Consider the following 111,766-nt stretch of genomic DNA (forward strand, 5'->3'; position numbering starts at 1 on the left):
ATCTCCTTCGCCGCCTCATCGACGCTGTACTGGCCGCGCACCATACGCTCGGCGACGATCTGCATCTCGGTGACGATGCGCTCCCATTCGGGCACCTTGGGCAGCGGGGTCGCATGGTCGAGCTGCGTTGCGAAGGGGGCGACGATCGGGTCGTCCGCGAGCCCCGCTTGCGCCCAGACCGACCGCCGCGCGGGAAGGTCGCCGGTGAGTTGCTGGAATTTGAGCTGCGCGGCGGGTGCCATCAGCCGCGACACCAGATCCCATGCCGCATCGCCATGGTCGTTACCCGCGAATACGACGAGGCTCGATCCGCCCGGTGCCGCCGATCCGATGCCGTCGGGGCCGGGATTCGGCGCGGTCGCCCAATTGCTTTGCATCGCGGAGGCGAGGCGGGACTTCATATCGCCGATCGTCCACGGGCCCGACAGGAACAGGCTGAAATAGCCTTTCGCGAACTCGTCCCACACGTTGGAAATCTGCGCCATCGATGCCAGCGGCGCCAGCCTCTCGTCGAACAAGGATTTGTAGAACGCCAGCGCGGCCTTGAATTCGGGGTCCGAAAAGGCACCGCGCGCGCCGTCGTCGCGCAGCATCCGCGCACCCGCCGACAGCGCGAGCGTCGTCAGCTGCTCATATTCGTTGAGCGGGTAGAGCAGCGCGTAATTGCCCGCGCCGGCCACGCGCTTCACCTTGTGCAGTGCGGCCTTCCATCCGGCCCAGTCGGACGGCGGCGCATCATATCCGGCGCGCGCGAACAGGTCCTTGCGGTAATATTGCAGCCGCGTGTCGACATACCAGGGGATCGCCCACGCCAACCCCGCGATGCGGTTGGTTTCGACCACCGCGCCGAACTGGTCGTCGAGCAGCCCGAGCGCGCGATCGGGGACCGGCGCGATCGCGCCGATCGCGGCCAGTTCGGCGATCCAGCTGTTGCCGACCTGGCCCACTGTGGGCAGCGACCCGCCCGCAAAGCCGGTGAGCAATTTTTCGTGCGCCGCGGTCCACGGCAGCGGCTGGATGGTGATCGGCGGCGCGCCCGCAGGCCAATCGATCGTTTTCAGCAGTGCGGGCAGGCTCGCGGCCTCATTGCCCATCGCCCAGACGGTCAGGGCGGCATCGCCGCGCGCGCCGCAGCCGGTCAACAGCGAAGCAAGGGGCAGCGCCGCGAGCGCGCCCGTCAGATGGCGCCGCGTCAGCTGCATAGGCATGGCCGCGCCGGCTGCGTCATGTCGGCAAGGCTCCTGCCGCAGCAACGGCCGCAGGGATCGCCGCCCCGCCGGTCGTACCGCGCGCGATCAGCGTCGGGGTCAGGATCGTCGCGCTCGCGCCGCCCAGCGTTTCGCCGCGAAGGATGCGCAGCAACATCATCATCGCGGTCGACCCCAGCCGGTCGATCTTGACCTGCATCGTCGTCAGCGACGGATTGAGGTGGCGCGCGAGCGGGATGTCGTCGAACCCCGCCACCAGCACGTCGCCGGGAACCGACTTTCCCGCATTGGCAAGCTCCGCCATCAGCCCGACCGCCATCTGGTCGTTCGCGGCAAAGACGGCGTCAGCGGGCAATTGGCCCTGCACCAGCAACCGGCCGGCCTGTGCGCCGCTTTCCTCCGAAAAATCGCCGGGCAGGATCGCGGGGTTCGAAATCTTCGCGATCTTCGCCATCGCATCGACAAAGCCGCGCTGGCGGTCGCGCGCGTCGCGGTTATGCTTCGGCCCCGCGATATGGACGATTTGCCGCATGCCGCGCGCCAGCAGCGCCTCGGTCATCGCATAGGCGCCGCGATAATTGTCGACTGCCACAAACGGGAGGTCGAGTGACCCCGCGTCATAGTTGAGCAGCACCGTCGGGAGCGCGGGATCGAGATAATCGGCGAGCAATTCGGGCTTCAAATCGGGCGGCATCACGAGCAGCCCGTCGACACGCCCGCGCATCGCCGCGATCGCGGCGGCGGTCTCGTGCGTGCTGCCATGCATGTTGCCGAGCAGCAAGTGCATACCCGATTCATGCGCGACGAGGTCGATGCCGCGGATGATTTCGGAGAAGAATTCGCCGAACAGGTCGGGCAGGATGACGCCGACGGTATCGGTCTTGCGGCGCGTCAGGCTGCGCGCGCCGCTGTGCGGGACGAAGTTCAGTTTCTTGACCGCCGCCATTACCGCGGCCTTTGTCGGCGCCGTGACGTTGCCGAGCCCGTTGATGGCCCGCGATGCCGTCGCCACCGAAACCCCCGCTTCGCGGGCGACGTCCCTCAATGTAGCCATGCCGTCGGGCCCCTTTCCCTCATATGGCGCCAAGCCGCTGTTGCGACTCTGTTTTTTTATCCATGCCGGGCGCGGAAACCGTCACACCGTAACCGGTTACACGAGCAAAATGCAAGGTCATTCCCCCACCGTCCGGAGCGCCTGACCGTCGGCGCCGAACAGGTGCAGATGCGCGGGCGGCAGCGAGGCCAAGACCGTGTCGCCTTCGTCGAAGCTGCCGTCGTCGCGCAGTTGACACGCGATCGGCTCGTCACCCTCGCGTCCGCCCAGATGCAGCGTCGCGAGCCCGCCCAGCCGCTCGATAAAGCGGATCGTGAAAGGCAGCGCGTCCGGTGCGTTGCCGATCGCGATATCCTCGGGCCGGATACCGATTGAGAGCGGCGTTCCCGCCGTCAGCGCCGCCGCGAGCGGGGGCAGGGCGATGCTGCGGCCATCTTCGAGCGCCGCGCGACCATCGGCGGCGATGGTCGCGGGCAGGATGTTCATCCGCGGCGTGCCGAGGAATTGCGCGACGAAGATGTTCGCCGGCCGCTCATAGAGTTCGCGCGGGGTGCCGACCTGCTCGATCCGTCCGTCGCGCAGCACGATGATCCGGTCGGCGAGCGTCATCGCCTCGACCTGATCGTGCGTGACGTACAGCGTCGTCGTGCCGAGCTGGCGGTGCAGACTGGCGAATTCGTATCGCATCCGCACGCGCAAATCGGCGTCGAGGTTCGACAGCGGCTCGTCGAACAGGAAGATCTGCGGCTGGCGCACGATCGCGCGCCCGATCGCGACGCGTTGCCGCTGCCCGCCCGACAGCGCGGCGGGCTTGCGATCGAGCAGCGCCTCGATGTTCAATGTCTCCGCCGCGCGTCGCACGGCGGCGTCGATTTCGCTCTTCGCCGCCTTCGCGATCTTGAGACCGAACGCCATATTCTCGCGCACCGTCAGATGCGGGTAAAGCGCGTAGGATTGGAACACCATCGCTATGCCGCGCTCCGACGGGGGCAGGCTGGTCACGTCGCGGTCGCCGATGACGATGCGGCCGCCGGTCAGCTCTTCGAGCCCCGCGACCGACCGGAGCAGCGTCGACTTGCCGCACCCCGACGGGCCGACGATCACCGTGAATTCACCGTCGGCGACGTCGATGGACACGCCTTTCAGCACCTCGGTGGTGCCGAAGCTCTTGCGCGCGCCGTTGATCGACAGTCCGGCCATGGCCCCCTCGTTTTTAATGCCTCAGTGAACGGTCACGCCCGCGCCCGCCTGTCGGGCCGGAGCCCGTCCGGCGGCGATGGCGAAGACGCAGAGCGCGGCATAGCACGCGGCGGGAAGGATCAGCGCGGCGGTATAGCCGACCGCGCCCGACAGCAGCCCGATGAAATAGGGGATCACCGCTCCGCCGACGATCGCGGTGCAGAGCAGCCCCGATGTCGCCTCGGCGCGCGCGGTCGAGCGTTCGAGCGTCAGGGTGAAGATCACCGGGAACATGATCGAATTGAACAGGCCGATCGACAGCACGACGAAGCCCGCCGTCACGCCGCCGACAAGGACGATATAGAGGCAGAGCAGCGCGGCGATGGCGGTGAACGCCACGAGCATCTTCGATGCCGAGAAGCGCGCGAGCAGCACCGATCCGATCGCGCGCCCGACCATCGCGCCGCCCCAGTACAGCGCGACGGCCTTTCCGGCCTCCTGCAGCGAAACGCCGGGGACGCCGTCATTTCCCATGATCCAGCCGAAGGTGCCAAAGGCGGCGTCCGACTGCCCCCAGATCGCATCGCTGTTGAGGAACAGCGCCATCTGCGTGCCGATCGCAACCTCGGCGCCGACATAGAGGAAGATCGCGAGGCCCCCGAGCAGCGCCCAGCGTGACGAAAAGGCTTCGCGGATCAGCTCGCCCATTCCGGCGCGCTCGCCGATCGGCGCGGGCGGGACGGCTTCGTTGACGATCCGCCGGCTGACCCAGAAGAACAGCAGAAGCGCGACGATCAGCCCGCAGATCCAGAAATAGGCCGAATCGATCCCGGCGAGCGCCTGCGCGCGCACGGCTTCGGTGACGACCGTGCCCTCCTTGACCTCGACGCCTTCGAGGAACAGGTGCGCGCCGATCAGTGGGCCGAGGAAGGTGCCGAAGCTGTTGAACGTCTGGCTGAAGGTCAGGCGGAAATGGCTGCGTTTCGGATCGCCCAGCGCCGCCGCGAGCGGGTTCGCCGCGACCTGCAGGATGGTGATGCCGCTCGCGAGGATGAAGAGGCCCGCCAGCACGAGCGGATAAATCGCGAGGTTCGCCGCCGCGAGCATGACGAGGCAGCCGACGACCATCGTCGATAGCGCGGTCAGGATCGAGGGCACCGAATGAAAACGCGCGATCAGCGCGGCGGCGGGAAAGGACATCAGGCCATAGGCGATGAAGAAGGCCGAGGCCGACAGCTGCGCTTCGGCGTCACTCAGCGTGAAGATGCCTTTCACCGCGGCGACCAGCGGATCGATCAGCGAGGTGATGAAGCCCCAGGCGAAGAAGAGCACGGTCACCGCGGCAAAGGCCGCCATGGCATTCGAGCGACCACCGCTATGGGTGGCCGCCTGGCTGGGCACGTTCATCCGGAATATCCTCTTCGCCGAAACTATGTTATGCGCAGCGGTCTAACGAGCGGCCCGAGGCAATGCAACCGGTTACATTTTTGTGGCCCTTGCCTGCCTTTCCCATGTCTCCGCCAATGATCCCGCATCACGCGAAATAATCGTTCGTCACCCACTGGCGCGCTCGCGCGCGACTGGTTACATGGGCCGCCACCAAACGAATCGCGTGTGCCGCCCGGAAAACCGGGGCAGGCGCCGCCCGCACCAGAAAGTGGCACCCATGGAAATCATCACCGGCCTCACCTTCGACGATGTGCTGCTGGTGCCCGGCGCGTCGGATATCCTGCCGTCGGACGCGAACCTGTCGACCCAGCTCACCAGCGAAATCAGCCTCAACATCCCGATCCTCTCCTCGGCGATGGACACGGTGACCGAGGCCGACATGGCGATCCTGATGGCGCAGATCGGCGGCATCGGCGTCCTCCACCGCAATCTGACGATCGAGGAACAGGCCGCGGCAGTGCGGCAGGTCAAGCGCTTTGAAAGCGGCATGATCGTCAACCCGATCACCATCACCCCCGACGCGCCGCTCTCCTATGCGATTGCGTTGATGGACCAGCACCGCATCTCGGGCATCCCCGTCGTCGAGACCGGCGGCAAGCTCGTCGGCATCCTCACCCACCGCGACGTGCGCTTCGCCGACAATCCCGGCCAGCCGGTGCGCGAGTTGATGACCGCCGAAAATCTCGCGACGGTCCGCGCCGGGGTCGGGCAGGACGAGGCGCGCAAGCTGCTGCACCAGCGCCGCATCGAAAAGCTGCTCGTCGTCGACGATGATTATCATTGCATCGGCCTGATCACCGTCAAGGATATGGAAAAGGCGGTCAATTTCCCCGACGCGACGAAGGATAGCAGCGGCCGCCTGCGCGTTGCCGCGGCGACCAACACCGGCCCGACGGGGATCGAACGCGCCGAAGCCTTGCTCGACGCCGAATGCGACCTGATTGTCGTCGATACCGCGCACGGCCATAGCAAGATGGTCGGCCAGACGGTCGAGGCGATCAAGAAACTGTCGAACCGCGTTCAGATCCTGGCGGGCAATGTCGCCACCGGCGATGCGACCAAGGCGCTGATCGACGCCGGCGCCGACGGCGTGAAGGTCGGCATCGGCCCCGGCTCGATCTGCACGACGCGCATCGTCGCGGGTGTCGGCGTGCCGCAGCTCACCGCGATCCTCGACAGCGTCGAGGCGGCGTCGAAGTTGGGCGTCCCCGTGATCGCCGATGGCGGCCTCCGCACCTCGGGCGACATCGCCAAGGCTCTGGCCGCGGGCGCGTCGAGCGTGATGGTCGGATCGATGCTCGCGGGCACTGCCGAGGCACCGGGCGAAACCTTCCTCTATCAGGGTCGCACCTATAAAAGCTATCGCGGCATGGGCAGCGTCGGCGCGATGGCGCGCGGCTCGGCCGACCGCTATTTCCAGCAGGACATCAAGGATCAGATGAAGCTGGTCCCCGAGGGCATCGAGGGCCAGGTTCCGTTCAAGGGTCCCGCCAAGGACGTGATCCACCAGATGGTCGGCGGCGTGAAGGCGGCGATGGGCTATACCGGCAGCCGCACGCTCAAGGATTTCCGCGAGCGCGCGAAATTCGTGCGGATCACCAACGCGGGCCTGCGCGAAAGCCATGTCCACGACGTCGCGATCACGCGCGAAGCACCGAACTATCCGGCGGGTTGAGGTTTTTCGCTTCGTCATTGCGAGGAGCGAAGCGACGCGGCAATCCAGAGCCCGCGTAAACCGCCACTGGATTGCTTCGCTTCGCTCGCAATGACGAGATAAAGGAAAAGCCATGACCCCCGCAGCCCGCGTCCAGACCGCTATCGAAATCCTCGATGCCATCGCCACCTCCGCACGCGACGGCGGGGCACCTGCCGACGCGATCTTTGCCGAGGCGATGCGCGCGCGCCGCTATGCCGGATCGAAGGACCGCCGCGCGATCCGCAATCATGTCTATGACGCGATCCGCAGCGTGCGGTCGGTGCCGGTCTCAGGCCGCGCCGCGATGCTGGCGCTAGCCGATACCGACCCCGAACTCGCCGCGCTGTTCGACGGCACACCCTATGGCCCTGCAGCGATGGCCGCCGACGAACCGCGCGCCGAAACCGGGGTCGCCACCACCGCGCTGATGAAACTCTTCGACCCGCTCGTGGGAAAGGCGGAGCGCGAGGCGATGCTGGTGCGCGCGCCGCTCGACCTGCGCGCCAACCGGCTGCGCTCGAGCCGCGACGAACTCGCGCTGATCTTTCCGGACGGCGAAGCGATTACCGGTCTTGCCGATGGCTGGCGCCTGCCCGGTGAAACCGCGGCGGTCCAGCATGCCTCCTACGCCGAAGGGCAGTTCGAGGTGCAGGACGCCGCGAGCCAATATGCCGCCGCCGCGCTTGACGCTGAAGCGGGACAGGTGGTCATCGATCTGTGTGCCGGCGCCGGCGGCAAGACGCTCGCGATCGCTTCGGCGACGGGCGACGAAGCCGCGATCCTCGCCTGCGACACCAATCGCGCGCGGCTTCAGCAATTGCCGCCGCGCGCGCACCGCGCCGGGGCAACGGCGATCGAAACGCTGCTGCTCAATCCGGGGCAGGAACGCGCGATGCTCGCCGACCGGATGGGCAAGGCCGATCGCGTCATCGTCGACGCTCCCTGTTCGGGCAGCGGCACCTGGCGGCGCAGCCCCGAACTGCGCTGGCGCTCGACCCCCGCGCGGCTCGACCGTCATGTCGCCGAACAGGCGAAACTGATGGACATCGGTGCCGATCTTGTGGCGCCGGGCGGCAAACTTCTCTATGCTGTCTGCTCGATCATCACGCGCGAGGGGCGGGCACAGGTGGACGATTTTCTGAACCGGCATCCCGGCTGGACGGCCGACGACGGCTATCTGCCGAACGGCGTCGGGCGCGCCGCAGGGGCGGGCTATCTGATGACTCCGGGCCACGACGGCTGCGACGGATTTTTTCTCGCACGACTGACGGCGCCATGTTAGCATCGCCTGCAATGAAGCGATGGGAGAATGCGATGCGTGTCGGCTTTCTGGCTCTTTCGGCGGGATTGATCCTCGCCAGCCTGCCCACAGCGTCCGATGCGCAACGCGCCGATAACGACATCTTCCCCCGCTCGATCGCGCTCCAGCAAGACGGTCACAAGGCGCAGGAAGCCGGCGATCTCGACGCCGCCATCGGTTTTTACGAATCGGCGCTCGCCGCCGACCCGCGCAATCGGTCGGCGATCATCGCGCTGGCGCAGGTCGCGCGCGCGCAGGGGCTGCCGGGCAAGGCGATCGGCCTTTATCGCGAGGCGCTTGTCCTCGAACCCAACGACGTCGTCGCGCTGACCGGGCAGGGCGAGGCGCTCGCCGACAAGGGTGCGCTCGAACTCGCGCGCGAAAAGCTCGCCGAGGCGCAGCGCGTGTGCAGCGACAAATGCCCGCAGGTCGCCGCGCTCGAAAAGACGATCGCATCGAGCGCATCGAAGCGCGTCGTCGCCGCCGAAGTGCTGGTGCCGAAGCCCGTTGTCGCAACCGTGGGCGCGACCAGCAACAAGAACTAAAACTAGGCGCCGAGCGCCCGCGCCAGTGCCACCCATTCGGCGACGCCGACCGTCTCGGCGCGCCGCGTCGGCTCGATCCCCAGCGCCTCGGCCGCGGCAACCGCGCCCTCGACACCCTTCAGGCTCTGCCGCAGCATCTTGCGCCGCTGGCCGAATCCCTTTTCGGTGAGCTTCGACAGCAGTTTCGGAGCGACGCCTTCGGGCTGCTCGGCCGGCGTTACATGGACGATCGCCGACATCACCTTCGGCGGCGGCGTGAAGGCCGAGCGGTGAACTTTCATCGCGATCTTCGCGGTCGAGCGCCACTGCGCGAGCACCGCCAGTCGCCCGTAGGCGTCGGTCCCGACCGGCGCGACGATCCGCTCGGCGACCTCGAGCTGGAACATCAGCGTCAGCGACAGCCAGCGCGGCGGCCAGGCCGCCGGCTCCAGCCAGCGCGTGAACAGCGCGGTGCCGACATTATAGGGCAGGTTGGCGACGATATGATATGGCGCGCCGCCTGTCAGCGCGTCGACATCGACCGCCATCGCGTCGTCGGCGATCACCGTCAGCTGCCCCGGAAACGCCTCACCAAGCTCGCCGAGCAAAGGCAGGCAGCGGTCATCGCGCTCGACCGCGATCACCTTCGCGCCTGCGCGCAGCAATGCGCGCGTCAGCCCGCCGGGACCCGGGCCGACCTCGAATACCGTCGCGCCGTCAAGATCGCCAGGAATTGCCGCGATGCGATCGAGCAATTGCTCGTCGAACAGAAAATTTTGCCCCAGCGCCTTGCTCGCCGACAGGCCGTGCGCGCGCACCGTCTCGCGTAGCGGGGGCAATATGGGCGCGGGCCGGGCCGTCACTTCGCCGGCGCGTAGCTGCGCTCGCGCGCCGCGGCGAGCTGGGCGGCCATCGCGATCGCCGCGATCGTCGGCCCCGGATCGGCGGCGCCGGTGCCCGCGATATTGAACGCCGTGCCATGATCGGGCGACGTGCGGATGATCGGCAGGCCGAGCGTCAGATTGACGCCGTCGTGGAAATGCAGCGCCTTGAACGGGGTCAGCGCCTGATCGTGATAAGGGCAGAGCAGCGCGTCATAGTTCGCGCGAATGGCGGGTGCGAACAGCCCGTCGGCGGCGAGCGGGCCGTCGACGATGATCCCTTCCTCGGCGAGCTGCGCGACCGCGGGCGCCATGATGCGCTCTTCCTCGCTGCCCAATTGCCCGCTCTCGCCCGCGTGCGGGTTGAGCCCGGCGAGCGCGATGCGCGGCGCGTGGATTCCGAAATCGCGCTTCAGCCCGCGCGCGACGATCCGCGCCTTGGCGACGATCAGTTCGACGGTCAGCCGCTCGGGCACTTCGGACAGCGGAATATGCACCGTCAGCGGGACGACGCGCAGGCTCGGCCCCGCCAGCATCATCACGGCATTGGTCGCGGTGACGCCGCAGCGTTCGGCAATGAATTCGGTCTGCCCGGGATGCGTATAGCCGATGCCGTGCAGCGCATATTTTGATACCGAACCCGTGACGAGCGCCGAGCTCGCCTGATTGCGGGTCAGCCCGATCCCCGTCTCGAGCGCATGGAGCGCGCAGGTTGCCCCCGCCGGGGTCGGTACGCCGGGGGTCAGCGGGCCGCTATCCTCCAGATGCCAGACGGGCAGAGCATCGCCAAAGGCCCGCACCACCTCGTCCATGTCGCCGACGCGCGCGACCGGGCCGTCCCAGACGGCGGCGATCGCCGCGGCATCGCCGATGGCGACAAAGGGGGGCAGGTTGTGTTCGCGGCGCGCGGCCCATGCGCGGGCCGTGACTTCGGGGCCGACGCCGGCCGGGTCACCCATGGTAACCGCGATCGGCTGTCGATTGCTGAAATCAGGCATAGGGTCAGCTATATTCGATCACGGCATCCCGGCGCAGGTCGCGCAGATAGCGCTGGGCCCGCTTGTTGACCTTGTCTTCCAGCAATTTCTGTTCGATCTGCTCGAGGTTCGGGGCGGTCGCGGTCTGCGGCATGTCGCGGCCGCAGAGCACGAGGACGCTGACGCCTTCGTTGGCAGCGCCGAACGGCTGCGTCGTCTGCCCGATCTGCAGACTGGCCAGCGTCGCTTGCAGCGGCGCCGGCAGCGCGCGCATCTCGATATTGTCGCGCGACACGACGGTGGCGCCCAAGCCCTGCGCCACCGCGTCGGCTGCGCCGCAACCGGCGATGCCGCGAGTCTTTTCGGCAAATTGGCCTGCCAATTCGGAAGCCTTCGCGGGCGTGGTGCCCGCCGGGAAGTCGAGCGAAATCTGCTTGAGGCTGAGGATCGCGTCACGCGGGTCGGCGGTCAGCACCTGGCGCCGGTCGATCATCAGCATGATCGAAATGCCGCCCGGAACCTCGATCGGGCCGACGAGCTGGCCCGGCGCCATCTGCGTTGCCGCTTCGCCCATCGATCCGGGCAGCTGCCCGGCCTTTACCCAGCCCAGATCGCCGCCAACGACGGCGGTCGAGGCTTCCGAAAACTGGCGTGCATAGGCGGCAAAGCTGCCGCCCGCCTGCAACGCCTGAATGATCTTCTTGGCATTTTCGGTCACCGCAGCGGCGGTTTCCGGGGTCGACGACAGATAGATTTCGCCGAGGTGGAACTCGTCCTGGCCCTTGGTTCCGGTCATCTGGTCGGCGACGATCTTGACCTCTTCGGTCGACACGTTGGTCGTCGACTGGATGTTACGCGACAGCAAGCGGTCCCAGGCGAATTCGCCGCGGATCTGCTGCTTCACCGCCGCTGCCGACGAGCCTTTCGACGTAAGATAGGTCGAAAACTGCTCGGGCGTCTGCTTGAAACGCGTGGCGAGGCGAGCGAACTGCTGGTTTACGACATTCTCGTCGATCGTGATTTCGGCCGCCTTGGCTTCCTGAATCTGCAGTTTTTCGTCGATCAGGTTGCTGAACACCTGGCTGCGCAGCCGTTGGACTTCCTCGGGCGGCAGTTCGACATTGTTGTTGGCGATGCGGATCAGCGCCATGCGCTGCTCGATATCGGTCGCGGTGATGATCTCGCCATTCACGGTGGCGGAAGGGCGATAGACGTTCGGCTTGGCATCGCCGAAAAGCTGCACATTGCCCGGGATGTTGAGGCTGGTCGTCGGAACGTCACTGTCGGCAACGGTCTGGGCCAGCACGGGCGTTACGCCAACGGCAGCCAGCGCGATCAGGCCGGTCATGGTCGAAAATTTGGTCATCTTTACCCTATTCGAGAAAGTCCGGACGCTCCGTATCAGCGGAAACGCCCGATGGTCCAGCGCAATCCGCCATATAGACCGTTTGATGCCGGGACATAGGCCGCAGACGCTGAACCTAGGCTGAGCGAACGGCCTCAGAACCCGAGGTTGCGGAAGGCGATGCGGAACGAGAAGCTGTTGCCGCGCTTCGCGTCGCCGGTGTCGGCATAGTCGCGCCGCCAGGTCAGCGCGATCGACAGGCATTCGTCGTCATAGGCGACGCCCAGGCGATGGCGAATCGGCTCGAAGCCGTCGGCGCCGCTCAGCGGATCGTCGCTTTGCTTGGTCAGATCGACGATTGCCGACCCGAACACCGACCAGTGTTTCGCGAACGCGACGCGGCCGCCGGCGCGCACCTCCTCGCGGTCCTGCAAATCCTCGCCGAGCAGCAGGATGTCGCGGTTGAGCCGCGAATAGCCGAGCACGGCATAGGTCGAGCGGCTGCCGATCGTCGCGTCGAATTCGTTGCGGCGGATCGCGAAATTATCCTTGTCGAGCCGGTAGCGGTGGGTCAGGCGCAGGAAATCGCGATAGGCAACCGTCGTGCGTCCGACGATGTCCGACGTCCGGTCGGTCAGCCCGGTGCCGTCGGGAAACAGGCTGGGCTTGTCCGACAGCCGATAGCTCTGGCCGACGACGCTGCTGATGTTGAAGCCCGGCCGGCTGTAATTCCATTCGACGCCGTAGGTGATGCGCGCGCCATCCTCGAACCGGTCATGGCCGTTGAAGCGGTTGATCGCGAACAAATTGCTGTCTTCGAGATCGAAGGCGCGCGAATCCTCGTTCGGGATGTCGATATTCTCGATCGGCGGGGTGGCGACGATCTGGACGCGCGGGGTCAGCGTCTGCGTGCCGCCCGCGAATTCGCCGACGAAGGGCCAGCGCATGTCGGCGGCGACCGCAGCGATCGCGCGCGCCTGCCAGCCCGATTTGCCGCGATAGCCGGGGATCGCGGTCAGCAGATTCTCGTCGCTGTGATAGACGTCGCCGCGCACCAACGCGGTCAGCGTCACTTCCTGCCCCAATCCGGTCAGCCCACGCAAATCCCAGCGCGCGCCGGCAAAGGCGCGCTGCGTGTCCTGCCCCGCAGTGCGGCCGATCGCGAGCGTGTTGAGCTGCAATTCGAACTGCCCGCCAAAGATCGGATCGGCGAGCCGCTGGCGATAGTCGATGATCGGCAGCGCGATCGGCTGCTGGCCCTGTTCGTCGTTGCGGCGCAGCGTCTGCGTCGCCCAGCCGGCGATCGACAGATATGAATTGCCCCCGATCCGCTCGAGCTCGAAGGTCGAGCGCAGCCGGTCGTCGCGGCTGATGTCATAGCGCCGCATGAAGGTGCGGTCGGTCGCGATGCGGCCCGAATAGGTCAGGCTCCAATGCGGGTCGAACTGGAACTTGCCCGCGCTCTCAAGATAACCGCGAAAGCGCTTTTCGCTGTCGGGATCCTCACCGGTCAGCGGGACGAGCGAGCCATAGGTCGCATAGCCGTTGATACGGAACGATCCGATGTCGGTCAGCGCGCGGAACTCGCCTTCCAGCATCGGCGCCGCGCTGGTGTAGAGGTGCGGGGTGATCGTGATGTCGCGGTCGGACGCAAGCCGCAAATAATAGGGCACCGCGATTTCGAACCCGTTGCTGCGGTCCAGCCGGATTTCGGGAACCAATATGCCGCTGCTCGGCTCGTTGTTGATCGAATGGCTGAGACCGGGGAGCGGGATCAGCGGCAGGCCGAAAATCTCGACGCGCGCGCCCTTGTAACGGACCTTGTTCTTCGCCCGGTCGTACATCACCTTGACCGCGCGAATCTGCCAGCTCGGGTTCTTGGGGCAGCCTTCGTCGTCCTCGACCGGGCAGGGAGTATAGGCCGCGTTTTCCAGCTCGATATTGCCATTGTCGAAGCGCGTGCCCTTGATCGCGGCGAGGCGCGATCCATTGTCGAGCACGACGAGCATGTTTTCGACGACGCCGTCGCGCAAGCTGTCGGTCAGCTCGATCTTGTCGCCATAGGCGGTGTCGCCTTCGGGGTTTTTGATGACGACATTGCCCTCGGCGAAGACCTGACCCGTCTTCCGGTTCCAGGTGACCTTGTCGGAGCGCATCTCGACCGCTTCGCGGTTCATCTGGACATTGCCCTCGGCCACGACGACTTCGGTGTCGCTGTCATAGTTGAGGTTATCGGCGGCGAAACCGATCTGGTCTTCGTCCTTGACCGCGGGCGCATCCGTGGTGGTCGGGACGACGTCGGGCGTCTGCAGGTTGGGCGCGCCCACGACCTCTTCCGGCTGGGCCGGATTCGCTTGGGTCTGGGCCAGCACGGGGCACGCGGCCAAGGCCGCGCCGCTCGCCGTCGCCAGCCAGAACGGCCGTGCGCGCGCTGCTTGTTGGAACAAAGCCCAGCTCATTTTGATATCTTTGTCCCGCACCTTATTTAGCGTCCACCCGGCTTGGACCGGCAGCTTTGTTTTTGCAACTCGCAAGCGAAACCCCTATCGGTCCGCCACGTTCCAATCAATCATCGCATAAGAAAGTTAAGGCATGGACATTCAGTTTGTCGCGCAAATCGATGCGTCTGCCGACGTCGTCGCATTTCCGGTCCGCAAGGGCGAGGCGGGCACGCTCGGCGCATTGCTCGGCGCCGCGGCGGCGCAGGCACGCTTCGACGGCGCGGCGGGTACGATCGCCGAAACCGCGGCGATCGACGGCGAACAGGCGAAGCGCCTGCTCCTCGTCGGCATCGGCGAGGGCGGCGAGCAGGATCTCGAGCGCGGCGGCGCGGCGTTGACGGCAAAGCTGCAGACGAGCGGCGCGACCGCGGTCCATGTCGATTTCGCGAGCGCGGGGCAGAGCGACGCCGACGATGTCCTCGCCTTCGCGATGGGCGCGCGTCTTCGCAACTGGCGCCTCGATACCTATCGCACGCGCCTTGCCGACAAGGCAAAACCGAGCCTGAAGACGGTGACGATCGCGTCGCCGCACGGCGATCTGTCCGGCCGCTGGGCCGAAAATGAAGCGATTGCCGATGGCGTCGCGCTCACCCAGACGCTCGTCGCCGAGCCGCCGAACATCCTTTACCCGGAGACGTTCGTCGAACGCTGCCAGCACCTGACCGACCTTGGCGTCGAACTCGAAATACTCGACGAACGCCAGATGAAGGCGCTCGGCATGGGCGCGTTGCTCGGTGTCGCGCAGGGCTCGACGCGTCCGCCGCGGCTGCTCGCGATGCGCTGGAACGGCGGCAATCCGGGTGAAGCGCCCGTCGTCTTCATCGGCAAGGGCGTCACCTTCGACACCGGCGGGATCAGCCTGAAACCGGGCGCCGGCATGGACATGATGAAATGGGACATGGGCGGCGCGGGCGCGGTCGCGGGCGCGATCAAGGCGATCGCGGGCCGCAAGGCGAAGGCGAACGTCGTCGGCGTCGTCGGCCTCGTCGAAAATATGCCCGACGGTAATGCGATGCGCCCCGGCGACATCGTCACCACCATGTCGGGGCAGACGGTCGAGGTGCTCAACACCGACGCCGAAGGCCGCCTCGTCCTCTGCGATGCGATCAGCTGGGCGCAGAGCGCCTATAACCCCAAGGTGATCGTCGATCTCGCGACGCTGACCGGGGCGATGGTCATCTCGCTCGGCCACGAATATGCGGGCATCTTCGCGAACGACGATACGCTCGCGGCCGATCTGCTCGCAGCGGGTGAGGCCAGCAACAACAAGCTGTGGCGTTTCCCGTTGTCGCCCGCCTACGACAAGCTGATCGACAGCCCGATCGCCGACATGAAGAATATCGGCCCGCGCGAAGGCGGCTCGATCACCGCGGCGCAGTTCCTGAAGCGCTTTGTCGACGAAGGCGTCGCCTGGGCGCATCTCGACATCGCGGGCATGGCGTGGGCCGACAAGGACGGTCCGGTGTGGGCGAAGGGTGCGACCGGATACGGCGTGCGCCTGCTCGACCGCTACATCGCCGCCAACCACGAAGGCTGAACGAAACGGGGCAGGGGAGCATGGCGCGCGTCGACTTTTACCGGCTGACCCGCGACCCGGTCGAACGGGTGCTCCCCGCGCTCGCGACGCGCATATTGGCAAATGGCGACCGCCTGCTAGTGGTCGCCGCGCCCGCGATGCAGCGGCAGGCGATCGACGAGGCGCTATGGACGCTGCAACCCGCCAGCTTCCTGCCGCACGGAAATGCGGGGTCGCCCGACGAGGAAATCGAGCCGATCCTGATTTCGGGCACGCTCGACCCGTCGCCGCCCAACCGCGCGACACTCGTCGCGCTCGCCGACGGCGAATGGCGCGAGGAAGCACTCGGCTTCGAGCGCACATTCCTGCTCTTCGACAACAGCCGCATCGACGACGCGCGTGCGCTCTGGCGCACGCTGGCGGCACGCGAAGACGTCGACAACCGCTTCTGGAAACAGGACGAAAACGGCCGCTGGTCCGAAGGGCCCTAAGCGTCCGGCGCTCTGTCCTTGCAGTGCAGCAAAAGCGCGGCTAGAGGCGCGCGCATCGCAGACAATAACAACACAGGAGCTTCCCCCATGGCGGTCACTCGCACCTTTTCGATCATCAAGCCCGACGCCACGCGCCGGAACATCACCGGCGCCGTCACCAAGATGCTGGAAGACGCCGGCCTTCGCGTCGTCGCGTCGAAGCGCATCCACATGAGCCGCGAACAGGCCGAAGGCTTTTACGCGGTCCATAAGGAACGCCCCTTTTTCGGCGAACTCGTCGATTTCATGATCAGCGGCCCCGTCGTCGTCCAGGTCCTTGAAGGCGAGAACGCGATGCAGGCGAACCGCGACATCATGGGCGCGACCAACCCCAAGGACGCCGCCCCCGGCACGATCCGCAAGGAGCTCGCCGAAAGCATCGAAGCGAACACGGTCCACGGTTCGGACAGCGACGAGAATGCCGCGATCGAGATCGCCTATTTCTTCAAGCCCGAAGAAATCGTCGGCTAAACACCCTTTGCCGCAAGGCACGAAGAGGCCGCCGGAGCGATCCGGCGGCCTTTTTATATGGTGGAACAAGCCAGCGAGCGTCGCGTTGTCCCGGCAGGACGGGAGCGCGCATATGGCCAGGCAACCTGACGGATATCATACGCTGAACCCGATTTTGCGGGTCGGCGATGCGGCTGCGGCGCTCGGTTTCTACAAGGCGGCCTTTGGTGCGAGCGAAGATTTCCGGCGCGAGATGGACGGACGGCTGCTGATCGCGGTGATCCTGATCGGGGACTCGCGCGTGATGATTTCCGACAGGTCGAACGAGCCTGCGAAGGATTTCGGTCCCGATACGCCCGCCAGCAGCCTCGAACTCAAAATCTATGTCGACGATGTCGACGCCGCCTATCGCCGCGCGCTCGACGCGGGCGCCGCCGCGGAAGAAGCGGTCGGCGAAAAATATTGGGGCGAGCGCATGGGATCGCTCACCGACCCGTTTGGCTTCACCTGGCGTCTCGCGCAGTTCATCGAAGAGGTGCCGCACGATGAAATCGAGAAGCGGATGCACGCGGATGCGCGCGAATAATTCCTAAAATTCGTCGGCGACGCCCATCAGCCCCGCCAGCTTCTTCGGCGCGACCGACAGCCAGCTCTTGCGCAGCCATTCGCCGATCGCGTCCCAATCGGTGTCGCCAAGGTCGAGGCGGATGCCGACCCAGCCGTCGCCGAAATAGGCGGGGCGGTAATAGCGGTCTTCGTCGAGTTCGATCAGCGCCGCCTGTTCGTCGCCGCCGCTGATCTTGACGAGTATCGCAATCTTGCCGTCGCCATGATGGTCCTCGGTGAAATAGGCGAATTTCTTGCCCTTCACGATCCCGAAGCAAGGCATGCCGTGCGACGTCACCTCGTCGGCCTCGGGCAGCGCCATCGCCAGCTCGCGGACGCGGCCGCGCAGATAGTCGGGCGACCGCTCGCGCGTCACGAAGGCGGCGAGCGTGGCGGGGTAAAGCTGATGTTCGGCGAACTGCACGCGCCGCGCCAGCGTTTCGACCGTATCGCCGGGCAGGATCGCGACCGGCGTCTGCGCGAGCACCGGACCCTCGTCGACCCCGGGCGTCACGATATGGACGCTGCATCCGCCGAATTTGTCGCCCGCGTCGATGGCCTGCTGGTGCGTGTTCAGCCCCTTGTAGAGTGGCAACAGGCTGGGGTGGATGTTGATCATCTTGCCCGTCCAGCGGCCGACGAAATCATCCGAAAGGATGCGCATATAGCCGGCGAGCGCGACGAATTCAGCGCCCGCCGCGCGCAATTGCTCGTCGACCAGCGCGTCGAACGCATCGCGGTTCATGCCCTTGTGCGACAATCCCCACGTCGCGATGCCCTCGGCCTCGGCAATCTTCAGCCCCGGCGCGTCGGGATCGTTGCTGCCGACGAACACCAGCTCATAAGGGCAGTCGGCGGCTTTCGCGGCATAGAGCAGCGCCGCCATATTGGTGCCGGCGCCCGAAATCAGGACGGCGACACGCGCTTTAGCCATTATGCGTGGCGCTCCATGCCCCCATCGCGCTCCACGTTTCGGCGCTGCCCGTCACGGTGCAGCCCTTTTCGCCGTCGGCGATATGGCCGATGCGGAACACCGTCTCGCCCGCGGCTTCGAGCGCCGCCATCACCTCGGCAACATCGCCCTCGGCAACGACGACAGCCATGCCGATCCCGCAGTTAAAGGTGCGCGCCATTTCCTCGGGCTCGATATTGCCCTGCGCTTGCAGGAACGCCATCAGCCGCGGCTGTTCCCATGCGTCGGCATCGACATGCGCATGAAGGGTTTTCGGCAGGATGCGCGGGATATTCTCGAGCAATCCGCCGCCCGTGATATGCGCGAGCGCGTGGATCTTGCCGGTCTTCACCAGCGGCAGCAGGCTCTTCACATAGATGCGCGTCGGCGCCATCAGCGCGTCGATCAGCAGGATGGTCTGGTCGAACAGCGCAGGGCGATCGAGCTTCCACCCCTTGTCGGCGGCGAGGCGGCGCACGAGTGAGAAGCCGTTCGAATGCACGCCCGACGAAGCGAGGCCGAGAATCACGTCGCCGGCCGCGACCTTGTCGGCGGTCAGCACCTGATCGCGCTCGACCGCGCCGACGCAGAAGCCCGCAAGGTCGTAATCGCCGTCCGAATACATGCCCGGCATCTCGGCGGTTTCCCCGCCGATCAGCGCGCATCCGGCCTGCTTGCAGCCCTCGGCGATGCTCGCGACGACTTCGGTCGCGACATCGTTATCGAGCTTGCCGGTCGCATAATAATCGAGGAAAAGCAGCGGCTCGGCGCCCTGAACGATCAGATCATTCGCGCACATCGCGACCAGGTCGATTCCGACCCCGTCATGCTTGCCCGATTCGATGGCGAGCTTGAGCTTGGTGCCCACGCCGTCGTTCGCCGCGACGAGCAAAGGATCGTTGAACCCCGCCGCCTTCAGGTCGAAAAAGCCGCCAAAGCCGCCAAGATCGGCGTCGGCGCCGGGTCGGCGCGTCGCACGGGCGAGCGGAGCAATGGCACGGACCAGCGCATTGCCGGTCTCGATCGATACGCCGGCCTGCGCATAAGTGTAGGAGCCGGGTTGGTTGTGCTTGGAATCCATGGCCCGCGCGACTAACGCTTCCGGCCGACAAATGCCATGATTTCCTTGTCGGGGCCCGCGCTTTTGGGCAAAGCATAGAGAAGATATGATTTCGGCTGCTTTCCCCCGCTTCGCTCCCACCTTCGCCTTCGACGCCCTGCGTGGCCGCGATTGGCGCTGGGTCGCTCTTTTCGGCCTTTTCTTCGCGATTCTGCTCGCCGGCATCGTCGATGGCCAGATCACCCGCGGCAATCGCGGCATCACCCCGATCAACAGCAGCGGTGATTTCCTTACGAGCGGCATCATGGTCGATGTCACCGGCGACAATGCCGACGATGCGCGGACCAAGGGCTGGCGCGAGGCGCAGCGCCTGGCCTGGACCCAGCTCTATCGCAAATTGAATGGCAGCGACGGCCCCAAACTCGGCGATTCGGTGCTCGACGGAATCGTGACCGCGATCGTCGTCGAGGAAGAACAGATCGGCCCGCGCCGCTATGTCGCGCGGCTCGGCGTCCAGTTCGACCGCGTGCGCGCGGGGCAGATTCTCGGCGTCAGCGGCCGCACGCTCCGTTCGCCGCCGTTGCTCGTCATCCCCGTCTATTCGATCGACGGCATCCCGCAGGTGTTCGAACAGCGCAGCGCCTGGCAGCGCGCGTGGGCCGAATATAATACGGGGCAGAGCGCGATCGATTATGTCCGCACCGCGGGCACCGGCGCCGATACGCTGCTGATCAACGCGGGGCAGACCGGCCGCCGCGGCCGCGTCTGGTGGCGCGTGATCCTCGATCAATATGGCGCCGCCGACGTACTGACGCCGATCGCGCGCGTCGAATATTCCTATCCCGGCGGCCCGATCAAAGGCTATTTCACCGCGCGCTTCGGCCCCGACAGCAAGCTGATCTCCAGCTTCACCATGACCGGCCCCAGCCCCGCGGCGCTGCCCGACATGATGGAAAAGGCGGTCGCGCGGATGGACCGCATCTATATCGACGCACTGGCTGCGGGCGTGCTGCGCACCGACACCTATCTCGTGCTCGAAAAGCCGGTCGAAAAGGAAGACCTGCCCGAAGAGGCCGCGACCGACGAAGAGGTGCTGCCCAGCGAAACCGACGCCAGCGTGCCGACGACGGCTGCGCCCGGCGTGCAGAGCTTCACCGTCCAGTACAGCTCGCCCGACGTCGATTCGGTCACCGCGACCGAACGCGCTGTGGCGGGCGCCGCGGGCGTCCAGTCGGCCTCGACCACCAGCCTCGCGCTCGGCGGCACCTCGGTGATGCGCGTCAGCTTCCGGGGTGACCTCGCTGCTCTCAGTGCGGCGCTCGCCGCACGCGGGTTCAAGGTGCAGGAAGGCGGCGGCCAGCTCAGGATCAGCCGCTGATGGCGCGCGCGCCGGGACAGATCGCCCTGCCGCTCGACTGGAGCGCGGGCGGGTCGAACGACGGTCCGCTGATCGTCGGCACCAGCAACGCCGATGCCGTGCGCTATCTGCGCCATGTCGCCACCTGGCCCGTCCGTACCGCGGTGCTCACCGGACCGCGCGGTTCGGGGCGCAGCCTGATGGGCCGCCTCTTCGCGCGCGACACCGGCGGGAAGGTCATCGACGGCCATGACAGCGTTTCGGAAGAAGAGATTTTTCACGCGTGGAACGCCGCGCAGGCCAGCGGCTCACCGCTGCTGATCATCGCCGATGCGCCGCCCACGGATTGGAATGTCGCGCTTCCCGATCTTCGTTCGCGCCTTGCGGCCGTACCCGTGCTGACGATCGGCGATCCCGACGACTGCCTCGCGCGCGACCTGATCGAAGCGCTGTTCGCACAGCGCGGCATGGCGCTTGCGCCCGGCGTCGCCTCCTATATCGTGCCGCGCATGGAACGCAGCTATGCGATGATCCACCGCATCGTCGGCGCGCTCGACGCCGCGTCGCTCGAAAAGGGCGGCGGCATTAGTATTCGTCTTACGCGTGAAACATTACTGTCACAGGGGCTCATCGATCCCGATTTGCTCGAACGACAGGATGACGCGACATGTCGATAACCGGCGGCCCCTTACGCGCAGACAATGATGCCGATACCGCGGCGACGCCGCCCAGCTTTGGCCCCGAACGCTTCTTCAACCGCGAACTCTCCTGGCTCGCCTTCAACCGCCGGGTGATGGAAGAAGCGCGCAACCCCGCGCATCCCTTGCTCGAACGTCTTCGCTTCCTGTCGATTTCGGGCAGCAACCTCGACGAATTCTTCATGGTCCGCGTCGCGGGGCTGAAGGGGCAGCAGTTGCAAGGGATCGACGACCCCTCGGCCGACGGCCGCTCGCCGGGGCAGCAACTCGCCGAGATCGAGGCCGAGGTGAACCGCCTCGTCGACCAGCAGCAGAGCGAATGGCAATTGCTCCATCGCCAGCTCGGCGAACAGGGCATCGTCGTCCACGGCACCGGGTCGGACAAGGAAGCGCTGCGCACCGCTCTGCGGCAATATTTTATCGACCAGATTTTCCCGATCCTGACGCCGCAGGTTCTCGATCCGGCACATCCCTTCCCCTTCATCCCGAACCGCGGCCTCGGCGTCATCTTCGACCTGCAGCGCAAGGCGACGGGGGAGACGATCCGCGAACTGGTGATGATCCCCGCTTCGCTCGCGCGTTTCGTGCCGGTGCCGGGGCAGCCGGGCGCGTTCGTACCGATCGAATATCTGATCGAGATTTTCGGCGATCTGCTGTTCCCCGGCTTCACGATCCGCTCGCTGGGCGTGTTCCGCATCATCCGCGACAGCGATATCGAGCTGGAGGAAGAGGCAGAGGATCTCGTGCGCCTGTTCCGCACCGCGATCCGCCGCCGCCGCCGCGGCCGCGTGATCCTACTCGAACTCGAAGCCGACATGCCCGGCGAAATCGCCGAGGTGCTGAACGCAGATATTCAGGGGCACGAGGCGATCGTCGCCAAGATCGGCGGCTTTATCGGGCTTGCGGCGCTTTCGGCGCTGGTCGATGTCGACCGGCCCGACCTCAAATTTCCCGCTTACTCGGCGCGTTTCCCCGAACGTATCCGCGAACATGGCGGCGACTGTTTCGCGGCGATCCGCTCGAAGGACATCGTCGTCCACCACCCCTATGAGAGCTTCGACGTCGTCCTATCCTTCCTGCGGCAGGCGGCGGCCGATCCCGACGTCGTCGCGATCAAGCAGACGCTCTACCGCGCGGGCAACCAGTCGCCGGTCATCCGCGCGCTGATCGAGGCGGCCGAGGCGGGCAAGTCGGTGACCGCGGTCGTCGAACTCAAGGCGCGTTTCGACGAGGAGCAGAATCTCCTCTGGGCGAACCAGCTCGAACGCGCGGGGGTGCAGGTCGTCTACGGCTTTATCGAGTGGAAGACGCACGCCAAGATTTCGATGGTCGTGCGCCGCGAGGGGCAGGGGTATCGCACTTACTGCCACTTCGGCACCGGCAATTATCACCCGGTGACCGCACGCATCTATACCGATTTGAGCTTCTTTACCGCCGATCCGCGCGCGGGGCGCGATGCGGCGCAGCTGTTCAATTACATCACCGGCTATGTCGAACCCGAACGGCTCGACCTGATCACCATGTCGCCGCTCAACATGCGCGCGCATCTGTCCGAACTGATCGACGCCGAAATCGCGGCGGCAAAGGCGGGCCAGCCGTCGGGCGTGTGGGCCAAGATGAACAGCCTCGTCGACCCCGACATCATCGACAAGCTTTACGAGGCGAGCGCCGCGGGGGTGCCGATCGAGCTGATCGTGCGCGGTATCTGCTGCCTGCGCCCCGACGTTCCGGGGCTGTCCGAAACGATCCGTGTGAAGTCGGTCGTCGGGCGCTTCCTCGAGCACAGCCGCGTCTGGGCTTTTGCGAACGGCGCGCCGCTGCCGCATCGGGCCGCAAAGCTCTACATCAGCAGCGCCGACTGGATGCCGCGCAACTTCGACCGCCGCGTCGAATATATGATCCCGATCGAAAATCCGACCGTCCACGACCAGATTTTGGACCAGGTGCTCGTCGCGAACCTCATCGACAATGAACAAAGCTGGATTCTTCAGCCCGACGGCACCTCGATACGCGTTGCTCCGGGCGACAAGCCATTTAACTTGCACCATTATTTTATGAACAACCCGTCATTGTCGGGCCGTGGCACCGCGCTTCACAAGCGTCAGGACGTGCCGACGCTCGCCTTCGACGTACGCGAAGATTGACCAAATTGTCCCCACAGCGCTCCTCCAAACAGGCGGTCAGTCGATCCGCCGTGATCGACATCGGCTCCAACTCGGTCCGCATCGTCGTCTATGAAGGACCGGCGCGCGCACCCGCCGTGATCTTCAACGAAAAAGTCGCTGCCGGCCTCGGTCGCGGGCTCGCCATCGATGGCCGCATCGCGCCCGCGGACGCGACACGCGGCCTGGTCGCGCTGCGGCGCTACGCGCTGCTCGCCGAGCATATGGACGTCCAGGACGTGCAATGCGTCGCCACCGCCGCGGTGCGCGATGCGGTCAACGGCCCCGACTTTATCGCCGCCGCGGCCGAGGCGGGGCTTCAGATCCGGCTGCTGTCGGGCGAGGAGGAGGCCGAGGCCGCGGGGCATGGCGTGTTGTCGGCGATCCCCGACGCGCACGGCGTCGCAGTCGATCTTGGCGGCGGCAGCCTCGAACTCGCCGAAGTGTTCCGCGGCAAGGTCGGCCGCCGCGCATCCTTCCCCCTCGGCGTGCTCCGGCTTCCGGCGCTGCGCAAGGATGGCGAGCAGGCATTCGAACGCGCGATCCGCAAGATGCTCCGCGGCGCCGGCTGGCCGGGCGAGGGGCTCACCGGGCTGCCGCTCTATCTGGTCGGCGGGTCGTGGCGCGCGCTCTCGCGCCTTGATCTCGAACTCACCAAGGACCCGCTCGCGGTCCTCGATCAGCACACATTGCCGCGCAGCGCGCTTCGCCGCCTGATCCGCGCGACCAAAAGGTTGAGCTTTGAAGAGCTCCGCGCCATCCCCGGCATGGCGTCGAACCGCGCCGCGGCCTTGCCCGATGCGGCGGCGCTGCTCGCGGCGCTCGTCAACATTCTCGATGTGCCCGAAATGACCGTGTCGTCGTCGGGGCTTCGCGAAGGCCTGCTCTATCAGGCGCTCGATGCCGAAACGCGCGCGCAGGACCCGCTGATCGTCGCTGCCGAATTCGAGGGCCGACGCCTCGCGCGGTTCGCACCGCACGGCCGCGCGATCGCCGAATGGATCGCGCCGCTGTTTGTTGACGAGGTTCCCGCCGACAGCCGCGTTCGCCTGGCGGCCAGCCTGCTCAGCGATGTCGCCTGGTCGGCGAATCCCGATTTTCGCGCCGAGCGCGGAACCGAGATCGGCCTGCACGGCAACTGGCGCAGCATCGATATTCCGGGCCGCATCCTCCTTGCCCGCGCGCTGTACGCAGGCTTTGGCGGCACCGACGCCGAGTTTCCCGCGATGGGCAGTCTCGTGACGCCCGAGCGCCTGGCGCGGGCGCGCCAATGGGGGCTCGCGATCCGTTTGGCGCAGCGTCTGACCGGCGGCATCCAGGCGCCGCTGGGCGGCAGTTCGATCGCGCTCAGCGGCGACAAACTACGGCTCACCCTCACGCGCGAATGGCATCATCTGATGGGTGAGGCGGTCGAGCGGCGCCTGCGCGCGCTCGCGAACGCGCTCGACGCCGAACCCGTGGTGGATTTGCTCGAAGGTGGCTAAGCGACTTAGGCCGCCGGCGCGGTGCAGGTCGTCCCGGCCGCCGATGCGGTTTCTTCACCGGGCTTGATCGGCGCCAACATGCCGTCGGTCATGCCCTTGGTCCACCATTGCCAGCCGCCACCGACATAGCGGGCGCCGCTCGCCGACATTGCGCTCTTCATCTCGACCGTCTTGCCGGCGACGACGATCTGCGCCGTGTCGGTAGTCGGATAGCGCGCTTCGACGGTCGTCCCATCGGCGCAGCTGTAGCGAACGGGCTCGGCGGCAGCCGCTGCGGGTGCTTCGGCCTTGGGCGCGGTCGATTGCGCGATGTCCGCAGCGGGGGTTTCGGTTTTTGTCGGCGCGGTGTTGCAGCCTGCAACACCGATTGCGAGGGCGATGGCGACGGGAATGCGCATGACCTGCTCCTTCATAACATCACTGCCGCCCGATTATGGGGCAACGGCCAATGCCGTGCAATAGCAAGGCTGTAGCTTCTCAGGCGGCGCCGTCGATCTCGCTCATCACAAGCTTGCCGTTCTTGACCGCAAAGCCCATCCGGCCTTCGACCAGATCGAGCGCCGCGTGGCCGAACACGTCGTAACGCCAGCCGTCCATCATCTGGATTCCCTCGCGTGCGCCCGCCGCGAGCGCTTCCAAATCGTCGCTGCGCGCAATCAGCCGCGCCGCGACGTTCAGTTCGCGCGCGCGAATTTTCAGCAGCAGCTTGAGCAGGTCGGCGACCAAAGTGCCTTCTTTACCCAGCCCCGGGCCGCGCGGCGCGCGCTCGGGCATGTCGTCCTTCGACATCGGCTTGGCATTGGCGATCGCGTCCATCAGCCGGCCGCCGATATCGTTCGTGCGCCATGTCGCTGACAGGCCGCGCACGCGGCCCAGCCCATCCTGATCCTTCGGCGGATGTGCCGCGAGGTCGGCGAGCGTTTCGTCCTTGACGATGCGGCCGCGCGGCAAATTCTTTTGCCGCGCCTCGCGTTCGCGCCACGCCGCGAGCGACTGCAGGCGGCCGAGCACGTCGAGCTTGCGCGTCGGGACCTTGATTCGCTGCCACGCCTTGTCGGGATCGACGCTGTAGTTCGCGGGATCGGCGAGCTTTTCCATTTCCTCGTCGAGCCAATGACCGCGGCCGGTCTTGATCAGCTTGTCGAGCATCATCGGGAAAATCTTGGCGAGGTGGGTGACGTCGCCGACGGCATAGTCGATCTGGCGCTTGTCGAGCGGGCGGCGGCTCCAGTCGGTAAAACGCGCGCCCTTGTCGAGCTGCAGCCCGATCCATGCTTCGACGAGGTTCGAATATCCGACCTGTTCGGCCTGACCCAGCGCCATCTGACCGATCTGTGTGTCGAAGATCGGGTGCGGCGTCTTGCCGGTCAGGTTGAAGATGATTTCGACATCCTGCCCGCCCGCATGAAAGACTTTCAGCATATCCTCATTGTCGACGAGCAGGTCGAGCAGGGGCTTCAAATCGATCCCCGGCGCCATCGGATCGATCGCCGCGGCATGGTCGCGGTCGGCCACCTGGATCAGGCAAAGCTCTGGCCAGAAAGTGTTTTCGCGCATGAATTCGGTATCGACAGCGATGAAATCGCTGTTCCGAATGAGGTCGCAGAATTCGACGAGCGCGGCGTTGGTTTCGATCAACGGATGGACTTGCATAGCGCGCCTATACAGCTAGTTGATGGGAACGGGCAGGAAAAATTGCCCGTGCTCTTCGGGTCGCGGAGCCGGAACACCGGCTGGGGAAAAAGACGAAGGGATTTGGGGCATGATGTGGCTCGGTTGGGCGCTCGCCGCGCTCGGTTTTGTGCTGCTTTTCGGGCAATATGCCGCGGGGCAGGCGGATATATTCGTATCGATCGCCAACCCGCGGCCGCTCGATGAGGAATCGATGGTGGTCACGCTGAAGGGCTGGGGCTTCGCCGCCCAGGCCGCGCAGCCGTTCGTGACGCCCGAATCCGATCACGGCCTGTGCGATGTGCGGCTGTTCGCGACGCGGCGCCAGATGCTGGTGGCGATCGCGACCTTCGGCTTCCTCCGCCCGGTGACCGTCGCGTGGCGGGCGAATGCCGGCATCCTGCCGCTGGGAGACGCCTGATGCCGATCGTGAAGCTCGGCGAGGAAGGGCGCTGGACCAATTATCACGGCACCGGCACCTGCGAGGCGGCGACGCGCTTTGCCTTGCGCAGCGGCGACGCGGAGCGCGGCCGCGACGAGATCGCAATCGCTGCGAAGTCGGTGCAGGACTGGCTCACCGCAGCGCAGACCGCAAGCCGCCGCGTTCGGCCGCTCGGCGCGGGCTGGTCGCCGTCGAACGTCAATATCAGCTCGCAAAGCTGGTTGCTCCACACGCGCCGCTTCAACCGCTGCTTTCGCATCGGCGCCGATGACGTCCGCCCCGGCATCGACGCGGGCGCGTTGATGCTTGTCGAAGCGGGCGCGCTCGTCGACGAGGTATCGGACAAGTTCGAGGAGCAGGGCCGCTCGCTATGGACCAGCGGTGCGGGCAATGGACAGACCTTCGCGGGAGCCTCTGCCACGGGCACCCACGGATCGATGATCGCGCGCGGCGGCATCCAGGACCATATCCGCGCGCTGCAGATCGTTACCCCCGCGGGCATCCGCTGGATCGAGCCCGACGCGGGCGTGATGAGCGACGCCTTCATCGCCGCCACCGGTTCGACGGCGCTGCGTGACGACAATATATTTGCCGCGGCGCAGCTTCCCGTCGGCTCGCTCGGTATCGTGACGGCGCTCGTCGTCGACAGCGTGCCGAAATTCCTCGTCCGTCCGATCCAGAATTTGCGCAAGGTCGATCGGGCGGCGCTGGACTGGCTCGCCGCGGGCGATTTCCGCCGCTTCTCGGCCGCCTATGCGCTCGATCGCGATCCCGATTTCGTCCAGATGATCGTCAATCCGTACAAGCCGTTCAAGCGGCCGGCGATGCTGCGCTTCCTCTATCGCGAGCCGTGGCGCGACGATTATCCACGCGCGACCCCCGGCCAGCTCGGCGCGGGTTATGACGCGCTCAGCCTGCTCGGCCGGTTGCTCAACGATTATCCATGGGCGCGGGGCCCCTTGCTCCAGTTCGCGATGAAGCAGGGCTATGCCAGCGGCCCCGATATCGACGCTCCGCCGGTCTATGGCAGCTGGGGGGAGGGGCTCGACACGCATCGTCCCCTGGCAGACCTGTTCAATGCCTCGGTCACCATCGACCGCGCCGACCTTGCGCGCGCGTTCGAACGCATTTGTGCGGTCTATGCGCGCCACGGCGGCTCGACCGTCGTCACCATACGTTTCATGGAGCGCGCGCAAGGGCTGCTCGCGCCCGCGCGCTTTACGCACAATGCGGTGATCGATTTCGACGGCCCGCGTAGCCAGCGCACCGCCGACGCCTATGCCCGCGTTGTCGAATGCCTCGATGCCGAGGGGATCACCTTCACCCGCCACTGGGCCAAAAGCTGTCGCCTCGACGCCGCACGCGTTGCCGCCGATTATGGCGAGGATTTCCGCCGCTGGCGCGCCGCGCGCGACCGGCTGCTTCCCGATCCGGCGCACCGCGCGCTGTTCGGCAGCGAGGTGCTCGATAACCTCGGCCTGACCCGTTGATTTGCGCCCTCCGCCCTTGACAAATCGCTCGCCGCGCTGCCTTAGGCGCGGCCATATCGGCGCGTTTTCCTGCGCGCCTCTCCGGACATTTGAAAGACGAACATAATGCACGCCTATCGCACCCACACATGCGCAGATCTTCGCGCCGCCAACGTCGGCGAGGAAGTCCGTCTTTCGGGCTGGGTGCATCGCACGCGCGAGCATGCGAATGTGCTCTTCGTCGATCTTCGCGACCATTACGGGATTACCCAGATCGTGGTGGAAACCGGTTCGGACCTCTATCCCACCGTCAACGCCCTCGGTCCCGAATCCGTTCTGACCTTCACGGGCAAGGTCGCCGCGCGGTCGCCCGAGACGCTCAACCCGAAGCTGGCGACCGGCGAGATCGAAATCTATCCGAGCGCGGTGACCGTGCAGTCAGCGGCCGATCGCCTGCCGCTGCCCGTGTTCGGCGAAACCGACTATCCCGAAGAAATCCGCCTCACCAACCGTTTCCTCGATCTCCGCCGCGAGCGTCTGCACAAGAATATCGTGCTGCGTTCGAACGTGATTTCGTCGCTGCGCCGCCGGATGATCGATCAGGGCTTCACCGAATTTCAGACGCCGATCCTGACCGCGAGCAGCCCCGAGGGCGCGCGCGACTATCTGGTTCCCAGCCGCGTCCACCCCGGCAAATTCTATGCGCTGCCGCAGGCGCCGCAGATGTTCAAGCAGCTGCTGATGGTCGCGGGCTTCGACCGCTATTTCCAGATCGCACCCTGCTTCCGCGACGAGGATGCGCGCGCCGACCGTTCGCCCGGCGAATTCTACCAGCTCGATTTCGAGATGAGCTTCGTCACGCAGGACGACGTCTTCAACGCCATCGAACCCGTCCTGCACGGCGTGTTCGAGGAGTTCGCCGATTTCGACGGCAAGGGCCGCACCGTGTCGCCGTTGCCGTTCAAGCGCATTCCGTACCGCGAATCGATGCTGAAATATGGCAGCGACAAGCCGGATCTGCGCAACCCGCTGCTCGTCCATGACGTGGGCGATTTCTTCAAGGGATCGGGCTTCGGCCGCTTTGCGTCGATGGTCGAGGAAGGTCAGGTCGTCCGCGCCGTCGCCGCGCCCGAAACGCACGAGAAGAGCCGCAAATTCTTCGACGAGATGAACAGCTGGGCGCAGTCGGAAGGTTTCCCGGGCCTTGGCTATGCGACGCAGAAGGACGGCGTGTTCGGCGGTCCGATCGCCAATAACCATGGCCAGGAAGGCATGAAGGCGATCGCCGACGCGATGGGCCTGGGCCCGAACGACGGCATCTTCTTCGCCGCGGGCGCCGAAGCCAAGGCGGCGAAGCTTGCCGGTCTCGCGCGCACGCGCGTTGCCGATCAGCTCGACCTGATCGACAAGAGCCGCTTCGAATTCTGCTGGATCGTCGACTTCCCGATGTTCGAGGCGGACGAGGACACCGGCAAGATCGATTTCAGCCACAATCCCTTCTCGATGCCGCAGGGCGAAATGGACGCGCTGACCGGCAAGGACCCGCTCGATATTCTCGCTTACCAGTACGACATCGTCTGCAACGGCGTCGAACTGTCGTCGGGCGCGATCCGGAACCATCGCCCCGACATCATGTACAAGGCGTTCGAGATCGCGGGCTATTCGCAGGCCGATGTCGATGCGAACTTCAGCGGCATGATCAACGCCTTCAAGTTCGGTGCGCCGCCGCACGGCGGATCGGCACCGGGCGTCGACCGCATTGTGATGCTGCTCGCCGACGAACCGAACATTCGCGAAGTGATCGTCTTCCCAATGACCCAGAAGGCCGAAGACCTGATGATGGGCGCCCCGGCGCCGGTCAGCGAAAAGCAGCTGAAAGAACTGAGCATCCGGCTCGTCGACGGTCCGAAGAACTAAAGCGTGCGCGAATCCCGGGAGCACCGGCTGGAAACGCCGGAAGGCGATATCTGCTGGTTCGAATGGGGCGAGCGCGGTGAGGGCGCTTCGCTGTTCCTGCTCCATGCGACGGGCTTTCACGCGCGGCTTTGGGATCAGGTCGTGGCGGCGCTGCCGCCCGGCACGCACGTCATCGCGCCCGACCATCGCGGGCATGGGCGCAGTTACCGTCCCGCGACGCTCGCCAACTGGGCGGCGACATCCGACGCGCTGTTGCCGCTGCTCGACGGGCTCGGCGGGCATCCGCTCGTCGGCTGTGGGCATAGCATGGGCGGCTATGCGCTGACGCGGCTCGCGTCGCAGCGGCCGGCCGCCTTCCGCCATCTCGTGCTGATCGATCCGGTGATCATGGACCCGGCCTTTTATCCGGTCGAAGCGAGTCCGATCCCCGATCCCGCGGACCATCCCGTCGCGCGCCGCCGCAACAGCTGGATGAGTGCCGAAGAGATGCGCGCGCGCTTCGCCGACCGGCCGCCCTATGCGAACTGGGACCCGCGCGTGCTCGCCGACTATTGCACCCATGGCCTGCTCCCGGCGACGGACGGCGAAGCGCTGGAGCTGGCCTGCCCCCCGGCGCTCGAAGCCTCGGTCTATCAGAATGCGCTGCGCACCAGCCCGCACGAGTGGCTCCACTATCTCGCGGTTCCCTCGACGGTGATCCGCGCCCCGACCGGTGAACGCGGCGGCGAACTCGATTTCTCGCTGAGCCCGACCTGGACGGGGCTTGGCGCGGCGATCGGCGCAACGCGCGACGAACTATGGGCCGAGCACAGCCACTTCATTCCGATGGAAGATCCCGCGCGCGTCGCGGCGCTGCTCGCCGGCCTGACCAAGTAACGAAACCCACGCACCCTGTGCCAGAAAATGACACCGGCCATCGCCGGCTTGGTGGAAGGCGCCCGCTTGCGCTAGGGGAGGGGGCATGACGATCTCGCTCTCCGACTATGAAACCGGCGCCAAATATGAGGGCGACTATTCCGACGATCTCGCGGCGCTCGAGGATCGCCTCGAACGATTGCAGGCGGCGCACATCATCCATGGCCAGCGCAGCATCATCATGTTCGAGGGCTGGGACGCGGCGGGGAAGGGCGGGATCATCCAGCGGCTGACCGCGTCGCTCGACCCGCGCTTTTTCGAGGTGTGGCCGATTGCCGCGCCGAATGAGGAGGAAAAGGCGCGCCATTTCCTGTGGCGTTTCTGGAAACGCCTGCCGGGCAATCGCGAAATCTCGATCTTCGACCGCAGCTGGTACGGCCGCGTCCTCGTCGAGCGCGTCGAGGGGTATGCGAGCGAGGCCGAATGGCGCAAGGGCTATGACGAGATCAACGAGTTCGAGGCGCAGCTGACCGGCAGCCGCACGAATCTGGTGAAACTCTTCATCCACATCACGCAGGACGAGCAGGACAAGCGCTTCGCCGACCGCCTCGACGATCCGTGGAAGCGGTGGAAGACGGGGACGGAGGATTATCGCAACCGGTCGAAGCGCAAGGCCTATCTTGCCGCGATCGAGGATATGTTCGCGCAGACGAACACGCGCTGGGCGCCGTGGAAGGTGGTCGACGGCAACAATAAAAAGGCCGCGCGCATCGCGGCGCTGACCCATATCGCCGAGGCGCTCGAGGCGATGGTGCCGATGACCCCGCCCGATCTCGACCCTGCGGTCGTCAAACTCGCGGGCAAGGCGTTCCGTTACAAGCCCAAAGACTAGGTTTTTCGGCCTCCTCGGCTAGCAATCGCGCGCCCCAGCCGCTACATGGGGGTGATGAGCCGCGCCAAGAGATCCGATGATTGGGGTTTTCCCCGCTGGCGCCCCTATGGCTCGTCGCGCGAGACGCAGAAGGTACGCCTCTGCGATCGCCACGGCTGCACTAACCCCGGCAACTGCCCTGCGCCCAAATCGCCGAACAGCCCCGAACGCTGGTATTTCTGCGAGACGCACGCCGCCGAATATAATCGCGGCTGGGACTATTTCGAGGGTTTGAGCGCCGAGGATGCCGCCGAGCGGGCTGCTAATGAGACGCGCGACGCGGGGGCATATGCCAAGGCCCAGCATTATGCCTGGGGCGGGTCGGGCGACGGCAGTCGCAGCGCCGACGAAATGCGCGCGCTCGAAATCCTCGACCTCGAACCCGACGCCGATTTCGAGGCGACCAAGAAAGCGTGGAGGGGCCTTGCCAAGGAATGTCACCCCGACGTAAAGCCCGGCGATGCCGAAGCGGCAAAGCGCTTTGCGGCGGGGCAGGCGGCGTTCGAGGTTCTGAAGCAGGCGGAAGAGCGCAAGAGCTGGAAGCCCGCGTAGTGGGACGTCACTCGCGCATCTGAATGCGCAGCACAAATGGCGCCCCGACTTTCTCCCCAGATGCGGCGACTGCCGGAACAAGGCGCGCATTCTTTGCGGCCAAGGCGCAGACTTTGGTATCCAGCTCCGCCGACCCGCTTGACACCAGCGCCTTGCACGCTGTGGCCTTCCCCGAACCGTCTATATCCAGGCGGACCGTCATCCATTTCCTGTCTTTGGGCACGTCGCGCGCCCACCCATTTTCGAACACGCGCCAAGACCGGATGTCGACCGGTTCAGCCGGCTTTTTGAGGTCGCGGATTCCTGCTGGATCAATGCCCCATGTCGTCAGGAGATCGTCGTAACAGGATTCCAGCGCAGCGAACGGCTGTTCGAGATTTCCAACGGCGAGTTGCAGGGGCTCGGCGCCATCGACCTCCAATGCAAGCATTCGGGTCGAGGCAATTTCATCAGGTTTCAATCCAGTCTCGCCAAAGATCTGAAGCGCGGTTTCGCCTGTGGGAAGGCGATACCATAGTATCGGCAATTTATAGGACGTCCCGCCCGGTCCAAGTCGCAGCAAGACATTGTAATTCCAGTCCCTGATTTTGAGCGACTTGCTGGCGACCGTATATTCGACAGCTTTCAAATTTGCCCCGCGACTAATGCGAAGGGTTAGTGCTTCGGCGCCCGTGCCAAACGTCCGTGCGAGCCGGCATTCGGATTCGGCATAATCGATGTTCCATGGCGACGATGGGGTCAGTATCTCGCGACCCGGATCGGCATTTGCGGCGGGCACGAGCGCGGCTGCGATCGGCGGCACGAGCGCGAGACGTTTCAGCATGGAATGATCATGGTTTGGACCTGCCCCTAGTTATAAATGCACCCATCCAGCCCGTCACGCTTGACCACGCCGATGCGCGCGCGGATCGTATTGCCGTAACGGCGCGTGAAGCCCGACGGGCTCACCGCCTCACGTTTCTTGGGCAACGGCAAAATCGCGGCGATCCGCCCCGCCTCGGCAGGGGTCAGCTTGCCCGCGCCATGGTTGAAATAGCGCTGCGCGCCCGCCTCGACGCCATAGGTGCCGATGCCGGTCTCGGCGACGTTGAGGTAAACCTCCATGATCCGGCGCTTGCCCCAGATCTTTTCGATCAGGAAGGTGAACCAGACCTCGGGCACCTTGCGGACGTAGCGCGTCCAGCCGGTTCCTTGCCACAGGAAGACATTCTTCGCGGTCTGCTGGCTGACGGTCGATCCGCCGCGCATGCGCTTGCCCTTGGCGTTGCGTTCGATCGCCTGCTCGATCGCGTCGCGGTCGAAGCCGTTATGGCTGCAGAATTTGCCGTCCTCCGCCGCGATCACCGCGCGCACCATGTTGCGGTCGATACTCGAGAGACTTTCCCAGTCCTTGGTGATCCCGTTGCTGTCCGCCAGCATCGTGAACGTCACGGGGGGCGGCACCACGGCATAGAGCAGCACCCACAGCACGGAGGCGGCGATGAACCAGAACAGCCATTTGAACGGCCGCAGATACCAGGGGAGCTTGCGCTTCTTCGCGCGGGAGGGAGTTACCATGCGGGCAAATTAGCCGCTTGCAGTTTCGAGGCAAGCGGGGCTTGATCTTGCGGAACAAAAAACACTGCTGTCCGGCGAAGAAAGGACCCGCATGTCGCTTCGATCCCTTTTGCTGCTCGCCGCCGCGGCGACCGCTGCGCCGGCCTTCGCGAACGAGGGTCGCCGCGACCTTTGCCCCGACCGGCCGGGGCTCGGTACACCCGCCTGTACGGTCGAGCCGGGGTCTATGCTGTTCGAGATCGGGCTGGCCGACTGGACGCTCGATCGCACCGCCGACAGCCGGAGCGATAGCTGGACCTTTGGCGACGCCCTGCTGCGCGCCGGGCTGACCTCGTCGCTGGAGGTGCAGCTTGGATGGACGATGCTCGGCCATGTGCGCGAGCGCGACCGGGCGACGGGGGACGTGACCCGCCGGACGCGAACCGGCGACGTGACGATCGCATTGCGGCAAAATCTGAGTAATCCCGACGGGTCGGGCTTTTCAGTCGCGCTGATGCCCTATGCGACGTTGCCGCTGGGCGGGGAGGGCGTCGGCGCGGGCGATTGGGGGGCGGGGATGATCGTGCCGGTCAGCTTCGAACTCGGCGCCGTGTCGCTGGGCTTCACGCCGCATGTCGACGCCGCCGTCGATAGCGACGGCAATGGCCGGCATACGGCCTATGGCTCGGTCGCGGGGGTGGGGTTTGGTCTGTCCGACGACGTCTCGATGGCGGCGGAAGTGTCGCTGACCCGCGACCGCGACCCCGGCGGCCACACAACCGAGGCACTGGCCGGGCTTTCGGCCGGCTGGCAGCCCAATACCGACAGCCAGTGGGATTTGGGCGCGAACGTCGGCCTCAATCGCGACAGCCCGGATATCGAACTCTATTTCGGCTTCGCGCGCCGGTTTTGAGGCTCGATCATTCTCGCCTTAGGTTGAATGCTATTCCCCCTTCGGCCGGTCCGGGGGAATGGGCGCCGATCAGGCGCCCACCAGCCGCCGGTCGCCGGCGAGCTTCAGCATCGCTTTCTGCAGCTTTTCGAACGCACGAACTTCAATCTGGCGCACGCGTTCGCGGCTGACGTCGTAAACCTGGCTGAGGTCTTCGAGCGTCTTCGGGTCGTCGGTCAGGCGGCGTTCGGTCAGGATGTGGCGCTCGCGCTCGTTGAGCGATTCCAGCGCCTCGTTCAGCAGGGAATGGCGCACATCGCGTTCCTGCGCCTCCGCGACGCGCTCGTCCTGCAGCGGGCCTTCGTCGCCGAGCAGGTCCTGCCACTGGCTGTCGCCATCCTCGCCCATCGGCACGTTCAGCGAGGTGTCGCCGCCCATCGACATGCGGCGGTTCATGCTGGTGACTTCTTCCTCGGTAACGCCGAGGTCGGTCGCGATCTTGGTCAGATGTTCGGGCGACAGGTCGCCGTCCTCGAACGCCGCGAGGTTGTTCTTCATCCGGCGAAGGTTGAAAAACAGCTTCTTCTGCGCCGCGGTGGTGCCCATCTTGACGAGACTCCACGAGCGCAGGATGAACTCCTGAATCGAGGCGCGGATCCACCACATCGCATAGGTCGCGAGGCGGAAGCCGCGTTCGGGGTCGAACTTCTTCACGCCCTGCATCAGGCCGATATTGCCTTCGCTGATCAGCTCGCTGACGGGCAGACCATAGCCGCGGTAACCCATCGCGATCTTTGCGACGAGGCGGAGGTGCGAGGTGACGAGCTGCGCCGCAGCTTCATTGTCGCCATGCTCCTGGAAGCGGCGCGCGAGCATATATTCCTGCTCGGGGGTCAGCAGGGGGAATTTGCGGATTTCCGCCAGATAGCGATTCAGGCTGGCTTCGCCGCCAAGCGCTGGAACCGTGGCCGGAACGTTGCTTTTAGCCATTGGAGAGCGTCTTCCCTTTAGAATCTTGAGTCAGAATATGCCGCGGTTGCTTCCGGCGGTCGAGATAGATTTTCATTCGAAACCTAAACGCGCAATTCATCGATCAGTTCCCGCATGTCGCTTGGGAGTTCGCTGTCGAGCGCGATGTTGTTACCGGTCACCGGATGAATAAAGCCCAAATGGGCCGCGTGCAATGCCTGCCGCACGAAATTCCGCGCTTTCAGCACTTCCGACAACGGCTTTCTGACGCGTCCATAGACCGGGTCGCCGACGAGCGGATGGCCGATATGCGCCATATGGACGCGCACCTGATGCGTCCGTCCGGTTTCCAGCCGGCACTCGACCAGAGTCGCATTCTTCAGCGGCTCGATCGTCCGATAATGGGTGATTGCATGCTTGCCGCGCCCTTCGGCGACCACCGCCATCTTCTTGCGGTTCGTCGTCGAGCGGCCGAGCGCCGCGTCGATCGTGCCGTTCGCCGGCATCGGCCGCCCGGTCGCGATCGCGAGATAGCGGCGGTCGATGCTGTGCGCGGCGAACTGTTTCGCGAGGCCTTCGTGTGCCTTGTCGTGCTTCGCGGCGACGATCAGTCCGCTGGTATCCTTATCTATACGGTGGACGATCCCCGGCCGCGCGACGCCGCCGATCCCCGACAACTGCCCCGCACAATGGTGGAGCAAGGCGTTGACCATCGTGCCGTCGAGATTGCCCGCGGCGGGATGGACAACCATGCCCGCAGGCTTGTCGACCACGATCAGATGCTCGTCCTCGTAAGCGATGACCAAGCCCATATCCTGCGCGACATTATGCGCGGGCGTGGCGGCGGGCAGGCGAACCTCGACCGTCGCGGGCGCGGTCGCCTTTGCCGAGGGGTCCCAAAGAATTTTGCCGTCGGCGCCAACGACGCGGCCGCCCTTGATCAGGCTCTTCAATCTCTCGCGCGACAGGCTGGGCAGCGCTTCGGCGAGCGCCCGGTCGAGCCGCAGCCCGGCCGCGCTATCGTCCAGCGCTACGGTCAAAATGTCGTCATCCCCCTGCATTGATAGGAATGTGGTTTTCGGGCGTTGAAATTCAAGGGCCACGGCTCGCCGTATCGCGCTTGCTCTGGACGGGGTCCGTGCCGTAGGAGCGGCCCATGCCGGAAATGTCCGGACACTGCGCTGGGGAGCCTTTTCATCCATGTCCGACGATCGCGTCGATTTCGCCTCGATGCTGGCCTCGCGCCTGTGTCACGACCTGCTGAGCCCTGTCGGCGCCTTCGCCAACGGTCTCGAACTGCTCGCCGATGAGAAAGACCCGGCGATGCGCGAGCGTTGCTTCGAACTGCTCGAACAAAGCGCGCGGACCTCGGCGAACAAGCTCAAATTCTTTCGCCTGGCGTTCGGCTCGGCGGGCGGGTTCGGCGAGCTTGTTCCCGCCGATGAGGCGAAGTCGGCGATTCAGGGTATCATCGGCGACCGCGCGATCGAACTCAACTGGATGATCGGGACCGATCCGCTGCCCAAGCCCGCGGTGAAGATCATCCTCAACCTGTCGCTCCTTCTCGTCGATGCGCTGGTACGCGGCGGACGGCTCGATATCGGCTGCGAAAAGCAGGGGGAGGGCATCGAGATCGCGCTGCATGTCGAGGCCGAGCGCATCTTCCTCGACGCCGACGTCGAACGCATCCTTGCCGAAGGCGAGGGCGCAAGCCCGATGACCTCGCGCACCGCGCCCGCGGTGCTGGTGCAGGCGGTGGCGCGGCAGAATGACGGCACGGTGATGCTGGCGCGCGAAACGCCGACGTCGCTGCTTGTCGGCGCCGTTCTCCGCGGCCGCTAACCCCCAACATCGTGTTGCGGCGCTGATTTTTCCCTTCGCCGTACGCACCAGTAAAACCCTCCTTAACCATTGTGCGCCATGGTGGAGCCTCGATTTCTGGGGCGAACCGACACCTTCATGGACGATCTGCTGAACGACTTTCTGGCCGAAACGGCGGAAATCCTTGCCGAAGCCGGCGGGGCCATTGTCGCGTGGGAGGCGGACCCCGCTGATCGGGCGCAGCTCGACGCGATTTTCCGGCTCGTCCACACCATCAAGGGCAGCTCGGGCTTTCTGGCCCTGCCGCGCGTTACCGCCTTGTCGCATGCCGCCGAGGATGCGCTCGATCAGGTGCGGCGCGGCAACCGCCTGGCGAACGCTACGCTCGTCACCGGCGTGCTTGGTATCCTCGACCGGCTGGGCGACCTTTGCACGGCGCTGAGCCAGAATGGTATCGAGCCGGCCGGCAACGATCGCGATGTCATCGGCGCGCTCGCGGGCGATGTTCTCGAAGAGGCGCCGTTCGAGGTCGCGGGCGTTCCGCTCCGCCGCGACGATGATTTCAGCGCCGAACTGCAAAGCTGGCGCTCGATCCGCGTGCCCTTGCCGTTGCTCGACAGCGTGATGACCGGGGTCACCGACATCGTGCTGGCGCGCAATGAATTTGCGCGGATGCTCCGCGAATCGGGCGCCGATCTGTCGGTCATCGCCTCGTTCGACCGTCTGTCCGACTCGATCGCCGGGATGCGCCAGTCGGTCAGCCAGATGCGGATGCAGCGGATCGATAAGCTCTTCGCCCCGCTGCCGCGCATCGTCCGCGATCTTGCCAAGGATATGGGCAAGAAAATCGCCTTCCAGACGAGCGGCGGCGAAGTCGAGCTCGACCGCGAGATGATGGAGAATATCCGCGATCCGCTGATCCATATCGTCCGCAACGCGATCGATCATGGCATCGAGCCGCTCGAGGACCGCGTCGCTGCGGGCAAGGACATCACCGCGACGATCTCGGTCTCGGCGCGCCAGTCGGGCAACCAGATCGAAATCGAAGTGCGCGACGACGGCCGCGGGCTGTCGCCCGATGCCCTGACCGCAAAGGCGATCGCCTCGCGCCTCCTGACCGCGACCGAGGCGCGCGCGCTGGCGCCGAAGGAAAAGCTCGACCTGATCTTCCGCCCCGGCTTTTCGACCGCGGCGAAGGTCACCGCGGTCTCCGGCCGCGGCGTCGGCATGGATATTGTGAAGGCGAATGTCGAAAAGATCGGCGGCATCGTCGAACTGCGCAACGAAGAGGGGCGCGGGCTCGCGATCCTGCTCCGCGTGCCTATGACGCTGACGATCATTTCGGGGCTGATGGTCCGTGCTGCAGGGCAGTATTTCGCGATCCCGCGCGGCGCGGTGCGAGAGATTCTGCTGGAAAACGGCGATACGGTGCGCATCGATCAACTCGGTGGCGGCGAACTGGCGACGGTACGCGGCGAGCAATTTCCGCTCCTTCGCCTTGAAAATATATTGGGCCGCGAGCGCGACCAGGGTGACGACAGCGACGACCGCGCGCTTGTCATCGTCCGTCCGGGGCAGGGGCAAAGCTATGCGCTCAGCGTTGCGGCGATCCACGACCATGAGGAACTCGTCATCAAACCCGCGGCGCCGATGATCATGGCGACGGGGCTCTATGCCGGCACGACGCTGCCCGACAACGGCCGCCCCGTCCTGTTGCTCGATGTCCAGGGTCTGCTGGCCACCGCGGCGATCGACGCCAGCGAAGCGGGTCGCAGCCATGACCGGATGGCCGAAGCAGAGGCCGAAGCCGCGGCGGCGCGCAACGCCGTGCAGTTGCTGCTGTTCCGCGACATGAACAGCCGCGTCCGCGGCGTACGCCTGTCGGTGATCGAGCGGGTCGAGGAAGTTCCTGCATCGGCGCTGTTCGAAAGCGCGAGCCGCGTGCAGGCGCAGATTGGCGACGATATTTTCCCCGTCCATGCCGCGGCGCTGCCCGGCGGCGAGGGGACGCTGAAGCTCCTTCGCCTCTACGACGGCCGCTCGGTGCTCTGTTACCCGATCGCCGAGGTGATCGACATCGTCCGCTTGCCCGACGCCGTCCAGCCGTCGGCGGCGCCCGGCCTGATCGCCGGCGTTGTGCTCGTCGGCGGCGAGCCGGTCGAACTGATCGATCCCTTCTGGCTGATGGAACAATATGCCGCGGGCGTCCCTGCATCCGCGCAGCGTCAACCGCTCTGCCGCCTTGCCGACGACCATGACGGCTGGGGCGGCAATTTCCTCGCGCCGATTCTTCGCAACGCTGGCTACCGCGTCGTCCTGGGCGACGATCCGTCGGATGAAACACCCGATGTCCTGTTGTGCCTCACCGAAGAGAACGAGCCTTTCGGACATGTCGACGGCGACGTACCGGTGATCCGCCTGCGCACCTCGATCGCCGCCGCGGGACCGGAAGACGAAACCGTCTATCGCTATGATCGTCAGGCGCTGCTCGACGCGCTGCGCCGCCAGGTCGGGGGAGAGCGCGCATGATGGACAAACTCTATCTGATCGCGCGCATCGCCGATACGCGCGTCGCCTTGCGCAGCCGCGCGATCAATTCGGTCGTCACCGTCGGCACGCCCGTCGAAGTGCCCGCCGCGCCGCCGCATGTCGCCGGGCTCTTTGCGCTGCGCAGCCGTGTCTTCACCCTCATCGACCCACATGTCGTCATCGGCCTGCCCGCGGTGCCCGTCGCGCCGGGACAGCGCGTGATCGTCGTCGACGTCGCCGAGCATGGCTATGCGCTGCTCGCCGACGAGATCGAGGATGTCTGTTTCATCGACGCGCCCGAAACGCGCATCGCCGGAAAGCTGCTTCCCGGCTGGGCGCGGGTCGCCGACGCGATGATCGAACATCAGGGTAGTTCGCTGCTCGTTGTTGATCCATCCAACTTTATCACGCTGCCGGCCTTAAAAGCGGCATGAATTCGGTCGTTTATTAACGGGCTGCACACGCCTTCACCGTATACATGGCCAAATCCCGGGGGTCGGAGTTAACTGAATGTCGAAATCTTGTCTGGTGGTCGATGACAGCAAAGTCATTCGCAAGGTCGCACGTCATATCCTTGAAAGCATGTCCTTCGCCGTCGAAGAGGCGGCTGACGGGCAGGAGGCACTGACCTTCTGCCAAGCCAATCGTCCCGACGTCATTCTGCTCGACTGGAACATGCCGGTGATGAGTGGAATGGAGTTCCTCGGCGCGTTCAACGATCTCGATTATGGGCGCGAAGAACGCCCGCGCGTCGTTTTCTGCACGACCGAAAACAGCATCGACCATATCCGTGCCGCGATCGAAGCCGGCGCGGACGAATATGTGATGAAGCCGTTCGACCGCGAAACGCTCGAAGGAAAGCTGCAGCTCGTCGGCATTGCCTGAGGTTTTTTAGGTGGCCCGTCCACAACGCCTGATATCCGATCCCGAACCAACCGCCCGCACCGTGCGCGTGATGCTCGTCGACGACAGCCTTGTCGTCCGCAGCATCCTCGAGCGGATCGTCGATCAGCGGCCGGGGCTCAAGATCTGCGCCTCCGTCGCCTCGGCGCATGACGCGCTCGAATATCTGGCGCGCGAGCCCGTCGATGTCGTCGTGCTCGATATCGAGATGCCCGGGATGAACGGCATCGACGCCTTGCCGCACATATTGGAGCGCGCCGAAAAGGCCCGCGTCCTCATCCTCTCCTCGAACTGCGTCGAGGGCGGTCCCGCCGCGATCGACGCGCTCGCGCTCGGCGCCAGCGACACGCTGGCCAAACCGGGGCGCGGCAGCTTCTCGGGGCGTTTCGCCGAGGTGCTGACCGAGCGGATTATCACGCTCGGCCATCAACGCGACTTTCCGGCGCCGGTCCCGGCCGCCGAACGCCCGGCGCCGGCGCCCGCCGCCTTCGCGATCGACACCGACCAGCCAATCGACTGTATTGCGGTCGCGGCATCGACCGGCGGTATTCCCGCCTTCGCCAATTTCCTCGCGCACCTCGATCCCAGGATCAGCGCGCCGATCCTGCTCACCCAGCATCTGCCCGACGCCTTCATGGAATTTTACGCCAAGCAGATCGCGACGATGACGACGCGCCGTGTCCGCGTTGCCGAAGCCGGCATGGCCGTCGAGCGCGGCTGCATCTATCTCGCGCCGGGCGATGCGCATCTGCTCGTCGTCGCCAATGGGCGCCGCCGCGAAATCGCGCTCGATCGCCGCGTCGTCGACAATGGCTGCTGCCCGTCGGCCGACCCGATGCTCGATTCGGTCGCCGACATCTTCGGCAAGGGCGGCGTCGCGGTGATCCTTAGCGGCATGGGGCGCGACGGCGCGATCGGCGCGGCGCGGCTGAAAGAGGCTGGCGGCACGATTTTCGCGCAGGCGCCCGAAAGCTGTGTGATCTGGGGCATGCCGGGCGCGGTCGCGAAGGCGGGCATCGCCGCGGCGACGCTGAACCCCGACGCGATCGCGCTGATGCTCGGCAGCTTTCTGCAAGGGCGCGGGCAGGGGCGCCGCAAGCCATGATGGACGGAAGCGCCAGCGAATCGGCCTACCGCGTCCTGATGGGGGTGCTCGAATCGCGGACGGGGCAAGCATTGTCGCCGAACCGCATTTGGCGGATCGAAATGTCGCTGAAACCCGTGATGCAGCGCCACGGCATCGCCGATCTCGATGCGCTCGTCGCGGCGCTGGTCACTTCGAACAGCCGGCAGCTGCTCGACGACACCGTCGATGCGATGCTCAACAACGAAACCTATTTCTACCGCGAATATAGCGTGTTCGACGAGATTGCTGCGACCGCGCTTGAACAGATTCGCGAGATCAACAAACTGCGCCGCCGGCTGACCATCTGGCATTGCGGTGTGTCGACCGGCCAGGAAGCCTATTCGCTGGCAATGCTGATCGCCGAACAGGGCACGAAATGGGCGGGCTGGCAGGTCGATATCGTTGGCACCGACGTCAGCTATCATGCGATTTCACGCGCGCGCGTCGGCCTTTACAGCCAGTTCGAGATCCAGCGCGGCCTGCCCGTGCAGCGCATGGTGCGCTGGTTCGACCAGACCGAGGGCGGATGGCTCGCCAAGGCGGACCTGCGCCGCCGCGTCGATTTTTCGGTGCAGAATATGCTCACCGACCGGCCGCCGCTGGCGAGCCCCGCCGACCTGATCTTCTGCCGCAACCTGCTGCTCTATTTCTCGGCACCGATGCGCCAGAAAGCCTTTGCACGGCTCCGCGCGGTGGCGGCGCCGCAAAGTTTTCTCGTGCTCGGCGCGGGCGAGACGGTGCTCGGCCAGACCGACCAGTTCGTCGCGAGCCCGCGCCTGCGCGGCCTTTACGAGCCCGCCGATCAGCAGGGGCGCCGCGCCGCCGCGGCCTAGGACAGGCTCCGCCTTGCTTTTTGCGCGCCAGTGGCGCAATCGACGGCTTGGCAAGCACAGGACGGGTCCCCCGAGCGCATGAGCGATTTTATCGAACGCTGGTCTCCCAATTTCGACGAGCGCGCGCTGCCCATCTCGATGATCGTGCTGCATTATACCGGTATGAAGAGCGGTGCCGAAGCCATTGATTGGCTTGCCAATCCTGAATCCAGCGTGTCGGCGCACTATGTCGTCAGCGAGGACGGGCAGATCACGCAGATGGTGCCCGAAGAGAGGCGCGCCTGGCACGCGGGCAAGTCGCACTGGCGCGGCATCAGCGACATCAATTCGGCGAGCGTCGGGATCGAGATCGTCAATCCGGGGCATGAATGGGGCTATGTGCCGTTCCCCGACCCGCAGGTCGCCTCGGTCGTCCGCCTCGTCCACCAGATCAAGGACCGGCATTCGGTCACGCGCGGCAACGTCATCGGCCATTCGGACATCGCCCCGACGCGCAAGCAGGACCCGGGCGAGCTGTTCCCGTGGGAGGAGCTTGCACGCCGCCGCCTCGCGCTGCCGCGCCCGACCAAGAAGCTTACCGATCCGTTGTGGACCGACGCGGGCTTCCTGCTCGCGCTCGAACGCTTCGGTTACGATGTGACCGACGGGTTCGCAGCGACCGTCGCGTTCCAGCGCCGCTTTCGTCCCGAACTGATCGACGGCACGATCGACGGCGAATGCCGCGCGATATTGCTCGCGCTGCTGCTTCCCCAGCCCGAAGGCAATTGATTCCTCGTCAAAGCGCCCGATGAGGGCTATACTCGCTCCCGCCAGAGGGTCGGGCGATCGCCGCTTTCGCAAGAAAGGGGAGGAAAGTCCGGGCTCCACGGAAATCACGGTGCCGGATAACGTCCGGCGGACCGGGCTTCGGCCAGGTTCAGGGAAAGTGCCACAGAGAGCAGACCGCCAAAGGCTTCGGCCCGGCGAAAGGTGAAAGGGTGCGGTAAGAGCGCACCGCGCGGCTGGTAACAGGCGCGGCACGGCAAACCCCACCGGGAGCAAGGTCGAATAGGGACGGTACGAGGCAACTCAGGGCTGATTCCGGCCCAGCCGTCCGGGTTGACTGCTTGAGCGTTCGGGTAACCGTTCGCCTAGAGGAATGATCGCACAGTCCCCGCAAGGGGATGGACAGAACCCGGCTTATAGACCCTCTGGCACCTCTCCCCCAACGCCGCCTGCGGAACCGCCCGCGCGCGGACCGCGTTCTAAGCGGACCAGTAGGAAGGGAAGCGCATCATGAAAGTCGTCGATGACCATGTCGAAGTGACCGAGACCGAGGCGAGCAGCGGGGTCAAAGGACATAATGTCCGCTATGTGCTGGCTTTCTCGCTGGTCGCGGTGATTATCGTCATGTCCGCGATCTGGATCATCCCGGTTCTCCTGCAACCATAGGAAAGCCTCATTTCGCCTTCGTCAGACGGATGAGTTCCTCTTCTGCGCCCGGCGTGTCCTCCATATAGATGGTACGTACGGGCTGCCTGAACTTGCGGGTGTGGAGCTTGTCGTAACCGCGATCGTCCGCCGCCGCGACCTTGAGCAGACTCGTGATGGTGTCACCGGTCGCCACATTCCAGCTCATCTCGTCGCCGTCGTGCGCAAAAGTGCGGCTATAGACCGTCGCGTCGAGCCCGATCAGCCGCATGCGCGCGCCCTCTTTCGTCGCGGCGGCGCGATAGCGATAGGTTGCGGACAGCGCGGTCGTTCCGCCGGTCAGGTCGCGGATCGTCAGCACGCCCTTGTCGATCGTCAGCCCTGCCGCGCCCAACGGGTCGGTTTCGAGTTTCAGTTCGCCCGCGGGGGAGTGGCCGATATCGACCTCGCTGCGATAGCTCAGCATGACGTGGAGCGTGCGTGCATCGGGGCTCGCGACGATATAGGCCGTGTCCGTGTCGCCATCGCCGTTGAGATCGCCGTCGACGCGCGCCTCGATCTCCTCGCCGGGTTCCAGCCAGCCGTTCAGTATCGCGTCGGTGATCGGCGGCATCGCCGGCCGGTCGGGCGCGGCTTGGGCCACACCGCACAGCGAAAGGGCCGCGATCAATCCCAGGCTGCGCATCGCTCGTTCTCCCCCTCGGTTATCGACAGATTATCAGCTGCTATCATATCGTCCAGCCGCCGCGGGTGATCCGGCGCACAGGCCAGTTTCCGCTTTCCTGCATCGCCGTGCTGACCTACCTTTGCCTCGGGGTCGCCTGAGGTCGCACATATGCGACTTCGGCGTGAAGTTGCGCAGTTTTCCGTCATTGCTCGCGCGGATGGGAAAATGCGTCGAGGGGGGCAGACAGTTGGGAAAAATGTGGTGGATCGGCGCGCTGGGCGCCGCGTTCCTCGGGCTCGTCCATTTGGCTCCGGCCGCGATGGCGCAGCCCTCGGGCTCCTGCGGTGCCGCGCCGCTAAGGGGAGACCGCGTCGCGCTACTCATCGGCAACAGCGCCTATAACGACTGGGAATGGCCGTCGCTCAAAAATGCCGTGAACGACATCGATTATGTTTGCGATGCCTTCGCGAAGGCGGGCATTTCGCCGCGTATCATCCGCAACGCCGACAAGGCGGCGCTCGATGCCGCACTCGCGCAATTCGCCGGCGAAGCGAAAGGCGCGAAGTCGGTCGTGCTCTATTATGCCGGGCACGGCTTCGAATATGGCGGCCGTAACTGGCTGGTGCCGATGGACGCGCCGCCCGCGACGCGCCGCGCCGACGTCGAGAAACGCTATCTGTCGATCGAGGCGCTGGTGAAGCACGTCGTTCCGCAGGGTGCCTTCACCCTGTTGTTCGTCGACGCCTGCCGCACCGCCGAGCCAGTGGTGCGCGTCGAGGACGTCGATATCTCGGGCGGCGAGGCCGGATCGGCGCCGCTCGGGCTGCTCGATATCGGGCAGGGGGCGGTCTTCTATTCGACCGCCAAGGGGCGGCCCGCGCTCGACTTCGCGCCGGTCGGCTCGCCCGTCAGCCCCTTCGCGGCGGCGGTGGTCAAGGAACTGGCGATCCCGGGCCTTGAAATCTCCGACTATTTCAAGGTCGTGTCGCGCGAGGTCTACAAGCGCACCTATGGCATGGAACTGGGGCCGCAGCAGCCCTTTCACTATGGCAGCTGGTTCGACGATTATTATCTCGTCGCGCCGCCCGAGGTGCCCGGGCGGGAGGGGCGTGGCGGCGGCTTCGGCACGCTGTCGGCCGCTCCGCCCGCGCCGCCGATTCCGAGGCTGGTACAGGGCGGGCCGGTCGCCGATCCGCTTGCCGACGTGGCGCTCGACCGGCTCGCGATCGAGGATGAGCCGGTCCTGATCGCCGACGTGCTGTCGCGCCATCCCGCCGCCGAGCTGATCGGCTTTGCCGACGCCGGCCATCCGCTCGCGCAGCATCTCGCGGGCTATATGTTCTCGCTCGGCGTCGGGGTGAAAAAGGACGTGCCGCGTGCCCGCGCCTATCTCGAACGATCGGCGGCGCAGGGCTTTCCCGCGGGGCAGCAGGAACTGGCCTGGCTGCTGCTCGAAAACGACCCGACGCCCGAAAATGTGAAGCGCGCCTATGACCTCTATGTCGCGGCGTCGAACGCGGGTTTCTCCAAGGCCAAGACGCATCTCGCCTACCGGCTGGCGTCGGGCACTTTCGGCCCCGCCGACTTCGTGCGCTCGCAGGCGCTTTATGCCGAAGCGGCGGCGCAGGGACATCCCGCCGCGATCTTCGCGCTCACCTATTTCGCCGACACCCGCACCGCCAATCTGGTGCGGCTGCGCAGCATCGCAAGCAGCGGCAATCCCGAGGGCAACCACTGGCTCTGCGAGGCGCATTTCGCCGACAAGACGCTAGGGGCGGCGATCGCGGATTGCGGCGTCGGCGCCCGCGCGGGCTTCGCGGGCTCGCGCGCGATCCTCGCTTATGCCTATGCGAAGGGCGAGGGGATCGCGGCCGATGCACGGGAGGCCGCGCACTGGGCAAAACTCGCGCGCGACCTGCCCGAACTCAGGAAAGACCAGCGCGCGCTGGTCGCGGGGATCGGCGAATGACTGTCAGGGATAGCCGACCGCCATCACTTCCCATTCCTTGGGCCCGGCGGGAAGCTGCACGGTCCTGAGGTCGCCTACCGCGGCGCCGCGCAAAGCACGGGCGAGCGGGCTGTTCCACCCGATCCGGCCCTCGCCCGCCTCGGCCTCGTCGTCGCCGACGAGCGTGACGATGCGGCGTGCGTCGTCATCGTCGGCGAGTTCGACGGTGGCGCCGAACCAGATGCGGCTCTTGTCGGGCTGCTCGGCGGGATCGACGACGCGCGCCGCCTTCATGCGGCGGGCCAGGAACGAGAGGCGCCGGTCGATCTCGCGCAGCCGCTTGCGGCCATAGATATAGTCGCCATTTTCGCTGCGGTCGCCATTGCCCGCCGCCCAGCTGATCACCTCGACCAGCTTCGGGCGCTCGCCGCCGAGCAGCGCGTCATATTCGGCGCGCAGCGCGGCAAAGCCCGCCGGACTGATGATGTTCGTCTTGTCCCCCGCCATGCGGATTTAGCCGGGCGTGCGTTTGCCGAGGTAGAAACTCAGCGGCGCCTGCTGCCGCGACCCGCCGCCATCGCGCAGCGTGTCGTAAACGACGGCATTTTCCAGCACACGCTGGACATAATTGCGCGTCTCGAAAATCGGGATCGCCTCGATCCAGTCGACCATCTCGATCCCGCCGCCGCGCGGGTCGCCATTGGCGCGCAGCCATTTGTTCACATTGCCTGGCCCTGCGTTGTACGCCGCGACGGCAAGCGGATAGCTGCCGCCGAAATAGCGCAGCATCTGCTGGAAATAGGTCGAGCCCAGCATCATATTGTAATTGGTGTCGGTGGTCAGCGAGCCCATGTCATAGCTCATGCCGAGCTTGCCCGCGACTTCGCGCGCGGTGCCCGGCATCAACTGCATCATCCCGCGCGCGCCGGCGTGGCTGATCGCCTGCCGGTCGAACTGGCTTTCCTGCCGCGTGATCGCGTGGATGAAAGTCCAGTTGCCTTCATGCCCGGCGGGAACACGGACGGTTGGGAAACCCGAAACTTCGACGGCATCAAGGCTGTTCGCCTGCGCGCTGCGGCCGATCATCACGCCAAGGTCGGGGCGTCCGATTTGCGACGCCAGCTTGCCCGCAAGAACATGGTCGGCGGGCGAGGTCGCCTGTTGCGCGAGTGCGCGCAGGAACTGCGACTGTTCGCGCCACGCGCCAATCTCGCCGAGCGCGCGCGCGGCGCGGACCAGCCGGTCGTCCTCGAACGCGCGGCGCTCGTCATTACTGACCTGAATGGTCGGATCGGGGGTCGGCTTGGGCTGCGGACGGTTCAGCCGCTCCAGCGACAACTGGCCATAATATTGGTCATAATGCTGCGCGGCATCGGCGAAATGCGCATTCGCTGTCGAGCGGTCACCCGCCGCCAGCGCCGCGCGGCCGGCCCAGTAGAAGCCCTTCGTCCGTGTTTGCGCCGAGCGCGCGGCTTCGCCATACGCGCGATAGAGGCGCACCGCCTCGGCGGGACGACGCAGGTCGCGATAGGCGAGCTGCCCCGCGAGCCAGGCGAGCGAGGTATAATCGTCGCGCACGCTAAGCGACGTCTCGCGGATCACCGTTCCGGGCGCGAAGGCGTCGTCGATCTGGCGCGCGATATTATAGGCGGTGGTCTTGTCGCCGCCTTCGCTCGCCTGCCGCGCGTTGGTAAGCAGCGTTTCCAGCCATTCCTCGGGATCGGTCGGCGGCTTGGCGAGCGAGCGCGGCGCGGCGAGCAATGCGCGCGCTTCGCCAACGCGGCCCGCCTTGCGCAGCCAGGTCGCCTTGTCGGTGATATAGCCCGCATCGGTGCGGGTCAGCGCCGGGTTGGCGCTTTCGGCGGCCGATGCCTGAAAGGCCGCGTCGACCGAGGCATTGCGCATCGCGAGCCGTGCCGCGAAGACATTGCGCTTGTCGGGCGAGGTATAGGCGAGCTGGCGGCTCGCGGCGGGGGTGGCGCCGAGCCAGAGCAGCCGGTCCATGCGCGCGTCATGGTCGGCGGGGGTGATCGCGCCGGGGAACATAGCGAGCGCGCGGCTCGTTTCGTAATCGTCGAGCGGCCCGCTGGTCCACGCGCGGCGCACTGCGGCATTGGCGTCTTCGCGGCGCCCCGACGCGTTGAGCGCGAGCGCATAGCGGAGCTGCCCGCTCGCGGTCTGCGGCGGGTAAGCCTGGAAATAGGCGAGGGTGCGCTGCGGATCATAGCTGTCGAGCGAGATGGCTTTTTCGGCGCGCGTGCGCATCTTGTCATTATCGGGCCAGCCCTTGTTCGCCATCAGGAAGCGCGAAAGCTGGTCGAACGAGGCGCCGGTATTCGCCGTCAGCCGCCGCCATTCCATCACCGCATCGCCGACCGAGCTCGTCGACGGCGGCGGACCCGATGTCGCCGCCAGGCCCATCTGGGCGCGATACCAGGCCATTTGTTCGGGAGTGAGCTCGCTGGCATGCGCGGTGGTCGGAATGAGGAGGGCCGCGGCGAGCGCGAGGCGGGAGATACGGGTCAGCGAGATCATAGCTGCCATAGTAATGCCAAACTCCTTGCGGGGCGCTGAATAGACGTCCAATAGCGGCGCGCTGGCCGGATTCTATCGGCTGAGGCATGTTCTTGTAAAGGAGCGGTGCATGTTTTCGGGGTCGATTCCCGCTTTGGTGACGCCATTTCGCGATGGGGCGTTCGATGCCCCGGCCTTCGCGCGTCTTGTCGATTGGCAGATCAAAGAGGGGACCAGCGCGCTCGTCCCATGCGGCACGACCGGCGAAAGTCCGACGCTCGGCTACGACGAACATTACCAGGTGATCGACGGCTGCATCGAGGCTGCGGCCGGGCGTGTCCCCGTCATCGCGGGCTGCGGGTCGAACGACACCGCGACCGCGATCCGGCATATGCGCCATGCGCAGGCCGCGGGCGCGACCGCCGCGCTGATCGTCGCGCCTTATTACAACCGGCCGAGCCAGGCTGGTATGATCGCGCATTTCCAGTCGCTCGCCGACGCGAGCGACCTGCCGATCGTCGTCTATAACGTCCCCGGCCGCACCGTCGCCGACATCAGCGCCGAGACGATGTGCAAGCTCGCCGAAATCCCGAGCGTCGTTGCGATCAAGGATGCGAGCGGCGATCTGGCGCGCGTCACGATCCACCGCGCGGGTGCGGGTGCCGACTTCTGCCAGCTCAGCGGCAACGATGACTTGTGGCTGCCACATGCCGTGATGGGCGGCGCCGGCTGCATTTCGGTCACAGCCAACGTCGCGCCGCGCCTGTGTGCCGATTTCGCCGCGGCTTGTGCCGCGGGCGACTGGGCGCGCGCGCTGGTGCTGCACGACCGGCTGTTTGATCTGCACAAGGCGATGTTCTCCGACACCTCGCCGGGGCCGGTTAAATATGCGCTGTCGCGCATCCACGACTGGTTTTCGCCCGAAGTGCGCCTACCTATCATCCCGGCGAACGATGCATCTCGCGCCGCCGTCGATGCCGCACTGTCCGCGGCCGGAGTAATCTAGGTCCCGCAATGGCTCGTCCCCAGTCCGCCGCCGAATTCGACAAGAAGAAAGTCGTCGCCGAGAACCGGCGCGCGCGGTTCGACTTTGCCATCGACGAGGTGTTCGAGGCGGGGATTGCGCTGCAGGGGACCGAGGTCAAGTCACTGCGCTTTGGTGAAGGGACGATTGCGGAGAGTTATGCCGAGGTGAAGGGGCACGAGGTGTGGCTGGTGAACAGCAATATCCCCGAATTCAGCCACGGCAACCGGCACAATCATGAACCCAAGCGCCCGCGCAAGCTGTTGCTCAGCGGCCGCGAAATCAACAAGATGCACGCTGCGGTCGCGCGGCAGGGGATGACGCTTGTCCCGCTGTCCATCTATTTCAACAGTCGCGGCCGCGCCAAGGTCGAACTGGCGATCGCCAAGGGCAAGAAGGCGCACGACAAGCGGGAGTCGATCAAGGAGCGCGACTGGAAGCGCGACAAGCAGCGGTTGATGAAAGAGCGGGGATGAGCGGCGGCAAGCCCAAGAATCCTAAAGTGCACGACAAGGCGGCAGTGATGAACTGGATCCGCCGCAATTCGCCGACGCGCGAAGAGTTGCTCGAGAGCCGCTTCGTCAAGCCCTTTGCCCACCGCGTCGCGCACAGCCATTTGTGGCGCTTCACCCGCACCTCGGTGCCGCGCGGCACCGCGCTGGGGCTGTTCGTCGGCATCTTTTTCCTGATCCCTGGCGTGCAGATATTGGGTGTCGCGCTGCTCGCGCTGCCCGTTCGCGCCAATATCCCGATCGGCGCGGCGATGACCTTCCTCTCCAATCCGGTGACGACGCCGTTCATCATCCTCGCGTCGGTGTGGCTCGGCGACTGGCTGTTCGGGCTCCATGCCAACAGCGCGACCTTCTCGGCAATGATCGAGCATGGCGCGTCGGCGGGCGAATGGGCGCGCTGGGTCTTTTCGGACGCCGCGCCCGCGATGCTCGCCGGGCTGTTCGTCATTTCGCTCGTCTCGGCGGTCGTCGGCTACATCCTCGCCTCGATCTTCTGGGACAATTGGATTCGCCTCCGCTGGCGGCGCAAGCTGGCGCGGGCGCGCGACCAACGACATGAGGCATCGACCAGCGACACCGCGGCCGGTTGAACCCCCAAACAGCAGGCGTATAGCTGTCGCATCGCTAATCTGCGCCGTGCCAGCGCGGCGCGGATTTTCGCTTCATATCGAAAACTGGGGAATATCATGACTCTGCATATTTCTTCGCGCCTGATGGCGACCGCCGCGCTTGGGGCGCTGATGCTTGCCGCCGTTCCGGCGACCGCCAAGGAAAAGGCCGCGACCGCGCCCGCCACGGCGTCAGCAAAACCCGAAATCGGCGATTTCGGCTTCGACCTTACGGGCATGGACAAGAGCGTCCAGCCGGGCGACGATTTCTACACCTACGCCAATGGCGCCTGGGCGAAGAACACGAAGATTCCGGACGATAAGTCAAACTATGGCATGTTCACCGCGCTGAACGATCTGTCGCAGACGCGCACGCGTGAAATCCTCGACGCCGCCAAGGGCGACCCGAATAGTATGATCGGCCGTGCCTATGCATCCTATCTCGACTCGGCGACGGTCGAAGCCAAGGGGCTCGCGCCAATCCAGCCGTGGTTGAACAAGATCCGCGCCGTCGAAAAGCCGGGTCTCGCCGCGCTGCTCGCCGAAGCCGATCGCAGCGGCGTCCAGCATTTCTTCGGCGGCTATGTCGGGCAGGACGACAAGAACCCCGACGTCTATACCTATATCATTTTCCAGGGCGGAATCGGCATGCCCGATCGCGATTTCTACCTGAAGGACAATGAGCGTAACACCGCTCTGCAGGCGGCGTATCTCAAGCATCTCGAAAATGTCCTGACGCTCGCGGGCGAGGCCAATGCGCCGGCGCGCGCCAAGGCGATCTATGATTTCGAAAAGCAGGTCGCGACGGTCCACTGGGACAAGAACGACAGCAGCGACGCGACCAAAGCCTATAACAAGATGACGATCGCCGAGCTCGCCAAGGCCGCGCCCGGTTTCGACTGGCCGACCTTCATCCGCGGGATCGGGGTCAAGGAAGACACGCTGATCGTATCGCAGCCGAGCGCGTTCACGGGCGAGGCGAAGCTGCTCGCCGACGCGCCGATCGCGGTGATCCGCGACCTGCTGATCGTGCGTAGCCTCGACGGCTTCTCGGGCGTGCTTCCCGATGCCGTCGCAAAGGAAGCTTTCTCCTTCTACAGCACGGCGCTGTCGGGCACCCCGCAGATGGAAGAGCGCTGGAAGCGCGGCGTCGACTTCACGACGGGCAACCTCGGCGACGCCGTCGGCAAGGATTATGTCGCGAAATATTTCCCGCCCGAAACCAAGGCGGCAATGGATACGCTGGTGAAGAACGTCCTGGCCTCCATGGGGAGCCGAATTGACGGGCTGACCTGGATGCAGCCGACGACGAAGGTCAAAGCGCGGAAGAAGCTCGCCAATTTCACCACCAAGATCGGCTATCCCGATCAGTGGAAGGATTATGGCAAGCTGGAAATCCGCGCCGACGACCTGTTCGGCAATGCGCTGCGGTCGAACCAGTTCGCACATGACGACAATATCGGCCATCTCGGCGGCCCGATCCGTCGCTGGGAATGGTTTATGACGCCGATGACGATCAACGCCTATGCCAATTTCGGCATGAACGAGATCGTTTTCCCCGCCGCGATCCTGCAGCCGCCCTTCTTCGATCCGCATGCCGACGCAGCGGTGAATTATGGCGGCATCGGCGCGGTGATCGGCCATGAAGTCAGCCATCATTTCGACGACCAGGGCGCGAAATATGACGAGACCGGCAAGCTCGCCGATTGGTGGACGCCCGAGGATGTGAAGGCGTTCGAGGCGGCGGGGCAGGCACTGATCGCGCAATATAACGCCTATGAGATCCTGCCCGGCGAACATCTCGACGGCAAGTTCACGCTCGGCGAGAATATCGGCGATCTGGCGGGCCTGACCGTCGCCTATGACGCCTACAAGAAATCGCTCGGCGGCAAGGAAGCGCCGGTGATCGACGGGCTGACCGGCGACCAGCGCTTCTTCCTCGGCTGGGCACAGGTGTGGCGCCGCAACTATCGCGAGCAAAATCTGTCGCAGCGGATCACGACCGATCCGCATTCGCCGTCGATCCAGCGGACTTGGGTCTCGCGCAATCTTGACCCTTGGTATAAGGCCTATCAGATCAAGCAGGGTCAGAAGCTCTATCTGGCGCCCAAGGACCGCGTTCGCATCTGGTGATGCGCCACTAAGAAAGACAGCCGTTGACCGTGCAAAGCCTGCCCTCCGCTGATGGTGATTTCATCAGGGGGGCGGGCTCTGCCGGGCCGTTGTCGGCCCCGGCGGGCCTGTCGCACCTCGACAAGGCGGTGCTCGGCGGGCTGGCTTTGCTGTCCGCCGCGCTGCTGTTCTGGGCGACGCGCGATACGGTATTGGCGGTCGGCTTCCTTGCCGGGCTTGCGGTTGCCGTGGGCGGCGTGCTCCTCGCGCGGCGGTTGTTTCCGGCGGCGGTGACGGGCGAGGCGGTCGCACCCGACTGGACGATGCTGCGCCAGGCGGTGAACCACGACGATGTCGCGATTGCCGTTACCGATCGCGGCGGCCGGATGGTCTGCGCGAACGACCTGTTCGGCACCTGGATGGGCGGCTTCGTCACGCCGCCCGGCCTGCCGCTCGAAGGGCGCGGCGCTGAATTGCTGAAAAATGCCGGCCGCATTGCCTGGCGCGACGGCGAAGGGTCGGTCGACGATATCGCGATCGGCCCGCTGCAACTGCGTGCGCAGGTGACGCGTACGGGGCAGTCGGAGGATTATCTCGTCTGGCGTTTCTCGGCGATCGAGCGGCTTGATCTTGTTTCGGAAATCATCCGCCATCTCGACGGTCCCGCGGGCCGCACGCTCGGCCATGCCGGGGTGATGGCCGCGCTCGTCAGTGCCGAAGGGCGCCTCCGCGTCGCGAACAAGGCCTTCCTCCTCCGCGCGCTGGGTGAGGATGATGCCGTTCATTATGCCGGCCGCGACGTTGCGCCGATGATCCGGCTCGATGACGCCGGTGCGCTCTATTTCGCGCGCGAGGGCGACCGCGCGACACCGGTACGCCTGATCCAGATCCCGCTCGCGCCTGCCGACAGCAACACGCCGATGCTGCTCGCGATGCTCGATGAGGAAATGGGCCCGACCGACCGCGGCACTGCGCAGACCTATGTCGAAACCTTGCTCTCGTTGCTTCCCTTCGGTCTCGCCATGGTCGATCGCGACGGGCGCTTCCTCTATGTGAACCGGGCATTCGTTCGGGCGGCTAACCTTCCCGAAGGCAAGATGCCGCGTTATCCGGGCGACATAGTCGTTGGCGAGGACAAAGGGCCGCTTGCCGACATGATCCGCCGGCACAGCAGCGGCCAGCAGGTCGGGGGCGACCTGTCGATCCGGCTCGCGGGGCAAAGCGGCGATCCGGTGTCGATGCGCATCGTTGGCGTGCGCGGACTGGGTGAGGCCGCGGTGCTGCTCAGCCTCAAGGATTCGAGCGAGGAATCACGCCTGAAGCAGCAGGTGGCGCAGGCGTCGAAGATGCAGGCGGTCGGTCAGCTTGCCGGCGGCGTCGCGCATGATTTCAACAATATCCTGACCGCCGTTCTCGGCGCGTGCGACCTGATGCTGATGCGCCATACACCCGGCGACAGCGACTATGACGATATCCAGCAGATCCGCAGCAACGCCAATCGCGCCGCCAGCCTGACGCGGCAATTGCTCGCTTTCTCGCGGCAGCAGACGTTGCGCCCGCAAATCTTGCAACTGCCCGATGTGATTTCCGAAGTGTCGCACCTCTTGAAGCGCCTGATCGGTGAGACGGTCCAACTGGCAGTGCATCACGGTCGCGGGCTGGGCGCGGTGCGGGCCGATCCGGGGCAGCTCGAACAGGTGATCATCAATCTTGCGGTCAATGCGCGCGACGCGATGCCGGGCGGCGGGACGCTGACCATGGAAACCTATCCGGTGTCGGCCGCCGACGTCCGGCAGATGGGCAATGAGTTCATGCCGCCCGCCGATTATTGCGCGCTGAAAGTCAGCGACACCGGCACCGGCATTCCCGCCGACGTGCTGCCCAAGATTTTCGAACCTTTCTTCACGACGAAGGATGTCGGCAAGGGAACGGGGCTCGGGCTCTCGACCGTCTATGGGATCATCAAGCAGTCGGCGGGCTATATCTTCGCCGAAAGCAAGCCGGGGCAGGGGACGAGTTTCTTCATCTATCTGCCCGTCCACCGTGCCGACGGCGATGCCCCCGTTGTGGTGCCGCCGCCCGCCAAGCCCAAGAAGAGCCAGTGGGGCACCGGAACGATCCTGCTCGTCGAGGATGAGGATATGGTGCGTGCGGTCGCGGAACGCGCATTGACCCGTGCGGGTTATAGCGTCGTCACCGCCTCGCAGGGCGAAGAGGGGCTTGAGCGTTTTGCGCAAATGGAGAAGGTCGATTTGATCATCAGCGACGTTGTGATGCCGACGATGGACGGTCCGGCGATGGTGCGTGCGATGCGCGCCAAGCGGCCCGACCTGCCGGTCCTGTTCATGTCGGGCTATGCCGAAGAGCAACTTCGCCAGTCGATCGACATCGACGATGTCGCCTTCCTCCCCAAACCCTTCTCGGTCGCACAACTCGCCGAGGCGACGTCGGCGGCGCTCGACGACGCCGCGCATCGGGTGTCCAATGGCCAGTAACCCCCGCATCCTGCTCGTCGAGGACGATGTGCTGATCGGCATGATGCTCGCCGACATGTTCGACGCGCTCGACCTTCCCGAACCCGCGCAGGCGACGAGCAACGAAGAGGCGCTGGCGCTCATCGCCGCCGAGCCGCTGGCCGGAGCGCTCGTCGACATCAATCTCGGCGAGGAAAAGGGCTGGCCGATCGCCGACGCGCTTGCCGAACGCGGTATTCCCTTTGCCTTCACCTCGGGCGGCGGCGACGTCATTCCGGCCGCGCACGCACATCGCAAGCTGATCACCAAGCCGTTCCGGATCAGCGATATCGAGGCGGCGCTGGAGGAATTTTCGGCTGCCTAAACATTCCGTCATCCCGGCGGAGGCCGGGATCTCCACGTTGATGCCCCACGTGAAGTCGAGATTCCGACCTTCGCCGGAATGACGGAAAAGAGGGGGTAAATATATTTTGTTCCACTCTTGTTCCATGAGAACAAATGTGGCACATAGTTCCGGCGTTGCGATGCTTCTGCTGTCGCTCTAGAGCTGGAAAGGGACGGTCATGGCCGGACAATTGTCACTCGTCGAATCGGGGAAATCAGTGAACAACACGGACAGGCAGAAGGCGCTCGACGCCGCGCTCGCGCAGATCGATCGCGCGTTCGGCAAGGGCTCGGTAATGAAATTGGGCTCGAAGGAAGCCATGCAGGTCGAGGCGATCTCGACCGGCTCGCTCGGCCTCGACATCGCGCTCGGCGTCGGCGGCCTGCCGCGCGGCCGCGTCATCGAAATCTACGGTCCTGAAAGCTCGGGCAAGACCACCCTCGCGCTGCACACGCTCGCCGAAGCGCAAAAGACCGGCGGCACCGTCGCCTTCGTCGACGCCGAACATGCGCTCGACCCCGTCTATGCCCGCAAGCTTGGCGTCAACATCGACGAACTCATCGTGTCGCAGCCCGACACGGGTGAGCAGGCGCTCGAAATCGTCGACACGCTCGTGCGGTCGAACGCGATCGACGTGCTCGTCGTCGACTCGGTCGCCGCGCTCGTTCCGCGCGCCGAAATCGAGGGCGAGATGGGCGACAGCCACGTCGGCCTTCAGGCGCGTCTGATGTCGCAGTCGCTGCGCAAGCTCACCGGATCGATCAGCCGCTCACGCTGCATGGTGATCTTCATCAACCAGCTGCGCATGAAAATCGGCGTGATGTACGGCAACCCCGAAACCACGACCGGCGGCAACGCGCTCAAATTCTACGCGTCGGTCCGCCTCGACATCCGCCGCACCGGCCAGATCAAGAATGGCGACGAGATCGTCGGCAACACCACCCGCGTGAAGGTGGTGAAGAACAAGGTCGCGCCGCCGTTCAAGCAGGTCGAATTCGACATCATGTACGGGCAGGGCATTTCGAAGATCGGCGAGATTCTCGATCTCGGCGTCAAGGCCGGCATCGTCGAGAAATCGGGCGCCTGGTTCAGCTATGATTCGATCCGCATCGGGCAGGGCCGCGAAAATTCGAAAACCTTCCTCAAGGATAATCCCGAACTGATGGAGCGGCTCGAAACCGCGATCCGCGGCCGGACCGAGGCGGTCGCCGAAGAAATGATGGCCGGCCCCGACGACGAGGGCGACGACGACAATTGATAGCCATCCGGCCGGTTCGCCTTGCTCGAACCGGCCGGCCGACGGCGGCGGGCCACCAGCCCCTTTGACCTGCGCTCCCCTCTCCCAAGCAGGTCGGCCCGCCCGCCGTTGATCCTTGCGCGGACCTTGGCAGCGGCTACAAGCGGCGAATGCCAGCGATCCGCCTCTTCGGCCTTCCGACCGACATCAACAGCAGCTTCGAACGCGGCGCCGCCGCCGGCCCCGCCGCGATCCGCGCCGCGCTATGGAGCGACCGCGGCAATATGGCGAGCGAGCTCGGCCCCGAAATCGGCACCGACATCGCGCTCACCGACGACGGCGACCTGCCGCTGACCGAAGACACGCCGAGCGACGACGCGGCCATCCGTCGCTATCTGGCCATTGTGCGCGAAGATGGAGAAGTTCCGCTCGCACTCGGCGGCGACCATGCGGTGACCTTCCCGCTCGTAGAAGCCGCGGCAACCTGCTTCGGGCCGGTGACGATCCTCCACTTCGACGCGCACCCCGACCTCTACGACGATTTCGCGGGCAACCCGCGCAGTCACGCCTCGCCCTTCGCCCGCATCTGCGAGGCGGGCCACGCCAAAAGGCTGGTGCAGGTCGGCATCCGCACGCTCAACAATCATTGCCGCGAACAGGCCGCGCGCTTCGGAGTCGAGATTATCCCGATGGCCGATTTCACCGCCGCTATGGTGCCGGTGCTCGACGGGCCGCTCTATATCTCGATCGACCTCGACGGGCTCGACCCGTCGGCGGCGCCGGGTGTCGCGCATCCCGAGCCGGGCGGGCTGACGGTGCGCGAAATGCTCGCCATATTGCACAAGCAGACTGCGCCGATTGTCGGCGCCGATATTGTCGAGCTTCATCCGGGCCGCGACATCGGCCACGTCACCGCGATCCTCGGTGCCAAGCTCGTCCGCGAGCTCGCCGCGCTGATCGACCGCAACGGAAGCCCCCACACTGCCAGCTAGGAGAGCGCCATGAGCCTGATCGTCCACCATCTGAACAACAGCCGCTCGCAGCGGATCCTGTGGCTGCTCGAGGAAATCGGTGCGCCGTACGAGATCAAATTTTACGATCGCGACCCGGTGACCAACCTCGCGCCGCCCGAACTGATCGCGGTCCACCCGCTCGGCAAATCGCCGGTGATCGAGGTGTTCGACGATTCCGCCTCCGGCGGAAAAGGTCGCGTCGTCACTGAATCGGGCGCGATCACCGAATATCTGTGCGAGCGGCACGGCGGCGGTCATCTGGTCCCCGAACGCGGCACCGACGATCATATCAGCCATCTCGAATGGCTGCATTTCGCCGAGGGGTCGGCGATGACGCCGATCCTGCTGCGCATCTATACCGCGCGGCTCGGCGACGCTGCGGCGCCGATCGAACCGCGGATTTCGCAGCAGCTCGATTCGCATTTCGCCTATATGGAAAGCCGCGTCGGCGAAAACGGCCACTTCATCGGCGACAGCCTGTCGGCGGCCGACATCATGCTGAGCTTTCCGGCCGAAATCGCGATCATGCAGGGCATGGCGCCGCGCTATCCGAAGCTTGCAGCCTTCGTGAACGCCTGCCACGTCCGCCCCGCATGGCAGCGTGCGCGCGAAAAGGGCGGCGCCTATTATGGCTATTGAACGCGCGGTGCGCGGCCGCCTGATGGTGGTCGCGGCCTTGATTCTCCCTGTTCCGGCTGCGCTTGCCGCGCCGCCGGTGGTTGCGCCCGAAGTCGAGCGCGAGGTCATCGCTCCCGAAGGCGTGACATTCAAGCCGGCTCCGGCCGATGAGGAAGGCGCGATCGATCGGCTCGCCGCCTATACGATGGCGCTCGCGAAGCGCGACTATGAAAGTGCCTATGCGATGCTGCGGCTGTCGTTCCAGGCGTCGAACCCGCGGCTGGAATGGGAAATGAACCAGCGCAAACGGACCGGGCTGTGGGCCGACGGCACGATCCGTATCTTGCGCCTCAGCTGGTATCTCGACCCCGCGGGCCAACCCCCCGGGCTTTACGCGGCGTTTGATTTTCGCGGCGATCGCGCGGACAAGACGATGGATTGCGGCTATGTCGTCGTCCACCGCGCGACGCCGGATGCCGGCTGGACGGTGGTGCGGACCGACACATCCGAGGTGCCTGCCAACTTGATCGAAGACGGGGTTCCCAAGGCCGATGTGCTGCGCGAACTGCCCTGCTATCTGGGCAAGGGGATCGCGACCAACTTCTGACCGATTGTCCCGATGATCGTCATCGACACGAACCGGCTTGTCGCATCGCCGCAAAATCCCTAATTCGCGCGCATGACATCGACCAATGACATTCGCCGCTCGTTCCTCGACTATTTCGCGGGGACCGGCCACCATATCGAACCGTCGGCCCCGCTGGTGCCGTACAACGACCCGACGTTGATGTTCGTCAACGCCGGCATGGTGCCGTTCAAGAATGTCTTCACCGGGCTGGAAAAGCGCCCGTACAGCACCGCGGCCTCGTCGCAGAAATGCGTGCGCGCCGGCGGCAAGCATAACGACCTCGACAATGTCGGCTTCACCGCGCGGCATCACACCTTCTTTGAAATGCTGGGGAACTTCTCCTTCGGCGACTATTTCAAGGAACAGGCGATCCATCACGCGTGGACTTTGGTCACCAAGACCTGGGGCCTGGCGCCCGAGAGGCTGACGGTCACCGTCTATCACACCGACGACGAGGCGTTCGACCTGTGGAAGAAGATCGCGGGCCTGCCCGAAGAGCGGATCATCCGCATCGCGACGAGCGACAATTTCTGGTCGATGGGCGACACCGGCCCGTGCGGTCCGTGCAGCGAAATATTCTATGACCATGGCGACCATATCTGGGGCGGCCCCCCGGGATCGCCCGAGGAAGACGGCGACCGCTTCGTCGAAATCTGGAACCTGGTGTTCATGCAGTATGACCAGCGCGGTCCGGGCGACCGCGTCGACCTGCCGCGCCCGAGCATCGACACCGGCATGGGGTTGGAGCGCGTCGCGGCGGTGCTGCAGGGCGTCCACGACAATTACGACACCGACACGTTCAAGGCGCTGATCGCGGCGTCGGTCGACCTGACCGGGGTTCCGGCCGAGGGCGCGACGCAGGCGAGCCACCGCGTGATCGCCGATCACCTCCGCGCATCGAGCTTCCTTGTCGCCGACGGCGTACTGCCGTCGAACGAAGGCCGCGGTTATGTGCTGCGCCGGATCATGCGCCGCGCGATGCGCCATGCGCATCTGCTTGGCGCCAAGGATCCGCTGATGTACCGGCTGCTGCCGTCGCTGACCGCCGAGATGGGCGCCGCCTATCCCGAGCTGATCCGCGCGCAGCCGCTGATCGCCGAGACGCTCGAGCGCGAAGAAACCAAGTTCCGCCAGACGCTCGACAAGGGCCTCAGGCTGCTCGACGAGGCGACGGTCGACATGAGCGCGGGCGCGACGCTGCCCGGCGATGTCGCGTTCAAGCTCTACGACACCTATGGTTTCCCTTACGATTTGACCGAGGACGCGCTGCGCACGCAGGATATCGCGGTCGATCGCGCAGGTTTCGACGCCGCGATGGCGCAGCAGAAGGCGGCGGCGCGCGCGGCGTGGAAGGGCAGCGGGCAGAAGGCGTCCGAGGAAATCTGGTTCGACCTCGCCGAAGCCAATGGCAGCACCGAATTCACCGGCTATGGCGCAACCGCGGGCGAGGGACAGGTCATCGCGCTCGTCAAGGATGGCGTGCCCGTCGACGAAGCCAAGGCCGGCGACGAGCTGGTCGTGCTGACCAACCAGACGCCCTTTTATGGCGAGAGCGGCGGTCAGATGGGCGACGCGGGGACGATTGCGACGCTGGAGGGCGCCAAGGCTTCGGTCAGCGACACCGGCAAACCGCTCGGACGGCTGCATGCACATCAGGCGAAGCTGGAGGCCGGCAGCCTGAAGGTCGGCGATACCGTCCAGCTGACGGTCGATGCCGCACGGCGCGACCGCATCCGCGCCAATCACAGCGCGACGCACCTCGTGCATGCGGCGCTGCGCAATCGGCTGGGCGGGCATGTGACGCAGAAGGGCAGCCTGGTTGCCGAAGACCGCTTCCGGTTCGACTTTTCGCATCCCAAGGCGCTGACTCCCGAGGAAATCGCTGACGTCGAGGCTGATGTGAACGCGCAAATCCGCGGCAACGAAGCGGTGACGACGCGGCTGATGACCCCCGACGACGCCGTCGCGGCGGGCGCGCTGGCGCTGTTCGGCGAAAAATATGGCGACGAGGTGCGCGTGCTCAGCATGGGTGCGGCGGACGATCATAGCTATTCGGTCGAGCTTTGCGGCGGCACGCATGTGCGGGCGCTTGGCGATATCGCCTTGTTCAAGATCATCAGCGAGAGTGCGGTCTCGTCGGGCGTGCGGCGTATCGAGGCGCTGACTGGCGATGCGGCGCGCCAGTGGCTGAACGGTCGCGACGAGGCGCTGAAGGCGGCGGCGGCGGCGCTCAAGACCTCGCCCGACGATGTTCCGGCGCGCGTCGCGCAGCTCGCGGAGGCGCTGAAGAAGGCCGAGCGCGAACTGGCAGATGCGAAGAAGGCCTTGGCGATGGGCGGCGGTGGCGGCGCGGCGGCTGGGCCGGCGGTCGAACAGGTCGGCGATACGGCGTTCCTTGCGCAGGTGGTCGAAGGGCTCGATCCCAAGGATCTGCGCGGCACGGTCGACGGGCTGAAGAAGCAGGTCGGCAGCGGCGTCGCGATGCTCATCGCGGTCAATGACGGCCGCGCTTCGGTCGCGGTCGGAGTTACCGAGGGCGTGGCGCACAATGCCGTCGACCTCGTCAAGGCCGCGGTTGCGGCGCTTGGCGGGCAGGGCGGCGGCGGGCGGCCCGACATGGCGCAGGGCGGCGGACCCGACGGCGGCGCGGCGAACGATGCCGTCGCGGCGGTCAAAGCCGCGCTCGCTTGAAACCGACCAAGAAGACGCGGCGCATCGATCATGCCGAACGGCTGATCGCCGCGCCGCTGGTCGATGTCTTCGCGGCCTTCACGAGCGCGGCGAAGCTCGCGATATGGTTGCCACCCGAGGGGGCGACGGGGACGTTCGAGCATGTCGACCTGCGCGCGGGCGGCGGCTTTTTGATGCGGCTGACTTTTGACGACGCCGATGTCGAGACCAAGAGCGACGACGATAGCGATGTTGTGGAAGTCTATATTCCGACGCTCGACGACGGGCGGCTGGTGGTGTGGCAGGTCGAATTCGAGTCCGACGACCCGCGCTTTTCAGGGACGATGGAGATGCACTGGTATCTGTCGCGGCAGAGCGGCGGCACGCTGGTCACGATCGACGCGCATCATGTGCCGCCGGGGATTTCGGCGAAGGATCATGTCGAGGGGTTGAATAGCTCGCTCGCGAATTTGGCGGGAGTGGTGGAAGGCAGCCGTTAGAAGGCTGCGCGTGTCCCCGCGAAGGCGGGGACCCATCTCCCGCCGGTTCAAAATGGCGCTGGCCGGAGATGGGCCCCTGCCTTCGCAGGGGCACGGGGAGGTCAGCCCTCGACGCCCTTCGCTTTCCCCCACGCCCTTGCGGCGGTGTACCCCAGATAGCCCGTCCCGAAGAGCGCGTAGAGCGACTCCGGGATGCCTGCGAGATAGGCGTTCATGCCGTCGGCGATGCCCTTTGCCATCTCGGGGCGCGCCGCGGCGATCAGGCCCATCGGGATCGCCCAGAGCAGCAGCGCATACATGACATAGAGGAAGCTCGGCCGTGCGCGGCTGGTCCACGGGTCGGCGCTGTTCGCCTCGGCGACGATCGCGGTCATTCGGGTGCGGATCGCCTCCATCTCCTGGCTGCCCTCCATCTTGAGGAGTTCGAGCTTGGCGCGGTCGCGCGCTTCGGGGTCGGGGATGATCTTGTCGATTAGCTTGGCGATGGGGCCGATCAGGCCTTCGATAATGCTCATGTCTGAACGTCCTTTTTTCCGGAAAGTCTCAAAAGTCACACTGCGTTGCGGTATAATGATACCCGTCAGTCATCTCCGACCCGATTTGCGAGCCAGCCGTAAAGGAAGGCCTCCTGGCTCGGGCGGCGTTCGGCGAGGGCGATGTAGCGTTCGCCCTGCAGCGCCTCCAGCGCGCGGAGGAGGACGGTTTCGCCGTCCTTGCCGCGCGCTTTCAGGAAACCGTCGAGCGCCGACAGCGTGCGCGGGCCGACCTCGCGATCGACCGCGATATCGGGATAGTCGCGCGCCGCGCGGTTGAGCGCGTTGAGCGCGCGCTGAAGAAAGCCCGCGGCGGTGCCGGTGCCCATGTTGACGCCGGTATCAAAGAGTTCGGCGGCAATCCTGGATGCACGCAGCGCGACCTTGTCGAAGCCGGGGCGCAGCCAATAGAGGCGGCGATAGATCGACGCGGCCTCGCTGCGCGGCAGCTCGCGCATCGCGCCCGCATAGCCCTGCGCGCGCGCGACCGCTTCGGTGATTCCCCAGCAAGTCGGGCCACCGCGGTCGGCGGGGTGGTTTACATATCGCCCTTCGCGGTCGATGACGGCATCGATCAGCGCGTCGGCGGCGCAGGTGGATGGATCAGGTCTTGGCATGATTCGCTCCTGTGGTTTGTTGAACAGGTGAAACGAACCATATAGGAATATTGTAGGAAAGGGTTTTCGCCATGCGGGCATTGCAGGTACGCGAATTGCTGTCCGACCATGCGGGGGCGGCGCTTGCGGATTTGCCCGTACCTTCGCCCGGTCCCGGCGAAGTTCGTGTGCGGGTGCGCGCGGCGGCGGTGAATTTCCCCGACCTGCTGATGACCGGCGGCGGCTATCAGTTGAAGCCCGACCTGCCGTTCGTGTCCGGGCTGGAATTCGCGGGCGAAGTCGATGCGGTGGGCGAGGACGTCGACGACTGGGCGCCGGGCGACGCGGTGATCGGCGGCAATCGATTCGGCGCGATGGCCGACTATACCGTCGTTCCGGGGGCAAGCCTGCGCCGGAAGCCCGAGCGACTGAGCTGGGACGAGGCCGCTGCCTATCCGGTTGCTTATCTGACCGCTTATGTCGCGCTGGTCCGCTGCGCGCGGGTCGAGCCGGGCGAGTGGGTGCTGGTGCATGGCGCCGCGGGCGGGGTCGGGCTGGCGACGGTCGATCTGGCAAAGGCGCTGGGTGCGCGCGTCATTGCGGCGGCGAGCAGCGCGGAAAAGCGCGAGGCGATTGCGCGGCTCTACGCGCCCGATGCGGTGATTTCCGCCGCGCCCGGATTTCGCGACGAGGTGAAGGCGTTGACCGGCGGCGCCGGCGCCGATGTAATTTTCGATCCGGTCGGGGGCGACGTCTTCGACGAATCGACGCGCTGTATCGCGTTCGGCGGGCGCCTGCTTGTCGTCGGCTTTGCGTCGGGGCGCATTCCCGAGGTGTCGGTGAACATGCCGCTGATCAAGGGCTTCTCGGTCGTCGGGGTGCGCGCGGGCGAATATGGGCGACGCTTTCCCGAACGTGGCGCGGAGAATGTCGCGGCGATCGATGCGCTGGCGGCCGCGGGGAGAATCCGGCCGCACGTCCATGCGTCGCTCGACCTTGCCGACTGGCGCGAAGGGTTTGCGATGCTCGAGCGGCGCGAAGTGGTGGGCAAAGTCGTGCTGAAACCGTGACGAGCCGAAGCCGCTGCCATAGTTTTACGACACGGGGGCTGCCATGTCCGGGGTGGGGCGTCCCGGCGCTATTGCCGATATGACCAAAGGACATGGAATGAAGAAATTGACGATGATCGCCGCTTCGATCGGCATGGCTGTTCCAGGCATTGCTGCCGCCCAGCCGCCGCAGGATGGCGGGCGCATGTTCGCGATGATCGACGCCAATAGCGACGGCAAGCTGGACAAGGCCGAGATCACCAAGATGGCCGAAATGCGCGCCCAGCAACAAGGCGATCCGGCGATGGCCTCGCCCGAAAAGGTTGATGCTTTCATCAAGTTTCTCGATGCGAACGGCGACGGCGTGGTCGACAAGGCGGAACTGGCCGCGAAGCAAAAGGCGCGTGCGGAACCGCCGCCGCCGGCCGAGGAGGGGCAGCCCTAAAAGAGGCTCCACAGCGGGTTGGCGGGGTCGGCGAGCAGCTTGGCGGTCAGGGCAAAGGACATGACCACAAGCAGCGGCCGCACCCCGCGCCCGCCAAAACGGATCGCGAGCCGCGCGCCGAGCTGGTTGCCCGCGACATTGGCGGCCGCCATCGACAGGCCGAGCAACCACAGGACATGGCCGCCGACAATCATTGCGAGCAGGCCGGCGACATTGGTCGCGAGGTTGAGGAACTTTGCGTTGCCGATCGCGCGAACGAGCCCGAGCCCGCCGAGCGCGACGAGCGTGAGCGTCAGGAACGAGCCAGCGCCCGGGCCGAAGAAGCCGTCGTAGAAGCCGAGCGCCGTGATGATGAGGGTGAGCCCGAGCGGGCCGACGCGCGCGTGGCGGTCAACGCTGCTCATCGGCGGCGCGAGCAGGAAATAGAGCCCCATCGCGATGAGCAGCAGCGGGACGAGCGCGGCGAGGAAATCGGAGCGGACATATTGGACCGTGGTCGCGCCGAGCACCGAGCCGGCAAAGGCGCCCGCCGCGGGCCAGGCGAAGCGGCGAAGATCGACATGCCCCTCGCGCCAGAAGGTCAGGAAGGCCGAGCCGGTGCCGATCGTGCTTTGCAGCTTGTTCGTCGCGATCGCCGAGACCGGCGGGACTCCGGCCGCCATCAAGGCGGGAATGGTGAGGAGGCCGCCGCCGCCCGCCATCGCGTCGACCGTCCCGGCGACAAAGGCGACGCCGATCAGGAAGGCGAAGATTTCGGGGGCGAACTCCATACGGGCGCTCCTAGGTGCGATCGCCCGGCTTGGCCAGCATGGAGCGGCGCCGCATAGCAATGCGGCAGACGCGCTGCGTCACATCGGCGTGTCGAGCTCGGCAAGGCGGCGCGGGAGAGTGAAGCCTGCACCGAAGCGGTCGCCGGGCTCGGCGATCATCTCGCTGCGCCCCGAATACCAGGCCTGGCCGGCGACCCGGACGCGCGACGCGGCATCGAGTCCGGTTCCGCTCGTCGCGGCGAGCGTCCCGACGAAGCCTTCGCCTGACACGCCCCGGATTTCGCAGCTGTCCCCCACCGTCATCTCGTCCTTCGCGGCGGCGAGTGCGATACGCGCCGTTACCCCGCTGCCGGTCGGCGAGCGGTCGATCTGTCCATCGGCGAAGATGCAAAGATTGTAGCTGGGCTGGCCGCCATGCGTGCCGAGCGCCACATCGTCGGTCAGGATCGTGCCGTAGAGAAAGCCGAGATCGGGTTCGGTCGGATGGACGATGGGCCCGTTGGCACGGATCGCCTCGGTGATCGCGGTCGCGGCCTTTACGAGCTCTGCCAGCGGCGTTTCCATCAGCGACAGGCCGATGCGGCTCGCGGGCAGGATCGCGTAGAAGGCGCCGCCGAAAGCGATGTCGACGCGGACCGGGCCGAGGCCGGGAACCTCAACAGTCCGATCGAACGCGCTCGCAAAAGATTCGACGCTCTCGAACGCGACGCGGGTGACGCCGGCTTCGTCCGTTTCGACATCGACCTGGATGACGCCGCAAGGGGCCTCGAGCCCGAAGCGGGCCTTGCCGTCAACGCGCGCGACGCGACCCGTGTCGACCGCCCAGCGGCCGATTGCGATGGTCGCGTGGCCGCACATCGTGCTGTATCCTTCCTGATGCGTGAAGAGCACGGCAAGGTCGGCCCCCGCAGCGCAGGGCTCGGTCGGGATCACGCCGTACATGCCGTCATGCCCGCGCGGTTCGAGCATCAGCATCGTGCGCAGGTGATCGAAGCGCGTCTGGGCGTCGCGCCTTTTTTCCAGGATCGTGTCGCCGGCGAGCGGGGGATATCCGGCCTCGACGATACGGACGGGCTCGCCCGCGGTGTGCATGTCGACGATGCGGATGATCGAGGTTTCGTGATTCGATGTCATATCGATATCTCAGTCGAGCGCGGCGTTTCAGGCAAGCACGATTTGGACCGCCTGAAACAGAAAGGTCGCGCCGATGATCGTGACGATCCAGCGGCGGCTGGCGCGGACGTGGGTGCGCGTCGCCCCCGGTGCGATGGTGCGCGATCCCGTCAGCATGCTGTCAGATTGTCCGTAAAATTGGTCGGGACGAGAGGATTCGAACCTCCGACCCCCACACCCCCAGTGTGATGCGCTACCAGGCTGCGCTACGTCCCGACCGGCCCCCGTAAGGGCAGGCGAGGCCCCTAGCGCGGGTTGGCGGGCGATGCAAGCGGCGATGGCGCGTTATTGCCTCGATTGATCGGGCGGGGTTGATATGGTGGGTTTCATTCCCATTTCGGCCACGCTTGCCAAGGGGGAGGGGCGCAGCGACCGGTTGCGCGTGGCTTCCCTGCGTGATAGGCGCCGCGCCATATTTGCGTGCCGGTTCTGCAAGGGAATTGGCAATGCTTACGAACGGAAAGTTTTTCACTCATGTCGACGCAATTGCTTCTGACCCAGGCGGCCGGATCGGGCGGCGGGGCTGCCGGTTTCCTGATGCTGGTCCCCTATCTGCTGATCTTTGCGGTGTTCTGGTTTTTCCTGATCCGCCCGCAGCAGGTCCGCGCCAAGGAACATCGCGCCAAGGTCGCGGCGGTCAAGCCGCGCGACCAGGTCGTGACCGGCGGCGGCATCGTCGGCAAGATCACGCGCGTTGACGATGATTTCGTCGATGTCGAAATCGCACAGGGCGTGAAGATCAAGGTCGTGAAGTCGACCCTCGCCGACGTTCTCCAGCCCGGTGGCAAGCCCGCCAACGACTGACGCGGCGGCGCCCGCGCCCGCCGCGGTCCCGCTCTTGCTATCGGATTTCTAGACCATGCTCGATTTCCCGCGCTGGAAGACCATCGGCATCAGCATCATTCTGCTGCTCGGTATCCTCTTTTCCGTTCCCAGCTTCCTGCCCGAAAAGACGAGGGAGAGCCTGCCGTCGGTCCTGCAGGCGAAGGTCAATCTGGGCCTCGACCTTGCCGGCGGTAGCCACTTGCTGCTCGAGGCCGACATCGCCGACCTGCGCAAGACGCAGCTCGCGAACATGGAAAAGACCGTGCGTGCCGCGATGCGCGGTGAAAGCGGTCCCGACGACGATATCGCGATCGGCGAGCTGTCGACCACGGGCGGCAAGATCAGCTTCCTCGTCCGCGATCTCGCGAAGCTCGACAGCGCACGCGAGCGGCTGTTCAGCGAGACGCGCGGTGCGCAGATGACGGGCCAGCGCGACTGGAACATCACGGTCGTCGATTCGACACGGATCGAGATGACCCCGACGGGAGCCGGGCAGGCGCAGGCGGTCGCGAACGCGATGGATACCGCGCGCGACATCATCGACAAGCGCGTCAACGCGCTGGGCACGCGCGAACCGACGATCATCCGCGAAGGCGACGACCGCGTCGTCGTGCAGGTCCCCGGCCTGCAGGATCCGGCGGCGCTGAAAGAACTGATCGGCAAGACCGCGCGGCTTGAATTCCGTATGGTCGACGCCAACGCCGACCCCGCCGAAGCCGCCGCGGGCCGCGTCCCCGTCGGCAGCGAAATCGTCCCCTATGCCGAGGGCGAGGGCAGTGGCGCCGCGTTTGAAGTGCTGCGCCGCCAGGTGATGATCAGCGGCGAGCAACTGATCGACGCCAAGCAAAGCTATGACCCGCAGAACAACCAGCCGGTCGTTTCGATCCGGTTCGATTCGGGCGGGTCGAACACCTTTGCCAAGGTGACCGCGCAGAGCGTCGGCAAGCGCTTCGCGATGGTGCTCGACGGCAAGGTGTTGTCGGCGCCGTCGATCAACGAGCCGATCCTGGGCGGCAGCGCGCAGATTTCGGGCAGCTTCAGCGTTGCGAGCGCCAATGCGCTGGCGATCTCGCTGCGTTCGGGCGCGTTGCCGGTGAAGATGACCGTAGTCGAGGAGCGCACGGTGACCCCCGAACTCGGCGCCGATTCGATCCGCAAGGGTGCGATCGCGGGCATCATCGCGACGGTGTCGGTGCTGGTGCTGATGATCGTCGTTTACGGCCGGTTCGGCGTCTACGCCTGTATCGCGTTGATCTTTAACGTCTTCCTGATCATCGCGGTCATGGCGGGGTTCAATGCCACGCTGACCTTGCCGGGTATCGCGGGCTTTGTGCTCACCATCGGCGCCGCGGTCGACGCGAACGTGCTGATCAACGAACGCATACGCGAAGAATTGAAGCGCGGGCGCAAGGTCTTCCAGGCCGTCGAGCTTGGCTATTCCGAAGCAAGCCGCGCGATTTTCGACGCGAACGTCACCAACGTCATCGCGGCGTCGCTGATGTTCTGGTTCGGATCGGGCCCGATCAAGGGCTTTGCCGTGGTGCTGACCATCGGCATCGTCACCAGCGTCTTCACCGCCGTCACTGTCACGCGCATGTTCGTAGCCCATTGGCTGCGCACCAAGCGCCCGACGACCATCAACATTTAAGGGAGGGAGCGAATCATGCGCTTGCTGAAACTCGTCCCCGACGACACGAACATCGACTTTCTGCGGTGGCGCAAACTCGCCTCCGCGATGAGCATCATCCTGGTCATCATCTCGATCGCGCTCGTCGCGGTGAAGGGGCTGAACCTGGGCATCGACTTCGTTGGCGGCCAGTCGGTCCGTGTCGAATTCACCCAGGCGATGCCGCCGATCGACGAGATCCGCGAAAAGGTCGGCGATATCGGCCTTGGCGAGGCGACGATCCAGCAGTTCGGATCGGACAAGGCCGTGTCGATCCGCACCGCGCTGCCCGACGGCGACAAGGCCGCCGCCGAACGTGCCGGGCAGCAACTCGTGGCGGGCATCCAGAAGGCGTTCCCGACCGCGAAGGCGGGTTCGGTCGAAACCGTGTCGGGCAAGGTGTCCGAAGAATTGCTGCGCACCGGTGCAATCAGCCTCGCGCTCGCGATGCTCGGCATCTCGATCTATATCTGGATCCGCTTCGAATGGCAGTTCGGGGTCGGTGCGCTCGGTCGCCTGTTCCACGAGGTCGCGCTGACCTTTGGTTTCTTTGCGGTGACGCAGATCCAGTTCGACCTGAACAGTGTCGCGGCACTGCTGACGATCGTCGGTTATTCGCTGAACGACACGATCGTGGTCTATGACCGCATTCGCGAGAATCTGAAGAAATATCGCAAGATGGACATCGTTCCGCTGCTGAACCTCAGCATCAACGAGACGCTGTCGCGCACGGTGATGACGAGCGTTGCGATGCTGCTCGCGCTGGGCGTGCTGCTGATCTTCGGCCCCGACGTCATCTTCGGCTTCACCGCCGCGATCCTGCTCGGCGTCTTCGTCGGCACCTATTCGTCGATCCTGATGTCGACGCCGATCCTCGTGTGGCTGAAAGTCGGTCCGCACAGCTTCGTTCCGCGCACGACGGCCGGGATGGACGGTGGCGAACGCGTCGAGCGCAAGGATGACGGCGCGGTCGTCTGAGGCCCGGAGCATTGCAAAAAACGGCGCCGGCCTGCTCTGAGAGTGGGTCGGCGTTGCCGTATCTAGCGGCTTGCGCAGCGGCGGAGATGCGCGGCGAGTTCGCGGCCGTTGCGGTCCCAATCGAAGCGGCCGCCGAGGCTTGCCGCGACGTCAGACGGTGAGGGCGGGTTCGCGAGGATATCCCGAACGGCTGCGGCGATCGCATCGGGCGTGCGCTCGACGATCCGGCCGGCGCTTGGCGATGTCACCAGTTCGGCGGCGCCACCCGCACCGCTGATCACGATCGGCGTGCCGCAGGCGAGCGCCTCGACCCAAGCATTGGCGAGCCCTTCACTGACCGATGGCATGACGACGGCATCGGCAGCGCGATAAAGCTGCGGCAGGTCAGCGTTGGCGACGGGGCCCATGAAATGGACGCGGCTTGCGACACCAAATTTTCGCGCGAGCGCGCGGTAGCGGCTTTCCTCTTCGCCCGCGCCGGCAAGCCAATAGTGGACGTCAGGCAGCGCGGGCAGCGCCTCGATTACGAGCGCCTGACCCTTTCGTTCGATCAGCGCGCCGACGGTGAGGATTGTGGGGGTGCCGCCCATGCCGAGTGCGGCGCGCGCGGCTGCACGGTCGCCGGGGTGGAAGCGTGCGGTGTCGATGCCCGTGTAGTGGACAGCGATTTTCGCCGGATCGATGTCGATCGCGGCCATGTCGCCGCGCATCGCTTCAGAGACGGCAAGCAGGCCTGCGGCCGTTTTGCCCGCTTCGATCACCTGCGACCGCGTCGCCGGATCATGGCCGAAATGGCTGATGTCGGCGCCGCGCGCCTTGGCCGAGAAGGGGAGGCCGAGCGTATCCGCGACGCGCATCGCGGCGGGACCATCGGGGTAGAAGAATTGCGCGTCGATCACGTCGAAAGACTGACCGCGCACCGCGGACAGCACGGCGCGCGCGACCTTTGCCGGATTGAACCTTGCGCCAACGCGCGGGATCAATGTGAAGCGCGGGCGGAGGACGGTGAGGCCGTTCCAGCTCTCGTTTCGCGGGAGGTTGCGGAGCGCGCGATAGCGTTTGTGGAGTGAGAGCGGGAAGGGCGGCAGGCCGACCGGCGCGACGATCGTGAGCTCGACGCCGGGCTGCGCCGCGAGCGCACGCAGGCTTTTCTCGACGAACAGGCCGAAGTTGGGCCGTACCGCGTCGGGGAAAAGAGTTGCGATCGACAGGACGCGCAAGGACGGAGCGGCGGACACTCAGAGCGTGCGGAGCAAGCGAACGGCGACCGCGGCCCACGGCGGGTTGCTGACGACCTGCTGGCGCTGGCCGGTGCCGAGCGGGAGCAGGTGGAGCTTTTCGCCATCGACGTTGAGCAGGCGGGCGAAAAAGAAGCGGCCCGCGGGGCGGGGGACAAGCAGGTCGCGGTTGAGCACGCTCGCCCAGTCGCCCTCGATGCGGCGGCACCAGATTTCGTCGCCCGCGCGATAGTCGCCGATCGACGAGGTGACGCGCACCGCGACCATATCCTCGCCCGGGCGCGCGGTGAGCGCCTGTTCGACACGCGTCGGCGCCTGCGCGCCCTCGGCGCCGAGCAGCGCGGTGATCGTGAGCTGTGTGTCCTGCGGGAGTTGCACCAGCTCGGCGGCATCGACGCCGAGCGCGGCGGCGATACGGTTCATCCAGCCGAGCGAGAGCGTGCGCGTGCCCGTTTCGAGGCGGCCGATTGTCTGCGCCGTCGTCGGCGGAACGCAGCGCTGGCCGACCTCCTCAAGCGTCAGCCCCTTGGCGCGGCGGACCGAGCGGATGCTGTTGATCATCGCAAAACCCTCAAATAACCAAATCGGTTTCTTCTTTCCTACAAAATAATCCAGTGTCAAGTCCGGCGTGTCACAAAGGAGAATCGCATGACCGCACGCCGCCTCGAAACGCATCTTCACCCCGACGACCGGATCGATCCCGGTAAGGCGGGGCCGCAGGTGATGCGCCATGTGACGGTCAACGTCGGCGAAAGCCCGATTGCCTGGCTGGCGTCGCGCGGGTTGCTGACATCGGCGCAACTCGGCGCGGGGGAGAGGTTGCGCGGCGATTATGAGCGGGCGGGGCTGTCGGCGCGGGTGACGATGCGCTGGGATGCCGCACCACCGGGCAAAAGCCGCGGCGGCGCGCGCGCGTCGGATGCGTCGCTGGCGCGGATCGATGCGCACCGGCGCTTTCACGCCGCGCTCGATGCGGCGGGGCCGGGACTCGCCGATATCTGCTGGTGCGTCATTTGCGCGGGCGAGGGGATTGGTGGGGCCGAGAAGGCGCTCGGTTGGCCCGCGCGGTCGGGCAAGCTGGTGCTGGGACTGGCGCTCGATCGGCTGGCGCGGTTTTATGGGACGGGGTGAGGCGCTATTTACGTCAGCGCTTCGGCTTCATCCTTGCCATAGGTGGTCGCTACACGCTTCGACGCCATCAGATAGGTCGTCCAGATTGTCGCCCAAATGGCCCCCTTGGCGCTGGACCACAGGGCGCCGATAAGTATTCCGCCGGCAACCTTGGAAAAGAGAAGCGAGGTGACGACGGCATCGATGACAGCGGGAAGCAGGTAGAGGCACCACAGTCCCACGATCACGATCCCGACGGTCGACCAGCGATGGACCGCGACGAGCCGGTAGGCGAGATAGAGCGTCCCGACGATGCAGACAGCGGCGAGCGCCCAGCTGAATTGCACATAGGTTGGCACGTTCGGGCCGAGCAGCTGTGCCATGATCGCGGCGTGGGTGACGGCCGACTTTGTCTCGATCAGGATTCGGATCGGCGTGGCGATGCCGAGGATGAAGACCAGAAAGCCGAGCCAGCCGCCGACGCCCCTCAGTTCCCGCTGCTCCTGATATTCGGCCATGCCTCTGTTCCCCCTTTGCCCGCCGACCTTTTGGGAGAGGTCCAGCCGCTGTGCAAGGGGTTAGCCGAGCGCTTCGACCTCTTCGGCCAGCGCGAGCCAGCGGTCTTCGGCGGCGGCTTTCTCGTCGCCGAGCGCGTCGAGCTTCGCGGTCAGCGCATTGAAGCGCGCAGGGTCGCGCGTGAAGAGGCTGCCGTCCGATAATTCGGTTTCGGCCTGCACGATTTCCGCCTCGATTTCCTCGATGCGTCCCGGCAGCAGGTCATAGTCGCGCTGGTCCTTGTAGCTCAATTTCCTGCGCGCGGTCGGCGGGGGTGGCGGCGCGGCGGTCGCGGCCTTGGTTTTGACGGTGTTGGGCTTGACCCGCTTGGCTTCCCAGTCGGCGTAGCCACCTGCGACGATATCGACCTTGCCCGATCCGTCGAGCCCGAGCGTCACAGTGACGGTGCGGTCGAGGAAGTCGCGGTCGTGGCTGACGAGCAGCACGGTGCCGGCATAGTCGGCGATGACTTCCTGCAAGAGGTCGAGCGTTTCGAGGTCGAGGTCGTTCGTCGGCTCGTCAAGCACGAGCAGGTTCGATTCGCGGGCGAACTCGCGCGCGAGGAGAAGGCGCGAGCGTTCGCCGCCCGAGAGTGCGCCGACGCTGGCCTCGATGACGCCGGGATCGAAGAGGAATTCCTTGAGATAGCCCTGGATATGTTTTTTGACGCCGCGGACCTCGATCCAGTCGCCGCCGTCGGAGAGAATGTCGCGGACGGTCTTGTCCGGCGACATCAGGCTGCGCTGCTGGTCGATGATGATGCCGTCGAGCGTCGGGGCGAGGGTGATGCTGCCTGCGTCGGGCTGGATCTCGCCGGTGAGCAATTTGAGCAAAGTCGATTTGCCTGCACCGTTCGCGCCGACGATGCCGATGCGGTCGCCGCGCTGGACGCGGAAGTCGAAATTCTTGATGATCGTGCGGTCGCCGAAGCTTTTCGAGACGCCCTCGGCGACGATCACCGATTTCGAGCGCACATCGTCGTTGGCGAGGCCGAGCTTGGCGACTCCCGGGCCGCCGATCATCGCGGCGCGGGTCGCGCGCATCTCCTTCAATTTTTCGAGGCGCCCCTGATTGCGCTTGCGGCGCGCGGTGACGCCGCGTTCGAGCCAGTGCGCCTCGAGCCGCAGTTTCGAATCGAGGCGCTGCGCGGCGCGCGCTTCTTCCGCGGCGACCGCGTCGCTCCATTCCTCGAAGCCGCCGAAGCCGATTTCCTTGCGGCGGATGCTGCCGCGGTCGAGCCACAAAGTCTGGCGCGTCAGCCGCGTGAGGAAGGTACGGTCGTGGCTGATCGCGACGAAGGCGCCGGTGTAGCGCGCGAGCCAGTTTTCGAGCCAGTCAATCGCGGCGAGGTCGAGGTGGTTGGTCGGCTCGTCGAGCAGCAGCACGTCAGGGTTCTGCGCCAATGCCCTCGCCAGCGCGGCGCGGCGGCGCTCGCCGCCCGAGGCGCTGGCGGCGGTGCGGCTCATGTCGATGCCAAGCTGGTCGGCGATTGCGGCGACCTCAAAGGCTTCGGGCGCATTGGGTGCGGCGACCGCGAAATCCATGAGCGTCGCAAAGCCCGAAAAATCGGGCTCCTGCTCGAGCATCACGACGTGCGTCCCGGGGACGATCACGCGCTTGCCCTTGTCGGCGTCGATTTGGCCCGCGAGCAGCTTGAGCAACGTCGTCTTGCCCGCGCCGTTGCGCCCGATCAGCGCGAGGCGGTCGCGTTCGCCGACATAAATGTCGAGATCCTGGAACAGCCAGCCGCTGCCCTGCACAAGGCCGAGGCCTTCGTATGAAAGAATAGGAGCTGCCATGATGAACGGCGCGCTACCGATACGTTCAGCATCATGCAAGCGCGCTGCGCACAAAGGCCGGAACGGGTTCGCTCCGTCTGCGTTACGGGGCGGACATCAGAGATGACCGAAAGCCCGGTTCACAGGAGAATGAAATGACGAAGCAAATGCTCGCCGCTATGGCATCCGGACTGGCCCTGATGGCGGCAACCCCCGCGATCGCCCAACAAGGAGGTTCGACCGTGACCGCAGCAACGACCCAAGGCCCCATCCTGTCCTTCGCGGTCAGCGAGGAAGTGCGTTCGCGTCCCGATCAGGCGACTGTCGGCGCCGGCGTGACGACGACCGCCCCGACTGCGGTCGAATCGATGCGCGCGAATGCCGCCGCGATGGACAAGCTGATCGCCGCCGCCAAGGCGCGCGGCATCAAGGCCGAGGATATCCAGACGAGCGGCATCAACCTGTCGCCGCAATATGACTATAACAACCGCGGCGACGGCCAGCCGCCGCGCTTCCTGGGGTATCAGGTGTCGAACATGGTGCGCGTGACCACGGCGAAGATCGCCGACATCGGTCCGCTGCTCGACGCGCTGGTCGCCGCGGGCGGCACCAATATAGACGGACCGTCGTTCGGCATGAAGGATCCCGACGCTCAGCTCGTCGGCGCACGCGGCACGGCGATCAAGGCGGCCGAGGCGAAGGCGCAGGATTATGCGCGTCTCGCGGGCTTCCGCGGGGTCGAGCTGGTCTCGATCAGCGAAGGCAGCTTCGGCGGCCCGCAGCCGCCGATGCCCTATGCGCGCGGCCTGATGGCGGCCGATGCCAAGGCGACCCCGGTCGAGCCGGGGCAGGTCGGCAACACGCTGACGCTGAATTTCCAGTATCGGTTGGTGAAGTAATCCAAACTCTGTGCCCCGGCGAAAGCCGGGGTCCAGACAAGGAGCGCTGCGCCATCCGCGCATGGGCCCCGGCTTTCGCCGGGGTTCAGTTTGTTACGCCAGCTCCCCCTCGGCCCACGGCCAGGGGCGTTCGCGAAACCATTTCGTGATGATATATTTGCGGCCCTTGCGCACCTTCATCCCATGGTGGAGCGTGTCGGGGTTCGCGGTGCCGTCGGACCGCACATTGTTCCACGCGAGCAGCTTGCCCGCTTCGGGCTGGTGCATCTTGCCGGTCGCGAGGAAACGCGTCGCGCCGCCCGCATCTGGCTCGTTGAGGTAGATCATCAGCGTCCAGCTGCGCTGGCCCGGGATCGCGCAATAGGTTTCCCAGTCGGCGCCGTGCGGATCGAAATAATCGGTGTGCGCCTTGAACTCCTGCCCGACATCGTAGCGCTGGCCCTGCATCGGCTCGCCATATTCGCGCGGGATGCCGGTCAAGTCGTGGAGGCGGTTGTTGACTGCGATCACGATCGGGTCGCGGTGATCGAGGTCGCACGTCGTGCTGGTGCGAAAGGTGTCGTCGCCGTTCGGATCGGCGATCGTCGAGGGCCGCACGTCGCGGTCGATTTGCGCGATCAGTGCGGTGCAGGTTTCGGCGTCGAGAAAGCCCGACAGCATGAACTGCTGGAGCTTTGGCGTCGGCGCGCGGCGGATACCGGGGACGGCGGCGAGCCGCTCGGCGGTGCGGTCGGCGCCCGAGGTCGCCATGTCGACATGATCATTCGCAGCCATGGCGCGCTTTTTAGCAGGGAAGCGCGTGCGAACAATGCTTGACGAGCGGGGGGATGCGCGCCTATTCGCCGCGCGCTGTCGAGGGTGCTTCGCGCGCCGCTCTTCGCTTATGTGGCGACCATAGCTCAGTTGGTTAGAGCGCCGGTTTGTGGTACCGGAGGTCGCGGGTTCGAGCCCCGTTGGTCGCCCCATTTTCTCTATCATCGCGTATAGACGCTTTTGGGGTGACTCGTCGCGCTCGTTGCATTATTGCGTCCTGACGTAATTTTCTTATGCGAGGATGAGCCAATGTCCGCAGTCTGGGATTTCGCCGATTTCGACGATCACGAGCATATCCATATGTTCCGCGATCGCGCCATCGGGCTGACGGCGGTTATCGCCGTCCACTCGACCCATCTTGGGCCCGGCGCGGGCGGGGTGCGTTATTGGCATTATCCGCAGCGCGCGGCGGCGATCACCGACGCGCTGCGCCTGTCGCGCGGCATGAGCTATAAAAATGCGATGGCGGGGCTGCCGATGGGCGGCGGCAAGGGCGTGATCCTTGCCGATGATGGCGGCGCGAAGACTCCTGAACTGCTTGCGGCGTTCGGGCGTGCGGTCGAATCGCTCGGCGGCGCCTATGTGACCGCGGAGGATGTCGGGATCACCGACGCCGACATGGTCCAGATTTCGAAGCACACAAAACATGTCAGCGGCCTGCCGGTGGCAAGCGGCGAAGCGGGCGGCGACCCCGGTCCGCTGACCGCGCTCGGCGTCTATCTCGGCATCAAGGCTGCGATTCGCGAAGGGCTGAAGACCGACAGCGCGAAGGATGTGCGCATCGCGATCCAGGGTGTCGGCAGCGTCGGCGGCGGTGTCGCGCGGCGGCTGGCGGCCGAGGGCGCGAAGCTGACGCTCGCCGACGTCAATCTGGCGCGCGCGAAGGAACTCGCCGACGAACTCGGCGCCGAGCTGGCCGATTCGGCGGCGATCATGGAGATCGAGGCCGATGTGCTGAGCCCGAACGCGCTCGGCGCGATCCTGACCGAGACGAGCATCGAGAAACTGCGCGTGCCGATCGTTGCGGGCGGCGCGAACAACCAGCTCGCGACCGCGGCCGACGGCCAGCGCATCCATGATCGCGGCATCGTCTATGCCCCCGATTATGTGATCAACGCGGGCGGCATCATCAACGTCGCGCTTGAATATCTGGGGCAGGGCAGCCGCGAGGAAGTCGAAAGCCGCATCCACCTGATCCCCGGCCGGCTCGCCGAGATCTGGGCTGAGAGCAAGGCCAGCGGCACGCCGGCGGCGTCGGTGGCCGACCGGATGGCGCAGAAGCTGATCGGGCGGGGCTAATCCGTTTCGAGGGCTGGCACGCGGTCTGATTTCCGCTAAGCCAGCCCCGATGAAACGGCATTTTTATCTGGTCGCGGGCTGGGCGTCGTTGGGGCTTGGCGCGATCGGCGCTTTCCTGCCACTGCTGCCCACGGTGCCGTTCGTGATCCTTGCGGCCTTTTGCTTTGCGCGATCCTCGCCGCGGCTCGAGAATTGGCTGCTGACGCATCCGCATTTCGGGCTCCATATCACCGCGTGGCGTGCGAAGGGCGCGATCAGCCGCAAGGGCAAGATCGCGGCGACGGCTGCCTTTGCCTTCAGTATTGTGCTTGCCGCGATCTTCTCGCCATGGCCGTGGGTGATGGTGCCGGTGATTGCCGCCGCCGTCACCGGAAGCTGGATTTGGACGCGGCCCGAGGGTTGACCGCGCGGCGCAGGGCGGCGACAGAAGGGCCGCCGGGTCGCGCCGGGCAAATTGCTGGACCGTTTTCTCCGGCTCGCCTAAGGACGACGCGATCCGATGCACGCCTACGCTAATCCCACGCGCTTTCTTGCGATTGCCAAGCCGCTGACGCCGTGGTTGCTCGGTGTCGGGCTGTTGCTTGTGCTGGGCGGTGCGTGGGCCGGGCTTACGATGGTGCCGGGCGATTACAAGCAAGGCGAAACCGCACGCATCCTTTATGTCCATGTCCCGTCGGCGTGGCTCGGCATGGGCGGCTGGACGTCGCTGGCGATCGCGGGGCTGATCCAGCTTGTGTGGCGGCATCCGCTGTCGGGGATCGCGGCGCGCGCGATCGCGGTGCCGGGGATGCTGTTCACCGCGCTGTGCCTTGCGACCGGATCGATCTGGGGGCGCCCGACGTGGGGCACCTGGTGGGAATGGGACGGGCGGATGACCTCGATGCTCGTCCTGCTCTTTCTCTATGCGGGCTTCATTGCGCTGACGAGCGGCGACGACGGGCAAAGGCAGGGCGGCTCGCTGTCGCGCGGCGCCGCGATCTATGCGCTGGTCGGCGCGATCAATATTCCGATCATCAACCGCAGCGTTGTGTGGTGGAACAGCCTGCATCAGGGGCCGAGTATCACCTTGGGCGGGTCGAGCATCGACGGGGCGTTGCTGTGGCCGCTGGGCTTGACCGTGCTTGGCTTTTCGTTGCTATTCGGCGCCATTGTCTTGATGCGGATGCGGCGGATCATCGCCGACAACCGCGTCGCGGCGCGGCTGCGACGGCTCGCGGACGACGAGGGGGTTTGACGCGTGACGGGGGTGATCAGCGGGGGCGGACAATGGGCATTTGTCGCTGCGGCCTATGGGCTGACGGCCGTGCTGACCGGCGCGGTGCTGTGGGCGAGCTGGCGCGCGATGAAAAAGGCCGAGAAGCGCAGCGACGCGCTGCGAAAGGATCGTAAGTGAAGGCCAAGCATCAACGGCTGATTCTGGCGCTGGTGGCGCTGTGCGGCATCGCGGGCGCGGGCGTGCTCGCGGCGAGCGCGCTGCGCGACGAGGCGGCCTATTTCCGCACGCCGGTCGAAATTCAGGGTGGCAAGGCCGCGGTGGGCGAGCCGATGCGGCTGGGCGGCATGGTCACCAAGGGCAGCATCCAGCGGCAGGCCGATGGCCTGACGATCCGTTTCGTTGCGACCGACGGCAAGGCATCGGTTCCGGTAGAGTATAAGGGCATCGTCCCCGACCTGTTCGGCGAGGAGAGCGGCATGGTCGCCGACGGCCGGATGCGCGCCGACGGGACCTTCGTCGCCGACCGCATCCTCGCCAAGCATGACGAGCGTTATATGCCGCCGCAGATGGGCGACATGCCGAAGAATGTGAAGGCGCCGGCGGGGGTATGAACCACCTTTCTTTGATCGTCATCCCGGCGAAGGCCGGGATCTCGACGGTGCGTATGGGCGCCGGCGATGAGACCCCGGCCTTCGCCGGGGTGACGGAGATTGGGTTGTGATCGCCGAACTCGGTCTGGCCCTGCTGTGGATCGCGGCCGCGCTCGCGTGCCTGTCGCTTGTCGCCGGAACCTTGTTCCTGCGCGGCGGACCCAAGGACCTGGCGGCGCTCGTGCGGCCGGCGAGCGTCGCGCAGGGCGTACTCACCGCGGCCGCCTTCGGCCTGCTGATCGCATTGTTCGTACGCTCGGACATGTCGGTCGAACTCGTTGCGCGGAATAGCAACAGTTTGAAACCGATGATCTTCAAGGTCGCGGGGACGTGGGGCAATCACGAAGGATCGATGCTGCTGTGGCTGATGATCCTGTCGCTGTCGGGTGGGTTGATCGCGATCTTCGAAAAGCGGCTGCGTGAAGATACGCTGGTCGCGACATTGGCGGCGCAAGCGGCACTGAGCCTCGGTTTCTTCGCCTTCCTCCTCTTCTCGTCGAACCCGTTCAAGCGGCTCCCGGTGGCGCCGCCCGACGGGCAGGGGCTCAACCCGCTGCTCCAGGACATCGGGCTCGCCTTCCATCCGCCGACGCTTTACGTCGGCTATGTCGGGCTGTCGGTCGCGTTCAGCTTTGCCGTCGGCGCGCTGATTACGCGCGAGATCGGCCCGGCTTTCGCGCGCGCGATGCGGCCGTGGGTGCTCGGCAGCTGGATTTTCCTGACATTGGGCATCACCGCGGGCAGTTACTGGGCCTATTATGAGCTTGGCTGGGGCGGCTGGTGGTTCTGGGACCCGGTCGAGAATGTCTCGCTGATCCCGTGGCTTGCGGGCGCCGCCTTGCTCCATTCGGTCGCGGTGACCGCCACCCGCAACGCCCTGCGCGCGTGGACGGTGATGCTCGCGGTGATCGGCTTTTCGATGTCGATGGTCGGGACATTCATCGTGCGGTCGGGGCTGCTGACGAGCGTCCACAGCTTTGCGGTCGATCCCGAGCGGGGGACCTTCCTGCTCGCGCTGATGGCGATCTATATCGGCGGCGCTTTGACCCTCTTCGCGTTGCGTGCGGGGAGCGTGGCCGAGGGCAAGAAATTCGCGCTGCTGAGCCGCGAAGGCTCGCTCGTCATCAACAATCTGCTGCTGACGACGATCCTCGCGCTCGTCCTGCTCGGCACGCTTTATCCGATCGTCGCCGAGGCGATGGGCGAGAAGATTTCGGTCGGTCCGCCCTATTACAACAAGGTCGCGGGACCGCTCGCGCTGATCCTCTGTCTTGTCATGGTTGCCGGGCCGCTGCTTGGCTGGCGCAAGGATGACGGGAAGCGGCTCTGGTCGCGGCTGCCGATGGCGATCTTTGCCGGCGCGGCGGTGCTGTTCGCGCTGATCCTGTTCGGCGGCAAGGTCGGGATTTTGCCGCTGCTCGGCATGACCGTCGCGGGTATCGTCGCGGTCGCGAGCCTCGCGCCCTTGTGGGGGCGTAACCTGCGCCGCACGCCATTACCGACGTGGGGCATGGTGACCGCGCATTTCGGCGTCGCGGTGTGCCTTGCCGGCATGGGCGCCGAGAGCGCCTTCATCAAGGAACGGCTGGTTGCTGCAGCGCCCGGTGACGTGGTGAAGGTCGGTGATTTCGCGGTCAAGTTCGTCGGCGTCAAACCGATCGCCGGGCCGAATTATACCGCGATCGAGGGCACGCTGGTCGCGACGACATCGTCGGGCGGCAGCTTCACGATGCGGCCCGAGGCGCGGACGTTTCCGGGCCTGATGGGCACGGCGCCCACCGAAACCAACGAAGCGGCACTCCTGACGCGGCCGGGCGGACAGCTCTATGCCGTGCTCGGCCAGCCGGTGACGAGCGACGACGGCAGCGCCGACCGCTACCAGATCCGCCTGTGGTGGAAACCGCTTGTGTGGTGGATATGGCTCGGCGGCGCGCTGATCGCGATCGGCGCGGCGCTGTCGCTGCTCGGCCGCGCACAATTGCTGAACATCTGGCGCGCGCGGCGCAGCCGCAAATCACAGGAGCGTTTCGCGCCATGAAGAACCGCTGGGTCCTTTTCGTACCGCTGGCGATCATGGGGCTGTTGTTCGGCGCCTTCATCTATCGGCTGGTGACGCCTGCTGAGACGCTGATTCAGTCGCAGTGGATCGACAAGCCGATGCCTTTGTTCGACCTGCCGCCCGCGACTGCCGGGGTTCAGGGGCTGAAGAGCAGCCAGCTCGCCGACGGGCGGCCGCGGCTGGTCAATGTGTTCGCGAGCTGGTGCATCCCGTGCCGTGCAGAGGCGCCGCAACTCGAGGCGCTGAAGGCCGCGGGGGTGCCGATCGACGGCATCGCGATCCGCGACCGGCCCGAGGATGTCGCGATGTTCCTGCGCGAATATGGCAATCCCTTCGACCGTATCGGGTCGGACATGCAGAGCAGCGTCCAGATCGCGCTGGGGTCGTCGGGCGTGCCCGAAACCTTCCTGATCGACGGCAAGGGCATTATTCGCGAACAGATTCAGGGCGTGATCCTGGCCGATCAGGTGCCCGGAATTGTCGCGAAGCTCGAGGCGATGAAGTGACGCTCCGGCTCCTGCTGCTCTGCCTGCTCGGGGCATTGGCGCTTCCGTCGGCGGCGCAGGACCGGCTGCCGCCCGCGCCCTACGCATATCAGCAGCTCAAGGATCCGGCGCAGGAAGCGCGCGCAAAAGCGCTCATGGAAGAGCTGCGCTGCCTCGTCTGTCAGGGGCAGTCGATTGCCGATAGCGATGCGCCGCTCGCGGGCGATATGCGCCACGAAGTGCGCAGCAAGATCGCGGCGGGCGAAAGCCCGGCCGAAATCAAGTCGTGGCTCGTCGCGCGCTACGGCAATTGGGTGAGCTACGATCCGCCGTTCGATGGCGCCACGGCACTGCTCTGGCTCGGGCCGTTGCTCTTCCTCGCGCTCGGCGGATGGCTGGCCTTTGGCCGTTTCCGCCGCGGCGCGAACGATGATGAGGAGGGCGCGGCATGATCTGGCTGTGGGTCGTACTCGTCGCCTTGCTGACGATCGGCGGCATCTTCTGGTTCGGCAAGCTGCCCGCCGCGGCGCGGCCGCTGGCGGGGGCGGCGGTGATGCTGGGCCTTGCGGGCTATGCGTTGCAGGGGCATCCGTCGCTGCCGGGCAAGCCTGTGGCGGCGCCCGAGGAGCCCGAGGGATTTGGCGAGGCGATCACCGACCAGCGGCAGGGGATGTCCGAACGTTTTGGTCCCGCGGCGCAGTGGCTTGGCATGTCCGACGGTTTCGCGCGCACCGGCAAGACCGAACTCGCGGCGAAGACGCTCGAAAAGGGATTGGATAAATATCCCGACAATGTCGACCTGTGGGTCGGGCTGGGCAACGCGCTGGCGGCGCACGGCGGCGGCGTGATGTCGCCCGCCGCGGCGCTGGCGTTCGACGAGGCGGCGAAGCGCGATCCCTCGCATCCGGCGCCGCCTTTCTTCGCGGGGCTGGCGCTGGCGCAGGGCGGCGACCTGAAAGGCGCCGAGACGGTGTGGAGCGATTTGCTCGCGCGCAGTCCGGCCGATGCGCCGTGGCGGCCCGACCTCGAGATGCGGCTGGCGCAATTGCGTCAGGCGCTTGGGCCGCAGCTGCCCGCCGCTACCCCGGTCGACGTACCGGCACCGGACGTCCCAAATTGAAACCTATTACAAAGGCTCAGGCTCGTCTAAAGGCCCGCAATGACTGCTGAGTCGCAACAGGCGGCGGGCGGCGCCGCGGGCGCCGTGACTGCTGGCGCCGAAACGGCCCATTACGGGCATGGACATCACAGCGATGGCAAGCTGAAGCTTGCCGTCGGCGCGATCGGCGTCGTGTTCGGCGACATCGGGACCAGCCCGCTCTACGCGTTTCGCGAAACCTTTGCCGGGCATCATCCGATCGAGGCCGACCGGCTGCACATCTATGGCGTGCTCAGCCTCGTCTTCTGGTCGATGATGCTGGTCGTCACCTTCAAATATGTGCTGACGATCATGCGCGCCGATAACAAGGGCGAGGGGGGCAGTCTTGCGCTGCTCGCGCTGATCAGCCGTTCGTCGGGCGAGAAGCGCTGGACCTGGCCGATCATCCTGCTCGGGGTGTTCGCGACCGCGCTTTTCTATGGCGACAGCATGATCACCCCGGCGATGTCGGTGCTCTCCGCGACCGAGGGTCTGAGCTACGTCAACAAGGGGTTCGAGCCCTATATCGTGCCGATCGCGCTCACGATCCTGATCGGGTTGTTCGCGATCCAGGCGCGCGGGACGGCGAAGGTCGGGATGCTGTTCGGGCCGATCATGCTCGCCTATTTCACGATGCTGGCGATCCTCGGCCTGATCCATATCGTCGATCATCCGGGGATTATCGTCGAAACGCTGAACCCGGTGAACGCGCTGCGCTTTTTCTACGTCGATGGTTTCACCGCCTTCATCGCGCTCGGCGCGGTCGTGCTCGCGGTGACCGGGGCCGAGGCGCTTTATGCCGACATGGGGCATTTCGGGCGCGGGCCGATCGGGCTCAGCTGGCTGACCTTTGTCCTGCCCGCGCTGATGCTGAACTATATGGGGCAGGGCGCGATGGTGCTCGAGGCGGACATGGGACCGCGAAGCGACCTGATAGCCGATCCCTTCTTCCAGATGATGCCAGACGCGTGGCAGGTGCCCGTCGTCATCCTGGCGATCCTCGCGACGATCATCGCCAGCCAGGCGGTGATTTCGGGCGCCTTCTCGCTGACCCAGCAAGCGATCCAGCTTGGCTTCATGCCGCGGCTGCGCGTCGAGCACACGAGTGCGTCGGCGCAGGGGCAGATCTATATCCCAATCGTCAATTGGGGGCTGATGGTGATGGTGATCATCCTCGTCCTCTTCTTCGGATCTTCGAGCAACCTTGCCGCGGCCTATGGCATCGCGGTGACGGGGGCGATGTTCATCGATACTTGCCTGCTCAGCGTCGTGCTCTTCACATTGTGGAAGTGGCCGGCGTGGAAGGCGCTGCCGGTGCTTGCGGTCTTCTTCATCGTCGACATCGCCTATTTCGGCGCGAACCTGATCAAGGTGCCCGACGGCGGCTGGGTGCCGCTCGCGATCGGGCTGATCATCTTCACCTTGCTCACCACCTGGTCTCGCGGACGCAAGCTGATGCAGCAGGAAATGGCCGAGGGCGCGATGCCGATCCCGGTATTCGTGAAGTCGGCGGCGAACAGCGCGACGCGCGTGCCTGGCACAGCGGTGTTTATGACATCGAGCAGCGACGGCGTGCCGCACGCGCTGCTCCACAACCTCAAGCACAACAAGGTGCTCCATGCGCGGATCATCCTGCTGACGATCAAGATCGCCGACGTGCCGTTCGTGCAGGAGGAGAAATTCTGCCTGCTCGAGGATCTGGGACAGGGGTTCCACCGGCTGGTGCTCAACTATGGCTTCATGCAGCCGATCGACGTGCCCGAGGCGCTGACCCGCGTCACGAGCTGCGGCGGCGAGTTCAAGATGCTTGAAACGAGCTTTTTCCTGTCGCGGCAGACGCTGATCGCGGCGAGCAAGCCCGGCATGCCGATCTGGCGCGAAAAGCTGTTCGCATGGATGCTGCGCAATTCGGAAAGCGCGATGGAATATTTCCGCCTGCCGACCAATCGCGTCGTCGAACTGGGAAGCCAGGTCGCGATCTGAAGCCGAAGATTAACTTCCCGACATGTGGCAATAAGCGTTTGTACATCGGGGCCAGTCTTGCAATGCAAGGGCGACCCAAAAAAGGCCGCGCAATAGCATGGATGTCGGCAACCCTGACGCTCTGATCCTGCCGGTTCCGCCGGAACCCTTTGCCCTGATCGTCGGGGCGGCGATACAGGGCGGTTCGGACGAGAGCATCGAAACCGCGTTGCGCCGCATGGGGCTGAGGCCCGAGCGCGTCGACGGCGAGGGCACCGATGTCGCCGTGCGCGTCGCGGCGCCCCGTTTCCGCCTGACTTTCGGCGCGGTGTCGGTTCTGGCCGGACCCGCCGCCGGTGCCGCGCTGGACCTCGCCGATCCCGACCATCCGTCGACCAGCCTGCTGGCGGCGAGCTTGCCACGACGATGGCGCGAGAGCGGGGCGTGCTGGGTCTTTATCCCCGAGCGCGATCCCGAACGCGCGGGGTCGCCGGGGCCATCGACCGTGCAGCCGACACGAATGCGAGAATTCTTCAAGATGATGGTGCTGCTGATCGACCTGTTCGATGCCAGCCATATTTTCTGGTCGCCGGCGCGGCTGTGGTCCGACGCGCCGCAATTTCGCGCTTCGATCGCCGAAATGCTGGCCAGCGGAATGCCGCCGGTGCTGCACCTCGTCGCGTTCCGGCGCCGCGAAAATGGCGCCGATGCCAGCATGGGAACCCGGGGGCTGGTATTGTTTGCGGGGCAGGAACTGGAAGCGCGGATTCCGGTCGGCTGGACGGTCGCCGAAATGGTCCGGCGGCTGTCGCGGCTTGCGCTCGACATGATGCTCAACGGCCCGGTCCGCCATGCGCGGACGATGCGCGGGCTGGAGGCGGGCGAATGGATCGACCTGTCGCCGGGCGCGAGCAGCGGAAGCCAGCGGTCGACGGTGCTTGTCGAGTTCGGCCGCGACGCTTGATACCGCCGCGGGGCTGGCAGGGCGCACCGCCGCCGCAAACCGGGTTCCAGCGTCATCACCTCATCCCGATCGCCCTGTCGCAGCGCCCGCAAATGGCGGCGATGTTCGAGCAGCTCCATGGCGACGGCTTCGCGCTCCAACATTTCGGTCGCAACGGGTTGATACTCCCTGCGTGCGAGCCGGCGGCGCTGCGGTCGGGGCATGCGCTGCACCGCGGGCCGCACCATGGCTATAGCGATGTCATCGCGGCGCGGGTCGAAGGGATCAGAGCGCATTTCGCGCTTCACGCGCCGACCGATCCGCGAATGGCCCGGCGCACCGCCGTCATGCGTTTGCGTCTGTTGCAGGACTCGACGCGGCGCGCATTGACTGATCGGCATGGCGCGGGCTTCTGGCTCAACCGGCGCGACCCGATGCGGCTGTTCGTCGACCGCCCCTATCTCGACGAGGCGATCGACAAGCTGTTCGGTGGTTTATAGGCGGACCTTCGCTTCGAGTTCGCGGCGCGCGGCGAGATATTGCGCTTCGAGTTCGGCGACAAATTCGGCGACCGGGCGCACCGCGGTGACCGGGCCGATGCCTTGACCGGATCCCCAGATGTCCTTCCACGCCTTGACCTTAGTGTTGCCGCCCGAGCCGAAGTTCATCGTCTTGAGGTCGCCTTCGGGCAGGTTTTCAGGGTCCATGCCCGCGGCGACGATCGACTGGCGAAGGTAATTGCCGTGAACGCCGGTGAAGAGGTTCGAGTAGACGATGTCGCCCGCGCGCCCCTCGACGATGCCGTTCTTGTACGTGTCTTCGGCATTGGCTTCGGTCGTGGCGATGAAGGCGCTGCCGATATAGGCGAGGTCGGCGCCGCATGCCTGCGCGGCGAGGATTGAGCGGCCGTGGCCGATGGCGCCCGACAACGCGATCGGACCGTCGAACCATTCGCGGATCTCCTGCACCAGCGCGAAGGGCGATTGCCGGCCGGCATGGCCGCCCGCGCCCGCGGCGACGGGGATCAGGCCGTCGGCACCCTTTTCGATCGCCTTGCGCGCGAAACGGTCGTCGATGATGTCGTGAAGTGTGATGCCGCCCCAGCCATGGACCGCCTGATTGAGCTCCTCGCGCGCGCCGAGCGAGGTGATCGTGATCGGCACTTTCCATTTCTCGCACGTCGCAATGTCGTCGAGCAGCCGGTCGTTCGATTTATGGACGATCTGGTTGACGGCGTAAGGCGCCGAGGGCCGGTCGGGATTGGCGCGGTCCCACGCCGCGAGTTCTTCGGTGATCTGGTGCAGCCATTCATCGAGCAGCGATTGCGGGCGGGCATTGAGCGCCGGGAAGCTGCCGACGACGCCCGCCTTGCACTGCGCGATAACAAGCTCGGGTCCCGAAACGATGAACAACGGCGAGCCGATCACGGGCAAGCGCAGGCGGTCGAAAATCGGGGGAAGGGCCATGAATCACTCTCCGGTTGCAGTTTGAAACTAACCTTAACGTAAACGGAAAGCTGCGCAAGCGGGTAACTGGCGAGGCGGGCGTGGCGGACGATCGCACGCGGAACGGACCGCCGATCTCTTTTTACAAGCTACATTTTCGAGAAAGCTGGCTGTTGGCAAATGCCGCTGAATTTCTACCCGCGTAAATCTACGAACGAAAAAAATTACGCTTTTACGACACGGTCTTATCGGCTGGTCGCACCGTGCGCACGACGACCTGCGCAACTTTCGACTTCGTCGCGAGTAATCTTGTCCCAGAACGGACCACGCGAATACGCGGGCCCATCTGCGCGGGCGGCAGTTTTGAAGGAGAAGTATATGGGCGCCGTTTCCAAGAGTCCGAGAATTATATTGGCGCTGGCCTTGCTGGCCGGCACCGCAACGGGGAGCCTCGCGGCTCAAGAGCAGAATGCAAACGACGGCGAGGTCATGGCGACCGTTGTCGGCACGCTGCCTTCGCCCGACCAGATGACCAAGGGTCCCAAGGTCGAGGGCATCATTGCCGCGCGCACCGATGGCCGGATCAAGGTCGCGACCGCCGACGGCAACAGCACGACCGTGGCGATCGCCGACTATACGAAGATCAAGAGCAGCGGCGGGTTCCTTGGGCTCGATCGCGATAAGCTTGGCGCAGCTCAACTGCTCAACGGCCTGCCCGTTTCCATCGACACATTGCAGTGGGATGGCGGACTGGTGGCAAGCCAGGTCCAACTCAAGAGCAAGGACCTCCGCACCGCATCGATGATCCACACCGGCACCGATCAGCGCTTTGCCGAACAGACGGCGGCGACCGAGGCGCTGCGCAGCCGCGTGGGCGATATCGACCAGTATAATGTCAAAGGCACGACGAACGTGAACTTCGACACCGGCAAGGCAGTGCTGACCGAGCAGGCGAAAGCCGATCTCTGCAGCGCGGCATCGCAGGCCGATGGGATGGACAACGCCCTGCTGCTGGTCGTTGGCTACACCGATTCGACCGGTAGCCAGGAACTCAACCAGGTGCTCAGCGAAAAGCGCGCGAGCCGCGTCGTCAATCATCTTCAGCAGGCGTGCGGCTGGAAGCCCTATCGCATGCTGACCCCCACCGGGATGGCCGAAGCCGACCCGGCGGCGGACAACACCACGCCCGAAGGCAAGGCCCAGAATCGCCGCGTTGCGGTGAATATTCTGGTCAGCAAGGGCCTCGACGGCATGTAAGATGCGCGGGGTGGGCGGCGCCCACCCCGGCATTTCCGGCCGGAAGCGGCCGTGACGCAACGAAGGGCGGCCGTGAGGCCGCCCTTCGTCGTTTATGGGTGGGTCAGGCCGCGATCGGGCGGCGGCTGGCTTTGACAGCAAGGTAGCCGAACAGGATCGCGCCAAGGAGGAGTGCGCCCTGTGCCGCGACAAAGGGGCCTTCGGTTCCGTTCGGGGCGAGCGCGTTGAGTGCAGGAACCTTCAGGAACGACTGCACCACCAGCACGAAGAGGTTGAGGTAGAGCGCGGCGGTGGCGCTGATCGCATAGACCGTCGCTGCGCGGCCGGCGAGCTTGCGGCCATACCAGGCCCAGAAGGCGACCGCGAGCACCAGCGTCGAGACGATCCCCGTGCCGAGCGCCGGGGTGAAAGCAACGATCGGGAAGAGGAAGCCGGTGAGGCTGGTGAGCAAGGTCGTCCAGAGAAACACGCCGTTCGTGCGGGGCAGGATGCTGCCGCGGGCGAAGGCGGGAAGCGCGATGAGACCGGCGCCGATGCCGACGAAGCTGATCGCAACGTGCAGCGCGGTGAACTGCGGGATGGTCAAACCGAGGATCATTGTCTTTACTCCCTGTTGGGGGCGACGACGGGTCGTCGCCCCGCATATCCGGATCAGCTGTTGATGAAGTCGAGGAGGTCGGCGTTGAACCGATCCTGATGGGTGACGGTGAGGCCGTGGTCGGCGCCTTCGTAGACCTTGAGCACCGCCTGCTTGACGATCTTGACCGTTGAGAGCGCCGAAGCGCCGATCGGCACGATCTGGTCGTCGTCGCCGTGGAGGACGAGCGTCGGCTTGTCGAACTTCTTGAGGTCTTCGTTGAAGTCGCTTTCCGAAAAAGCGCGGATGCTGTCGAGCAGGCCCTTGAGGCCGCCGTTCATGCCTTGCCGCACAAAGTCGTCGCGCACCGCTTCGCTGACCACCGCGCCGTCGCGGTTATAGCCGTAGAAGGGCAGCGTCAGGTCCTTGAAGAACTGCGGGCGGTTGTCGAACGTCCCCTTGCGGATGCCGTCGAAGACGTCGATCGGCAGGCCGCCCGGATTGGCCTCGGTCTTGAGCATCAGCGGGGGGACCGCCCCGATCAGCGCGACCTTGGCGACGCGGGCGGTGCCGTGACGGCCGATATAGCGGGTGACTTCGCCGCCACCGGTCGAATGGCCGACGAGGATCACGTCTTTCAGGTCCAGCTGTTCGATCAGTTCGGCGAGGTCGTCGGCGTACTGGTCCATATTGTTATTGTCCCAGACCTGATCCGAGCGGCCATGGCTGCGGCGATCGTGGGCGATGGTGCGGAAGCCATGATTGGCGAAAAAGACCATCTGGGCGTCCCAGGCATCGGCCGAAAGCGGCCAGCCGTGCGAGAAGACGATCGGCTGGGCGTCCTTCGGACCCCAATCCTTGAAGAAGATGTTGGTGCCGTCCTTGGTGGTGATGGTGGTCATGTCGCGGTTCCTTTCGTTTCGAGAAGGGCGGGTTTCCGTCCCGGTGATCTGGAGATAGGCCGGGCGGCGCTTGCGCGGGATTGGCGGATGCGACATTATGCGGGCCGATTCCGACAAAGGAGCCGATATGCCCAAGTTGAAGGTGCCCGAGGCGACGACCGTGCCGCTGATCGAGGTCGGGATGATGACCTATCCCGATTGCCAGATGGGCATGGTGTATGGGATCACCGATCTGTTCGACGTCGCGGGGCGCTTTGCGGTGGATCATGGCCGCAGCCCGATCCGTGTCAGCCATTGGCGGCTGCAGGAAGTGGGAGGCTTTGCGCGCTGGTACGACAGCCATCCTGATGAGGCGGCGGGCAATTCGCCCGCGGTGCTGATCGCGCCGGGCAGCCTGCACAAATTGCTCGAGCCCGGCGAGGTCGAGCCCTATGCGCGCTGGCTGCTCGACCGGCATGCGCAGGGCGCGGTGCTCGCGTCGAACTGCGGCGGGGCGTTTGCGCTGGCGGCGACGGGATTGCTCGCGGGGCGGCCGGCGACGACGCACTGGTTCTTCGCCGAGGAGTTCCGCAGCCGCTTTCCCGACGTGCGGATGGAGGCCGACCGCATGGTGATCGACGATGGCGACATCGTCACTGCGGGCGGGCTGATGGCATGGACCGATCTCGGGCTGCGCATCGTCGAACGCCTGCTGGGGCCGACGGTGATGATGGAGACCGCGCGCTTCCTGCTGATCGATCCGTCGGGGCGCGAGCAGAAAAATTATGCGAGCTTTGCGCCGAAGCTGACGCACGGTGATGAGGCGATCCTGCGCGTCCAGCATTGGTTGCAGGCGCGCGGCCCCGGCCCGGTCGCGGTGCCCGAAATGGCGGGCGAGGCGGGAATGGAAGAACGCACCTTTCAGCGCCGCTTCAAGGCCGCGACGGGCATGACGCCCGTCGAATATGTCCAGCATCTGCGTGTCGGCAAGGCGCGCGAGCTGCTGGAATTCACCAGGCGCACGGTCGACCAGATCGCGTGGGCCGTGGGATATGAGGATGCGGCGGCGTTCCGCAAATTGTTCCACCGCCTGATCGGCCTGTCGCCGCACGAATATCGGCAGCGTTTTTCGACACCGCAGTCGCTGGCGGAGGTCGCCTGAAATTTTTTCCTGGCTTGTGTCGATTTGGCGGCGGCTCGTTCGTCGTGTTGGCAGGAGCCGTTGTTGGCCCGATCAAAGAGGAGATGGACGATGCGTGTAATGGTCTTTGTCAAAGCGACCGAGGATAGCGAAAAGGGCCTGCCGCCGACCGAGGACATGACCGCGATGTTCGAGGCGATGGGCAAATTCAACGAGGAGCTCGTGAATGCCGGCGTGATGGTCGACGGCGATGGGCTCAAGCCCTCGTCGGCCGGCAAGCGCATCGCGTTCGATGGCGCGAGCCGCACGGTGATCGACGGCCCCTTCGCCGAGACGCGCGAACTTGTCGCGGGTTATTGGGTCTGGGAGGTCAAGGACATGGACGAGGCGGTCGCCTGGGCGAAGCGTTGTCCGAACCCGATGCCCGGCCCGAGTGAACTCGAAATCCGTCCCTTCTATGAAATGGAGGATTTCGGCGACGCATTGACGCCCGAACTCGCCGAGCAGGAGCAGAAGCTGCGCGAAAGGCTCAGCGGCGAATAATCTATGCCGGTAGCCGTGCTTGCCTTGCTCACGATCTTCGCGGACAAGGCAGGCATGGCGGCCGACGAAACCCACCGGGCGATCGAAGCGGTGTTCCGGATCGAGCGGGCGCGGTTGATCGCCGCGCTCGCCCGGATGACGCACGACGTCGACCGCGCCGAAGAGCTGGCGCAGGAGGCGCTGCTGATCGCGCTGACCGAATGGCCGAAGTCAGGGGTGCCCAATAATCCGGGCGCCTGGCTGACCGCGGCGGCGAAACGGCGGGTGATCGACGGCGCCCGGCACCATGCGATGCGGGAGCGGAAGCATGCCGAAATCGCCCGCGAACTCGATGAGGAGCGCGATATGAGCGCGGAGGCTGTCGAGGCGGCGCTCGACGATCCGCTCGGCGACGAACTGCTCGGGCTGATCTTCGCCGCCTGCCATCCGGTAATTTCGCCCGAGGCGCGCGCTGCGCTGACGCTGCGGCTGGTCGGCGGGTTGACGGTCGAGGAGATCGCCCGGGCTTTCCTGTCGAACGAAGCCGCGATCGCAGCGCGGATCACGCGGGCTAAAAAGGCGATTGCCAAGGCGGGGGTCCAGTTCGAGGTTCCGCGCGGTGCCGAGCTTCAGGCGCGGTTGGGATCGGTGCTCGAGGTCGTCTATCTGATCTTCAACGAAGGCTATGCGGCCACCATGGGCCCCTCGCTCGTTCGTCCGCCGCTGTGCGGTGAAGCGCAGCGATTAGGGCGCATTCTCGCCGGGTTGATGCCCGAACAGCCCGAGGTGCTGGGTTTGCTCGCGCTGATGGAAATTCAGGCGTCGCGGCTGACGGCGCGGGCGGGACCCGATGGGCGGTTTGTGCCGCTGACCGAACAGAACCGGGCGCGCTGGGATCAGCTGCTGATCCGTCGCGGGCTCAATGCGCTCGATCGGGCCGAGGCGCTGGGCGGAGCTGATGGGCCTTATGCGCTGCAGGCGGCGCTCGCGGCGTGCCACGCCCGGGCGCGGTCGGCGGAGGTAACCGACTGGCAGCGTATCGCCGGCCTCTACGACCGGCTGGGGCAGATGATGCCGTCGCCGGTGGTCGAGCTCAATCGCGCGGTCGCGCACAGCATGGCGTTCGGTCCCGAGGCCGGATTGCGGCTGGTCGACGCCATCGCCGATGCGGCGGCGCTACGCAATTATGCGCCGCTGCCTGCCGCGCGCGGCGATTTCCTCTTCCGCGCCGGGCGGCCGGGCGAAGCACGGGCACAGTTTGAGGCAGCGGCAGCGCTCTCGAGCAACGAGCGCGAGCGCGACTTTCTGCTGGCGCGCGCCGCGGCCTGCGCCGAATGACGTCGGTTCGTATCGAGACGATCGGGACCGAGGCGCAGCCGCTCGTCATCCTCGATGATTTCGCGCCCGATCCCGATGGCTTGCACAGCCGCGCGCAGGCGGCCGATTTCGCCCCGGCGCTCAACCATTTTCCGGGCGTGCCGCCGCTCACGAGCGAAGGCGAAATGATCTGTCGCCGCGGATATGAGCCGGGCGGGGCGGCCGACTATTGGGTCGTCGACTAGGCGGGCGTCAGAAACGCTCGCCGACCATCTCCCCCCTCTTCGCCCACGGCGCCCACGGCGCCTTCGCGTTGCCGCGGGCGATCGATACGCCAAACCTCGTCATTCCCGCGAAGAGGATCGGGTTCAACCGCTCGCCGATTTCCGTAGCTTTTTGCTCGCGGGCGCCGGATCGTTCGCGGGGGCGGGGAGCGCGAAGAAGGCGCGGCGGGCGGCTTCGCCGGCGATGCGCAGCGGTTCGAAAGCTTCGGCGCGGGCGCCTTCCCAGGCGTCTTCTTCGGTCCCGTCGAGCGTGCGTTCATAGTCGGCGTCGCCGAACATGCCAACCTCGATGCCGACATAATCGTCGGGCGGCGGGAAGTTGGTGCGCCATTCATTGCGTTCCTCGTCGTGCCATACGGTCATTTCGGCGGCCTCTTCCTCGGGGGTGGGTTCGGTTTCGGGCTCGGCGTCGGAAGTGGCGGAAAACTGCGCAACTTCATTCGCGATCGCGGTGCTGCGCCACAGGGTGGCGAGCGGGTTGGCACGGTTGTCGCGCGCGGCGAGCCAGAGGGCGAGGGCGGCCGCCATCCCGTCCTTCTGCCCCTCGGCGTCGGTGTTTTCCGCCCCGGCGGCGCCCGGCGCCACAGCTTCGGCCGCGTCGAAGAGCGAGAGGAAGCCCGGCCAGTCGCCGGCGATGATCTGCGCGAGCATCTCCTCGCCTGGCCATCCTCCTTTTTGGGGTGCGCGCGTTTCGACCATCCTGTCGAGCCGCGCGAGCATCGCGAGGCCGAGGCGCGAGTCGATGCGGCGGCGCTTGGCATAGCTGCGGCCCTCCTCGCGCTGGATCTCGGCGGTCTCGTCATGCCCCCAGATCGCCCGGTCGAGCAGTTCGTCGACGAGCCGCCCGCGCGCGATCAGCAGCGCCGCGGCTGAACGCCGCGCCCTCGGGCCGCTGCTTCAGCTGATAGACGGCGGACGGTGACATGCCGACCTTGGCTGCCGAAATCTTCACCGACCCGTTGGTGGCGAAGGCTTCGAGAAAGTCGCGCTGGAGCCGCGGCGTCCAGTGATAGCTGCCGGGGGCGGGGATGGTGGCGGGATTATGCGCGGCGTCGTCCATCAATTCGTCCTTTCGGTTAGGTGAAACCGACAGAATAAACCATATGGGTGAAATGTAGGAAAGGGTTATCTGTTTCCGGAGCCCCGCGGACGGCGCCCTCTGTTTTGATGCTTTCGAGGAGCGAGGCGCGTTGAAGACCCAGCCAAGTTTGGCAGTGCGCTAGAGTACCAGCGGCCAGTGGTTACATAATGTGCTAACCTCTCTTTCGCGATTTGTAGCGGTCTCGCGGAGTTATGCTGACTCATTCTCTGGATATCTTCAAAATATAGATTCGCAGCCTGTCTCGCCTCAGGATCTTTCTTGTGCCGTATAAGCGCGTTAATGTGCTTCTCCGCTAGCGTAACTATTGGATACTGGTCAGAATCCCATGACAGATAGCCATGTTGCTCGGTCAGGGTTTTAACAGCATCGCCAATCAATTTTGCCGTTTCCGAATCATAATGAGGGCGTTTTGCGGCCACTCTTAGCTGTAGGTCAGCAAAAGCATGAACGGCGTAAGGGTTATTGGAATAGGCATCAATAGATTTACCTAGAACAGATAGCGCCTCCTCCTCTTCTCCGATTGTTACCAAATATTGTCCATACTGGAGCCAAAAGTGACCATCTAACTGAAATTCAACTTCAAAGGTTTCATATATTCGCCGTCCTTCCAACTTTCCATGTCGTCTTTTAGCCAGATCGGCATTGAGATTGTGATTTAAGAGAAACTTAAATAGAACAGCATCGAGGCGGCCGACCGTCTTGACGATCGGAATTCTGTATTTAGTAAAATTACGCAATATTTCGATTATAATATCGACTATGTTAGAAAAATCTGCAACATTCTCAATCAAGTGCCGAACGTAAAGTTCATGCCTAGCCCACAATCTTCCATTGGAATCCGTTGTAACGATTCCTTCCAGAGCACCGCAAGCCGATTTGAAATCTCGCTTTTTCGCTAGGCGGGTGTACGCTTCTCGGGCGTGACTTTCTTGGATGCCCGATCGGGCGAGCGTGGCCACGCCGGCGATAATTGCAAGGGTGCGGCAATCATCGTCTGGGAGCGTGAGAAATTCATTGGTGATTACCTTGGTGAAGTTCTCGGACGACGTTGTTTCCTTGAGCGCGATGAGAAGCTGACTTTGTGATGTCTTGAGCTTGTTGATTTTTTCTTCGGCTGTTAGCTTTATGAATGCTGGGGCAGGAACATATTCAATTAGGCGTTGAATGAGTGGTTGGTGATCTTGTTCGCCAAATCTTTGATATAGGAAGTCTTTTGAGATACTCCCAATCCGCCTTTGAATATGGTCTCTCCATTCGCCACTGCGGGCGCTAGTTACCACTGTAATGCGGCCAGGACTTATGCTCATGATGTCCTCGGCAAATCCATCGCCGAATATAAATGCATCGGGGATGTAAAGTACTACGTGTTCGTCCTCGTGAAGGCGAGAAATTAGAGATAGTGAAGATCGGAGAGAGGGGACGTTGCCTTTTAGCTCGTAGATATATGATTTTTCGTTTTCTCGACTGTATTTTAGAAGAGATTGCAAGATCGCTGTCGTTTTTCCGCTGCCCGATTGGCCGTGGGCGATAAAGCAACGCTCTCGATCTCGAAAGGCGTCAGTCATCGACTTGTATAAGCTCTCAGATCTTTGAAGCCAAACGGGCACGGTCGTTGCAGCTAGAAGCCAAGAGGGCGGCGCGCCTTCTAGATAGCGTCGCGCCATGCGTCGTAGAGTTGGTTGCGGTTGGTCGTCTGCGTCCTTCTTGGCTAGAGTCCAAGAGCGGGGAACAACATATTCGGCCGCTTCAATCTCCGCTCTGGAAATGGCTTTGGATACCGCAAGTAAGCGTTCCACAAATGCGTTTGATCGCTTGGCGACTTCGGGAGGCGTGAGATGACTCCCAAGCTTTTCGCTTATCCATTCCACGAAATCCTTAAGAGTGGCTTGAATTATAACGATATTTTTAGCATTGAAGCTCGCAAGTTGAATCTCGGTGAAGTTGTCGGGCGTCACAAGAAAGGCCATTCCCAAGCCGGCTTCAGGTGATGGGCGCGCTCTATCTAGCTCTGCGGACAAGATTGGCTCGTTCAGGCGGCTTCCGATAAAAATGGGGGTGTATGAGATATAGTCAGAAGATAATTCTCTATACCAATCATGCTCATTTTTGTTTATTCGGCGGTTGTAGTCGGCCGGACTAAAAATGAATCCGTGCTCAGGTTTCGATGCGTCGCCGTGAAGGTTTATGATTTGCAGGTAGTCATGTCCGTCATGAACAGATACTTTATCTGCCAAACCGTTAAAATATTTTCTTATTTGTGAAGATGATTTTACGTTATTGATAGAGTCGTCAATATTCCACGTATATATTCTTCTCCACGTGTATTTTAATAGATTCTGGATTTCGTCAGACGGCTGAATTTTCGTGTATTCTAAGCGAAGTATGTCTTCAAACTGCTTTTGGCTTATCCGTGGCCCCACTATCCCAGGAAGAACTTCTGGAAGCTCCTCGCCGGCATAGGGAAGCCCTACTTTTGTGGTAAGTAGTTCCGCTAGCGCTTTGCCTTGACGAACCTTTTCTCCCTGCGAATTCAATGAAGTGGCAGAAGCGCCTGCTCCAAGAGCAAGTACAATATTTCCATCCTTCAGTGCATTCAAAAGCAACTGTTCATCGGCGGCATTAAGCTGAATCACTTCCTTCTCCCCGGCAAATTACGCCGAGTTTACGGTTTTAGATCGAGCATTGCGAGCAGCATTTTGGCGCGCTGAGTCGCGGCTTGGAATGAGTCATTTCAGAATGTGGTGATGCGAGGTGCCGGTTACGCCCCATTCGCCGCCGACAAAATCGCCCGAACACTCGCCGTCGCCACGTCCGTATCCAGCCCGCAGCCGAACAGGCTTTTCCCGTCCGCGGTGCGGCACTCCACGTAAGCTGCGGCCTGCACATTGCTGCCCTGGCCGATCGCGTGCTCGCTATAGTCGACGATGTCCATGATCGGGCCGCCTGACTCGGCGAGCGCGGCGATGACGCTGCTCATCAGGCCGTTGCCGCGGCCGCTGACGCTGCGCGGAGTGCCGTCGATGGTGAGCTTGCCCGCGAAGATGCGGTCGGTGCCCGCATGGCTCTCCGACCAGTCGACGAGCTGGAAGCGCTTGCCCTCGGTGACCAGATAGGCGTGGTCGAAGGCGCCCCAGATGTCCTCGGCGCCGAGTTCGCGGCTCGTCTCGTCGGCGAGTGCCTGGACGACGTGGCTGAAGCTCGCCTGCATTTTCTTGGGGAGTTTCAGGCCCTTGTCCTGTTCGAGCACCCACGCGACGCCGCCCTTGCCCGACTGGCTGTTGACGCGGATCACCGCTTCATAGCTGCGGCCGAGGTCGGCAGGGTCGATGGGGAGGTAGGGGACTTCCCAGCGCTCGTCATTCTGGCGTTCGCGCGCGGCGAAGCCTTTCTTGATCGCGTCCTGATGGCTGCCCGAGAACGCCGTGTAGACGAGCTCGCCGCCATAGGGGTGGCGCGGGTGGACGGGCAGGCGATTGCAATATTCGACCGTCTGGATGACCTCGTCGATGTTCGAGAAGTCGAGCTGCGGGTCGACGCCCTGCGTGTACATGTTGAGCGCGATGGTGACGAGGCAGGTGTTGCCGGTGCGCTCGCCATTGCCGAACAGGCAGCCCTCGACGCGGTCGGCGCCCGCGAGCAGGCCGAGTTCGGCCGCCGCGACGCCGGTGCCGCGGTCGTTGTGGGTGTGCAGGGACAGGATCGCGGCGTTGCGGTTGGGGAGGTTCTTGCCGAAATATTCGATCTGGTCGGCGTAGATGTTCGCGGTGGAGGCCTCGACCGTCGCGGGGAGGTTGAGGATGATCGGGTTGTCGGTGGTGGGCTGGAGGATGTCCATCACCGCGGCGCACACCTCGATGCTGAAATCGATCTCGGTCGTCGAGAAGCATTCGGGGCTGTACTGGAAACGCCAGTTGGTTTGCGGCAGGCGCGCGGCATTGTCGCGGAGCTGCTTGGCGCCGTCGATCGCGATCTGTTTGATGTCGGCCTGATCCATGCCGAACACGATCTTGCGCCACGCGGGGGCGACCGCGTTATAGACGTGGACGATCGCGGTTTTCGCGCCCGCGAGGCTGTCGAAGCTGGTGCGGATGAGGTCGGCGCGCGACTGGGTCAGCACCTGCGGCGTCACGTCGTCGGGGATGCGGCCTGATTTGACGAGGCCCGAGATGAAGTCGAACTCGGTCGCGCCGGCGCTGGGGAAGCCGACTTCGATCTCTTTCAGGCCGATGCGGACGAGCAGGTCGAAGAAGCGCGCCTTTTTCTCGGCATCCATCGGGTCGATCAGCGCCTGATTGCCATCGCGCATGTCGGTGGAGAGCCAGATTGGCGCCTTGGTGGTGACGCGGCCGGGCCATTCGCGGTGGCTCAAGGGAACCTGCGGAAAGGCGCTGTACTTGACCGAGGGGTCGCGGAGCATGGTCATGGTGTTAAAACTTCTTCTGGTGGTTGCGATGCTGTGTCGATCGGACCCTTGAGCGGGTGGCCGCGACTAGCGCGCAGCCAGTGTCACGCCCAAGGGCGTGTAAGTCGCAGAAGAAGAAGGGCGTTGCCGCGCATGAGGAGGCTATTGGTTCAAAATGTCGCGTTTGGCAAGGGGGGAGTGTGAAAATTGCGTGGCGGGCGGGCTCAGCCTGTCACCCATTCGACCTTCGGATCGTTGAAATCGACGACGTCGGCGAGCTCGCGGACGTTCGGATAGCCGTAGCCGACGAGGTTGATGAAGGTCTGGATGTTGAGCGCGAGCGCGGCCGATTTGAGCGGCACGGGGCTGCGGTGGTTCGAGAAATTATTGTTGCAATAGATGAGGATGGGACGGCCCTGGTTCGCGCCCACCACCGCGGCGAGGCTCTCGGCGGTGAAGTCGGTGAGCGGCAGGTTGACCGCGCCCTTGATATGGCCGCGCGCGAAGGCGTCCTTCGAACGCGCGTCGAGGAGGAGGGTGCCGGGCTTCGCGGCCTCGGCCTTGAAGGCGTCGAAGGCGATGAGGCGCGTCGCGCGCGCGGGGGCGACGCTGGCGGTGAGCGTCTGGAACGCGGGATAGTCGATCTGCGGATTGGCTTGCGCCAGCGCGGGGGTGGCGGTGAGGGCGAGAGCGAGAAGCAGGGTGCGCATGGTGATCCTCCCTTGAATATTGGGAGGCTACGCCGTGCTTGCTGGCTCTGCGATGAACCGAAAATGTCGCCGGACCGCAAAGCGGCTTCGCGGTCCGGCGCAGTGCAGGGGGTGGTTGCGGGGCGGGATCAGGCGGCTTCGCTCTCGTCGTCGTCTTCGTCCCACGGTTCGAAAACCTCGTCCTCGATCAGATTGTCGACCGCGTGGATGCGCACGCCGATGCACCAGTCCAGAAGCGGGCCTTCCCATGCGGCCTCGACTTCGCTGAGGACTTCGGCGGCGTCAGCGGGGCGATCGCCGACGAGGTCGAAATCCTGCACGCCGTCGTCGGGCGGGGTGATGTAGACATGCGGGTCGAGCCGGATATTCGCCCAGCCCGCGGTGGGGGCGAGACCCTCGACCTCGACGACCAGCAGCGGATTTTCCTCGTCGCCGTCGATCGAGGCGTTCACTTCGACAATTTCGCGTACCAGTTCGCTCATCACATGGCTCCTGTACGAAAAGGGGCGGGACCCGCGAAGGTCCCGCCCCGTTCATACGCAGCGCGTGTGACAGATTGGCGTGAGCTTACTGCTTTTCGAACGCGGCGTGGATTTCGAGTTCGACCGCGTCGCTGACGTAGGGAATGCCCATCGAGACGCCGAAATCGCTGCGCTTGATCGTCGTTTCGGCCTGGAAACCGATGGTTTCCTTCTTGTTCATGCCGACGCCCGCGCCGTGGAAATCGACGTCGAGGGTGACGGGCTTGGTCACGCCGTTGAGCGTGAGGTTGCCGGTGACCTTGGCTTCGTCGCCGTCGCTGCCCGGAACGACGCTGGTCGAAACGAATTTGGCGTCGGCGGGGGCGGCGCCGAAGAAGTCGGGCTTGCCGCCGTCCTTGCCGGCGCGGAGCAGGTGGCTGGTCAGCCCGGCGCTGGCGGTGGTGACCTTTGCCACGGGGATCGTCACGTCGACCTTGGCCGCGGCGAGATTCTTGGGATCGATGACCAGCGTGCCGGTCACGTCGCCGAAGATGCCGGTATATTTGCTGAAGCCGAGGTGATCGACTTCCCACACGACCATCGTGTGGAGCGGATCGGCGGCGTAGGTGCCCGCGGTGACGCGCGTCTTGTCGGGCGCGCCGGGGGCGGAGCCGCCCTGCGCGAGGACGATCGGGGTCGCGACGACGGCGAGTGCGAGGGCGGCGAGGGGGACGATGCGACGCATGAGGAAGTCTCCTGTTGAGGAAGGCGCGAAGCTAGGCGAAGGCGAGGGAGGGCGTCAATAAGCCCGACGGAAACGCAGCGTTGCGATTTCGTCCCACGGCAGCGCGCCGTCGCAAGGCGCTTGTGCCGCGCCCGCTTTCATGCTGCAATGCGGTAAGTTACGGAAGCTGGGCACGAAGGCTGGGGGGCCGACGTCGATGGATAGCTTGTTCGTCCGCGAAGCGGGCGAGGTCGAAAATGCCTTTCTGGCGGCGCCGTTCGAGGAGGACGGCTGGAACGCGGCGCTGCGCCTGTTCGCGCGGCGGACCGGATCGTCGCGCGCGCAATTGCTGGGGCTGGGCGACGACGCGACTTTGTTCAACTTCATGCCCGATATCGACCCCGCCTATCAGCGCGAGTTCGTGGAAATCGAGGGATGGCGGCCCGAGGTCAACTGGCGCGTCGCCGCGAGCGGCCGCCCGCTCGAGATATTGAGCGAGGCGCATTACGACATCGCGCGCCAGCACAGCGGCACCGACGATTATGAAGAGCATATCCGCAAGTGGGACGGCGTCCACGGCTGCCAGACCGTGCTGGTCGAGGGCGAGGGGCTGCTCGTCGGGCTGGCGGCGCTGCGGTCCGAGCGCGACGGCCGCACCGGGCGGCGCGACCGCAAGCTGTTCGCCGCGGGCGCGACCTATGCGCTGGCGGCGGTCCGCATGCAGCAGGCGATGGCGCAGCGCGGCGCGGCGATGACCGTCGGCGCGTTCGACGCGATCGGCGTCGCGGCCTTCCTGATCGATCGCCAGGGCGCGGTCGCCGCGCTGTCGGCGGCGGCCGAGGCGATCGTCGGCGACGGTGCGGGCGGGGCGCTGCGCCTGCGCCGCGGCCGGCTGGGCGCTGCGCGGCGCGATGCCGATGCGGCGTTGCAGGCGGCGCTCGGCCGCGCGCTGAACGGGGAGGCGATGCAGCAGCAATGGATCGGGTCGCCGCAGGAGGGCGGGGGCGAAAGCGGCGGGCTGCTGTGTGAAATCTTTCGCCTGCCGCGGCGCGAATGGGATTTCGGGTTCGACCCGCGCGTGCTGGTCGTCGCGCGGCGCGCGGCGGACATTCCCGCGATGCGGATCGTACCGCTGCGCGCGGCGCTGGGGCTGACCGAGGCCGAAGCCGAGATCGCGCTGCACCTGGCGAATGGCGAGGCGCGCGAGGAGATCGCCGCCGGTCGCGGCACGAGCACGCAGACGCTAAGCACGCAGATCAAGTCGATCCTGCGCAAGAGCGACGTCACCCGCGAGGCCGAACTGACGGCGCTGGTGAACCGTTTGCTGCGCTAGAAGAAGGGGAGCATCGAGGGACCGGAAGATACCGGCGGCGGGTCGCGAGCCGCCGATATCCCCCCTCAGGCCGGGCGCCGTCGTTGCCGTGCAACGCCGTGCCCACCATCATCCACCGGCAGGCCGAGGCAAGCCGTTGATCCGCGGCGAGTATCATCGATCCGTCGCGGGTGTCATACCCTGACCGGGGTATATGCGACGAGCGGAGGGTTAGGTCCTGACCCTAGGGCGCGCGGCGCGCCTCGAACCATTCGCGCATCGCCGCGGCGGCGCAGCCGGTGAAGCCGTAGCTGCCGACGGGCGAGCAGCTGTTCGGGCGGCTCGCTGCCGCGGCGCCATTGGTATAGCCGTCGACGGCCGAGGCCCAGCTGCCGCCGCCGGCGGGAGCATCTTCCTTCAGTTCCTCGCGCAATTCCTTGGGTACGCGGTAGCGTTCGGCTTCGGGCTGCTGCGCGCACACGATGATCTCGTCGCCTTTGGGTTCGGGGCAGGGCTCGTCGCCATAGGTGTAGAGGACCGAGGTGCGCTGCGGCGGCTCGCTCGACTGGGCGAGCGAGCTGTCGTTCTGCGCCAGTGCGGGCGCGGCGAAGGCGAGCGCCGCGAAGAGGGGGAGGAGGAGGAGGCCGGCTGTTTTCTTCATTATCGATCGCGTTCCCAGACCCCATGTCCCCGCGGCGCAGATTGCCGTGCGGAGATGAACCTAAGCCGAACTCGTCCGGCGTAACCCATTGCGCTTTCGGCGGGAACGGGAATGCGGCGGCCCGGCGCGGGGCCGATGTTACTCAGATGGTGACTGGAAAATGGAAAACCAGACCCCGTTCCGCTAGTTCGTCGCAGCGGGTGGGCCTTTGCAACGCTGAATTTGGTTGCAAGCTGAAGCGCGGCAATTCCTCCTTTGGGAGAAGGGGAAAATGAGGGTTTATCTTAATCGCCCAACCAATCGGTTGTGATCTTGCCCCTATGCCCCTCCGGCGCCAGCGCGGCGCGCAGGGCTTCCAGCAGAGGCGGCAGCGCCTGCGTGAAGGCGTAGGGCGGGTTGACGATAAAAAGGCCCGCGCCGTTATAGATGTCGGGCTGATCGCTATCGTACAACCAATGCTCCACCACCAGAAACTTCGGGATGCCGAGCTTTCGTAGCTGCGCCTTCCACCGCACATGCGTGGCGCGGTCTTTCAGCGGATACCAGACCACCGTCACGCCATGCGCCCATTTGCGGGTAGCCGCGGCGAGGGTGGCGGTGATGCATGCGCGTTCGTCGGTCTGCTCGTACGGAGGGTCGACGACCACCACGCCGCGCGCGGTGCGGGGCGGCAGCATCGCCAGCCAAAACTCGTAAGCGTCGCGCTCATGCACGGCGGCGGATGTGTCGCGCATCGCGCCGCGCAGGGCATAGACGTCTTCGAGATGTTTCTCGTTCAGGATCAGAAAATCCTGCGGACGCAGAAGCTGCGCCAGAAATCGCGGCGATCCGGGGTAGAGGCGCGGCTCTTCCCCGGCATTTACCGCCTGCACGGCGGCGCGATAGTCGTCCAGCAACGGGTTCGTGTCGGCAAAGGCGCGCACTACGCCCTGTGTAGCCTCGCCGGTGCGTTGCGCCTCATCGCCGCCAAGGTCGTACAGGCCGCAGCCGGCGTGGGTATCGATCAGGGTGAGCGCGCTCTCTTTGAGCTGCAACGCCCGCACGAGGGCGATCAGCAGGCTGTGCTTTACGACGTCGGCGCTGTTTCCAGCATGAAAGCTATGGCGATAATTCATTGTAATTCAGTATCCTGGCGATCTGCCTCTATACCAACGGCTGGGCGCGGAAGCCGGGCGCGAGGCGATGGAAGCAACCAATCCGGTGCCCGTATAGCGTCGGGCGGAAACCTTCAAAGCATTCTGCACAATGCCTCAAGGAGCCGGATGCGATTGGCTTTGACTGCGGCGCTTCGACGTCCGCGTCTGTCGGTAGCGGACCTGCACCCGCCCAATGTCGAATGACTTGGATCGGTCGTTTCCCGCCACTGCCCTATATGGTGCCGAGCGAGGCGCTGATCGCACCCCAAACCTGCGCCAGTTCGTCGGCGGTGATGCAATAGGGCGGCATGACGTAGAGCGTGTTGCCGAGCGGGCGGAGGAGGACGCCGTGGTCGCGATAGAAAGCGATCAGGCGCGGGGCGAGGTTCGAGAGATAGCCCGCGTCGGGGACGACGATGTCGAGCGCGGCGATGGTGCCGAGGCGGCGGGGGTTTTGGGCGCGCGGGTCGTGGCTGAGGAGCGAGAGATGTGCGGCCTGCGCGTCGGCGAGGGCGTCGATGCGTTGCTGGACGGGCTCGTCGCGCCAGATTTCGAGGTTGGCGTTCGCGGCGGCGCAGGCGATCGGGTTCGCGGTGTAGCTCGACGAATGATAGAAGGTCTTGGCGCGGTCGGTCGAGAAATGGGCTTCGAAGATCGGTTCGATGCAGAGGGTGACCGCGAGCGGCAGCGCGCCGCCGGTCAGGCCCTTCGACAGGCAGACGATGTCGGGGATCACGCCCGCCTGATCGCAGGCGAAGCGCGTGCCGGTGCGGCCCCAGCCGGTCATCACCTCGTCGGCAATGAAGAGCACGCCGTGGCGCGCGCAGATCGCGCGCATTTCGGCAAGCACCCATGCGGGATAGATGAGCATGCCGCCGGCGCCGAGGATGAGCGGTTCGACGATGAAGGCGGCGGGCTTTTGGGCGCAGGCGGCTTCGAGTGCGTCGAGCGTGGCCTGTTCGCGGCCTTCGTGCGGGAAGGGGATGGTGTCGACGTCGAAGAGTAATGGCTGCCAGGCGCGGTTGTAGACGCCGCGCTCGCCGACCGACATCGTGCCGATCGTGTCGCCATGATAGCTATGCTCGAGCACGAGGATGCGGCTGCGCGGCTCGCCGATGTTGAACCAGTAGCCGAGCGCCATTTTGAGCGCGACCTCGACGCTGGTCGAGCCCGAGTCCGAGAAGAAGACGCGCGTAAGCGGATCGGGGGTGATGCGGATCAGCTCGGCGGCGAGACTTTCGGCGGGCTCGTGCGTCCAGCCCGCGAAGATGAGCTGGTCGAGCTGTTCACTCTGGGCGCGGATCGCGGCCATGATGTGCGGGTGCGCGTGGCCGTGGGTGGTGACCCACCATGAGGAGATGGCGTCGATCCAGCTTTGGCCGTCGGCGGCGTAGAGTTGGGCGTCTTTGGCGTGCGAAATCAGCGGGATGGGGTCGCCGAGGCCGTGCTGGGTGAAGGGGTGCCAGACGGGGGAGGTCATATGGGAACCATTCTCTTTCGTCATTCCCGCGAAGGCGGGAATCCCGCTTAGTCGCGAACGATGCAAAGAAAAAGCGGGACCCCCGCCTTCGCGGGGGTGACGAAAATTAGAGGAAGTCGGCGATGTCGAAGTTTGCGCTGAACGCTGCAGCCAGTGCTTCGCTGGTTAGTGGGTTGATGATCGGCAGGCGGCCCAGGCGGCGGATGCCGCTGATTTCCGAAATGATCGCTTCGCTGTCCTCCACGGCGTCGCCAAGGAAGGCGAGGCCGTGGATCGGCACGCTGCGCACGCGCAAAGCCTCGATCGTGAGCAGGCTGTGGTTGATCGTGCCGAGCGCGGTGCGCGCGCAGACGATTACCGGGATCTGCCAGCGCGCGAAGAGGTCGGCGTAGAGCGTGGTGCGCGTGACCGGGACGAGCGCGCCGCCAGCGCCTTCGACGATGAGATTGCCCGGGGGCGGGGTGAGCGTTTCGACGTCGATGTTAACGCCGTCAATTTCGGCGGCAAGATGCGGCGAGGCGGGGGTGATAAGGCGGTAGGCTTCGGGGCGGACGGGCACGCCGGCGAGGCGCGCGACGGCTTCGCTGTCGGTTTCCTCTTCGAGCCCCGACTGGATCGGTTTCCAGTAGGGCGCGCCGGTCGCCTGCGCCAAAGCGGCGGAAAAGATGGTTTTTCCGATGCCGGTGTCGGTGCCCGTGACGACGAAGCGCGTCATGCAGCGGCCATCGCCGAGGCAAGAGCGTCGGCCATCGCGTCGATGTTAGCTTCGTCAACATTGAGCGTGATGGCGATGCGGAGGCGGGCGGTTCCCTGTGCCACGGTGGGCGGGCGGATGCCGCGGATGTCGAAACCGGCGTCGCGCAGATTGCCCGCGATGCGCATCGTGCGGTCGTTGTCGCCGATGATGACGGGCAGGATCTGGGTGCCGCTGGCGGGGATGCCGAGCGGCACGAGGCGCTCGGCGGCGTGGCGGACGAGGGCGTGGAGGCGCGCCTGCCGCTCGGGTTCGTTCGCGACGATCTCGATCGCCTGGCGGACGAGCCACGCCATCAAGGGCGAGGGCGCGGTCGAGAAGATGAAGGGGCGGCCGCGGTTGACGATGAAGTCGCATGCGACCGCAGGGGCGCAGAGCAAGGCCCCCTCGGCGCCGAGCGCCTTGCCGCAAGTGTGGAGGGTGACGAGGTTGTCGCGGCGCGGCAGGCCGTGCGCGAGGCCGGTGCCGCCGGGGCCGAACACGCCGGTTGCGTGGGCTTCGTCGACGACGAGCACCGCGTCGTGGCGGTCGGCGACCGCGGCGAGATCGGCGAGCGGGGCGCGGTCGCCGTCCATGCTGTAGAGGCTTTCGACCGCGATCCACGGCGTGCCCGCGCCGCCGCCGGCGCGCCAGCGGGTAATGATGTCGTCGAAGGATTGTGCGTCGTTGTGTGTCGCGGCGACGTGGCCGGCGCGGCCGAGCTTCATGCCGTCGTGCGCGCTCGCGTGGATCAGCTCGTCGTGGACGACGAGGTCGCCGCGCTGGGGGAGCGCCGCGAACAGCGCGGCATTGGCGGCGAAGCCGGTCGGGAAGAAGAGCGCGGCTTCGCTGCCGTAATGGCGCGCGGCGTGCGCTTCGAGCGCCTCATGCTCGGCGTGGTTGCCGCGGAGCAGGCGCGAGCCGCCTGAGCCCGCGGGAAGGCCGCGCTCGATGCCCGCGGCGAGCGCGTCGCGGAGCGCTTCGCTATCGGCGAGGCCGAGATAGTCGTTCGACGCGAAATCGCGGCCGGCGCGCGGCGCGAGGGTGCGGCGGCGGCTGTCGTGCGCGAGCGCCGCGAGATCGGCGTGGTGGGCGGTGAAGGGAGAGTTCGCCATGGTTTCTTTTCAGCTTAGGGCGTTGGACCGGCCCGGTTGCGATTGAGCGCCGCCCGTTCTTCGCCGGTCAGCCGGTGCGGGGTTGCGATCGGTTCGAGGGTTTTTGCGTCGAAGAGCGCCGACCGCCGCCGGTCGCCGGAGACGATGTCCTTGATCGCGCGGACGAAAAAGCGCCGCATCAGCGTCGGCGTGCCCATTTTGGGCAGCTGGCTGGCGTCGCCTACGGCGTCCTGCGTGAAGAGATGGCCGCGCGGCGGGCCGAACACTTCTGCGCGTCTTGCCGGATCGCAGGCGGCGGTCAGAACCGTGATGAAGGGGAGCTTGCCGTTCTTGAATGTGTTGAACAGCGGCGTGCGGCAGCAGGCGGCGTACCAGCGCAGCGTCGGCGCGTCGGTCAGGTGGAGGCAGGCGAGCTGCTCGCGGCCGGTGTCGAGCCGCATGCGCGCGCAGCGCGTCTGGTAGAGCGTGGTGCCGCCGTGCGCATCGAGCAGGCGTTCGGCGTAGCCGAGATGGTGCGTGAGATTCTGACAGTCGGTGCAGTGGCAGACGACATGATCGCCCTCGCCGGACGTGACGCGCATCGTTCCGGTAACGGTTCCGCAGTCGCAGGCGAAGGAGAGATCGGATGCCATGATCCGGCCCTAGCTCCTCGCCCGCGACTGGGGAAGGCCTTTGCAGGCTGGACCCCGGATCAAGTCCGGGGTGACGGCCTGTTGGGGCCGTCAGTTCTTCGACTTGTCGACGAGCTGGTTCTTGGCGATCCACGGCATCATCGCGCGGAGTTCAGCGCCGGTCTTTTCGAGCTGATGCGCGGCGGCCGCCTTGCGGCTCGCCTTCAGTTCGGGCTGGCCGGCCTGGTTGTCGAGCACGAAGTCCTTGACGAAGCGGCCCGACTGGATGTCGGCGAGGACGCGCTTCATTTCCTTCTTCGTTTCGTCGGTGATGATGCGCGGGCCGGTCTTGATGTCGCCATATTCGGCGGTGTTCGAGATCGAGTAGCGCATGTTCGCGATGCCGCCTTCATAGAGGAGGTCGACGATCAGCTTGGTTTCATGGAGGCACTCGAAATAGGCCATTTCGGGGGCGTAGCCCGCCTCGACGAGCGTTTCGAAACCCGCCTGGATCAGGTGGGTGATGCCGCCGCAAAGCACCGCCTGTTCACCGAAGAGATCGGTTTCGCACTCTTCCTTGAACGTCGTCTCGATGATGCCGCTGCGGCCGCCGCCGACAGCACTCGCGTAGCTGAGGGCGAGCGCCTTGGCGAAGCCGTTGCCCGACGCGCCCGCGCCCTGTGCTTCCTGCGCGACCGCGATCAGGCAGGGGACGCCGCCGCCCTTCTGATATTCGCTGCGAACCGTGTGGCCGGGGCCCTTCGGCGCGACCATGAAGACGTCGATGTCGGGGCGCGCGTCGATCAGGCCGAAGTGGATGTTGAGGCCGTGCGCAAAGGCGAGCGCGGCGCCGGGCTTCATGTTCGGGCCGATGTCGTCGGCGTAGATCTTTGCCTGATGCTCGTCGGGGGCGGCGATCATGATCACGTCGGCCCATTCGGCGGCTTCCTTGTTCGAAAGCACCTTGAAGCCCGCGGCTTCGGCCTTTTTGGCGGTTGCCGAACCGGGGCGGAGCGCGATCGCGACCTCCTTGACGCCGCTGTCGCGCATGTTCTGCGCGTGGGCGTGACCCTGGCTGCCGTAGCCGACGACGGCGACCTTCTTGCCCTTGATCAGATCCTGGTCGGCGTCGCGATCGTAATAAACCTGCATTGGAAAACCCTTCTAGTCCTGTGGCCCCGCGAGGGGGTGATGTGATGTGGAGAGTGGGCGCCGGCCTGCGCCGGAGCCCGATGTTAACAGTGTTTTAGAGCGCCTCCGACCCGCGGGCGATGGCGACGACGCCGGTGCGGCCGACCTCGACCAGCCCGCATTCGCGCATCAGCGCGATGAAGCGGTCGACCTTGTCGCTCGTCCCGGTGATTTCGAAGATGAAGCTGGTGAGCGTCGTGTCGACGACCTTGGCGCGGAACACGTCGGCCATGCGCAGCGCCTCGATGCGCTTGTCGCCGGTGCCCGCGACCTTCACGAGCGCGATTTCGCGTTCGACATGTGCCTCGCCCGCGTCGTTGAGGTCGATGACCTTGTGCACGGGGACGAGCCGGTCGAGCTGCGCGATGATCTGGTCGATGATCGGCGGCGGGCCCGAGGTGACGATGGTGATGCGCGACAGCGCGTGGTCGGCGGTAATATCGGCCACCGTCAGGCTTTCGATATTATAGCCGCGCGCGGTGAACAGCCCGGTGATCTTGGCGAGCACCCCGGCTTCGTTATCGACGGTGATGGCGAGCACATGGCGCTCGCCGGCTTCGGTTTTGATTTTCATATGAGTTACACCAGTGCCTTGGCTTCGTCGTCCATCGTGCCGGTGACGTCGCTCGGCTGGAGGATCATGTCGGTATGCGCTGCGCCCGACGGGATCATCGGGAAGCAGTTGGCGAGCTGCGCGACGCGGCAGTCGACGATCACCGGACCCGGGGTCTCGATCATCGTCTTGATGCCGTCCTCGAGCTGACCGAGATTGTCGATGCGCAGGCCCGTCCAGCCATAGGCGTCGGCGAGCTTCACGAAATCGGGCAGG

General features: G+C 65.3%; 111 protein-coding genes, 2 tRNA genes, 1 other RNA gene and 1 pseudogene (2 of these 115 running past the window's edge). 66 read left to right on the forward strand and 49 right to left on the reverse strand.

What is annotated here, in order from left to right:
* The 4 genes from V8J55_RS19545 to V8J55_RS19560 form a co-directional block, all read right to left on the reverse strand.
* A protein-coding gene (locus V8J55_RS19545; RefSeq protein ID WP_336447263.1) for an extracellular solute-binding protein crosses the window boundary here: on the reverse strand, positions 1-1,208 show its 5' portion. The gene continues 67 nt to the left of window position 1, outside the view; 1,208 of the gene's 1,275 nt are visible here — the first part of the coding sequence; the start codon lies at positions 1,206-1,208; its stop codon lies beyond the left edge, outside the window.
* Between the two features lie 16 nt (positions 1,209-1,224).
* Positions 1,225-2,262 carry a LacI family DNA-binding transcriptional regulator gene (locus V8J55_RS19550; RefSeq protein WP_336447264.1) on the reverse strand — a complete coding sequence of 346 codons (1,038 nt, stop codon included), beginning with the start codon at positions 2,260-2,262 and terminating at the stop codon, positions 1,225-1,227.
* 117 nt (positions 2,263-2,379) lie between these two features.
* A complete protein-coding gene (locus tag V8J55_RS19555; RefSeq protein ID WP_336447265.1) occupies positions 2,380-3,462 on the reverse strand; it encodes an ABC transporter ATP-binding protein in 1,083 nt (360 codons plus the stop codon).
* Positions 3,463-3,483: 21 nt separating this feature from the next.
* Positions 3,484-4,848, reverse strand: a complete 1,365-nt coding sequence (locus V8J55_RS19560; protein WP_336447266.1) for an MFS transporter — start codon at positions 4,846-4,848, stop codon at positions 3,484-3,486.
* A 259-nt stretch (positions 4,849-5,107) separates the two neighbouring features.
* Here V8J55_RS19560 and guaB point away from each other — a divergent pair, with 259 nt between their 5' ends.
* The 3 genes from guaB (at position 5,108) to V8J55_RS19575 (ending at position 8,431) form a co-directional block, all read left to right on the forward strand.
* Positions 5,108-6,565: an IMP dehydrogenase gene (gene guaB, locus V8J55_RS19565; RefSeq protein WP_336447267.1), complete on the forward strand. Its 1,458-nt coding sequence runs from the start codon at positions 5,108-5,110 to the stop codon at positions 6,563-6,565.
* A 112-nt stretch (positions 6,566-6,677) separates the two neighbouring features.
* Entirely contained in the window at positions 6,678-7,868 is a 1,191-nt protein-coding gene (locus V8J55_RS19570; protein ID WP_336447268.1) for an RsmB/NOP family class I SAM-dependent RNA methyltransferase, read from the forward strand.
* A 32-nt stretch (positions 7,869-7,900) separates the two neighbouring features.
* Positions 7,901-8,431: a tetratricopeptide repeat protein gene (locus tag V8J55_RS19575; protein ID WP_336447269.1), complete on the forward strand. Its 531-nt coding sequence runs from the start codon at positions 7,901-7,903 to the stop codon at positions 8,429-8,431.
* A 2-nt stretch (positions 8,432-8,433) separates the two neighbouring features.
* On the opposite strand, the gene rsmA is transcribed toward V8J55_RS19575, so the two are convergent.
* The 4 genes from rsmA to V8J55_RS19595 form a co-directional block, all read right to left on the reverse strand.
* Entirely contained in the window at positions 8,434-9,249 is an 816-nt protein-coding gene (gene rsmA, locus V8J55_RS19580; RefSeq protein WP_443030844.1) for a 16S rRNA (adenine(1518)-N(6)/adenine(1519)-N(6))-dimethyltransferase RsmA, read from the reverse strand.
* A 20-nt stretch (positions 9,250-9,269) separates the two neighbouring features.
* On the reverse strand, positions 9,270-10,289 hold the full coding sequence (gene pdxA / locus V8J55_RS19585; RefSeq protein ID WP_336447271.1) for a 4-hydroxythreonine-4-phosphate dehydrogenase PdxA: 1,020 nt from the start codon (positions 10,287-10,289) through the stop codon (positions 9,270-9,272).
* A 4-nt stretch (positions 10,290-10,293) separates the two neighbouring features.
* The gene (locus V8J55_RS19590; RefSeq protein ID WP_336447272.1) at positions 10,294-11,634 is read right to left on the reverse strand and encodes a peptidylprolyl isomerase; all 1,341 of its coding nucleotides are present in this window, start codon (positions 11,632-11,634) and stop codon (positions 10,294-10,296) included.
* 134 nt (positions 11,635-11,768) lie between these two features.
* Positions 11,769-14,072 carry an LPS-assembly protein LptD gene (locus V8J55_RS19595; protein WP_336447273.1) on the reverse strand — a complete coding sequence of 768 codons (2,304 nt, stop codon included), beginning with the start codon at positions 14,070-14,072 and terminating at the stop codon, positions 11,769-11,771.
* A 133-nt stretch (positions 14,073-14,205) separates the two neighbouring features.
* Here V8J55_RS19595 and V8J55_RS19600 point away from each other — a divergent pair, with 133 nt between their 5' ends.
* From V8J55_RS19600 to V8J55_RS19615, 4 genes are all read left to right on the forward strand, one after another.
* On the forward strand, positions 14,206-15,651 hold the full coding sequence (locus V8J55_RS19600; protein WP_336447274.1) for a leucyl aminopeptidase: 1,446 nt from the start codon (positions 14,206-14,208) through the stop codon (positions 15,649-15,651).
* Between the two features lie 20 nt (positions 15,652-15,671).
* A complete protein-coding gene (locus V8J55_RS19605; RefSeq protein ID WP_336447275.1) occupies positions 15,672-16,121 on the forward strand; it encodes a DNA polymerase III subunit chi in 450 nt (149 codons plus the stop codon).
* A gap of 87 nt (positions 16,122-16,208) precedes the next feature.
* Positions 16,209-16,631 carry a nucleoside-diphosphate kinase gene (gene ndk, locus V8J55_RS19610; RefSeq protein ID WP_037518700.1) on the forward strand — a complete coding sequence of 141 codons (423 nt, stop codon included), beginning with the start codon at positions 16,209-16,211 and terminating at the stop codon, positions 16,629-16,631.
* Positions 16,632-16,743: 112 nt separating this feature from the next.
* The gene (locus tag V8J55_RS19615) at positions 16,744-17,196 is read left to right on the forward strand and encodes a VOC family protein (protein WP_336447276.1); all 453 of its coding nucleotides are present in this window, start codon (positions 16,744-16,746) and stop codon (positions 17,194-17,196) included.
* A gap of 3 nt (positions 17,197-17,199) precedes the next feature.
* On the opposite strand, the gene purN is transcribed toward V8J55_RS19615, so the two are convergent.
* Complete coding sequence (gene purN, locus V8J55_RS19620; protein ID WP_336447277.1) at positions 17,200-18,150, reverse strand: phosphoribosylglycinamide formyltransferase; 951 nt, start codon at positions 18,148-18,150, stop codon at positions 17,200-17,202.
* Positions 18,143-19,249, reverse strand: a complete 1,107-nt coding sequence (gene purM, locus V8J55_RS19625; protein ID WP_336447278.1) for a phosphoribosylformylglycinamidine cyclo-ligase — start codon at positions 19,247-19,249, stop codon at positions 18,143-18,145. The genes purN and purM overlap by 8 nt, the downstream gene beginning before the upstream one ends.
* Before the next feature lie 85 nt (positions 19,250-19,334).
* On the opposite strand from purM, the gene V8J55_RS19630 reads away from it, so the two are divergent.
* From V8J55_RS19630 to V8J55_RS19645, 4 genes are read left to right on the forward strand one after another with little or no spacing between them, the layout of a single operon-like run.
* Positions 19,335-20,606 carry a heavy-metal-associated domain-containing protein gene (locus V8J55_RS19630; protein WP_336447279.1) on the forward strand — a complete coding sequence of 424 codons (1,272 nt, stop codon included), beginning with the start codon at positions 19,335-19,337 and terminating at the stop codon, positions 20,604-20,606.
* Entirely contained in the window at positions 20,606-21,262 is a 657-nt protein-coding gene (locus V8J55_RS19635) for an HdaA/DnaA family protein (protein WP_137889498.1), read from the forward strand. Before V8J55_RS19630 ends, V8J55_RS19635 begins: the two co-directional genes overlap by 1 nt.
* Entirely contained in the window at positions 21,253-23,427 is a 2,175-nt protein-coding gene (locus V8J55_RS19640) for an RNA degradosome polyphosphate kinase (protein ID WP_336447280.1), read from the forward strand. Before V8J55_RS19635 ends, V8J55_RS19640 begins: the two co-directional genes overlap by 10 nt.
* Before the next feature lie 50 nt (positions 23,428-23,477).
* On the forward strand, positions 23,478-24,929 hold the full coding sequence (locus V8J55_RS19645) for a Ppx/GppA family phosphatase (RefSeq protein WP_336447281.1): 1,452 nt from the start codon (positions 23,478-23,480) through the stop codon (positions 24,927-24,929).
* 5 nt (positions 24,930-24,934) lie between these two features.
* On the opposite strand, the gene V8J55_RS19650 is transcribed toward V8J55_RS19645, so the two are convergent.
* Together V8J55_RS19650 and rnd are read right to left on the reverse strand one after the other, a co-directional pair.
* A complete protein-coding gene (locus V8J55_RS19650) occupies positions 24,935-25,327 on the reverse strand; it encodes an MliC family protein (protein WP_336447282.1) in 393 nt (130 codons plus the stop codon).
* Between the two features lie 79 nt (positions 25,328-25,406).
* Positions 25,407-26,582: a ribonuclease D gene (rnd, locus tag V8J55_RS19655; protein ID WP_037518714.1), complete on the reverse strand. Its 1,176-nt coding sequence runs from the start codon at positions 26,580-26,582 to the stop codon at positions 25,407-25,409.
* Positions 26,583-26,691: 109 nt separating this feature from the next.
* Between rnd and V8J55_RS19660 the strand changes: the two genes are divergently transcribed.
* From V8J55_RS19660 to V8J55_RS19685, 6 genes are all read left to right on the forward strand, one after another.
* Positions 26,692-27,021, forward strand: coding sequence for a hypothetical protein (locus V8J55_RS19660; RefSeq protein ID WP_171013400.1), 330 nt, complete (start codon positions 26,692-26,694; stop codon positions 27,019-27,021).
* A complete protein-coding gene (locus V8J55_RS19665) occupies positions 27,021-28,532 on the forward strand; it encodes an FAD-binding protein (protein WP_336447283.1) in 1,512 nt (503 codons plus the stop codon). Before V8J55_RS19660 ends, V8J55_RS19665 begins: the two co-directional genes overlap by 1 nt.
* 105 nt (positions 28,533-28,637) lie before the next feature.
* On the forward strand, positions 28,638-30,428 hold the full coding sequence (gene aspS / locus V8J55_RS19670; RefSeq protein ID WP_336447284.1) for an aspartate--tRNA ligase: 1,791 nt from the start codon (positions 28,638-28,640) through the stop codon (positions 30,426-30,428).
* Positions 30,429-30,431: 3 nt separating this feature from the next.
* The gene (locus tag V8J55_RS19675; protein ID WP_336447285.1) at positions 30,432-31,304 is read left to right on the forward strand and encodes an alpha/beta fold hydrolase; all 873 of its coding nucleotides are present in this window, start codon (positions 30,432-30,434) and stop codon (positions 31,302-31,304) included.
* Between the two features lie 85 nt (positions 31,305-31,389).
* Positions 31,390-32,175, forward strand: a complete 786-nt coding sequence (locus V8J55_RS19680; protein ID WP_336447286.1) for a polyphosphate kinase 2 family protein — start codon at positions 31,390-31,392, stop codon at positions 32,173-32,175.
* Positions 32,176-32,229: 54 nt separating this feature from the next.
* Positions 32,230-32,766 carry a J domain-containing protein gene (locus tag V8J55_RS19685; RefSeq protein ID WP_336447287.1) on the forward strand — a complete coding sequence of 179 codons (537 nt, stop codon included), beginning with the start codon at positions 32,230-32,232 and terminating at the stop codon, positions 32,764-32,766.
* A gap of 7 nt (positions 32,767-32,773) precedes the next feature.
* On the opposite strand, the gene V8J55_RS19690 is transcribed toward V8J55_RS19685, so the two are convergent.
* Entirely contained in the window at positions 32,774-33,589 is an 816-nt protein-coding gene (locus V8J55_RS19690; RefSeq protein WP_336447288.1) for an energy transducer TonB family protein, read from the reverse strand.
* Between the two features lie 26 nt (positions 33,590-33,615).
* Positions 33,616-34,323, reverse strand: a complete 708-nt coding sequence (gene mtgA, locus V8J55_RS19695; protein ID WP_336447289.1) for a monofunctional biosynthetic peptidoglycan transglycosylase — start codon at positions 34,321-34,323, stop codon at positions 33,616-33,618.
* Between the two features lie 91 nt (positions 34,324-34,414).
* Between mtgA and V8J55_RS19700 the strand changes: the two genes are divergently transcribed.
* On the forward strand, positions 34,415-35,215 hold the full coding sequence (locus V8J55_RS19700; protein WP_336447290.1) for a transporter: 801 nt from the start codon (positions 34,415-34,417) through the stop codon (positions 35,213-35,215).
* A gap of 69 nt (positions 35,216-35,284) precedes the next feature.
* On the opposite strand, the gene rpoH is transcribed toward V8J55_RS19700, so the two are convergent.
* Together rpoH and V8J55_RS19710 are read right to left on the reverse strand one after the other, a co-directional pair.
* Positions 35,285-36,184 carry an RNA polymerase sigma factor RpoH gene (gene rpoH, locus V8J55_RS19705; protein WP_037518737.1) on the reverse strand — a complete coding sequence of 300 codons (900 nt, stop codon included), beginning with the start codon at positions 36,182-36,184 and terminating at the stop codon, positions 35,285-35,287.
* An 83-nt stretch (positions 36,185-36,267) separates the two neighbouring features.
* Entirely contained in the window at positions 36,268-37,224 is a 957-nt protein-coding gene (locus tag V8J55_RS19710) for an RluA family pseudouridine synthase (RefSeq protein WP_336447291.1), read from the reverse strand.
* A gap of 139 nt (positions 37,225-37,363) precedes the next feature.
* On the opposite strand from V8J55_RS19710, the gene V8J55_RS19715 reads away from it, so the two are divergent.
* The 9 genes from V8J55_RS19715 to V8J55_RS19755 all read left to right on the forward strand — a co-directional run bounded on the left by V8J55_RS19715 (position 37,364) and on the right by V8J55_RS19755 (position 44,806).
* Positions 37,364-38,005, forward strand: coding sequence for a histidine phosphotransferase family protein (locus V8J55_RS19715; protein ID WP_336447292.1), 642 nt, complete (start codon positions 37,364-37,366; stop codon positions 38,003-38,005).
* Positions 38,006-38,122: 117 nt separating this feature from the next.
* Positions 38,123-40,513: a chemotaxis protein CheA gene (locus tag V8J55_RS19720; protein WP_336447293.1), complete on the forward strand. Its 2,391-nt coding sequence runs from the start codon at positions 38,123-38,125 to the stop codon at positions 40,511-40,513.
* Positions 40,510-40,947, forward strand: coding sequence for a chemotaxis protein CheW (locus V8J55_RS19725; RefSeq protein ID WP_052187970.1), 438 nt, complete (start codon positions 40,510-40,512; stop codon positions 40,945-40,947). The genes V8J55_RS19720 and V8J55_RS19725 overlap by 4 nt, the downstream gene beginning before the upstream one ends.
* A gap of 76 nt (positions 40,948-41,023) precedes the next feature.
* Entirely contained in the window at positions 41,024-41,398 is a 375-nt protein-coding gene (locus tag V8J55_RS19730; protein WP_037518749.1) for a response regulator, read from the forward strand.
* A gap of 10 nt (positions 41,399-41,408) precedes the next feature.
* The gene (cheB, locus tag V8J55_RS19735; RefSeq protein WP_336447294.1) at positions 41,409-42,521 is read left to right on the forward strand and encodes a chemotaxis-specific protein-glutamate methyltransferase CheB; all 1,113 of its coding nucleotides are present in this window, start codon (positions 41,409-41,411) and stop codon (positions 42,519-42,521) included.
* Positions 42,518-43,375, forward strand: a complete 858-nt coding sequence (locus tag V8J55_RS19740; RefSeq protein WP_336447295.1) for a CheR family methyltransferase — start codon at positions 42,518-42,520, stop codon at positions 43,373-43,375. Before cheB ends, V8J55_RS19740 begins: the two co-directional genes overlap by 4 nt.
* 78 nt (positions 43,376-43,453) lie before the next feature.
* Positions 43,454-44,143: an N-acetylmuramoyl-L-alanine amidase gene (locus V8J55_RS19745; protein WP_037518757.1), complete on the forward strand. Its 690-nt coding sequence runs from the start codon at positions 43,454-43,456 to the stop codon at positions 44,141-44,143.
* A 41-nt stretch (positions 44,144-44,184) separates the two neighbouring features.
* Positions 44,185-44,573: RNase P RNA component class A (rnpB, locus tag V8J55_RS19750), an RNA gene on the forward strand.
* Between the two features lie 77 nt (positions 44,574-44,650).
* On the forward strand, positions 44,651-44,806 hold the full coding sequence (locus V8J55_RS19755) for a hypothetical protein (protein ID WP_156419570.1): 156 nt from the start codon (positions 44,651-44,653) through the stop codon (positions 44,804-44,806).
* Between the two features lie 7 nt (positions 44,807-44,813).
* On the opposite strand, the gene V8J55_RS19760 is transcribed toward V8J55_RS19755, so the two are convergent.
* A complete protein-coding gene (locus tag V8J55_RS19760) occupies positions 44,814-45,470 on the reverse strand; it encodes a hypothetical protein (protein WP_336447296.1) in 657 nt (218 codons plus the stop codon).
* Positions 45,471-45,708: 238 nt separating this feature from the next.
* Here V8J55_RS19760 and V8J55_RS19765 point away from each other — a divergent pair, with 238 nt between their 5' ends.
* The gene (locus tag V8J55_RS19765) at positions 45,709-47,421 is read left to right on the forward strand and encodes a caspase family protein (RefSeq protein ID WP_336447586.1); all 1,713 of its coding nucleotides are present in this window, start codon (positions 45,709-45,711) and stop codon (positions 47,419-47,421) included.
* Positions 47,422-47,424: 3 nt separating this feature from the next.
* Here V8J55_RS19765 and greB read toward each other — a convergent pair whose 3' ends face one another.
* Together greB and V8J55_RS19775 are read right to left on the reverse strand one after the other, a co-directional pair.
* Positions 47,425-47,907 (reverse strand): transcription elongation factor GreB, encoded by a 483-nt coding sequence (gene greB / locus V8J55_RS19770; RefSeq protein ID WP_336447297.1) that lies wholly within the window; start codon positions 47,905-47,907, stop codon positions 47,425-47,427.
* 6 nt (positions 47,908-47,913) lie between these two features.
* Positions 47,914-49,944, reverse strand: a complete 2,031-nt coding sequence (locus tag V8J55_RS19775; RefSeq protein WP_336447298.1) for a lytic transglycosylase domain-containing protein — start codon at positions 49,942-49,944, stop codon at positions 47,914-47,916.
* A gap of 100 nt (positions 49,945-50,044) precedes the next feature.
* Here V8J55_RS19775 and dapA point away from each other — a divergent pair, with 100 nt between their 5' ends.
* The 12 genes from dapA to V8J55_RS19835 all read left to right on the forward strand — a co-directional run bounded on the left by dapA (position 50,045) and on the right by V8J55_RS19835 (position 63,695).
* Positions 50,045-50,920 (forward strand): 4-hydroxy-tetrahydrodipicolinate synthase, encoded by an 876-nt coding sequence (gene dapA, locus V8J55_RS19780; protein ID WP_336447299.1) that lies wholly within the window; start codon positions 50,045-50,047, stop codon positions 50,918-50,920.
* 8 nt (positions 50,921-50,928) lie between these two features.
* Complete coding sequence (smpB, locus tag V8J55_RS19785; protein ID WP_037518768.1) at positions 50,929-51,414, forward strand: SsrA-binding protein SmpB; 486 nt, start codon at positions 50,929-50,931, stop codon at positions 51,412-51,414.
* Positions 51,411-52,040 (forward strand): DUF2062 domain-containing protein, encoded by a 630-nt coding sequence (locus V8J55_RS19790; RefSeq protein WP_443030838.1) that lies wholly within the window; start codon positions 51,411-51,413, stop codon positions 52,038-52,040. Before smpB ends, V8J55_RS19790 begins: the two co-directional genes overlap by 4 nt.
* Before the next feature lie 96 nt (positions 52,041-52,136).
* On the forward strand, positions 52,137-54,191 hold the full coding sequence (locus V8J55_RS19795) for a M13 family metallopeptidase (protein WP_336447300.1): 2,055 nt from the start codon (positions 52,137-52,139) through the stop codon (positions 54,189-54,191).
* Between the two features lie 89 nt (positions 54,192-54,280).
* A complete protein-coding gene (locus V8J55_RS19800; RefSeq protein WP_336447587.1) occupies positions 54,281-56,665 on the forward strand; it encodes a hybrid sensor histidine kinase/response regulator in 2,385 nt (794 codons plus the stop codon).
* On the forward strand, positions 56,655-57,008 hold the full coding sequence (locus tag V8J55_RS19805; protein WP_336447301.1) for a response regulator: 354 nt from the start codon (positions 56,655-56,657) through the stop codon (positions 57,006-57,008). Before V8J55_RS19800 ends, V8J55_RS19805 begins: the two co-directional genes overlap by 11 nt.
* Positions 57,009-57,207: 199 nt before the next feature.
* Entirely contained in the window at positions 57,208-58,287 is a 1,080-nt protein-coding gene (recA, locus tag V8J55_RS19810; RefSeq protein ID WP_336447302.1) for a recombinase RecA, read from the forward strand.
* Between the two features lie 149 nt (positions 58,288-58,436).
* The gene (gene speB / locus V8J55_RS19815) at positions 58,437-59,258 is read left to right on the forward strand and encodes an agmatinase (RefSeq protein ID WP_336447303.1); all 822 of its coding nucleotides are present in this window, start codon (positions 58,437-58,439) and stop codon (positions 59,256-59,258) included.
* 9 nt (positions 59,259-59,267) lie between these two features.
* Positions 59,268-59,918 (forward strand): glutathione S-transferase family protein, encoded by a 651-nt coding sequence (locus V8J55_RS19820; protein WP_336447304.1) that lies wholly within the window; start codon positions 59,268-59,270, stop codon positions 59,916-59,918.
* Positions 59,908-60,504 (forward strand): hypothetical protein, encoded by a 597-nt coding sequence (locus V8J55_RS19825; protein WP_336447305.1) that lies wholly within the window; start codon positions 59,908-59,910, stop codon positions 60,502-60,504. Before V8J55_RS19820 ends, V8J55_RS19825 begins: the two co-directional genes overlap by 11 nt.
* A 72-nt stretch (positions 60,505-60,576) precedes the next feature.
* Positions 60,577-63,216 carry an alanine--tRNA ligase gene (gene alaS / locus V8J55_RS19830; protein WP_336447306.1) on the forward strand — a complete coding sequence of 880 codons (2,640 nt, stop codon included), beginning with the start codon at positions 60,577-60,579 and terminating at the stop codon, positions 63,214-63,216.
* Positions 63,213-63,695, forward strand: coding sequence for an SRPBCC family protein (locus V8J55_RS19835; RefSeq protein ID WP_336447307.1), 483 nt, complete (start codon positions 63,213-63,215; stop codon positions 63,693-63,695). Before alaS ends, V8J55_RS19835 begins: the two co-directional genes overlap by 4 nt.
* 101 nt (positions 63,696-63,796) lie before the next feature.
* On the opposite strand, the gene V8J55_RS19840 is transcribed toward V8J55_RS19835, so the two are convergent.
* Both V8J55_RS19840 and V8J55_RS19845 read right to left on the reverse strand, forming a co-directional pair.
* The gene (locus V8J55_RS19840; RefSeq protein ID WP_037518792.1) at positions 63,797-64,210 is read right to left on the reverse strand and encodes a holin family protein; all 414 of its coding nucleotides are present in this window, start codon (positions 64,208-64,210) and stop codon (positions 63,797-63,799) included.
* Positions 64,211-64,275: 65 nt separating this feature from the next.
* On the reverse strand, positions 64,276-64,845 hold the full coding sequence (locus V8J55_RS19845) for a glycoside hydrolase family 108 protein (RefSeq protein ID WP_336447308.1): 570 nt from the start codon (positions 64,843-64,845) through the stop codon (positions 64,276-64,278).
* A gap of 71 nt (positions 64,846-64,916) precedes the next feature.
* Here V8J55_RS19845 and V8J55_RS19850 point away from each other — a divergent pair, with 71 nt between their 5' ends.
* Positions 64,917-65,894 carry an NADPH:quinone oxidoreductase family protein gene (locus V8J55_RS19850; protein WP_336447309.1) on the forward strand — a complete coding sequence of 326 codons (978 nt, stop codon included), beginning with the start codon at positions 64,917-64,919 and terminating at the stop codon, positions 65,892-65,894.
* A 184-nt stretch (positions 65,895-66,078) separates the two neighbouring features.
* Positions 66,079-66,318 (forward strand): EF-hand domain-containing protein, encoded by a 240-nt coding sequence (locus V8J55_RS19855; RefSeq protein WP_336447310.1) that lies wholly within the window; start codon positions 66,079-66,081, stop codon positions 66,316-66,318.
* Here the strand turns inward: V8J55_RS19855 and V8J55_RS19860 are convergent.
* The 4 genes from V8J55_RS19860 to V8J55_RS19875 all read right to left on the reverse strand — a co-directional run bounded on the left by V8J55_RS19860 (position 66,315) and on the right by V8J55_RS19875 (position 68,477).
* Positions 66,315-67,088 (reverse strand): TSUP family transporter, encoded by a 774-nt coding sequence (locus V8J55_RS19860; protein WP_336447311.1) that lies wholly within the window; start codon positions 67,086-67,088, stop codon positions 66,315-66,317. The genes V8J55_RS19855 and V8J55_RS19860 overlap by 4 nt on opposite strands.
* 78 nt (positions 67,089-67,166) lie before the next feature.
* Complete coding sequence (locus tag V8J55_RS19865) at positions 67,167-68,222, reverse strand: proline racemase family protein (protein WP_336447312.1); 1,056 nt, start codon at positions 68,220-68,222, stop codon at positions 67,167-67,169.
* 27 nt (positions 68,223-68,249) lie between these two features.
* Positions 68,250-68,378: a hypothetical protein gene (locus V8J55_RS19870; protein WP_336447313.1), complete on the reverse strand. Its 129-nt coding sequence runs from the start codon at positions 68,376-68,378 to the stop codon at positions 68,250-68,252.
* A gap of 22 nt (positions 68,379-68,400) precedes the next feature.
* Positions 68,401-68,477: transfer RNA gene (locus V8J55_RS19875), tRNA-Pro, on the reverse strand.
* A 258-nt stretch (positions 68,478-68,735) separates the two neighbouring features.
* On the opposite strand from V8J55_RS19875, the gene yajC reads away from it, so the two are divergent.
* Genes yajC through secF form a run of 3 tightly spaced genes read left to right on the forward strand, consistent with a single transcriptional unit; the run spans position 68,736 to position 71,730 of the window.
* Positions 68,736-69,065 (forward strand): preprotein translocase subunit YajC, encoded by a 330-nt coding sequence (gene yajC, locus V8J55_RS19880; protein WP_052182143.1) that lies wholly within the window; start codon positions 68,736-68,738, stop codon positions 69,063-69,065.
* Positions 69,066-69,120: 55 nt separating this feature from the next.
* Entirely contained in the window at positions 69,121-70,734 is a 1,614-nt protein-coding gene (secD, locus tag V8J55_RS19885) for a protein translocase subunit SecD (protein WP_336447314.1), read from the forward strand.
* A 15-nt stretch (positions 70,735-70,749) separates the two neighbouring features.
* Positions 70,750-71,730: a protein translocase subunit SecF gene (secF, locus tag V8J55_RS19890; protein ID WP_137889460.1), complete on the forward strand. Its 981-nt coding sequence runs from the start codon at positions 70,750-70,752 to the stop codon at positions 71,728-71,730.
* Positions 71,731-71,792: 62 nt separating this feature from the next.
* Here the strand turns inward: secF and V8J55_RS19895 are convergent, their stop codons facing one another.
* Positions 71,793-72,968 carry a glycosyltransferase gene (locus V8J55_RS19895; RefSeq protein ID WP_336447315.1) on the reverse strand — a complete coding sequence of 392 codons (1,176 nt, stop codon included), beginning with the start codon at positions 72,966-72,968 and terminating at the stop codon, positions 71,793-71,795.
* On the reverse strand, positions 72,969-73,529 hold the full coding sequence (locus V8J55_RS19900; protein ID WP_058536123.1) for a helix-turn-helix domain-containing protein: 561 nt from the start codon (positions 73,527-73,529) through the stop codon (positions 72,969-72,971).
* 87 nt (positions 73,530-73,616) lie between these two features.
* Here V8J55_RS19900 and V8J55_RS19905 point away from each other — a divergent pair, with 87 nt between their 5' ends.
* Positions 73,617-74,099 carry a DUF6456 domain-containing protein gene (locus tag V8J55_RS19905; protein ID WP_443030839.1) on the forward strand — a complete coding sequence of 161 codons (483 nt, stop codon included), beginning with the start codon at positions 73,617-73,619 and terminating at the stop codon, positions 74,097-74,099.
* A gap of 8 nt (positions 74,100-74,107) precedes the next feature.
* Here the strand turns inward: V8J55_RS19905 and V8J55_RS19910 are convergent, their stop codons facing one another.
* Positions 74,108-74,596, reverse strand: a complete 489-nt coding sequence (locus tag V8J55_RS19910) for a DUF2569 family protein (RefSeq protein WP_336447316.1) — start codon at positions 74,594-74,596, stop codon at positions 74,108-74,110.
* Between the two features lie 60 nt (positions 74,597-74,656).
* Positions 74,657-76,432, reverse strand: a complete 1,776-nt coding sequence (locus tag V8J55_RS19915; RefSeq protein WP_336447317.1) for an ABC-F family ATP-binding cassette domain-containing protein — start codon at positions 76,430-76,432, stop codon at positions 74,657-74,659.
* Positions 76,433-76,566: 134 nt separating this feature from the next.
* Between V8J55_RS19915 and V8J55_RS19920 the strand changes: the two genes are divergently transcribed.
* Positions 76,567-77,310, forward strand: coding sequence for an SIMPL domain-containing protein (locus tag V8J55_RS19920; RefSeq protein ID WP_200878497.1), 744 nt, complete (start codon positions 76,567-76,569; stop codon positions 77,308-77,310).
* A gap of 93 nt (positions 77,311-77,403) precedes the next feature.
* On the opposite strand, the gene V8J55_RS19925 is transcribed toward V8J55_RS19920, so the two are convergent.
* Complete coding sequence (locus tag V8J55_RS19925; protein WP_336447318.1) at positions 77,404-78,084, reverse strand: prolyl hydroxylase family protein; 681 nt, start codon at positions 78,082-78,084, stop codon at positions 77,404-77,406.
* A 114-nt stretch (positions 78,085-78,198) separates the two neighbouring features.
* On the opposite strand from V8J55_RS19925, the gene V8J55_RS19930 reads away from it, so the two are divergent.
* The 13 genes from V8J55_RS19930 to V8J55_RS19990 all read left to right on the forward strand — a co-directional run bounded on the left by V8J55_RS19930 (position 78,199) and on the right by V8J55_RS19990 (position 88,375).
* Positions 78,199-78,275: transfer RNA gene (locus tag V8J55_RS19930), tRNA-His, on the forward strand.
* Between the two features lie 97 nt (positions 78,276-78,372).
* Complete coding sequence (locus V8J55_RS19935; RefSeq protein WP_336447319.1) at positions 78,373-79,422, forward strand: Glu/Leu/Phe/Val family dehydrogenase; 1,050 nt, start codon at positions 78,373-78,375, stop codon at positions 79,420-79,422.
* A 49-nt stretch (positions 79,423-79,471) separates the two neighbouring features.
* Positions 79,472-79,825 carry a YbaN family protein gene (locus V8J55_RS19940; RefSeq protein WP_336447320.1) on the forward strand — a complete coding sequence of 118 codons (354 nt, stop codon included), beginning with the start codon at positions 79,472-79,474 and terminating at the stop codon, positions 79,823-79,825.
* Positions 79,826-79,921: 96 nt separating this feature from the next.
* On the forward strand, positions 79,922-80,656 hold the full coding sequence (gene ccmC, locus V8J55_RS19945) for a heme ABC transporter permease CcmC (RefSeq protein WP_336447321.1): 735 nt from the start codon (positions 79,922-79,924) through the stop codon (positions 80,654-80,656).
* 3 nt (positions 80,657-80,659) lie between these two features.
* Positions 80,660-80,815, forward strand: coding sequence for a heme exporter protein CcmD (locus tag V8J55_RS19950; protein WP_184644855.1), 156 nt, complete (start codon positions 80,660-80,662; stop codon positions 80,813-80,815).
* The gene (gene ccmE / locus V8J55_RS19955; RefSeq protein WP_336447322.1) at positions 80,812-81,249 is read left to right on the forward strand and encodes a cytochrome c maturation protein CcmE; all 438 of its coding nucleotides are present in this window, start codon (positions 80,812-80,814) and stop codon (positions 81,247-81,249) included. The genes V8J55_RS19950 and ccmE overlap by 4 nt, the downstream gene beginning before the upstream one ends.
* Before the next feature lie 106 nt (positions 81,250-81,355).
* Positions 81,356-83,326, forward strand: a complete 1,971-nt coding sequence (locus V8J55_RS19960) for a heme lyase CcmF/NrfE family subunit (protein ID WP_336447323.1) — start codon at positions 81,356-81,358, stop codon at positions 83,324-83,326.
* Positions 83,323-83,853 carry a DsbE family thiol:disulfide interchange protein gene (locus V8J55_RS19965; protein ID WP_336447324.1) on the forward strand — a complete coding sequence of 177 codons (531 nt, stop codon included), beginning with the start codon at positions 83,323-83,325 and terminating at the stop codon, positions 83,851-83,853. Before V8J55_RS19960 ends, V8J55_RS19965 begins: the two co-directional genes overlap by 4 nt.
* Positions 83,850-84,284 (forward strand): cytochrome c-type biogenesis protein, encoded by a 435-nt coding sequence (locus V8J55_RS19970; RefSeq protein WP_336447325.1) that lies wholly within the window; start codon positions 83,850-83,852, stop codon positions 84,282-84,284. Before V8J55_RS19965 ends, V8J55_RS19970 begins: the two co-directional genes overlap by 4 nt.
* Entirely contained in the window at positions 84,281-84,952 is a 672-nt protein-coding gene (locus V8J55_RS19975; RefSeq protein WP_336447326.1) for a tetratricopeptide repeat protein, read from the forward strand. The genes V8J55_RS19970 and V8J55_RS19975 overlap by 4 nt, the downstream gene beginning before the upstream one ends.
* Before the next feature lie 39 nt (positions 84,953-84,991).
* Positions 84,992-86,953, forward strand: a complete 1,962-nt coding sequence (locus V8J55_RS19980; RefSeq protein WP_336447327.1) for a potassium transporter Kup — start codon at positions 84,992-84,994, stop codon at positions 86,951-86,953.
* Positions 86,954-87,050: 97 nt separating this feature from the next.
* Positions 87,051-87,896, forward strand: coding sequence for a hypothetical protein (locus tag V8J55_RS19985; protein ID WP_336447328.1), 846 nt, complete (start codon positions 87,051-87,053; stop codon positions 87,894-87,896).
* The gene (locus V8J55_RS19990; RefSeq protein WP_336447329.1) at positions 87,893-88,375 is read left to right on the forward strand and encodes an AHH domain-containing protein; all 483 of its coding nucleotides are present in this window, start codon (positions 87,893-87,895) and stop codon (positions 88,373-88,375) included. The genes V8J55_RS19985 and V8J55_RS19990 overlap by 4 nt, the downstream gene beginning before the upstream one ends.
* On the opposite strand, the gene V8J55_RS19995 is transcribed toward V8J55_RS19990, so the two are convergent.
* Positions 88,370-89,341, reverse strand: a complete 972-nt coding sequence (locus V8J55_RS19995; RefSeq protein WP_336447330.1) for an NAD(P)H-dependent flavin oxidoreductase — start codon at positions 89,339-89,341, stop codon at positions 88,370-88,372. The genes V8J55_RS19990 and V8J55_RS19995 overlap by 6 nt on opposite strands.
* A gap of 357 nt (positions 89,342-89,698) precedes the next feature.
* On the opposite strand from V8J55_RS19995, the gene V8J55_RS20000 reads away from it, so the two are divergent.
* Positions 89,699-90,577: an OmpA family protein gene (locus V8J55_RS20000; protein ID WP_336447331.1), complete on the forward strand. Its 879-nt coding sequence runs from the start codon at positions 89,699-89,701 to the stop codon at positions 90,575-90,577.
* 103 nt (positions 90,578-90,680) lie between these two features.
* Here the strand turns inward: V8J55_RS20000 and V8J55_RS20005 are convergent, their stop codons facing one another.
* Entirely contained in the window at positions 90,681-91,175 is a 495-nt protein-coding gene (locus V8J55_RS20005) for a hypothetical protein (RefSeq protein ID WP_336447332.1), read from the reverse strand.
* A gap of 53 nt (positions 91,176-91,228) precedes the next feature.
* Complete coding sequence (locus tag V8J55_RS20010; RefSeq protein ID WP_336447333.1) at positions 91,229-92,056, reverse strand: alpha/beta fold hydrolase; 828 nt, start codon at positions 92,054-92,056, stop codon at positions 91,229-91,231.
* A gap of 127 nt (positions 92,057-92,183) precedes the next feature.
* On the opposite strand from V8J55_RS20010, the gene V8J55_RS20015 reads away from it, so the two are divergent.
* From V8J55_RS20015 to V8J55_RS20030, 4 genes and pseudogenes are all read left to right on the forward strand, one after another.
* Positions 92,184-93,197 carry a GlxA family transcriptional regulator gene (locus V8J55_RS20015; protein ID WP_336447334.1) on the forward strand — a complete coding sequence of 338 codons (1,014 nt, stop codon included), beginning with the start codon at positions 92,184-92,186 and terminating at the stop codon, positions 93,195-93,197.
* Positions 93,198-93,287: 90 nt separating this feature from the next.
* Positions 93,288-93,647, forward strand: a pseudogene (locus tag V8J55_RS20020) (YciI family protein); the annotation flags it as partial.
* Positions 93,648-93,722: 75 nt separating this feature from the next.
* A complete protein-coding gene (locus V8J55_RS20025; RefSeq protein ID WP_336447335.1) occupies positions 93,723-95,036 on the forward strand; it encodes an RNA polymerase sigma factor in 1,314 nt (437 codons plus the stop codon).
* The gene (locus V8J55_RS20030; protein ID WP_336447336.1) at positions 95,033-95,260 is read left to right on the forward strand and encodes a DUF6445 family protein; all 228 of its coding nucleotides are present in this window, start codon (positions 95,033-95,035) and stop codon (positions 95,258-95,260) included. Before V8J55_RS20025 ends, V8J55_RS20030 begins: the two co-directional genes overlap by 4 nt.
* A 123-nt stretch (positions 95,261-95,383) precedes the next feature.
* Here the strand turns inward: V8J55_RS20030 and V8J55_RS20035 are convergent, their stop codons facing one another.
* From V8J55_RS20035 to V8J55_RS20065, 7 genes are all read right to left on the reverse strand, one after another.
* Positions 95,384-95,950, reverse strand: a complete 567-nt coding sequence (locus V8J55_RS20035; protein ID WP_336447337.1) for a hypothetical protein — start codon at positions 95,948-95,950, stop codon at positions 95,384-95,386.
* A 148-nt stretch (positions 95,951-96,098) separates the two neighbouring features.
* Complete coding sequence (locus tag V8J55_RS20040) at positions 96,099-96,359, reverse strand: hypothetical protein (protein WP_336447338.1); 261 nt, start codon at positions 96,357-96,359, stop codon at positions 96,099-96,101.
* A gap of 65 nt (positions 96,360-96,424) precedes the next feature.
* The gene (locus V8J55_RS20045) at positions 96,425-99,034 is read right to left on the reverse strand and encodes a P-loop NTPase (protein ID WP_336447339.1); all 2,610 of its coding nucleotides are present in this window, start codon (positions 99,032-99,034) and stop codon (positions 96,425-96,427) included.
* A gap of 125 nt (positions 99,035-99,159) precedes the next feature.
* On the reverse strand, positions 99,160-100,824 hold the full coding sequence (gene leuA / locus V8J55_RS20050) for a 2-isopropylmalate synthase (protein WP_336447340.1): 1,665 nt from the start codon (positions 100,822-100,824) through the stop codon (positions 99,160-99,162).
* 203 nt (positions 100,825-101,027) lie between these two features.
* Positions 101,028-101,513, reverse strand: a complete 486-nt coding sequence (locus tag V8J55_RS20055; protein WP_336447341.1) for a rhodanese-like domain-containing protein — start codon at positions 101,511-101,513, stop codon at positions 101,028-101,030.
* 128 nt (positions 101,514-101,641) lie between these two features.
* Positions 101,642-101,995, reverse strand: a complete 354-nt coding sequence (locus V8J55_RS20060; protein ID WP_336447342.1) for a hypothetical protein — start codon at positions 101,993-101,995, stop codon at positions 101,642-101,644.
* Positions 101,996-102,080: 85 nt separating this feature from the next.
* Positions 102,081-102,719 carry a YceI family protein gene (locus V8J55_RS20065; RefSeq protein WP_336447343.1) on the reverse strand — a complete coding sequence of 213 codons (639 nt, stop codon included), beginning with the start codon at positions 102,717-102,719 and terminating at the stop codon, positions 102,081-102,083.
* Positions 102,720-102,915: 196 nt separating this feature from the next.
* Between V8J55_RS20065 and V8J55_RS20070 the strand changes: the two genes are divergently transcribed.
* The gene (locus tag V8J55_RS20070) at positions 102,916-104,031 is read left to right on the forward strand and encodes a helix-turn-helix transcriptional regulator (RefSeq protein WP_336447344.1); all 1,116 of its coding nucleotides are present in this window, start codon (positions 102,916-102,918) and stop codon (positions 104,029-104,031) included.
* A 223-nt stretch (positions 104,032-104,254) separates the two neighbouring features.
* On the opposite strand, the gene V8J55_RS20075 is transcribed toward V8J55_RS20070, so the two are convergent.
* From V8J55_RS20075 to V8J55_RS20115, 9 genes are all read right to left on the reverse strand, one after another.
* The gene (locus tag V8J55_RS20075) at positions 104,255-104,671 is read right to left on the reverse strand and encodes a hypothetical protein (protein ID WP_336447345.1); all 417 of its coding nucleotides are present in this window, start codon (positions 104,669-104,671) and stop codon (positions 104,255-104,257) included.
* A gap of 284 nt (positions 104,672-104,955) precedes the next feature.
* A complete protein-coding gene (locus tag V8J55_RS20080; RefSeq protein WP_336447346.1) occupies positions 104,956-105,786 on the reverse strand; it encodes a 23S rRNA (adenine(2030)-N(6))-methyltransferase RlmJ in 831 nt (276 codons plus the stop codon).
* Between the two features lie 253 nt (positions 105,787-106,039).
* The gene (locus V8J55_RS20085) at positions 106,040-107,287 is read right to left on the reverse strand and encodes an adenosylmethionine--8-amino-7-oxononanoate transaminase (protein ID WP_336447347.1); all 1,248 of its coding nucleotides are present in this window, start codon (positions 107,285-107,287) and stop codon (positions 106,040-106,042) included.
* Between the two features lie 106 nt (positions 107,288-107,393).
* Positions 107,394-108,002 (reverse strand): dethiobiotin synthase, encoded by a 609-nt coding sequence (gene bioD, locus V8J55_RS20090; protein WP_336447348.1) that lies wholly within the window; start codon positions 108,000-108,002, stop codon positions 107,394-107,396.
* The gene (locus V8J55_RS20095; RefSeq protein ID WP_336447349.1) at positions 107,999-109,135 is read right to left on the reverse strand and encodes an 8-amino-7-oxononanoate synthase; all 1,137 of its coding nucleotides are present in this window, start codon (positions 109,133-109,135) and stop codon (positions 107,999-108,001) included. The genes bioD and V8J55_RS20095 overlap by 4 nt, the downstream gene beginning before the upstream one ends.
* Positions 109,136-109,149: 14 nt before the next feature.
* On the reverse strand, positions 109,150-109,767 hold the full coding sequence (locus V8J55_RS20100) for a DUF6151 family protein (protein ID WP_336447350.1): 618 nt from the start codon (positions 109,765-109,767) through the stop codon (positions 109,150-109,152).
* Positions 109,768-109,857: 90 nt separating this feature from the next.
* The gene (gene ilvC / locus V8J55_RS20105) at positions 109,858-110,898 is read right to left on the reverse strand and encodes a ketol-acid reductoisomerase (RefSeq protein WP_037518881.1); all 1,041 of its coding nucleotides are present in this window, start codon (positions 110,896-110,898) and stop codon (positions 109,858-109,860) included.
* A 94-nt stretch (positions 110,899-110,992) separates the two neighbouring features.
* A complete protein-coding gene (gene ilvN / locus V8J55_RS20110; protein WP_037518885.1) occupies positions 110,993-111,511 on the reverse strand; it encodes an acetolactate synthase small subunit in 519 nt (172 codons plus the stop codon).
* Between the two features lie 5 nt (positions 111,512-111,516).
* Positions 111,517-111,766 carry the final stretch of an acetolactate synthase 3 large subunit gene (locus tag V8J55_RS20115; protein ID WP_336447351.1) on the reverse strand. Its footprint extends 1,505 nt past the window's final position, so only the last 250 of its 1,755 coding nucleotides appear in the window; its start codon lies off the right edge, out of view; its stop codon occupies positions 111,517-111,519.

Source organism: Sphingopyxis sp. CCNWLW2 (assembly GCF_037095755.1).
Classification (GTDB): Bacteria; Pseudomonadota; Alphaproteobacteria; order Sphingomonadales; family Sphingomonadaceae; genus Sphingopyxis.

Coding starts and splice junctions, on each gene's coding strand:
- V8J55_RS19550 (WP_336447264.1), bottom strand. CDS start 2,262: ATGGCTACATTGAGGGACGTCGCCCGCGAAGCGGGGGTTTCGGTGGCG.
- V8J55_RS19555 (WP_336447265.1), bottom strand. CDS start 3,462: ATGGCCGGACTGTCGATCAACGGCGCGCGCAAGAGCTTCGGCACCACC.
- V8J55_RS19560 (WP_336447266.1), bottom strand. CDS start 4,848: ATGAACGTGCCCAGCCAGGCGGCCACCCATAGCGGTGGTCGCTCGAAT.
- guaB (WP_336447267.1), top strand. CDS start 5,108: ATGGAAATCATCACCGGCCTCACCTTCGACGATGTGCTGCTGGTGCCC.
- V8J55_RS19570 (WP_336447268.1), top strand. CDS start 6,678: ATGACCCCCGCAGCCCGCGTCCAGACCGCTATCGAAATCCTCGATGCC.
- V8J55_RS19575 (WP_336447269.1), top strand. CDS start 7,901: ATGCGTGTCGGCTTTCTGGCTCTTTCGGCGGGATTGATCCTCGCCAGC.
- pdxA (WP_336447271.1), bottom strand. CDS start 10,289: ATGCCTGATTTCAGCAATCGACAGCCGATCGCGGTTACCATGGGTGAC.
- V8J55_RS19590 (WP_336447272.1), bottom strand. CDS start 11,634: ATGACCAAATTTTCGACCATGACCGGCCTGATCGCGCTGGCTGCCGTT.
- V8J55_RS19595 (WP_336447273.1), bottom strand. CDS start 14,072: ATGAGCTGGGCTTTGTTCCAACAAGCAGCGCGCGCACGGCCGTTCTGG.
- V8J55_RS19600 (WP_336447274.1), top strand. CDS start 14,206: ATGGACATTCAGTTTGTCGCGCAAATCGATGCGTCTGCCGACGTCGTC.
- V8J55_RS19605 (WP_336447275.1), top strand. CDS start 15,672: ATGGCGCGCGTCGACTTTTACCGGCTGACCCGCGACCCGGTCGAACGG.
- ndk (WP_037518700.1), top strand. CDS start 16,209: ATGGCGGTCACTCGCACCTTTTCGATCATCAAGCCCGACGCCACGCGC.
- V8J55_RS19615 (WP_336447276.1), top strand. CDS start 16,744: ATGGCCAGGCAACCTGACGGATATCATACGCTGAACCCGATTTTGCGG.
- purN (WP_336447277.1), bottom strand. CDS start 18,150: ATGGCTAAAGCGCGTGTCGCCGTCCTGATTTCGGGCGCCGGCACCAAT.
- purM (WP_336447278.1), bottom strand. CDS start 19,249: ATGGATTCCAAGCACAACCAACCCGGCTCCTACACTTATGCGCAGGCC.
- V8J55_RS19630 (WP_336447279.1), top strand. CDS start 19,335: ATGATTTCGGCTGCTTTCCCCCGCTTCGCTCCCACCTTCGCCTTCGAC.
- V8J55_RS19635 (WP_137889498.1), top strand. CDS start 20,606: ATGGCGCGCGCGCCGGGACAGATCGCCCTGCCGCTCGACTGGAGCGCG.
- V8J55_RS19640 (WP_336447280.1), top strand. CDS start 21,253: ATGTCGATAACCGGCGGCCCCTTACGCGCAGACAATGATGCCGATACC.
- V8J55_RS19650 (WP_336447282.1), bottom strand. CDS start 25,327: ATGCGCATTCCCGTCGCCATCGCCCTCGCAATCGGTGTTGCAGGCTGC.
- rnd (WP_037518714.1), bottom strand. CDS start 26,582: ATGCAAGTCCATCCGTTGATCGAAACCAACGCCGCGCTCGTCGAATTC.
- V8J55_RS19660 (WP_171013400.1), top strand. CDS start 26,692: ATGATGTGGCTCGGTTGGGCGCTCGCCGCGCTCGGTTTTGTGCTGCTT.
- V8J55_RS19665 (WP_336447283.1), top strand. CDS start 27,021: ATGCCGATCGTGAAGCTCGGCGAGGAAGGGCGCTGGACCAATTATCAC.
- aspS (WP_336447284.1), top strand. CDS start 28,638: ATGCACGCCTATCGCACCCACACATGCGCAGATCTTCGCGCCGCCAAC.
- V8J55_RS19680 (WP_336447286.1), top strand. CDS start 31,390: ATGACGATCTCGCTCTCCGACTATGAAACCGGCGCCAAATATGAGGGC.
- V8J55_RS19685 (WP_336447287.1), top strand. CDS start 32,230: ATGAGCCGCGCCAAGAGATCCGATGATTGGGGTTTTCCCCGCTGGCGC.
- V8J55_RS19690 (WP_336447288.1), bottom strand. CDS start 33,589: ATGCTGAAACGTCTCGCGCTCGTGCCGCCGATCGCAGCCGCGCTCGTG.
- mtgA (WP_336447289.1), bottom strand. CDS start 34,323: ATGGTAACTCCCTCCCGCGCGAAGAAGCGCAAGCTCCCCTGGTATCTG.
- V8J55_RS19700 (WP_336447290.1), top strand. CDS start 34,415: ATGTCGCTTCGATCCCTTTTGCTGCTCGCCGCCGCGGCGACCGCTGCG.
- rpoH (WP_037518737.1), bottom strand. CDS start 36,184: ATGGCTAAAAGCAACGTTCCGGCCACGGTTCCAGCGCTTGGCGGCGAA.
- V8J55_RS19710 (WP_336447291.1), bottom strand. CDS start 37,224: ATGCAGGGGGATGACGACATTTTGACCGTAGCGCTGGACGATAGCGCG.
- V8J55_RS19715 (WP_336447292.1), top strand. CDS start 37,364: ATGTCCGACGATCGCGTCGATTTCGCCTCGATGCTGGCCTCGCGCCTG.
- V8J55_RS19720 (WP_336447293.1), top strand. CDS start 38,123: ATGGACGATCTGCTGAACGACTTTCTGGCCGAAACGGCGGAAATCCTT.
- V8J55_RS19725 (WP_052187970.1), top strand. CDS start 40,510: ATGATGGACAAACTCTATCTGATCGCGCGCATCGCCGATACGCGCGTC.
- V8J55_RS19730 (WP_037518749.1), top strand. CDS start 41,024: ATGTCGAAATCTTGTCTGGTGGTCGATGACAGCAAAGTCATTCGCAAG.
- V8J55_RS19740 (WP_336447295.1), top strand. CDS start 42,518: ATGATGGACGGAAGCGCCAGCGAATCGGCCTACCGCGTCCTGATGGGG.
- V8J55_RS19745 (WP_037518757.1), top strand. CDS start 43,454: ATGAGCGATTTTATCGAACGCTGGTCTCCCAATTTCGACGAGCGCGCG.
- V8J55_RS19755 (WP_156419570.1), top strand. CDS start 44,651: ATGAAAGTCGTCGATGACCATGTCGAAGTGACCGAGACCGAGGCGAGC.
- V8J55_RS19760 (WP_336447296.1), bottom strand. CDS start 45,470: ATGCGCAGCCTGGGATTGATCGCGGCCCTTTCGCTGTGCGGTGTGGCC.
- V8J55_RS19765 (WP_336447586.1), top strand. CDS start 45,709: ATGTGGTGGATCGGCGCGCTGGGCGCCGCGTTCCTCGGGCTCGTCCAT.
- greB (WP_336447297.1), bottom strand. CDS start 47,907: ATGGCGGGGGACAAGACGAACATCATCAGTCCGGCGGGCTTTGCCGCG.
- V8J55_RS19775 (WP_336447298.1), bottom strand. CDS start 49,944: ATGGCAGCTATGATCTCGCTGACCCGTATCTCCCGCCTCGCGCTCGCC.
- dapA (WP_336447299.1), top strand. CDS start 50,045: ATGTTTTCGGGGTCGATTCCCGCTTTGGTGACGCCATTTCGCGATGGG.
- smpB (WP_037518768.1), top strand. CDS start 50,929: ATGGCTCGTCCCCAGTCCGCCGCCGAATTCGACAAGAAGAAAGTCGTC.
- V8J55_RS19790 (WP_443030838.1), top strand. CDS start 51,411: ATGAGCGGCGGCAAGCCCAAGAATCCTAAAGTGCACGACAAGGCGGCA.
- V8J55_RS19795 (WP_336447300.1), top strand. CDS start 52,137: ATGACTCTGCATATTTCTTCGCGCCTGATGGCGACCGCCGCGCTTGGG.
- V8J55_RS19805 (WP_336447301.1), top strand. CDS start 56,655: ATGGCCAGTAACCCCCGCATCCTGCTCGTCGAGGACGATGTGCTGATC.
- recA (WP_336447302.1), top strand. CDS start 57,208: ATGGCCGGACAATTGTCACTCGTCGAATCGGGGAAATCAGTGAACAAC.
- speB (WP_336447303.1), top strand. CDS start 58,437: ATGCCAGCGATCCGCCTCTTCGGCCTTCCGACCGACATCAACAGCAGC.
- V8J55_RS19820 (WP_336447304.1), top strand. CDS start 59,268: ATGAGCCTGATCGTCCACCATCTGAACAACAGCCGCTCGCAGCGGATC.
- V8J55_RS19825 (WP_336447305.1), top strand. CDS start 59,908: ATGGCTATTGAACGCGCGGTGCGCGGCCGCCTGATGGTGGTCGCGGCC.
- alaS (WP_336447306.1), top strand. CDS start 60,577: ATGACATCGACCAATGACATTCGCCGCTCGTTCCTCGACTATTTCGCG.
- V8J55_RS19840 (WP_037518792.1), bottom strand. CDS start 64,210: ATGAGCATTATCGAAGGCCTGATCGGCCCCATCGCCAAGCTAATCGAC.
- V8J55_RS19845 (WP_336447308.1), bottom strand. CDS start 64,845: ATGCCAAGACCTGATCCATCCACCTGCGCCGCCGACGCGCTGATCGAT.
- V8J55_RS19850 (WP_336447309.1), top strand. CDS start 64,917: ATGCGGGCATTGCAGGTACGCGAATTGCTGTCCGACCATGCGGGGGCG.
- V8J55_RS19855 (WP_336447310.1), top strand. CDS start 66,079: ATGTTCGCGATGATCGACGCCAATAGCGACGGCAAGCTGGACAAGGCC.
- V8J55_RS19860 (WP_336447311.1), bottom strand. CDS start 67,088: ATGGAGTTCGCCCCCGAAATCTTCGCCTTCCTGATCGGCGTCGCCTTT.
- V8J55_RS19865 (WP_336447312.1), bottom strand. CDS start 68,222: ATGACATCGAATCACGAAACCTCGATCATCCGCATCGTCGACATGCAC.
- V8J55_RS19870 (WP_336447313.1), bottom strand. CDS start 68,378: ATGCTGACGGGATCGCGCACCATCGCACCGGGGGCGACGCGCACCCAC.
- yajC (WP_052182143.1), top strand. CDS start 68,736: ATGTCGACGCAATTGCTTCTGACCCAGGCGGCCGGATCGGGCGGCGGG.
- secD (WP_336447314.1), top strand. CDS start 69,121: ATGCTCGATTTCCCGCGCTGGAAGACCATCGGCATCAGCATCATTCTG.
- secF (WP_137889460.1), top strand. CDS start 70,750: ATGCGCTTGCTGAAACTCGTCCCCGACGACACGAACATCGACTTTCTG.
- V8J55_RS19900 (WP_058536123.1), bottom strand. CDS start 73,529: ATGATCAACAGCATCCGCTCGGTCCGCCGCGCCAAGGGGCTGACGCTT.
- V8J55_RS19905 (WP_443030839.1), top strand. CDS start 73,617: ATGACCGCACGCCGCCTCGAAACGCATCTTCACCCCGACGACCGGATC.
- V8J55_RS19910 (WP_336447316.1), bottom strand. CDS start 74,596: ATGGCCGAATATCAGGAGCAGCGGGAACTGAGGGGCGTCGGCGGCTGG.
- V8J55_RS19915 (WP_336447317.1), bottom strand. CDS start 76,432: ATGGCAGCTCCTATTCTTTCATACGAAGGCCTCGGCCTTGTGCAGGGC.
- V8J55_RS19920 (WP_200878497.1), top strand. CDS start 76,567: ATGACGAAGCAAATGCTCGCCGCTATGGCATCCGGACTGGCCCTGATG.
- V8J55_RS19925 (WP_336447318.1), bottom strand. CDS start 78,084: ATGGCTGCGAATGATCATGTCGACATGGCGACCTCGGGCGCCGACCGC.
- V8J55_RS19935 (WP_336447319.1), top strand. CDS start 78,373: ATGTCCGCAGTCTGGGATTTCGCCGATTTCGACGATCACGAGCATATC.
- V8J55_RS19940 (WP_336447320.1), top strand. CDS start 79,472: ATGAAACGGCATTTTTATCTGGTCGCGGGCTGGGCGTCGTTGGGGCTT.
- ccmC (WP_336447321.1), top strand. CDS start 79,922: ATGCACGCCTACGCTAATCCCACGCGCTTTCTTGCGATTGCCAAGCCG.
- V8J55_RS19965 (WP_336447324.1), top strand. CDS start 83,323: ATGAAGAACCGCTGGGTCCTTTTCGTACCGCTGGCGATCATGGGGCTG.
- V8J55_RS19975 (WP_336447326.1), top strand. CDS start 84,281: ATGATCTGGCTGTGGGTCGTACTCGTCGCCTTGCTGACGATCGGCGGC.
- V8J55_RS19980 (WP_336447327.1), top strand. CDS start 84,992: ATGACTGCTGAGTCGCAACAGGCGGCGGGCGGCGCCGCGGGCGCCGTG.
- V8J55_RS19985 (WP_336447328.1), top strand. CDS start 87,051: ATGGATGTCGGCAACCCTGACGCTCTGATCCTGCCGGTTCCGCCGGAA.
- V8J55_RS19995 (WP_336447330.1), bottom strand. CDS start 89,341: ATGGCCCTTCCCCCGATTTTCGACCGCCTGCGCTTGCCCGTGATCGGC.
- V8J55_RS20000 (WP_336447331.1), top strand. CDS start 89,699: ATGGGCGCCGTTTCCAAGAGTCCGAGAATTATATTGGCGCTGGCCTTG.
- V8J55_RS20005 (WP_336447332.1), bottom strand. CDS start 91,175: ATGATCCTCGGTTTGACCATCCCGCAGTTCACCGCGCTGCACGTTGCG.
- V8J55_RS20010 (WP_336447333.1), bottom strand. CDS start 92,056: ATGACCACCATCACCACCAAGGACGGCACCAACATCTTCTTCAAGGAT.
- V8J55_RS20015 (WP_336447334.1), top strand. CDS start 92,184: ATGCCCAAGTTGAAGGTGCCCGAGGCGACGACCGTGCCGCTGATCGAG.
- V8J55_RS20025 (WP_336447335.1), top strand. CDS start 93,723: ATGCCGGTAGCCGTGCTTGCCTTGCTCACGATCTTCGCGGACAAGGCA.
- V8J55_RS20030 (WP_336447336.1), top strand. CDS start 95,033: ATGACGTCGGTTCGTATCGAGACGATCGGGACCGAGGCGCAGCCGCTC.
- V8J55_RS20035 (WP_336447337.1), bottom strand. CDS start 95,950: ATGCTCGCGCAGATCATCGCCGGCGACTGGCCGGGCTTCCTCTCGCTC.
- V8J55_RS20040 (WP_336447338.1), bottom strand. CDS start 96,359: ATGGACGACGCCGCGCATAATCCCGCCACCATCCCCGCCCCCGGCAGC.
- leuA (WP_336447340.1), bottom strand. CDS start 100,824: ATGACCATGCTCCGCGACCCCTCGGTCAAGTACAGCGCCTTTCCGCAG.
- V8J55_RS20055 (WP_336447341.1), bottom strand. CDS start 101,513: ATGCGCACCCTGCTTCTCGCTCTCGCCCTCACCGCCACCCCCGCGCTG.
- V8J55_RS20060 (WP_336447342.1), bottom strand. CDS start 101,995: ATGAGCGAACTGGTACGCGAAATTGTCGAAGTGAACGCCTCGATCGAC.
- V8J55_RS20065 (WP_336447343.1), bottom strand. CDS start 102,719: ATGCGTCGCATCGTCCCCCTCGCCGCCCTCGCACTCGCCGTCGTCGCG.
- V8J55_RS20070 (WP_336447344.1), top strand. CDS start 102,916: ATGGATAGCTTGTTCGTCCGCGAAGCGGGCGAGGTCGAAAATGCCTTT.
- V8J55_RS20075 (WP_336447345.1), bottom strand. CDS start 104,671: ATGAAGAAAACAGCCGGCCTCCTCCTCCTCCCCCTCTTCGCGGCGCTC.
- V8J55_RS20080 (WP_336447346.1), bottom strand. CDS start 105,786: ATGAATTATCGCCATAGCTTTCATGCTGGAAACAGCGCCGACGTCGTA.
- V8J55_RS20085 (WP_336447347.1), bottom strand. CDS start 107,287: ATGACCTCCCCCGTCTGGCACCCCTTCACCCAGCACGGCCTCGGCGAC.
- bioD (WP_336447348.1), bottom strand. CDS start 108,002: ATGACGCGCTTCGTCGTCACGGGCACCGACACCGGCATCGGAAAAACC.
- V8J55_RS20095 (WP_336447349.1), bottom strand. CDS start 109,135: ATGGCGAACTCTCCCTTCACCGCCCACCACGCCGATCTCGCGGCGCTC.
- V8J55_RS20100 (WP_336447350.1), bottom strand. CDS start 109,767: ATGGCATCCGATCTCTCCTTCGCCTGCGACTGCGGAACCGTTACCGGA.
- ilvC (WP_037518881.1), bottom strand. CDS start 110,898: ATGCAGGTTTATTACGATCGCGACGCCGACCAGGATCTGATCAAGGGC.
- ilvN (WP_037518885.1), bottom strand. CDS start 111,511: ATGAAAATCAAAACCGAAGCCGGCGAGCGCCATGTGCTCGCCATCACC.